At 61.3% G+C, this 112,292-nt stretch carries 112 protein-coding genes and 1 pseudogene (2 of these 113 cut by a window edge); 63 read left to right on the top strand and 50 right to left on the bottom strand.

Going from position 1 to position 112,292, the window contains the following annotated elements:
• Positions 1 to 503, bottom strand: partial view of an IclR family transcriptional regulator gene (locus tag HJB91_RS18900; protein WP_221123325.1) — the 5' portion only. The gene continues 283 nt to the left of window position 1, outside the view; the window shows 503 of its 786 coding nt (coding positions 1-503); it begins with the start codon at positions 501 to 503; its stop codon lies off the left edge, out of view.
• Between the two features lie 219 nt (positions 504 to 722).
• Here HJB91_RS18900 and HJB91_RS18905 point away from each other — a divergent pair, with 219 nt between their 5' ends.
• From HJB91_RS18905 to HJB91_RS18940, 8 genes are read left to right on the top strand one after another with little or no spacing between them, the layout of a single operon-like run.
• Positions 723 to 1,793, top strand: coding sequence for an ABC transporter substrate-binding protein (locus HJB91_RS18905; RefSeq protein WP_210633457.1), 1,071 nt, complete (start codon positions 723 to 725; stop codon positions 1,791 to 1,793).
• Positions 1,794 to 1,813: 20 nt separating this feature from the next.
• A complete protein-coding gene (locus HJB91_RS18910; protein ID WP_210633458.1) occupies positions 1,814 to 3,328 on the top strand; it encodes a sugar ABC transporter ATP-binding protein in 1,515 nt (504 codons plus the stop codon).
• Positions 3,325 to 4,287: an ABC transporter permease gene (locus HJB91_RS18915; protein WP_221147255.1), complete on the top strand. Its 963-nt coding sequence runs from the start codon at positions 3,325 to 3,327 to the stop codon at positions 4,285 to 4,287. Before HJB91_RS18910 ends, HJB91_RS18915 begins: the two co-directional genes overlap by 4 nt.
• On the top strand, positions 4,284 to 5,225 hold the full coding sequence (locus tag HJB91_RS18920) for an ABC transporter permease (protein WP_221123323.1): 942 nt from the start codon (positions 4,284 to 4,286) through the stop codon (positions 5,223 to 5,225). Before HJB91_RS18915 ends, HJB91_RS18920 begins: the two co-directional genes overlap by 4 nt.
• A complete protein-coding gene (locus HJB91_RS18925; RefSeq protein WP_210633461.1) occupies positions 5,222 to 6,178 on the top strand; it encodes an amidohydrolase in 957 nt (318 codons plus the stop codon). The genes HJB91_RS18920 and HJB91_RS18925 overlap by 4 nt, the downstream gene beginning before the upstream one ends.
• On the top strand, positions 6,171 to 7,481 hold the full coding sequence (locus HJB91_RS18930; protein WP_221147253.1) for an alanine racemase: 1,311 nt from the start codon (positions 6,171 to 6,173) through the stop codon (positions 7,479 to 7,481). Before HJB91_RS18925 ends, HJB91_RS18930 begins: the two co-directional genes overlap by 8 nt.
• A 37-nt stretch (positions 7,482 to 7,518) precedes the next feature.
• Complete coding sequence (locus HJB91_RS18935; protein WP_210633463.1) at positions 7,519 to 7,863, top strand: RidA family protein; 345 nt, start codon at positions 7,519 to 7,521, stop codon at positions 7,861 to 7,863.
• Between the two features lie 31 nt (positions 7,864 to 7,894).
• On the top strand, positions 7,895 to 8,908 hold the full coding sequence (locus HJB91_RS18940; RefSeq protein ID WP_210633464.1) for a succinylglutamate desuccinylase/aspartoacylase family protein: 1,014 nt from the start codon (positions 7,895 to 7,897) through the stop codon (positions 8,906 to 8,908).
• A gap of 26 nt (positions 8,909 to 8,934) precedes the next feature.
• Here the strand turns inward: HJB91_RS18940 and HJB91_RS18945 are convergent, their stop codons facing one another.
• From HJB91_RS18945 to HJB91_RS18975, 7 genes are all read right to left on the bottom strand, one after another.
• On the bottom strand, positions 8,935 to 10,119 hold the full coding sequence (locus HJB91_RS18945) for a hypothetical protein (protein WP_221155704.1): 1,185 nt from the start codon (positions 10,117 to 10,119) through the stop codon (positions 8,935 to 8,937).
• Positions 10,120 to 10,282: 163 nt separating this feature from the next.
• Positions 10,283 to 10,957 carry a 4-carboxy-4-hydroxy-2-oxoadipate aldolase/oxaloacetate decarboxylase gene (locus tag HJB91_RS18950; RefSeq protein ID WP_221123320.1) on the bottom strand — a complete coding sequence of 225 codons (675 nt, stop codon included), beginning with the start codon at positions 10,955 to 10,957 and terminating at the stop codon, positions 10,283 to 10,285.
• Positions 10,958 to 11,046: 89 nt separating this feature from the next.
• Positions 11,047 to 11,883, bottom strand: coding sequence for an ABC transporter substrate-binding protein (locus tag HJB91_RS18955; RefSeq protein WP_210633467.1), 837 nt, complete (start codon positions 11,881 to 11,883; stop codon positions 11,047 to 11,049).
• Between the two features lie 31 nt (positions 11,884 to 11,914).
• On the bottom strand, positions 11,915 to 12,679 hold the full coding sequence (locus HJB91_RS18960; RefSeq protein WP_210633468.1) for an amino acid ABC transporter ATP-binding protein: 765 nt from the start codon (positions 12,677 to 12,679) through the stop codon (positions 11,915 to 11,917).
• The gene (locus tag HJB91_RS18965; RefSeq protein ID WP_221123319.1) at positions 12,676 to 13,434 is read right to left on the bottom strand and encodes an amino acid ABC transporter permease; all 759 of its coding nucleotides are present in this window, start codon (positions 13,432 to 13,434) and stop codon (positions 12,676 to 12,678) included. The genes HJB91_RS18960 and HJB91_RS18965 overlap by 4 nt, the downstream gene beginning before the upstream one ends.
• On the bottom strand, positions 13,431 to 14,138 hold the full coding sequence (locus tag HJB91_RS18970) for an amino acid ABC transporter permease (protein ID WP_210633470.1): 708 nt from the start codon (positions 14,136 to 14,138) through the stop codon (positions 13,431 to 13,433). The genes HJB91_RS18965 and HJB91_RS18970 overlap by 4 nt, the downstream gene beginning before the upstream one ends.
• Entirely contained in the window at positions 14,135 to 14,914 is a 780-nt protein-coding gene (locus tag HJB91_RS18975; RefSeq protein WP_221155705.1) for an SDR family oxidoreductase, read from the bottom strand. The genes HJB91_RS18970 and HJB91_RS18975 overlap by 4 nt, the downstream gene beginning before the upstream one ends.
• A 257-nt stretch (positions 14,915 to 15,171) precedes the next feature.
• On the opposite strand from HJB91_RS18975, the gene nac reads away from it, so the two are divergent.
• The gene (nac, locus tag HJB91_RS18980) at positions 15,172 to 16,077 is read left to right on the top strand and encodes a nitrogen assimilation transcriptional regulator NAC (protein WP_221155706.1); all 906 of its coding nucleotides are present in this window, start codon (positions 15,172 to 15,174) and stop codon (positions 16,075 to 16,077) included.
• A 15-nt stretch (positions 16,078 to 16,092) separates the two neighbouring features.
• Here nac and HJB91_RS18985 read toward each other — a convergent pair whose 3' ends face one another.
• The 12 genes from HJB91_RS18985 to HJB91_RS19040 all read right to left on the bottom strand — a co-directional run bounded on the left by HJB91_RS18985 (position 16,093) and on the right by HJB91_RS19040 (position 27,909).
• Entirely contained in the window at positions 16,093 to 17,295 is a 1,203-nt protein-coding gene (locus HJB91_RS18985) for a pyridoxal phosphate-dependent aminotransferase (protein WP_221155707.1), read from the bottom strand.
• Between the two features lie 61 nt (positions 17,296 to 17,356).
• Positions 17,357 to 18,124 (bottom strand): 5-oxoprolinase subunit PxpA, encoded by a 768-nt coding sequence (locus HJB91_RS18990; protein ID WP_221147250.1) that lies wholly within the window; start codon positions 18,122 to 18,124, stop codon positions 17,357 to 17,359.
• A 21-nt stretch (positions 18,125 to 18,145) separates the two neighbouring features.
• Positions 18,146 to 19,141, bottom strand: a complete 996-nt coding sequence (locus tag HJB91_RS18995) for a biotin-dependent carboxyltransferase family protein (RefSeq protein ID WP_221155708.1) — start codon at positions 19,139 to 19,141, stop codon at positions 18,146 to 18,148.
• Positions 19,138 to 19,845 carry a 5-oxoprolinase subunit PxpB gene (pxpB, locus tag HJB91_RS19000; RefSeq protein WP_210633476.1) on the bottom strand — a complete coding sequence of 236 codons (708 nt, stop codon included), beginning with the start codon at positions 19,843 to 19,845 and terminating at the stop codon, positions 19,138 to 19,140. Before pxpB ends, HJB91_RS18995 begins: the two co-directional genes overlap by 4 nt.
• Positions 19,842 to 20,267, bottom strand: coding sequence for an acetyl-CoA carboxylase (locus HJB91_RS19005; protein ID WP_221123313.1), 426 nt, complete (start codon positions 20,265 to 20,267; stop codon positions 19,842 to 19,844). Before HJB91_RS19005 ends, pxpB begins: the two co-directional genes overlap by 4 nt.
• Entirely contained in the window at positions 20,264 to 21,658 is a 1,395-nt protein-coding gene (locus HJB91_RS19010; protein ID WP_221155709.1) for an acetyl/propionyl/methylcrotonyl-CoA carboxylase subunit alpha, read from the bottom strand. Before HJB91_RS19010 ends, HJB91_RS19005 begins: the two co-directional genes overlap by 4 nt.
• Positions 21,658 to 22,080: a biotin/lipoyl-containing protein gene (locus tag HJB91_RS19015; RefSeq protein ID WP_221155710.1), complete on the bottom strand. Its 423-nt coding sequence runs from the start codon at positions 22,078 to 22,080 to the stop codon at positions 21,658 to 21,660. The genes HJB91_RS19010 and HJB91_RS19015 overlap by 1 nt, the downstream gene beginning before the upstream one ends.
• Before the next feature lie 235 nt (positions 22,081 to 22,315).
• The gene (locus HJB91_RS19020; RefSeq protein ID WP_210633480.1) at positions 22,316 to 22,690 is read right to left on the bottom strand and encodes a hypothetical protein; all 375 of its coding nucleotides are present in this window, start codon (positions 22,688 to 22,690) and stop codon (positions 22,316 to 22,318) included.
• 31 nt (positions 22,691 to 22,721) lie between these two features.
• Positions 22,722 to 23,327, bottom strand: coding sequence for a hypothetical protein (locus HJB91_RS19025; RefSeq protein ID WP_210633481.1), 606 nt, complete (start codon positions 23,325 to 23,327; stop codon positions 22,722 to 22,724).
• An 8-nt stretch (positions 23,328 to 23,335) separates the two neighbouring features.
• Positions 23,336 to 24,667, bottom strand: a complete 1,332-nt coding sequence (locus HJB91_RS19030; protein ID WP_221155711.1) for a hypothetical protein — start codon at positions 24,665 to 24,667, stop codon at positions 23,336 to 23,338.
• An 87-nt stretch (positions 24,668 to 24,754) separates the two neighbouring features.
• Entirely contained in the window at positions 24,755 to 26,638 is a 1,884-nt protein-coding gene (locus tag HJB91_RS19035; protein WP_221155712.1) for an adenylate/guanylate cyclase domain-containing protein, read from the bottom strand.
• 200 nt (positions 26,639 to 26,838) lie between these two features.
• The gene (locus tag HJB91_RS19040) at positions 26,839 to 27,909 is read right to left on the bottom strand and encodes a LacI family DNA-binding transcriptional regulator (protein ID WP_221155763.1); all 1,071 of its coding nucleotides are present in this window, start codon (positions 27,907 to 27,909) and stop codon (positions 26,839 to 26,841) included.
• 223 nt (positions 27,910 to 28,132) lie between these two features.
• Between HJB91_RS19040 and HJB91_RS19045 the strand changes: the two genes are divergently transcribed.
• The 8 genes from HJB91_RS19045 to HJB91_RS19080 all read left to right on the top strand — a co-directional run bounded on the left by HJB91_RS19045 (position 28,133) and on the right by HJB91_RS19080 (position 36,500).
• Positions 28,133 to 29,086: a sugar phosphate isomerase/epimerase gene (locus HJB91_RS19045; RefSeq protein WP_210633484.1), complete on the top strand. Its 954-nt coding sequence runs from the start codon at positions 28,133 to 28,135 to the stop codon at positions 29,084 to 29,086.
• Between the two features lie 58 nt (positions 29,087 to 29,144).
• On the top strand, positions 29,145 to 30,377 hold the full coding sequence (locus HJB91_RS19050; RefSeq protein ID WP_221155713.1) for an ABC transporter substrate-binding protein: 1,233 nt from the start codon (positions 29,145 to 29,147) through the stop codon (positions 30,375 to 30,377).
• A 103-nt stretch (positions 30,378 to 30,480) separates the two neighbouring features.
• Positions 30,481 to 31,368, top strand: coding sequence for a carbohydrate ABC transporter permease (locus tag HJB91_RS19055; RefSeq protein WP_210633486.1), 888 nt, complete (start codon positions 30,481 to 30,483; stop codon positions 31,366 to 31,368).
• Positions 31,368 to 32,252 carry a carbohydrate ABC transporter permease gene (locus HJB91_RS19060; RefSeq protein WP_210633487.1) on the top strand — a complete coding sequence of 295 codons (885 nt, stop codon included), beginning with the start codon at positions 31,368 to 31,370 and terminating at the stop codon, positions 32,250 to 32,252. Before HJB91_RS19055 ends, HJB91_RS19060 begins: the two co-directional genes overlap by 1 nt.
• Positions 32,253 to 32,259: 7 nt before the next feature.
• Entirely contained in the window at positions 32,260 to 33,342 is a 1,083-nt protein-coding gene (locus tag HJB91_RS19065) for an ABC transporter ATP-binding protein (protein WP_221155714.1), read from the top strand.
• 85 nt (positions 33,343 to 33,427) lie between these two features.
• Complete coding sequence (locus HJB91_RS19070; RefSeq protein ID WP_210633489.1) at positions 33,428 to 35,080, top strand: GMC oxidoreductase; 1,653 nt, start codon at positions 33,428 to 33,430, stop codon at positions 35,078 to 35,080.
• A gap of 155 nt (positions 35,081 to 35,235) precedes the next feature.
• Positions 35,236 to 36,150 (top strand): polyphosphate kinase 2, encoded by a 915-nt coding sequence (gene ppk2 / locus HJB91_RS19075; protein ID WP_221147242.1) that lies wholly within the window; start codon positions 35,236 to 35,238, stop codon positions 36,148 to 36,150.
• Between the two features lie 158 nt (positions 36,151 to 36,308).
• The gene (locus HJB91_RS19080) at positions 36,309 to 36,500 is read left to right on the top strand and encodes a hypothetical protein (protein ID WP_210633491.1); all 192 of its coding nucleotides are present in this window, start codon (positions 36,309 to 36,311) and stop codon (positions 36,498 to 36,500) included.
• Positions 36,501 to 36,628: 128 nt separating this feature from the next.
• On the opposite strand, the gene HJB91_RS19085 is transcribed toward HJB91_RS19080, so the two are convergent.
• Complete coding sequence (locus tag HJB91_RS19085) at positions 36,629 to 37,504, bottom strand: aldo/keto reductase family oxidoreductase (RefSeq protein ID WP_221147241.1); 876 nt, start codon at positions 37,502 to 37,504, stop codon at positions 36,629 to 36,631.
• 97 nt (positions 37,505 to 37,601) lie between these two features.
• Here HJB91_RS19085 and HJB91_RS19090 point away from each other — a divergent pair, with 97 nt between their 5' ends.
• A complete protein-coding gene (locus HJB91_RS19090; protein WP_210633493.1) occupies positions 37,602 to 38,513 on the top strand; it encodes a LysR family transcriptional regulator in 912 nt (303 codons plus the stop codon).
• 44 nt (positions 38,514 to 38,557) lie between these two features.
• On the opposite strand, the gene HJB91_RS19095 is transcribed toward HJB91_RS19090, so the two are convergent.
• The 4 genes and pseudogenes from HJB91_RS19095 to rpsU form a co-directional block, all read right to left on the bottom strand.
• On the bottom strand, positions 38,558 to 39,037 hold the full coding sequence (locus tag HJB91_RS19095) for a pyridoxamine 5'-phosphate oxidase family protein (protein WP_221155715.1): 480 nt from the start codon (positions 39,035 to 39,037) through the stop codon (positions 38,558 to 38,560).
• A 60-nt stretch (positions 39,038 to 39,097) separates the two neighbouring features.
• A pseudogene (locus HJB91_RS19100) lies at positions 39,098 to 39,666 on the bottom strand (alpha-ketoglutarate-dependent dioxygenase AlkB).
• A gap of 19 nt (positions 39,667 to 39,685) precedes the next feature.
• Positions 39,686 to 39,880: a hypothetical protein gene (locus HJB91_RS19105; protein ID WP_210633495.1), complete on the bottom strand. Its 195-nt coding sequence runs from the start codon at positions 39,878 to 39,880 to the stop codon at positions 39,686 to 39,688.
• Between the two features lie 46 nt (positions 39,881 to 39,926).
• A complete protein-coding gene (rpsU, locus tag HJB91_RS19110) occupies positions 39,927 to 40,160 on the bottom strand; it encodes a 30S ribosomal protein S21 (protein ID WP_210633496.1) in 234 nt (77 codons plus the stop codon).
• 598 nt (positions 40,161 to 40,758) lie between these two features.
• Here rpsU and HJB91_RS19115 point away from each other — a divergent pair.
• From HJB91_RS19115 to HJB91_RS19135, 5 genes are all read left to right on the top strand, one after another.
• Complete coding sequence (locus HJB91_RS19115) at positions 40,759 to 41,478, top strand: Ig-like domain-containing protein (protein WP_221147238.1); 720 nt, start codon at positions 40,759 to 40,761, stop codon at positions 41,476 to 41,478.
• Between the two features lie 155 nt (positions 41,479 to 41,633).
• Positions 41,634 to 41,822, top strand: a complete 189-nt coding sequence (locus tag HJB91_RS19120; protein WP_020922905.1) for a hypothetical protein — start codon at positions 41,634 to 41,636, stop codon at positions 41,820 to 41,822.
• Positions 41,823 to 42,232: 410 nt separating this feature from the next.
• A complete protein-coding gene (locus tag HJB91_RS19125; protein ID WP_221155716.1) occupies positions 42,233 to 43,729 on the top strand; it encodes a DUF4173 domain-containing protein in 1,497 nt (498 codons plus the stop codon).
• 46 nt (positions 43,730 to 43,775) lie between these two features.
• Complete coding sequence (locus HJB91_RS19130) at positions 43,776 to 44,480, top strand: response regulator transcription factor (protein WP_221155717.1); 705 nt, start codon at positions 43,776 to 43,778, stop codon at positions 44,478 to 44,480.
• Positions 44,480 to 45,502: a sensor histidine kinase KdpD gene (locus HJB91_RS19135; protein WP_221155718.1), complete on the top strand. Its 1,023-nt coding sequence runs from the start codon at positions 44,480 to 44,482 to the stop codon at positions 45,500 to 45,502. Before HJB91_RS19130 ends, HJB91_RS19135 begins: the two co-directional genes overlap by 1 nt.
• A gap of 13 nt (positions 45,503 to 45,515) precedes the next feature.
• On the opposite strand, the gene HJB91_RS19140 is transcribed toward HJB91_RS19135, so the two are convergent.
• A complete protein-coding gene (locus tag HJB91_RS19140) occupies positions 45,516 to 46,154 on the bottom strand; it encodes a TetR/AcrR family transcriptional regulator (protein WP_210633501.1) in 639 nt (212 codons plus the stop codon).
• 280 nt (positions 46,155 to 46,434) lie between these two features.
• Between HJB91_RS19140 and HJB91_RS19145 the strand changes: the two genes are divergently transcribed.
• From HJB91_RS19145 to HJB91_RS19165, 5 genes are all read left to right on the top strand, one after another.
• Positions 46,435 to 46,998, top strand: coding sequence for a TRAP transporter small permease (locus tag HJB91_RS19145; RefSeq protein ID WP_221155719.1), 564 nt, complete (start codon positions 46,435 to 46,437; stop codon positions 46,996 to 46,998).
• 10 nt (positions 46,999 to 47,008) lie between these two features.
• Positions 47,009 to 48,289: a TRAP transporter large permease subunit gene (locus HJB91_RS19150; protein ID WP_221155720.1), complete on the top strand. Its 1,281-nt coding sequence runs from the start codon at positions 47,009 to 47,011 to the stop codon at positions 48,287 to 48,289.
• Positions 48,290 to 48,357: 68 nt separating this feature from the next.
• Complete coding sequence (locus HJB91_RS19155) at positions 48,358 to 49,374, top strand: TRAP transporter substrate-binding protein (protein WP_221155721.1); 1,017 nt, start codon at positions 48,358 to 48,360, stop codon at positions 49,372 to 49,374.
• 63 nt (positions 49,375 to 49,437) lie between these two features.
• Complete coding sequence (locus HJB91_RS19160) at positions 49,438 to 50,298, top strand: shikimate dehydrogenase (protein WP_221102751.1); 861 nt, start codon at positions 49,438 to 49,440, stop codon at positions 50,296 to 50,298.
• 22 nt (positions 50,299 to 50,320) lie between these two features.
• Positions 50,321 to 52,210 carry a bifunctional sugar phosphate isomerase/epimerase/4-hydroxyphenylpyruvate dioxygenase family protein gene (locus HJB91_RS19165; RefSeq protein WP_221155722.1) on the top strand — a complete coding sequence of 630 codons (1,890 nt, stop codon included), beginning with the start codon at positions 50,321 to 50,323 and terminating at the stop codon, positions 52,208 to 52,210.
• Between the two features lie 7 nt (positions 52,211 to 52,217).
• Here HJB91_RS19165 and HJB91_RS19170 read toward each other — a convergent pair whose 3' ends face one another.
• From HJB91_RS19170 to HJB91_RS19180, 3 genes are all read right to left on the bottom strand, one after another.
• A complete protein-coding gene (locus HJB91_RS19170) occupies positions 52,218 to 53,228 on the bottom strand; it encodes a LacI family DNA-binding transcriptional regulator (protein WP_210633546.1) in 1,011 nt (336 codons plus the stop codon).
• A gap of 125 nt (positions 53,229 to 53,353) precedes the next feature.
• Positions 53,354 to 54,364: a zinc-dependent alcohol dehydrogenase family protein gene (locus HJB91_RS19175; protein ID WP_221155723.1), complete on the bottom strand. Its 1,011-nt coding sequence runs from the start codon at positions 54,362 to 54,364 to the stop codon at positions 53,354 to 53,356.
• A 36-nt stretch (positions 54,365 to 54,400) separates the two neighbouring features.
• Positions 54,401 to 55,171 (bottom strand): L-iditol 2-dehydrogenase, encoded by a 771-nt coding sequence (locus tag HJB91_RS19180; protein ID WP_210633508.1) that lies wholly within the window; start codon positions 55,169 to 55,171, stop codon positions 54,401 to 54,403.
• 273 nt (positions 55,172 to 55,444) lie between these two features.
• On the opposite strand from HJB91_RS19180, the gene HJB91_RS19185 reads away from it, so the two are divergent.
• Positions 55,445 to 56,428: a sugar kinase gene (locus HJB91_RS19185; protein ID WP_221155724.1), complete on the top strand. Its 984-nt coding sequence runs from the start codon at positions 55,445 to 55,447 to the stop codon at positions 56,426 to 56,428.
• 3 nt (positions 56,429 to 56,431) lie between these two features.
• Entirely contained in the window at positions 56,432 to 57,700 is a 1,269-nt protein-coding gene (locus tag HJB91_RS19190) for a D-tagatose-bisphosphate aldolase, class II, non-catalytic subunit (protein ID WP_221155725.1), read from the top strand.
• A 67-nt stretch (positions 57,701 to 57,767) separates the two neighbouring features.
• Here HJB91_RS19190 and HJB91_RS19195 read toward each other — a convergent pair whose 3' ends face one another.
• The 7 genes from HJB91_RS19195 to otsB form a co-directional block, all read right to left on the bottom strand.
• Complete coding sequence (locus tag HJB91_RS19195) at positions 57,768 to 58,532, bottom strand: SDR family NAD(P)-dependent oxidoreductase (protein ID WP_210633511.1); 765 nt, start codon at positions 58,530 to 58,532, stop codon at positions 57,768 to 57,770.
• Positions 58,533 to 58,573: 41 nt separating this feature from the next.
• On the bottom strand, positions 58,574 to 59,302 hold the full coding sequence (locus HJB91_RS19200; RefSeq protein WP_210633512.1) for an SDR family oxidoreductase: 729 nt from the start codon (positions 59,300 to 59,302) through the stop codon (positions 58,574 to 58,576).
• 25 nt (positions 59,303 to 59,327) lie between these two features.
• Positions 59,328 to 60,587, bottom strand: a complete 1,260-nt coding sequence (locus HJB91_RS19205; protein WP_210633513.1) for a sugar ABC transporter permease — start codon at positions 60,585 to 60,587, stop codon at positions 59,328 to 59,330.
• A complete protein-coding gene (locus tag HJB91_RS19210; protein WP_221155726.1) occupies positions 60,584 to 61,402 on the bottom strand; it encodes an ATP-binding cassette domain-containing protein in 819 nt (272 codons plus the stop codon). Before HJB91_RS19210 ends, HJB91_RS19205 begins: the two co-directional genes overlap by 4 nt.
• Before the next feature lie 65 nt (positions 61,403 to 61,467).
• Positions 61,468 to 62,541 carry a sugar ABC transporter substrate-binding protein gene (locus HJB91_RS19215; RefSeq protein WP_210633515.1) on the bottom strand — a complete coding sequence of 358 codons (1,074 nt, stop codon included), beginning with the start codon at positions 62,539 to 62,541 and terminating at the stop codon, positions 61,468 to 61,470.
• A 204-nt stretch (positions 62,542 to 62,745) separates the two neighbouring features.
• Positions 62,746 to 63,630, bottom strand: coding sequence for an AraC family transcriptional regulator (locus tag HJB91_RS19220; RefSeq protein WP_210633516.1), 885 nt, complete (start codon positions 63,628 to 63,630; stop codon positions 62,746 to 62,748).
• 199 nt (positions 63,631 to 63,829) lie between these two features.
• Complete coding sequence (gene otsB / locus HJB91_RS19225; RefSeq protein ID WP_210633517.1) at positions 63,830 to 64,609, bottom strand: trehalose-phosphatase; 780 nt, start codon at positions 64,607 to 64,609, stop codon at positions 63,830 to 63,832.
• 123 nt (positions 64,610 to 64,732) lie between these two features.
• On the opposite strand from otsB, the gene HJB91_RS19230 reads away from it, so the two are divergent.
• The 4 genes from HJB91_RS19230 to repC all read left to right on the top strand — a co-directional run bounded on the left by HJB91_RS19230 (position 64,733) and on the right by repC (position 70,492).
• Positions 64,733 to 65,818, top strand: coding sequence for an ROK family protein (locus HJB91_RS19230; RefSeq protein WP_221155727.1), 1,086 nt, complete (start codon positions 64,733 to 64,735; stop codon positions 65,816 to 65,818).
• A 966-nt stretch (positions 65,819 to 66,784) separates the two neighbouring features.
• Positions 66,785 to 68,002 (top strand): plasmid partitioning protein RepA, encoded by a 1,218-nt coding sequence (repA, locus tag HJB91_RS19235; protein WP_221155728.1) that lies wholly within the window; start codon positions 66,785 to 66,787, stop codon positions 68,000 to 68,002.
• Positions 67,999 to 68,988 carry a plasmid partitioning protein RepB gene (repB, locus tag HJB91_RS19240; RefSeq protein WP_210633520.1) on the top strand — a complete coding sequence of 330 codons (990 nt, stop codon included), beginning with the start codon at positions 67,999 to 68,001 and terminating at the stop codon, positions 68,986 to 68,988. The genes repA and repB overlap by 4 nt, the downstream gene beginning before the upstream one ends.
• A 199-nt stretch (positions 68,989 to 69,187) precedes the next feature.
• The gene (gene repC, locus HJB91_RS19245) at positions 69,188 to 70,492 is read left to right on the top strand and encodes a plasmid replication protein RepC (protein WP_210633521.1); all 1,305 of its coding nucleotides are present in this window, start codon (positions 69,188 to 69,190) and stop codon (positions 70,490 to 70,492) included.
• Positions 70,493 to 70,567: 75 nt separating this feature from the next.
• Here repC and HJB91_RS19250 read toward each other — a convergent pair whose 3' ends face one another.
• Together HJB91_RS19250 and HJB91_RS19255 are read right to left on the bottom strand one after the other, a co-directional pair.
• Positions 70,568 to 70,891, bottom strand: a complete 324-nt coding sequence (locus HJB91_RS19250) for a type II toxin-antitoxin system RelE/ParE family toxin (protein WP_221123305.1) — start codon at positions 70,889 to 70,891, stop codon at positions 70,568 to 70,570.
• Positions 70,891 to 71,172 (bottom strand): type II toxin-antitoxin system Phd/YefM family antitoxin, encoded by a 282-nt coding sequence (locus HJB91_RS19255; RefSeq protein ID WP_210633523.1) that lies wholly within the window; start codon positions 71,170 to 71,172, stop codon positions 70,891 to 70,893. The genes HJB91_RS19250 and HJB91_RS19255 overlap by 1 nt, the downstream gene beginning before the upstream one ends.
• A 208-nt stretch (positions 71,173 to 71,380) precedes the next feature.
• Between HJB91_RS19255 and HJB91_RS19260 the strand changes: the two genes are divergently transcribed.
• The 14 genes from HJB91_RS19260 to HJB91_RS19325 all read left to right on the top strand — a co-directional run bounded on the left by HJB91_RS19260 (position 71,381) and on the right by HJB91_RS19325 (position 83,329).
• Complete coding sequence (locus HJB91_RS19260; RefSeq protein ID WP_210633524.1) at positions 71,381 to 72,373, top strand: LLM class flavin-dependent oxidoreductase; 993 nt, start codon at positions 71,381 to 71,383, stop codon at positions 72,371 to 72,373.
• A gap of 25 nt (positions 72,374 to 72,398) precedes the next feature.
• Positions 72,399 to 73,748, top strand: a complete 1,350-nt coding sequence (locus HJB91_RS19265; protein WP_221155729.1) for an LLM class flavin-dependent oxidoreductase — start codon at positions 72,399 to 72,401, stop codon at positions 73,746 to 73,748.
• A 17-nt stretch (positions 73,749 to 73,765) separates the two neighbouring features.
• Positions 73,766 to 74,965 carry a M20 aminoacylase family protein gene (locus HJB91_RS19270; protein WP_210633526.1) on the top strand — a complete coding sequence of 400 codons (1,200 nt, stop codon included), beginning with the start codon at positions 73,766 to 73,768 and terminating at the stop codon, positions 74,963 to 74,965.
• Positions 74,962 to 75,516 (top strand): GNAT family N-acetyltransferase, encoded by a 555-nt coding sequence (locus tag HJB91_RS19275; protein WP_210633527.1) that lies wholly within the window; start codon positions 74,962 to 74,964, stop codon positions 75,514 to 75,516. Before HJB91_RS19270 ends, HJB91_RS19275 begins: the two co-directional genes overlap by 4 nt.
• A 35-nt stretch (positions 75,517 to 75,551) precedes the next feature.
• Entirely contained in the window at positions 75,552 to 77,327 is a 1,776-nt protein-coding gene (locus tag HJB91_RS31155) for an amino acid ABC transporter permease/ATP-binding protein (protein ID WP_210633528.1), read from the top strand.
• A gap of 91 nt (positions 77,328 to 77,418) precedes the next feature.
• Positions 77,419 to 78,363: an ABC transporter substrate-binding protein gene (locus tag HJB91_RS19285; protein ID WP_210633529.1), complete on the top strand. Its 945-nt coding sequence runs from the start codon at positions 77,419 to 77,421 to the stop codon at positions 78,361 to 78,363.
• Between the two features lie 72 nt (positions 78,364 to 78,435).
• Positions 78,436 to 79,374, top strand: a complete 939-nt coding sequence (locus tag HJB91_RS19290) for an ABC transporter substrate-binding protein (RefSeq protein WP_221147223.1) — start codon at positions 78,436 to 78,438, stop codon at positions 79,372 to 79,374.
• A 15-nt stretch (positions 79,375 to 79,389) separates the two neighbouring features.
• Complete coding sequence (locus tag HJB91_RS19295) at positions 79,390 to 80,424, top strand: LLM class flavin-dependent oxidoreductase (RefSeq protein ID WP_221147222.1); 1,035 nt, start codon at positions 79,390 to 79,392, stop codon at positions 80,422 to 80,424.
• A 67-nt stretch (positions 80,425 to 80,491) separates the two neighbouring features.
• Positions 80,492 to 81,088, top strand: coding sequence for a 2-hydroxychromene-2-carboxylate isomerase (locus HJB91_RS19300; protein ID WP_210633532.1), 597 nt, complete (start codon positions 80,492 to 80,494; stop codon positions 81,086 to 81,088).
• A 120-nt stretch (positions 81,089 to 81,208) separates the two neighbouring features.
• Positions 81,209 to 81,769: an FMN reductase gene (msuE, locus tag HJB91_RS19305; protein WP_210633533.1), complete on the top strand. Its 561-nt coding sequence runs from the start codon at positions 81,209 to 81,211 to the stop codon at positions 81,767 to 81,769.
• A gap of 10 nt (positions 81,770 to 81,779) precedes the next feature.
• Positions 81,780 to 81,977: a hypothetical protein gene (locus tag HJB91_RS19310; RefSeq protein ID WP_210633534.1), complete on the top strand. Its 198-nt coding sequence runs from the start codon at positions 81,780 to 81,782 to the stop codon at positions 81,975 to 81,977.
• Positions 81,978 to 82,098: 121 nt separating this feature from the next.
• Positions 82,099 to 82,269 (top strand): hypothetical protein, encoded by a 171-nt coding sequence (locus tag HJB91_RS19315; RefSeq protein ID WP_210633535.1) that lies wholly within the window; start codon positions 82,099 to 82,101, stop codon positions 82,267 to 82,269.
• Between the two features lie 161 nt (positions 82,270 to 82,430).
• Positions 82,431 to 83,012: an alpha/beta hydrolase gene (locus HJB91_RS19320; protein ID WP_210633536.1), complete on the top strand. Its 582-nt coding sequence runs from the start codon at positions 82,431 to 82,433 to the stop codon at positions 83,010 to 83,012.
• Positions 83,013 to 83,023: 11 nt separating this feature from the next.
• Positions 83,024 to 83,329 carry a hypothetical protein gene (locus tag HJB91_RS19325; RefSeq protein ID WP_221147221.1) on the top strand — a complete coding sequence of 102 codons (306 nt, stop codon included), beginning with the start codon at positions 83,024 to 83,026 and terminating at the stop codon, positions 83,327 to 83,329.
• 97 nt (positions 83,330 to 83,426) lie between these two features.
• Here HJB91_RS19325 and HJB91_RS19330 read toward each other — a convergent pair whose 3' ends face one another.
• Genes HJB91_RS19330 through tauA form a run of 3 tightly spaced genes read right to left on the bottom strand, consistent with a single transcriptional unit; the run spans position 83,427 to position 86,136 of the window.
• Positions 83,427 to 84,281, bottom strand: a complete 855-nt coding sequence (locus HJB91_RS19330) for an ABC transporter permease subunit (protein ID WP_221147220.1) — start codon at positions 84,279 to 84,281, stop codon at positions 83,427 to 83,429.
• Positions 84,278 to 85,066: a taurine ABC transporter ATP-binding protein gene (locus tag HJB91_RS19335; protein ID WP_210633539.1), complete on the bottom strand. Its 789-nt coding sequence runs from the start codon at positions 85,064 to 85,066 to the stop codon at positions 84,278 to 84,280. The genes HJB91_RS19330 and HJB91_RS19335 overlap by 4 nt, the downstream gene beginning before the upstream one ends.
• A 56-nt stretch (positions 85,067 to 85,122) precedes the next feature.
• The gene (gene tauA, locus HJB91_RS19340; protein ID WP_221155730.1) at positions 85,123 to 86,136 is read right to left on the bottom strand and encodes a taurine ABC transporter substrate-binding protein; all 1,014 of its coding nucleotides are present in this window, start codon (positions 86,134 to 86,136) and stop codon (positions 85,123 to 85,125) included.
• A gap of 201 nt (positions 86,137 to 86,337) precedes the next feature.
• Here tauA and HJB91_RS19345 point away from each other — a divergent pair, with 201 nt between their 5' ends.
• The 14 genes from HJB91_RS19345 to HJB91_RS19410 all read left to right on the top strand — a co-directional run bounded on the left by HJB91_RS19345 (position 86,338) and on the right by HJB91_RS19410 (position 100,470).
• On the top strand, positions 86,338 to 87,708 hold the full coding sequence (locus HJB91_RS19345; protein WP_221155731.1) for an FAD/NAD(P)-binding protein: 1,371 nt from the start codon (positions 86,338 to 86,340) through the stop codon (positions 87,706 to 87,708).
• Positions 87,709 to 87,843: 135 nt separating this feature from the next.
• Entirely contained in the window at positions 87,844 to 88,539 is a 696-nt protein-coding gene (locus HJB91_RS19350; RefSeq protein ID WP_221155732.1) for a GntR family transcriptional regulator, read from the top strand.
• A gap of 475 nt (positions 88,540 to 89,014) precedes the next feature.
• Positions 89,015 to 89,617 (top strand): amino acid synthesis family protein, encoded by a 603-nt coding sequence (locus HJB91_RS19355; protein WP_210633224.1) that lies wholly within the window; start codon positions 89,015 to 89,017, stop codon positions 89,615 to 89,617.
• Between the two features lie 15 nt (positions 89,618 to 89,632).
• A complete protein-coding gene (locus HJB91_RS19360) occupies positions 89,633 to 90,478 on the top strand; it encodes an alpha/beta fold hydrolase (RefSeq protein ID WP_221155733.1) in 846 nt (281 codons plus the stop codon).
• On the top strand, positions 90,475 to 91,410 hold the full coding sequence (locus HJB91_RS19365) for a flavin reductase family protein (RefSeq protein WP_210633226.1): 936 nt from the start codon (positions 90,475 to 90,477) through the stop codon (positions 91,408 to 91,410). The genes HJB91_RS19360 and HJB91_RS19365 overlap by 4 nt, the downstream gene beginning before the upstream one ends.
• Entirely contained in the window at positions 91,407 to 92,447 is a 1,041-nt protein-coding gene (locus HJB91_RS19370) for an LLM class flavin-dependent oxidoreductase (RefSeq protein WP_210633227.1), read from the top strand. Before HJB91_RS19365 ends, HJB91_RS19370 begins: the two co-directional genes overlap by 4 nt.
• A 4-nt stretch (positions 92,448 to 92,451) precedes the next feature.
• A complete protein-coding gene (locus tag HJB91_RS19375) occupies positions 92,452 to 93,915 on the top strand; it encodes an aldehyde dehydrogenase (protein ID WP_221155734.1) in 1,464 nt (487 codons plus the stop codon).
• Positions 93,916 to 93,920: 5 nt separating this feature from the next.
• Positions 93,921 to 94,244: an NIPSNAP family protein gene (locus tag HJB91_RS19380; RefSeq protein WP_210633229.1), complete on the top strand. Its 324-nt coding sequence runs from the start codon at positions 93,921 to 93,923 to the stop codon at positions 94,242 to 94,244.
• A gap of 48 nt (positions 94,245 to 94,292) precedes the next feature.
• Positions 94,293 to 95,303, top strand: coding sequence for an ABC transporter substrate-binding protein (locus HJB91_RS19385; RefSeq protein WP_221147213.1), 1,011 nt, complete (start codon positions 94,293 to 94,295; stop codon positions 95,301 to 95,303).
• 112 nt (positions 95,304 to 95,415) lie between these two features.
• Complete coding sequence (locus HJB91_RS19390) at positions 95,416 to 96,288, top strand: ABC transporter permease (protein WP_210633231.1); 873 nt, start codon at positions 95,416 to 95,418, stop codon at positions 96,286 to 96,288.
• 1 nt (position 96,289) lies between these two features.
• Positions 96,290 to 97,090, top strand: coding sequence for an ABC transporter permease (locus tag HJB91_RS19395; RefSeq protein WP_210633232.1), 801 nt, complete (start codon positions 96,290 to 96,292; stop codon positions 97,088 to 97,090).
• A complete protein-coding gene (locus HJB91_RS19400; protein WP_210633233.1) occupies positions 97,087 to 98,166 on the top strand; it encodes an ABC transporter ATP-binding protein in 1,080 nt (359 codons plus the stop codon). The genes HJB91_RS19395 and HJB91_RS19400 overlap by 4 nt, the downstream gene beginning before the upstream one ends.
• 10 nt (positions 98,167 to 98,176) lie before the next feature.
• Positions 98,177 to 99,631 carry an NAD-dependent succinate-semialdehyde dehydrogenase gene (locus HJB91_RS19405; RefSeq protein WP_221155735.1) on the top strand — a complete coding sequence of 485 codons (1,455 nt, stop codon included), beginning with the start codon at positions 98,177 to 98,179 and terminating at the stop codon, positions 99,629 to 99,631.
• Between the two features lie 8 nt (positions 99,632 to 99,639).
• Positions 99,640 to 100,470: a phosphate/phosphite/phosphonate ABC transporter substrate-binding protein gene (locus tag HJB91_RS19410; RefSeq protein ID WP_221155736.1), complete on the top strand. Its 831-nt coding sequence runs from the start codon at positions 99,640 to 99,642 to the stop codon at positions 100,468 to 100,470.
• 14 nt (positions 100,471 to 100,484) lie between these two features.
• On the opposite strand, the gene HJB91_RS19415 is transcribed toward HJB91_RS19410, so the two are convergent.
• From HJB91_RS19415 to HJB91_RS19455, 9 genes are read right to left on the bottom strand one after another with little or no spacing between them, the layout of a single operon-like run.
• A complete protein-coding gene (locus tag HJB91_RS19415; RefSeq protein ID WP_210633236.1) occupies positions 100,485 to 102,014 on the bottom strand; it encodes an FAD-dependent oxidoreductase in 1,530 nt (509 codons plus the stop codon).
• A complete protein-coding gene (locus tag HJB91_RS19420; protein WP_210633237.1) occupies positions 102,011 to 103,228 on the bottom strand; it encodes an NAD(P)-dependent oxidoreductase in 1,218 nt (405 codons plus the stop codon). Before HJB91_RS19420 ends, HJB91_RS19415 begins: the two co-directional genes overlap by 4 nt.
• 9 nt (positions 103,229 to 103,237) lie before the next feature.
• Positions 103,238 to 104,218, bottom strand: coding sequence for a GHMP kinase (locus HJB91_RS19425; RefSeq protein WP_210633238.1), 981 nt, complete (start codon positions 104,216 to 104,218; stop codon positions 103,238 to 103,240).
• Positions 104,215 to 106,164: an HAD-IIIA family hydrolase gene (locus HJB91_RS19430; protein ID WP_221155737.1), complete on the bottom strand. Its 1,950-nt coding sequence runs from the start codon at positions 106,162 to 106,164 to the stop codon at positions 104,215 to 104,217. Before HJB91_RS19430 ends, HJB91_RS19425 begins: the two co-directional genes overlap by 4 nt.
• Positions 106,154 to 107,095: an NAD-dependent epimerase/dehydratase family protein gene (locus HJB91_RS19435; protein WP_210633240.1), complete on the bottom strand. Its 942-nt coding sequence runs from the start codon at positions 107,093 to 107,095 to the stop codon at positions 106,154 to 106,156. Before HJB91_RS19435 ends, HJB91_RS19430 begins: the two co-directional genes overlap by 11 nt.
• Before the next feature lie 32 nt (positions 107,096 to 107,127).
• Positions 107,128 to 108,087 carry a lysylphosphatidylglycerol synthase transmembrane domain-containing protein gene (locus tag HJB91_RS19440; RefSeq protein WP_210633241.1) on the bottom strand — a complete coding sequence of 320 codons (960 nt, stop codon included), beginning with the start codon at positions 108,085 to 108,087 and terminating at the stop codon, positions 107,128 to 107,130.
• The gene (locus HJB91_RS19445) at positions 108,084 to 110,054 is read right to left on the bottom strand and encodes a hypothetical protein (RefSeq protein ID WP_221155738.1); all 1,971 of its coding nucleotides are present in this window, start codon (positions 110,052 to 110,054) and stop codon (positions 108,084 to 108,086) included. Before HJB91_RS19445 ends, HJB91_RS19440 begins: the two co-directional genes overlap by 4 nt.
• A gap of 19 nt (positions 110,055 to 110,073) precedes the next feature.
• Complete coding sequence (locus HJB91_RS19450) at positions 110,074 to 111,312, bottom strand: glycosyltransferase family 2 protein (RefSeq protein WP_210633244.1); 1,239 nt, start codon at positions 111,310 to 111,312, stop codon at positions 110,074 to 110,076.
• 16 nt (positions 111,313 to 111,328) lie between these two features.
• Positions 111,329 to 111,955, bottom strand: a complete 627-nt coding sequence (locus HJB91_RS19455) for an SIS domain-containing protein (RefSeq protein WP_210633246.1) — start codon at positions 111,953 to 111,955, stop codon at positions 111,329 to 111,331.
• A gap of 275 nt (positions 111,956 to 112,230) precedes the next feature.
• On the opposite strand from HJB91_RS19455, the gene HJB91_RS19460 reads away from it, so the two are divergent.
• On the top strand, positions 112,231 to 112,292 hold the start of the coding sequence (locus HJB91_RS19460; protein WP_221155739.1) for a type II toxin-antitoxin system ParD family antitoxin. It continues 190 nt past the right edge of the window; 62 of the gene's 252 nt are visible here — the first part of the coding sequence; it begins with the start codon at positions 112,231 to 112,233; its stop codon lies beyond the right edge, outside the window.

A 112,292-nucleotide genomic window follows, 5' to 3' on the forward strand; every position in this document is an offset into this window, starting at 1 on the left:
TGCGACGGGATGAAGTTCAGGATTTCCTGATCCGACAGATGCGCGACGAGCAGACGTCCGGAGGCAGTCCACGGGATCGGCACCGACTGACCGATATCGGTCGAAATGCGGAATGGCCGCGCGCCTTCGCGCATGCGCACGACCGTATATTTATTTCCGTCCAGCATGCAGAACTGCGCCGTCTCCCGCGTTTCGTCGGCGAGCTGCTCCAGTGCGGCCTCGCATTCGCGGGTGAAATCGAAATGGTTTTCATAGGCGGCGCCGAGGAAATAGAGCTTACGGCCGAGATAGACGCGCCCCTCGCCGCCCGTGAATTCCAGAATGCCATTGCTCAGCAGCAAGTTGACGAGCTCATAAACCGATGAGCGCGGCGCGCCGATCTGCGCTGCGATTTCATTCGGCTTCAAAGCCTGCCGCTTCTGGCGCAGGAAATCGAGGATTTCGAAGGCACGGTCGAGCCCTCGGGCACGCTTGCCGATTGCTTCGTCCTGAATTGCGTCCATTGCTGTCGATCCCAATTTCTGTTTGGCCAAGCTTTTCAAACCCTCTGCCGCATCTGTCAACCAATCCTGTTGTTCCCGGCCGCGAAAATTTTTTTCATCCCTCTTGCGAGGCGGAAAAATCGGCATAAGATCGGCCGTCCGTTATTTAGAGCATATGTACGTTATAGTGGACAAAAACAGATGGCAAGCGCTAACGCTGCCACATAAAAGGGGATCGACATGAAAAATTCTGAAAACAGCATTTCTGCCTCGCGTCGCCGCCGCCTTCTCGCCGGCGCTGCCGCCGCTGCCGCCCTTCTCGTTCTTTCCACCGGCTCGGCCTCGGCTGCGGCCAATTGCATCAAAGGCGACAGGAAGGCGCCTTTCACCATCGGCTGGGCGAACATCTATTCGGTGCCGACCTGGATGAAACAGACCGAAGGCACGATTACGGCCGAAGTGGAGGAGTTGAAGAAAGCTGGTCTGGTGAAGGATCTGATGATCACGGATGCGCAGGGCAATGCCCAGACGCAGATCCAGCATATCCAGTCGATGATCGACGCCAATGTCGACGCCATCGTCGTGATCGCCGGTTCCTCCACGGCGCTCGACCGCGTCATTTCCGACGCCTGCGACAAGGGTATCGCGGTGGTGAATTTCGACAGCCTGGTCAATACCGACAAGGTGACGGCGAAGATCAACACCGATTCCAACGAATGGGGCGCGACGGCTGCCAAGTGGATGGTGAGCCAGCTCGGCGGCAAGGGCAAAATCATCGTCATGAACGGCCCGGCCGGCATCTCGGTGAGCGACGACCGCCGCAAGGGCGCCCAGCCGGTTCTCGATGCCAACCCAGGCATCCAGGTGATCACCGAGACCAACACGGAATATAATGTCGCGCCGGCACAGGAAGCGATGACAAGCCTGCTTTTCGCCAATCCGGAAATCGACGGCGTGCTGTCGCTCGGCGGCGCCTTGTCGGCCGGTTCGGTTCTCGCCTTCGAGCGCCAGGGCCGGGACCAGGTGCCGACGACAGGCGAAAATGCGAGGCAGTTCCTCGAACTCTGGAAGGAAAAGAGTCTGAAGGGCTGGGCGACGATGCAGCCCAACTGGCTCGGCGCGCTTTCCGTCTATACCGCGGTCCAGGCGCTGCAAGGCAAGGATGTCCCGGCCTTTGTCAAGGTGCCGCTGCCTGTTATCGACGACAGCTCGATCGGCGGCTATCTCGCACGCGCCGACAAGTTCCCGGCCGACGGCTATATCTACTCGGACTACGACAAGGCGCTCTTCGACAAGCTGTTGACCAAGTAATCCGCGTTGGGGACGTCGTCATGACGGAAGAAAACCCGCTGCTGGAAGCCCGGCAGGTGTTCAAGGGATTTTTCGGCAATCCGGTTTTGAAGGGCGTCGACATCGCCCTTCTGCCGGGCAGGGTTCATGCCCTGCTCGGCGAAAACGGTGCCGGCAAATCCACCCTGATCAACCTCCTGTCCGGCGCCCTCCAGCCCGACGGCGGGTCCATTCTTGTCGACGGCAAACCCGTCGGGCGTTTCAGTCCAGCGGCGGCGCGGAAAGCCGGTATCGCCGTGGTTCAGCAGGAGTTGAGCCTGACGGCCAGTCTCTCGATTGCCGAAAATATCGGGCTCGGCGCCTTTCCGCGCTGCTTCGGCCTCATCGATTACCGAGCGCTTCGCCGCGGCGTGCAGGCGATGTGCGACATGGTGGGGCTCACCGAGCCGCTCGACATGCCGGTTGCCGATCTCGCGCTCGGCCGCCGCCAGATGGTCGAGATTGCCAAGGCGCTGTTCCGCAAACCACGGGTGCTCATCCTCGACGAGCCGACCTCGTCGCTCTCGGGCCATGAAGCCGGCATTCTCGCCGGGCTGATCGAGACACTCAGGGGTCGCGGCATGGCACTCCTCTATATTTCCCACCGCCTCAACGAGGTGCAGGCGCTCTGCTCGCATGTCACGGTGCTGAAGGACGGCGGGGTCACAGCGGATCAGTCGCTCTCCGGCATCGACGGCGAAGGGCTGGTGCGTCTCATGGTCGGCCGCGAGACCGGCGACCTGTTCCCGCCGCGTGGCGCCACTGCGCCCGGCGTCATGCGCATCGGCGTCAAAGGCTTTTCCGCCGGCATGGTGCGCGACATCGCCTTCTCCGCCCGCGCCGGCGAGATCGTCGGCATCGGCGGGCTTGTGGGTCAGGGGCAGGAAGACCTGCTGCTTGGCCTCTACGGTGCCATTCCGGCGGCAGCCGCCCGAGCGGAAGTTTCCGGCAAACCTCGCCTGCCCGCTCACGTCGGCGAAGCGAACGCGGCTGGCATTGTCTATGTCCCAGCCGATCGCAAGCATGAGGGGCTGGTGCTGCCGCATTCCATCGCCTCCAATCTCATCTTGCCCTCGCTCGGACGGCTTGCCGCCAAGGGCTTGCGCAACCGGACGGCGGAAACCGGTCTGGTCGCCGATCTCGCCCGCCGGCTGACGATCAAGGGTGATACGGCCCGCCCGGTGCAGGCGCTTTCCGGCGGCAACCAGCAGAAGGTGGCGCTCGCCAAATGGCTGCCGCTCGATCCGTCCGTTCTGCTGCTAAACGATCCCACCCGCGGCGTCGACATCGAAACCAAGCGGGAAATCTATCTGATGCTCCGCGCCTTCGCCGCCGAGGGGCGGCTCGTCATTCTCGCCAGTTCCGACACGCCGGAGCTCGTGCATCTCTGCGATCGCGTCCTGGTTCTGCGCGAGGGGCGCGTCGCGGCGGTGCTGTCGCAGGATGAGATCAGCGAAGCGGCGATCGTCGGTGCTGCCATGGGCGTCACCGCCACGGCGCAGGGAGAGGCGGCATGAACACCGATTCCTCACCCCGGCTCTACCCCTCGATCCAGATGCGCCGCAATCGCGGCCTCTCCGGCCTCTACCTTGTCGTTGCCGCCTTTCTCATTCTCTATGCGATGCTCTTCCCGGGCATCCTTTCGGTCGGCGGCTTCTCGAAGTTCACGCAGAACTGGTTCCCGCTCGCACTCGTCACCATGGCGCAGGCGCTGCTCATGCTGAACGGCGGCATCACGCTGGCGATCGGTCCGCTCGTCAGTCTCGGCGCTGTCATCGCCGCGACGACGATGGAAGGGGCGCTCGGCGTGTCGGGCGGCATTCTCGCGGTCGCCGCCGCCGGCCTTGCGGTCGGCGCCGCCACCGGCGCCATCGTCACCTATCTGAGGCTTCCTGCGATCATCGTCACGCTCGCCGGCTCCTTCATCATCAGCGGCGTGGCGCTCATCCTGCTGCCGCGGCCGGGCGGCGCCATTCCCGACTGGCTGTCGACGGCGCTGGCCGGCCATACGCCCGTCGCCTTTCTGATGCTGGTGGTGGTTCTGGCACTCTGGAAGCTTTTTCTCGCCACCCCGCTCGGCCTCGGCATCTACGCGGCCGGCGACAATCCGGTCGGCGCATTCCGTTCCGGCGTCCCGGTCGAACGGGTGAAGGTCACGGCTTTCGCGCTCTCCGGTCTGCTGGCAGCGCTGACCGGCCTCTTCGTCGCTGCGCAGACCGGCTCCGGCGATCCTGTCATCGGCACGCCCCTCACGCTGAACTCGATTGCCGCCGCCGTGCTTGGCGGCGTCGGCTTCCTCGGCGGCAAGGGCACGATGCGCGGAGCGATCTGCGGCAGCCTGCTGCTCTCGGTCATGATCAACGTCATGTTCTTCCTCGGCTTCCCGCCGGTGGCGCAATATGTCGCTCAAGGCTTGATCATCGTCGGCGCGGTCGCCGTTCCGGAACTTCTCGGCGAGTGGAGGGCAAGACGATGAACATCATCAGATCAGCATTCCGCAACCCGCCGCTCCTGACCTTTCTTCTGGTGGCGCTCGTCTGGTTCGTTGCAGGCTTCACGCTGCGCGGCTTCGGCGCCTACGGCCATTTGCGCTACCTCCTCGAGCTCGCCGCCGTGATCGGCATTGTCGCCGCCGGGCAGACGTTGGTTATTCTGATGGGCGGCATCGACCTTTCCGTCGGCGCGGTGATCACGGTCACGACGATCCTGTTGCCGCTGATTTCGCCGGCATGGGATCCGACCGGCCTTGCCGGCATCGCGTCAGCCCTTGCCATTGCCACCTGCATCGGCTTGATGAATGGCGCAGGTGCCACCTATCTCCGCGTCCCGCCGATCATCATGACGCTTGCGATGGCGACCTTCCTGCAGGGCCTGCTCGTCATCGTCGCCGGCGGCAGCGCCGTCACCGTCAGCAATCCCGCCGTCATCCTGCTCGGGCAGGCGCGGCCGCTCGGCATTCCCTCGGGCATCATTCTGTGGCTCGCGGTCGCGGTCGTCGTCCTGCTGCTCGTCCACCACATGCCGATTGGCGCCCGTTTCCTGGCGCTCGGGGCGAACCCGCTGGCCGCCCGGCTTTCCGGCGTCAGCGTCACACGCAACACGCTGATCGCCCATACACTGTCGGGCTTTTTCGCCGGCCTTGCCGGCATTCTGGTGCTCGGCATGAACCGGCAAGGCTATGTCGGCATCGGCGATCCCTATCTGCTGACCTCGATCGCCGCCGTCGTGCTCGGCGGCACCTCGATCCTCGGCGGCCGCGGCACCTATGCCGGGACCATTCCGGGAGCGATCCTGCTTGTGACGGCGACGGCGCTGATCACCGTCGTCAACGCCTCGCCCGGCTGGCGGTCGATCATGTTCGGCACGCTGATCCTCGCCCTTCTGCTCGTTTCCGGCCGCGAGACGCGCCGATGACGGGACGCTATGATGGGCCGGTAATCGACCCGCACCACCATCTCTGGGACTTGGGCCTGCAGCGTCATCCCTGGCTTCAGAAAGCGCAGGTATCAGGTGAAGAGATGGTGTTCGGGAGCTTAGCGCCGATCCTGCGCGACTATGACATCGACGATTACCACGCCGACGCGGCGCGCCAGAATGTGGTTGCGACCGTCCATGTCGAGGCCGGCTGGTGCGCTGCCTATCCGCTGGAGGAGAGCCGTTGGCTGGATGGGCTCGACCGCAGCTCCGGCGTGGCGCGCCGTTATGTCGCCGGCTTAGCCCTCGACCGGCCGGACGCCATGTGCCTGCTCGAGGCGGAAGCGAAAAATCCCAACGTCGTCGGCATCCGCGATATTCTGAGCTGGCATCCCAATGTGACCAAGAGTTTTGCGTTGCGTCCGAATCGCATGAGCGATCCGGCCTGGCGAGCAGGCCTTGCCCATGTCACGCGGCTCGGGCTGGTCTTCGACCTGATGCTCTATCCCTGGCAGATGGCTGAAGCGCTCGAGCTCGTACAGGCTTTTCCGGCGACGCTTTTCGTGATCAACCACGGCGGAAGCCCTGCCGACAGGACGCACGAGGGCATGGCGCTCTGGCGCCGCGGCCTGCGGGCGCTCGGCGGAGAGCCCAACGTGCGGCTGAAGATTTCCGATCTCGTCGCCTACGACAATGATTGGACACTCGAAAGCCTGCGACCGGTGATCGAGCATTGCCTCGATTGTTTCGGGCCGGCACGTTCGATGTTTGCGAGCGATTTTCCGGTCGCAGGCTTGCACGCGTCTTTCGACGAGATCTATGAGGTTTTCCGTACGGTCGCCTCGCAGCTCTCCCAGGACGAGCAGCGCGCCCTGTTCTTTGTCACCGCCAACGACACCTACCGTCTCGGCATCGCCGACCCGTCCGACGCCCGGAGGGGCTGCCATGTCTGAGCTTCATGCTGCGTGGGAAAACGTGCTGATCGACGAGCGGGTGCGGGGCTTTCCGCCGGGCCATCCGCCGCTTTCGCTCTCGGAAATCGGCAAGCAGGGATGGAAGCCTTATGACGGCAGGATGGCTCTACCGCTGATCTCGCTCGACCGGCAGGCCTTCTCAGCCAATGTCGAACTGATGATGGCCTATGTGAAAAGCCACGGCGCCGAAATTGCGCCGCATGCCAAGACGCCGATGTCGACGGTGCTGGCAGAGGCGCTTGTGACGGCGGGTGCCTGGGGCACGACGGTTGCCGATATCCGCCAGGCTGCCGTCCTGCTGAAGGCGGGACAGCGCCGCCTCATCCTCGCCAACGAGATCGGCGGGGCGGCGGCGGCCCGACGGCTTGCGGCTCTGCTCGGCCAGTATCCCGATGCGGAACTTCACGTCTTCGTGGATTCGACAGCGCTGGTCGAAGCGCTCCGGTCGGCGTGGCGAGAGCGCATGGACCTGCCGCCTCTTGGCCTGCTGGTGGAGCTCGGCGCCGGCCGGGCCGGCGTCCGCAGCGCCGCTACCGCGGAGGCGGTTCTCGAGGCAATTCTTGCCGCGGAGACGTCCACCTTCCGGTTGAGTGGCATCGCCGCCTATGAAGGTGCTGCCGCGACCGCTGATGCGGCGGAGACGACGCTTCGCATCGAGGCTCTGATGGCGATGACATCAGATTTTCTGCCGAAGGTGCGCGCCCGCACGAGCACCGACCGGGCGCTTCTTGTGACGGCCGGCGGCTCGGTGTTTTTCGATCTCGTGATCGCCGGACTTTCGGCCGCGGTTGCGGCCGATCCGGCCTGCCGATTGGTGCTGCGTAGCGGCGCCATCTTCTTCCACGACCACGGCGTCTACGAGCGCGGCCTTGCCGGCCTCGATTCGCGCGGCGGTTTCCGTATGGCTGGTGAGACGCTTTCGGCGGCGGCTGGGTTTCATCCGGCGCTGCGGGTCTGGGCCGAAGTCCTGTCGCGGCCGGAGCCGCGGCTTGCGATCTCAGGCATGGGCATGCGCGACGTGGCGATGGACCAGGGCCTGCCACGGCCGCTGGCGCTCTATCGCCATGGGGCGTATCTCGGCCATCTCGAGAGCGCCGAGGTTTTCCGCCTCAACGATCAACACGCCTTCGTCGGACTTGCCGAGGCGAGCGATGTCCGCGTCGGCGACGTCATCGAGTTCGGCATCTCTCATCCCTGCACCTGCCTTGACCGGCACGCCATTCTCTATGGTCTCGACCCCGACCATTCGGTAACGGCGGCCTATCTCACAAGCTTCGGCTGAATTCTCCCTTCAAAAGCAAGAAAAGGAAAACCTGCCCATGATCCAGCGTTATCAGAAAGGTTCGCGAATGAGCCAAGCCGTCAGCTATGGCGGTCTCGTCTATATTGCCGGCCAAGTCGCGGAAAATCGCAAGGCCGGGATCCAAGAGCAGACCCGCGATGTGCTCGGCAAAATCGACGCTCTTTTGAAGGAGGCCGGTACGGACCGCTCGCGTCTGATCGCCGTCAATGTTTTCCTGCCGGCAATCGTCGATTTCGAGGCGATGAACGGCGTCTATGACGACTGGGTCGACATCGAAAACCCGCCGGCGCGCGCCTGCACCGAAGCACGCCTCGCCGATCCCGATCTGCGCGTCGAGATGACGGCGGTCGCCGCGCTCTGACGGTGAAGTAACCGCCCGGACTGGAGAGATCATGCACAGCGGCCTCGTCAACCCGATCGACTTCTCGCGCGAGGGCCGGCAGGCCGGCTACCTCGCCATTCCTTATTCGATAGACCGTTCGCCCTATTATCAGATCCGCATCCCGGTCCTTCATCTCAGGAACGGCGAGGGTCCGTCTCTGCTGCTGATGGCGGGCAATCACGGTGACGAGTATGAGGGTGAACTGCAGCTCGGCCGGCTGATGCGGCTGTTGGATGTTGCGGAAATCCGCGGCGCCGTCACCATCCTGCCGATAGCGAACCTGCCTGCGGTGATGGCGGCCAAGCGCTGCTCGCCCTTCGACGGCGGCAATCTCAACCGCGCCTTCCCCGGCGATCCCGCCGGTTCGCCGACAGCGCGGATGGCGCATTTCCTCGAGCGTGAACTCTTTCCGCGCCACGACGTCGTGCTCGACCTGCATTCGGGCGGCACGTCGATGGCGCATCTGCCCTGCACGCTGATCGAGCGGCAGGCCGATGCCGTCCGCTTCGAGCGGTCCATGTCGCTGATTCGGGCGCTCGGCGCGTCCTATGCCTTCATTGCTGATAACGGACCGGCGGCGCCGACATCGATGGGGGCTGCCGCGCGGGCGGGGACGATCGGGCTTTCCGGCGAATTTGGCGGCGGCGGAACCGTGACGCCCGAGACGATGGCCTTCACGGCGGCGGCGATCGACCGGCTGCTTTTGACACTCGGCATCGTCGAGCGCCCGGTCCTGTCGCGCGGACCACTCCCCCAGCCTGGGCCGCTGCAGCTGCTTTCGCTATCCCGGCACAGCCAGGGCATCTATGCGAGCCGCAGAGGCTGGTTCGAGCCGGCTGTCGCGCTTGGCACCGCCGGTGCCGCCGGCGATCTGGCGGGATGGTATCATGATCTGGAACGCCTGGAGCAGCCGGAGGAAGAGCTCCGCTTTGCCGAGAACGGCATCGTGATTTCCCACAGGCTGCATTGCGACAGCCAGGCCGGCGACTGCCTGATCCAGGTTGCCGAACCTATCGCATCCTGAGCCAATCCCCGTACGCGCGATCCCACTTAACTGATTGCGTCCACCGCGGCCTTGACCCAGTCGAGGCGCTTTGCCGGAATGAGGCCGTAGTTGTAGAAATTGACGCCGTCGGCGCCGGCATCGATAGCGGCCTTGGCGCGTGCGGCGAGCACCATGGGTCCGCTGACCTCGGGATAGAAGACGCGCAGGCCGACTCCAAGGAACTTTTCCCGCCCGATTGCCGCCCGGCCGGCTCGGATGACATCGCCGACGGCCGCCGGCGTCGTGTCGTAACAGCAAAGAATCGCGCCGTCGCAGAGCTTGCCGACGGCTGCGAGATCGACGCCGCCGAGCCAGCCGTCCTTCAAATCGATAAGCACGATACGCGTCGCCGGATCGACCGCGGCCTTGATCTCGCCGATCAGGCTGGTCACCGGCTCGCTGCGCCACGCAAGATAGGCATGGAGATCGGGATGGTCGCGGAAGGCATCGATGCCGGCTGCCGGGAAATCCGGGAACTGCCGCTCCGGCACGGCTCGTTCGCAGAGCTCGGCGATGAAGCGCGCCACAGTTCTGCGCGCGCCCTCTGCGGGCACGCCGGCTCCAGCGGCGCGCGCGATACAATGATCGCAGAAGCAGAGCGACAGCAGGAAATCGTCTTCGGCATTTAGGCCGACCCCGTCCTTCTCGTGATGATATTCATGCGCGAAGCCCATGAAGTTCGGGCTCTCGAGCTCGATCATGTCAGGCCGGTAGTTCGTCGTGATGTCCTGCACGAGAGTGACGACATAAGCCCGCGCGGCTGGGCTCGAGGGGCAGAGGTTATAATAATTGGGATTGCCGAAGGCGTTTCGTGTCACGTGATCGGGATGCAGCATGCCGAGACGGGTATTGTGCAGGCAGACCGTCCAGCAGGAGACTTTTAGACCAGTCGCCGCGCGCTCCCTGACGAGCGCCTCCAGCATATCGCCGCGCTCGGTCACGTTGCCCGCCATCAGCGGCCGGATCAGCGTGTCCTGCCACAGGCTTCCATCCGGCCGGAAATAGACCGTTCCGTCCTCGGGGAAGTAGGCCTTCTGTTGCGGGCTGCGCGGTTGGAGGAAGCGGCCGGCATGATAGGAAGTCGCCAGGCTTACCGTTGTCAGGCCTGCCCGGCCGGCAAGCTCGGCAGCGAAGACGTCGAGCCCCTGGTCCTGGATATCCCAGGGATAGGTCCACATGGAAAGATGCATGGCGCGCTCCCGTCGAATCTGTCCGCTTTATAGAACATGTGTCCATAATAGTGTCCAGGCCGATCTGTGAGCGCTGGCATGTGCAGACCGGTATGACAGAGGGATCGGCAAGAACCTGACGCCCAACTGGCTTTGCTGCGCCGGCCAGGCATCAGGGAGTATCTCAGATGTCGACGACAAGGCCCTTGGCTTTCAGCACCGGCGCCAGATTGCTGACCTCGATGACCGATTTGCCCGCCTTGTAGGCGGCGATATAGCTGGCTTCGGCATCTTCGCGCGCCTGCGACAGCCGGGCGGCTTCCTGGGCCTCCTGCCTGCGAACGACCACCAGTCCGTCGGCATCGCCGACGATGATGTCGCCGGGATTGATGGTTTCACCGCCGACGATGATGGTGTCATTCACCGCCGCAATGGTTTCCTTGACCGTGCCCTTGATGCAGACGCTGAGCGAGAAGACGGGGAAGCCGAGTTCCCGCAGCTGCAGCGTGTCGCGCACGCCGGTATCCGTGACCAGGCCGCCGATGCCCTTGGCGAGGCAGGCATTGGCAAGCACGTCGCCGAAGGAGCCGGCTTCTTCGTATTCACCAGCCGAGACGACGATGATGTCGCCCGGCTTCGCATAGTTGATGGCGAGCTGCAGCATGATGTTGTCGCGCGGCGCGCATTTCACCGTGAATGCCGGGCCGCACAATTTCATGCGGCAGTCGACGGGCTTGAGGCGGGAGGAAAGTGCGCCGCGGCGGCCCTGGGCTTCGTGGATGGTCGCCGGCGAAAATTTCGAAACGGCCTCGATGTCGGCTTTGCTGGGCCGCTCAGCGATGTCTTTTATATGAATCATGGATGCCTCACATCGTTGGTAGACGGCGGGCATATCCCGCCGCCTTATCTCGGGTTGATTGTCATCGGGAGGTTCCGAGACCGGTCGGTCTACGGGATCGGGTCGAATTTCAGCTGCGCGAGCGGCACGACTTTGTCGGTACGGGCCATCTTGTACTCGGTGTTCGGGCCGAGCCACTTGTCCCAGATCTTGTTGATCTCGCCCGACTCGTCGAGCTTATGCAGAATCTCGTTGATCTTGGCGGTGAGCGCCGGCTGATCCTTGGCCATGCCGATGCCGATCGGCTGGTAGAGCATCGGCTCCTCGATCATCCGCATTTCCTTGCCCTTGCTCTTCGATTCGTTGACGAACTTGGTCGTCGTCATGGTGTTCGCCACCATTCCGCGCGCCTTGCCCTGCTGAACGGCGAGGTAGGCCGAGGCGGTATCCTGGAAGGTCAGCGGCTCGGACTTGTTGAGCTTGATCGACATTTCCGAGGTCGAGCCCTTGGTCGAGGCGATGCGCTGACCTGCATAATCGGCCTTCGTCTTGCCGGCGTCATCGGCCGGCACGATCAGCATTTCCTTTGCGAGGTAATAGGGATCGCTGAACTGGATCTGTTCGGCGCGGCTCAGCGTATAGGCAAGGTTGGCAACGGTAATGTCGACGCGGCCGAGCTTGACCTCGGGCACGCGGGCTTCGACCGAAACCGGCTTGATTTCAGCCTTGACGCCCAGTTCCTTGGCGATGGCGCCGCAGAGATCGACGTCGAAACCGGCCATTTCGCGGGTCTTCGGATCGGGAGACGCGAAGGGGGGAACGTCGGCAAACGTCGCGCAGCGCAGGGTCTTTGCCGACATGATGTTGTCGAGCTGATCGGCTTTCGCGGGCATCGCCGCCGCCAGGCCGGCCAATGCGACGGTGAGGCTCAGGTATTTCCAGTTCATTGCTGTTCTCCTTTGTTTTTGATGGTTGGTATCAATGCCTGAGATCAGCGAGGAAACGCTGAGCCCGAGGATGGGTCGGATTGCTGAAGAAATTTTCAGGCGTCGCCATTTCGATGATCTGGCCGGCATCGATGAACCAGATCCGATCCGCGACCTCGCGCGCGAAGCCCATTTCATGGGTGACGCAGAGCATGGTCATGCCTTCCGATGCCAGGCTCTTCATGACGCCCAGAACTTCGCCGACCATTTCGGGGTCGAGCGCGCTCGTCGGTTCGTCGAACAGCATCACCGGCGGCTCCATCGCAAGCGCACGGGCGATTGCTACCCGCTGCTGCTGGCCGCCCGACAGCTGACCGGGATAGGCCCGGGCCTTGTCGGCGAGGCCGACGCGGTCGAGAAGTTTGAGCGCCTTCTCGTGCGCGATATCGGGCGCCACGCCCTTTACCCGGATCGGCGACATCGAGACGTTTTCAGCCACGGAAAGATGCGGAAAGAGGTTGAAGTTCTGGAAGACGAAGCCGATCCGGCTGCGCATTGTGTTGAGCTCCTTCGCCCGCATCGAGGCGTGGATGTTCTGTCCATCGAGCGTGATCGATCCGCTGTTGATCTCCTCGAGGCGATTGATCGTGCGGATCAGCGTGGATTTTCCCGAACCAGATGGACCGCAGATGACGACCACCTCGCCGCGTGCGACCTCAGCATCGATGTTCTTCAGGACCGGATAGTCGCCGTAGCTCTTGCAGACCTGCGAAAGCCGGATCGTCTGCGATTCCTGCGCGGAAACTGACATGGTCATAGCTGCTCCGATACGATTTTCGATGGCGTGACCGGAGAGGCCGTGGGAACCTTGAGAAGTCCCGCACGCCGCCGCGTGATGCGCCGCTCGAGGCGATTTGCGAAGTAGGTGAGCGTCCAGCAGATGATGAAGTAGACGATCGCCAGGATGAGGAAGACCTGGAAGGGCTGCGTCAGGAGCTGGTTGTTGACCTGGCTTGCTGCAAAGGTGAGATCCGGCACATTGATCACATAGCCGAGCGTCGTATCCTTGATCGTCGAGACGAAGGTGGAGAGGATGCTCGGGATCATGTTGTAGAGCGCCTGCGGCAGGATGATGTAGCGCATCGCGCCCATATAGCCGTGGCCAAGCGCACGCGCCGCGTCCATCTGGCCCGGTCCGAGCGCGACGATGCCGGCGCGGACGACTTCGCTGAGAAACGCGCTCTGATAGACCACAAGCGTCGTCAGCATGGTGACGAAGCTCGGCACATCGGCGCCGGTCAAGAGCGGCACCAGGAAATAGCTCCACAGGATGAGCATCAGGAGCGGCACGCCGCGGGTGAAATAGACAAGCGCGGTGACCGGCCAGCGCAGCAGCCGCGACTTGGAGAGTCGCGCCATTGCAAACAGAATGCTGGCAGGAAAGGCGAGAGTGATGCTGAGCGCCGAGAGGATCAGCGTGTTGGCGAGCCCGCCGAGCGGTCCGTTCGGATATTGACCGACCAACAGCAGCAGCCAGTAATCGCGAACGATGGCGATCATGTCCTGGATCATGCGCGGGCACTCCTGGCGGGATCGGCGCGCATCGACAGATAGGCGCCGATGCTCATGATCACCAGCGAGAAGAAGAGGTAGAGAACCGTGCCGATCAGGTAGATCTCGAAGGTGCGGAAGCTGAGGTTCTCGATTTCCTTGACGGCATGCGTCAGTTCCGACGCGCCGATGACGACGGCGAGACTGCTGTTCTTGAATAGGGAGACGCTGTGATTGATGAGCGGCGGCAGCGCGTTGCGCACGCCCTGCGGCATGATGACGAAACGCATCGCCGAGACGTAGCCGTGGCCCAGTGCACGGGCTGCCTGCATCTGGCCGTCAGCGACCGAGCGTACGCCCGAACGAAGATCTTCGCTGAAATAGGCCGCCTGGCAGAGCCCCAGCCCGATCACCGCGAAGATGGATTCCGCATTGTGGCTTGCAAGCCAATTCCCGATGCCGCTCGGCATCAGCGTGAAGATCCCGAAATACCAGAGCATGAGCTGCACCAGCGTCGGGACGTTGCGGTGATAGGAAACGTAAGCTGCGACCAACGGATCGCCGAGGCGAAAGGGTGACAGGCGCAGACCCAGCAGCAGAAGCGCCAGCATCATCGCCAGCAACCAGGATCCGGCATAGATGATGAAGGTCATCTCGATGCCATGCAGCAGCATGTCGGCATATTCCGGATTTCCGAGGATCGCCGAAAGGTCGAAGCCGCTCACGGTTTTGGCTCCCCGGATTGATCCGTCTTCGCCACAGGCTGCGGCTTGGCCGTCTGCAGACCGCCCATGACCTGCAGCGTCGGGGTGATCTCCATATGTCCGATGTTGACCGCGACGGGGGCTGCGATCGCGAAGGCAATCGCATCGGCGATATCGGTCGCCTGCGGCAATTCGAAACCGTCGATGAACCGTTCCCGGACGCTGGGGTCATTGCCGTGGACGTGTTTGAAGATGTCGGTGGCGACCCGGCCGGGGCAGATTTCCGTGACCCGAACCCGCTTGCCGAAGGCGTCGATGCGCAGCTGGTTGGACAGCATGCTCACCCCCGCCTTGGTGGCGTGATAGGACGAGTTGCCGCCGAAATTGTAGGCGCCGGCAATCGACGAGATATTGATGACATGGCCGCGATCGCGCGCCACCATGCCGGGCACCACCCGGCGGCAGAGGTGCAGCACCGCCCGCAGATTGACGTCGACGATGAGATCGATGTCGCCTTCATCGGCTTCGAGGAACTTCTTCGGCCGGTCGACGCCGGCATTGTTGACGAGAATGTCGAATTCCACCCGATCCGCGAGCTCGGCCATCGCCTTGCGGTCGGTCACATCGATGGCGTGAGGGATGCAGCTCGTGCGCGCGGCCAGCTGCTGCAGCGCGTCAGTGCTGCGGGCAACGGCGTGGACCTCGATATTCTCCCGGCGGAGCCGCTCGACAACGGCTGCGCCGATTCCGGAGGATGCGCCGGTTACCAGTGCGGTCTTGTAGTCGGAGAATGGCATTGTCGTTCCCTTGTTGTTGATCGAGAGAGTAGCGAAGCTTTAATTCCTTGCCTAAGACCGATTATCTCTGGAGCAATAAGCAACGGTTATGGAGCCTTGCGCGGCTGCCGAAGAAGAGAAAGATGCGATGTCGCCGCTATTGGCGGTGTTCGTGCCTCGGCAAGGCCCGGCCGGTTGACGATCGCGTCGCGTTGCAAAAGCTATACGCGTCTGCAAACATGCCATCCCAGCAGATCAGAACGGTTCCCCGATCCTCCATGGACATCAGACGCCTTAAATCCTTCATCGTGATCGTCGACAGCGGCAGCATCACGCGCGCGGCGGATCTTTTGCATATCGCCCAGCCGGCGCTCAGCCAGCAGCTGGCGGCGCTGGAGGAGCATTTCGGCCAGAAGCTTTTGACCCGCAGCCAGCAGGGCGTCAGCATGACCGATGCGGGCCATGCGGTGTATCGCCATGCCCAGATTATCCTCCGGCAGATGGAGCAGGCGCAAGCGGATGCTTCGGCGGCCGGCAATTCCCTTGCTGGGCGTGTCTCTGTCGGTCTGGTCCCTTTCAGCAGCGCTGCCACGCTGTCGGTCGACCTGTTGGCGGAGACGCGGAAGCGGCATCCCGGCATCCTGCTGCATCTGACCGAAAGTGTGGGGCAGACCTATAGCCAGATGATCATGAACGGCCGGCTGGAGATGGCCCTTCTGCATGGAACCGGGCCAATCAAAGGCGTGCGGTTCGAACCCATCCTCAGAGAAGAATTTTTCCTGGTCGCGCATCGCGATTTTGCAATCGAGGCGGATGCGAAACCTGTCTCCGTCAACGCTCTCGACGGGATACCGATGCTGCTGCCGCCGGCCTATAATTTTGTCCGCCGCGCAGTCGATACCGCCTTCACGCGCACCCGCACCAATTTGAAAGTCGTGGCGGAAGTCGAGATCGTCCGCACCCTGGGGCGCGCGGTCGGCGACGGTCTCGGCGCAACGATTATGCCGAAAGCCATCGCCGATCGCATCGTATCGGAATCAAGCGAGCCGCTGATCTGCCGGCTCGTCTCTCCGCGGATCGAGGAAACCCTGTCGCTTTGCGTTTCCGACCAGAATCCCCTGTCGGAACCGGCCCTTGCCGTCCGGGACATTCTCCTCGAGCTGACGGCGCGGCTGAAAGACTGAGGCGGGGGCTGCCGGTCAGCGCATATCCTTACAGAACTCGGCGATGCGGGCGCAGCCCTCACCGAGTTTCTCCATGCTGGTGGCGTAGGAAATGCGGAAGAAGGGGCTCATTCCGTAAGCCGCGCCTTGCACGGTCGCCACATGGTGCTCTTCCACGAGCGCCATAACGAAATCGACATCCGTTTCGATCTTTCGTCCGCCCTTGCTGGTCTTGCCGATCAGCCCTGAAATGTTGGGATAGATGTAGAAGGCGCCTTCGGGCCTGTGGCAGCGCAGCCCTTCCACCTCCGACAGTTTGCCGAGGACGAAGTCGCGTCTCTTCTTGTAGATTGCCGCCCGCTCCTTCAGGAGATCCTGAGGTCCGTCGAGCGCCGCGGTCGCGGCCGCCTGCGTCAGCGTCGCGATGCCGCCGCCGTTCTGACCGTTGACGTTGCTGATAGCTGCCATCAACTCTTTCGAGCCGGCGCAGAAACCGAGCCGCCACCCCGTCATCGCGTAAGCCTTGGAGACGCCGTTCATCGTCAGGACGCGCTCATAGAGCCTCGGCTCGACTTCCGCCATGGTGCAGAACTGGAAGTCGTCATAGACCAGGTGCTCGTAAATATCGTCGGTCGTGATCCAGACGTGGGGATGGCGCAGCATGACCTCGGCGATGGCGGCCATCTCCGTCCGGGAGCAGGCTGCTCCCGTCGGATTGTTCGGGAAATTAAGGAAGAGCCATTTGGTGCGCGGCGTAATCGCCGCCTCCAGATCCTCCGGGCGCAGCTTGAAGCCGGTCTGCTCGTGGCAGGGAACCGCGACGGGCACGCCGCCGGCGAATTTGACAATATCGGCATAGCTGACCCAGGAGGGTGTCGGAATGACAACCTCGTCGCCCGGATTGCAGGTTGCGAGCATCGCATTGAAGATCACCTGCTTGCCGCCGCCCGAAACGACGATCTGGCTGGCGTCATAGTCGAGATTATTGTCACGCTTGAACTTCCTGATGATCGCGGCCTTGAGGGCCGGCGTGCCGTCCATCGGCGGATATTTCGTGTCGCCCGCGAGAGCCGCCGCATGCGCCGCTTCGATGGCGTGCGCCGGCGTGGGGAAATCCGGCTCGCCGGAGGAGAGGCTGACGACTTTGATCCCTTTGGCGGCGAGCTCCCTGGCCCGCTGGGTCATGGCGGCGGATGCTGATATGGAGACGTTTTTCAGGCGGTCGGCTTTGATGGACATCGGAATGGTCCTTCGGTGAGGGATTGGAGTTATGGACCGCCCGCGGGCGATCGGAATTGAGTCATTCGGCGAGTCCGGCAGCGGGAGCGAGTGCCGCGCCCGTGGCTTCGATCTCGCCGCGAACGATGCCGGCGAGTTCGAGGGCGCCGGGTGTATCGCTGTGCACGAGGATGGAGCGCGCCGGCATGGCGATCACGGCGCCTTCGATCGTCTGGACGGTCCCATCGAGCAGGAATTGCCGCACGCGGGCGCGCACCGAGGCTTCGTCCTTGATGACGGCGCCCGGGAGCCCGCGCGCGACGAGTTTGCCGTCGGCATCATAGGCACGGTCCGCGAGGAAAAGCGCCAGCGTCTTCAGGCGCGCGCGTCTGGCCGCCAATTCGATCTCGCTGCCCGACGTGACGAAGACCACGAGACCGGGGTCCACGGTAGCGATCGCATCCATCATCAGGTCGGCGAGGACGGGATCGCGGTTGACCATATTGCCCATGGCTGCATGGAAGCTGATATGAGAGACGGCGACCCGCTCGCTCCTGGCGATGGCCATCAGTGCGCCGAGCTGGTAGAGCATCTGCTGGCGAAGCTCGTCTGCCGAGAACGGTATTTCGCGCCGGCCGAAGCCGAGCCGGTCGGGCAGACCGGGATGAGCGCCGATGCCGACGCCGTTCAGCTTTGCGAGCCGGACCATGCGCCCCATCGTATCGGGATCGCCGCCGTGGAAACCGCAGGCGATGTTGGCCGAGGAGACGATTTTCATCATCGCTTCGTCGTCGCACAGCCGGTAGGGACCAAATCCTTCGCCCATATCGGAATTCAGATCGATCTTCATGAGTTCCTCCTTGTGAGGGTCCTAAGCCATCGCCTTCAAAGCGCGCTTGACCATCCGGGACGTCCGTCTGACGTCGTCGACATAGCGGGCGACGGCCTGTTCGACAGCGCGCGCTTCGGCGTGTGTCGAGCGAACAAAGCTGAGGCGGGCGCCGATGCGGGCCTGTCCCAGCCGCCAGAGATCGGATTCGATCACGCCGGCGATTTTCGGATATCCGCCGGCGGTGTTCGCATCGCTCATCTGCACGATCGGTTCGCCGCCGGGCGGCACCTGGATAACGCCGGGCACGACACCGTGGGAGCGCATCTCGATGGATGCCACCGGTTTGATCGGTTCGCCTGACAAGCGGTAACCCGTCCGGTCGCTTCGGGAGGAAATCCTCCAGGTCTGGCTCCAGAAGGCTTCGCCGTCTTTGGTGAAAAGCTCATGCTCGCCTGCCGGCAGAGCGCGGATCGGCAATACGCCATCGACCGGGGCCGGAAAGACATCGCTGAGCGCTGTCGCCGGTTCGACGACGGCGAGGCCGGTGGCCGGCAGCATGGCAATCTCCGCGTCCTCGCCGATCGCGATCCGATCGCCTTTCGCCAGTGGCCGGCCTGCATTGCCTCCGAAGCCGCCGCGTAGCGACGTGCTGCGCGAGCCCATGACGACCGGGATATCCAGGCCGCCGCCGAGCGCGACGTAGGAGCGCGCCAGCCGCGGAGGCTGCTTCAGTTCGAGAACCTGTCCGGGCTCGGCGACATAGGCGCACCAGGCAAGCCGTTCCGATCCGTCGAGATGGGGATTGCCGTCGGCGCCGGTTATGGCAAAGGCGATACGTCGCTCGAAACGCAGGCGGAACGGGAAGGTCTGCACCTCGACCACGGCAGCGTTCTCGTCGTTGCCGACGAGAATATTGCCGATCCGGACCGCAAGCGAATCCATCGCGCCGCTCGCCGATACGCCGATATCGCGATAGCCGGGACGGCCAAGGTCCTGCACGGTGTCGAAAGGGCCGCTCTCCAGGATCTCGATCATAGCTCGATCCTCGCCGGCAGGAACCGGACCGTGTCTCCCGGCGCCATCATGGCCGGGATCGGCGAGGCGGGGTCGAACATTTCAAGTGTGGCAAAGCCGATGGAATTCCAGCCGTTCGGTCCTGTCAGCATGGCGACGCCGGTCTGCATGCCGCCGATGGTCACGCAGCCCTTCGCCATCTTCAGCGAGGGGACGGTCTTCCGTGGCATGTAGATACGTGGGTCGAGACCATGCAGATATCCGAAGCCGGGAGCGCTTCCCAAAGCGAAAACACGGTAGGTCGCTTGATGATGGATACGCACCACCTCGCGATCGCTGAGGCCCGAGAGATTGCAAAGGGCCGGAAGATCGGTCGCGTGTTCGCCGCCGTAATGGACGGGGATCTCGATGGTCTTGCCATCGAGATCGATGCTCTCAGCATTCGCCCATGCCTCCAGCAGCCGTGCGACCACCGCATCGGGGTCCTCGGGCGTCTCCTTGAAAATCACCAGCAGATTGGTCATCCCGGGAATATCTTCCGCAAGATCCGCCCAGCCTTTCACAGTCTGGGAGAGAGCCCAGATCCGCCGCTGCGCGACAAGATCGAATTCACCGGGCGCCTCGAGCAGGAAGGCTCTAGCGCCGACCGAGGAAACCCTTGCCCGGCTGTTGGTGGCCGGAACGATCTCGCGTTGCGAAGCGTGCCTGTTCGTCGTGACGATCATGATGGGAACCTGATTTCGAACAGAGGATCGCCGTAGCCCACCAGCGCGCCGGGCGCGGCGAGCAGTCTGGTCATAACACCGGAAGGGTCGGCGCGAAGGGGAAGCAGCACATCCCCTACCCTGATGAAGCCGAGGATATCGGCGACGGACTGGGATCGCGGCAAATTTTGCGGCACGGCGGAGGCGGCCGGATGTTCGACGCAGAAGCGGCCCGCCATCGGCGCCGTCACGACCGTCTGTGTGGCGCGTGGCTCGCGCGGCGCTGCCTCTGTCGCGCTGATCCGCGCCTCCCCCTCCCCTGAAATGACGATGCGAAGCTGGGCGCCCGGACGGGAAATTTCCAGCCCGTCCACGCCGGCGGCCGTCAGTGCTTGGGTCAGCAGCGCGATGGTGGCCGGATCGCTGAAATCGATCGCGCTCATGCCGCCGCCCTCCGCAGCTTCAGCCATTGTTCGAGATAGTGAATGTCGGTTTCGCCGCGCGCGAAAGCATGGTCCTCGAACAGGGCGCGCAGGAAGGGAATATTGGTGGCGATGCCCTCGATCTCGGTGCCGGCAAGCGCTTCGCACATTCTGGCCATGGCTTTCGCCCGCGTCGGCGCATGCACGATCAGCTTGGCGATCAGCGAGTCGTAATAGGGCGAGACCTTATAGCCGGCATGGATATGCGTATCGACGCGGGTGCCGGGTCCTTGAGGCAAAGCCAGACGGGTGATGATGCCCGCCGACGGCAGGAAGGTGTCGGGATCTTCGGCGTTGATGCGGCATTCGAAAGAGTGGCCTTCGCAGATCACCTCGCTTTGGATGAGGTTCAGAACCTCACCCTGGGCCGCCCTTATCTGCGCCTGGACGATATCGACGCCGCTCGTCAGCTCGGTGACGGAATGCTCGACCTGAAGCCGGGTGTTCATTTCGATGAAATAGAAGGCTCCGTCCTCATAGAGGAATTCGAAGGTTCCGACGCCCCGGTAGCCGATCTGGCGGCAGGCCTCGACACAGGCCATGCCGACCGGCCGGATGATATCGGATGCGATTCCAGGCGCCGGCGCCTCCTCCACAACCTTCTGATGGCGGCGCTGCATCGAGCAGTCTCGATGCCCCAGCCATACGATGTTGCCGTGGTCGTCGCAAAGAACCTGTATTTCGATGTGGCGCGGATGCCCCAGGAATTTTTCCATGTAGAGTGAGGGCGAGCCGAAAGCCTTGCGGGCTTCTTCCCGGGTCAGCGCGATTGCTTCATGCAACTGGTCGGCCTTCGGAACGACGCGCATGCCGCGGCCGCCGCCGCCGCCTGATGCCTTGATGATGACGGGATAGCCGATCTCCAGCGCGAGCTGCTCGACCGATGCGGGATCATCGGGCAGCGCCGTGTCCGGCCCGGGAACGCACGGCACGCCCGCCGCCATCATCGCCCGCTTCGCCGCGATCTTGTCGCCCATGGTCGCGATCGACGAAGCCGTCGGACCGATGAAGACCAGCCCTGCCTTTTCGACAGCGTCGGCGAATGCCGCATTTTCCGACAGAAACCCGTAACCGGGGTGGATGGCGCCTGCACCGGTCAGGCGCGCCGCGAGAAGAATGGCATCCTGATTGAGGTAGCTTTTCGCCGCGCTCGACGGGCCGATGCAGAGAAAGCTGTCGGCGGTGCTGCCGTAGGGTGCTTCCCTGTCCGCCTCGGAGCAGATGGCCACCGTCTTGAGGCCGAGCTCGCGACAGGCGCGCTGGATCCGTGCTGCGATCTCGCCGCGATTGGCGATGAAGACGGTATCGAAGCGGCGCCGTGAGACAGCGGATTGTTCAGTTGATTCCGGCATCAGGCAATCTCCGCCAGCAGGTCGCCGGTCTCGACCTCGCCGCCGTCTATTTCGGTCAGGCGCATGATGCGCCCGGCCCGCGGTGCGGTGATCGTGTTGAAAACCTTCATGGCCTCGATGATGAAGAGCGTCTGCCCCTCCTCCACCGCGTTTCCGATCGCGACAAATGGCGGTTCCCCGGGTGCCGGGGCCTTGTGGAGAACGCCGAAAACAGGCGCCGTCACCGCATGGGAGGTTTGCTCGACGCCGCCCGAGGGCGCACCGGCGATCGGTCTCGGCTTTCGCTCGGGTTCGGCGACAGCCTCCTGGCTCGCTGCCGTTCGGAAAATCCGAACCGTCAAGTCCTTTTCCGTCACGGTCAGCTCGGTAATATTGGATCGTCCGACAAAGTCGATCAGCGTCTTGATCTTCGAGAGGTCCATGTGCGTGCTCGGAATTTCAAAATACCACCGCGCATAGCCGAAGTTTCAGATCGCCCGGTGTTGTGATTTCGTAGCACGACGGGCGGATTGATGGGGTCAGACGAAGTTTTGATGGAGCGCAGTCCGCGCCCTGTGGGGACATGGCGCCGGATGCCGTTATGGCAGCCGGCGCTGAGACAAAAGCGCTTAAGTCCTGTACGCCCTCAATCCGCCATCGATAGCGGCGGCCTCGACGTCAGACAAGTTTGAATGTTTTTCGTGTCGCTTCAACTTTGCCCTTCATGTCATCCAGTTTTATGGCAATCCAGAACTCAGTTTTTTCGTCGAATGGGCCGGCATCTAGTTCCGGTTTAACAACGAGCGACAACACTTTGTCTGTGCTCGTCGCAGAGCCATCGGTATCTATTTTGATTTTATAGATTTCTTTCTTGTCGCTGGCAGTTGGGTTTGAAACGTCGTCACTCCCGTCTGGCTGAGTAGAGATATAGACATATATCTTGTTGCTGAGACCGGAGCCTATTATTTTAAAGGGCGTTCGAACAAGCAATGGAGCAACGACGGTCTCGGGCTCGAGGCGCTCGATTTTAACTTTAGGGTTTGCGGCGGGCATATGATCCTCCCTCATCCGTCTTTAACTTGAATTACTCGTTATCGCCTGATCTTCGAGGAATGAACCCACCTGATCTTGACATCACGCCACCGGAGCGGGACAGGGCCCCGCCCGATCTGGACATTGCGCTGCTCGCCATCCCTCGGGGGTCAGAGGAAACCTCGGCCGACAGAAGGATTTGCTCGAGGGTTCCTGTTTCAGCATCGAGTCTCATCGAGACGTCGCCCTTGTCATAAATCCAGACCCTGATGTCCTTGGCGAGTGCTCCGAATTGGGAACCAAGGCCGGTTCGCGCACTCGAACCAGGAGCCCGATACAATCTGTCATACTCAATATCGCCATCCACGTTCCTCGGCGGCGGATCGTCAGGATCGGCTCCCGGGCCGTGGACAACGAAGATCGCTGGTCGACCAAGTTCAACGAACGCCCCCTCGAACGAGAAAGCGAAGATTCGCGCCAGAACCGCGTCGGCTGCACCAAGCTGGTCTCTCAGAAAATTATTTCTTCCCGCTATTGGTACGCTTAGATTCTGATAAATGGGGCCTCCTCTAAGGATCAGATCGCTCAGCGGACGTCCGAACAGATGTATCGATGATATGCCTAGTAAAGTTTCATTGTCTGCCACTTCTCCCTCCATCTCTGTGATTATTGGCTTCTAGCTAATGTCGACAGCAGAACTTTCTCGCGATAGCTCATCTTCGGAAGATTCAGATGATCTCTCGGCAGCAAGATTCGCGCAGAGTGAAAATGGCTGCGATGCTCGCTACCCTTGAGGTGCGCGCCGGCGTGTAGCTTGCCGATCGCCCGTTGCCCGAAATTTCCGGTGATGATCCCCGCGAATTGGCCGCGAGTTTCCTTTCGATCAACTGCAAGCATCGTTTCCGCGACGTCGCCGTAGTCCAAAAAGTCGGGAGCAAGGGTCCACAAGGTTTCCGCCAGATACGTGCCGGCGATGTCTCGTGCATCGAGCAGCGCTTCGACAAATCCATCCGGATTCCGCGCAAAAGCGCGGTCGAAAGCGAGCTGTACGGGCGCCTCGGCAGTCGGGTCGAACTCGGCAATATCCGAGAGATCTTCGACGTCCCGGGAGATGAGGCCTCGCGCCACAAGGCTCTCGTGAAAGATATCGACGAGTATATCGAATACCGCACCGGTGAGTGGCTGGGAGAGCTCGTGTTCGTCCTTCCAGGCACGCGTGAATTCGGCCATCGTCCGTTTGTTGTTTGCCGAACGAATCTGACGATGCGGCGAGAATTCCGAAAAGCGTGCGAGGCGATTTGCCCGGTAAAGGTTGCCGCGCGTCTCCTCGAGTACATTCTCGATCACCGACGGAAAATGCATGGCCGCGATCAGCGACACGCAGTCTGAGAAGGACTCCTGGAAGCCGAGATATTCCGGATACTCGGTTCCCGGGCGCGGTACGCCGAGGACGCTGAAGATGATCGCGTGCCCCACCTCATGGGCGATGACGTCGAAATCCAGGCTGAAGGGAAGGATGCGCCCATCCTTCTCGAACTGGCTGCCGACTTCAAGGAAGCCGTAGCCGTACTGGGCGTTGTCCCACTGCGGCAAAATGGAGATTTCCAACCGGTCATAGTGATCGCGAAAATGCCACGTAAGCGGCTGGCCGAGATAACGCTCCCAAACATCGAGTGTGAACCGTACGCAGCCGAAGACATGCGCGGCTTCGAAAGCGGGCATCGAAGGTCGGAGATGGTCGAAATTGCCGCGCTCATCGGGAGCGGCCGGCTCGAGGATTTTGCCCGTCCAGGGCGGAAGGGACATATACGGCGTCCCGAGCGGGCCGTGGTTTACGCCATAGGGAGAGATTTTGCCGACCGGTTCGACAACAAACATGTAATCGTCGGCCGGACCAGCGGTCAGGCTGCCCAACGGAGACGACACTTCGACAATCTCGGGACTTGATCGAGCATCTTCAAACGGAGGCTGCACAAAAAGTCTGAACCGGGTGCCCATCCGCTCCCCCCTCAAAAGACTTTCTTGATTGCCAGTTTAAGTTGACATTCGGCGCTCGTGGCAGATTTAGCAAGTAATAAAATGGTATTAGTGACGTTGTTCAGACAGTGAAACCAGTTTCAAATAGCGCGGGTGACTGCGAATGGGATCGAGATCGGAATCATTCTTGAACCATAGCCGCATTTCGATGCCGACTTGCGGCATCCAGACTTCAAGCAAGTCTATCGCCCGATCGATCTCGCCAAGCAGTGCATAGGTGCAGGCGGCGTTGTACTGAATGTTTATATCATCGGGATCCGTCGCCAGGGAGCGCGCCAACCATTCCAGCGCGGTGTCGCGAACACCGAGGAAGGCCAACGCTGTCGCTCCCAGGCAGGCAACATTGGCATTCTCCGGATGGAGCCGCAGTTCCTCCTCCGCCCGTTTCAATGCGATCCTGGCATAGCTGCTGGCCTTATCTATTTGTCCGAGTGAACGTAAGACGTTCACAAGCATGATCGGTGCACCGTAGTCGGCAGGCTTGATTTCCATCGCCCGCTGAAAGTGCGTAGCCGCAAGTTCGAACTGACCTTCAGTGACGCAAAATTCGGCATAGTAGCGGTTCGCTTCGTGGCAATTGGCGTCGAGCGACAAAGCTTGCTCGAATGCGGAAGCTGCCTCGGTGCGATTGCCGGCCACCGCCAAAGCAAATCCCTTGGCAGCATAAGCCTCCGCCAGATTAGGATCGATAACGAGCGCCGTCGCCGTGTTTGCAAGAATATCTTCGACCGGAATTTCAGCGCCGAATTGAGACCGCAGGCGCGCATCGCAGACCGCGATGCCGGCATAGGCGCGGGCATAACCCGGATCCAGTTCGATGGCTCTGGCGAAGCTCTGCCTAGCCATCAGATGGTTGGAGCGTGAAGCAATATGGTAGTATTCGCGTCCTCGGAGGAAATGCGTATAGGCTTCAACGCTCTCTGTCGGCGCCTGCTCGATTGCCCTCTTCTCCTCCGGCAGCAGCTTGACCTTGAGCTGCCCGACGATTGCCTTGACGATCTCGTCCTGCATTTCGAAAATGTCGGTCAAATCGCGGTCGTAACGCGCGGCCCAGACATGGCCGTCGCTGGCTGCTTCAATCAATTCCGCATTGATCCGCACGTGGTTGCCTGCCTTGCGGACGCTGCCCTCCACGATATAGGCAACGCCGAGTTCGGCAGCGATACGTTGGAGGTTTTCGCTCCGGCCTTTCCACGTAAAGACAGTGTTGCGGCTTAGTACGAACAGGCCTGAAACATTCGATAGATCAGTGATGAGATCTTCGGTGATGCCGTCGCTGAAGAAATCCTGCTCGGGATCGTTGCTGATGTTGGCGAATGGCAGAACCGCAACCGAGGGCTTGTTGACGGGCGCCCGTGTGTGTCCGCCTGCGGTAAGCGGAACCTCTTCACTGGAGGGGGCATTGCCCCAATCGGCAAAATAGACATGGACCGGTCGGGATATATTCTTGACGGTCATGGCGCCCTGGTCTGCGAAACCGAGGCCGAGCTTGTTGGCGACTTCGTGGCGCACGGCCGCCGAACAGGCGATACCGCCAGGGGCCGCAAGAGCTTGCAGCCGGACTGCGACATTAATGCCGTCTCCATGAAAGTCATCCTCATCGAAGACGATGTCGCCGAGATTCAAGCCTATGCGGAACGCAAAATGCCTGTCCGCCGGAATCCCTATGTTGCGCTCCAGCATGCCGCGCTGGATCTCGACAGCGCAGCGTGCCGCACTCAGCACGCTGCCGAACTCGACCAGGAAACCATCGCCCATGACCTTGATTATATGTCCGCCATGGGTTGCGACAGCAGGATCGAAGAGTTCCCGGCGATGCTGACGAAGGGCGTTGAGCGTCTCCTCTTCGTTGGCTTCGAGGAGACGGCTATAGCCCACCACATCGGCAGCCAGAATAGCCGCCAGCCGACGTTCAACAAGCTCTGCGCACATGCCCGTCTCCCCAACGCGCTGGTGGCAATACTATTCAGTTCAAGAAGCTGGCCAGCAATGTTGCCGGACGATTGTATTACTGACAACTAAAATCTCCCGGGCGGTTGTAAGAACCGCCGGAACCGCTTGATGGATTATAGTGGAACTTCAGAATTGATGGTGCGGCCCCTGATTACGGGAGGCCGCGGGTTCCGGCATCGTCAAGTCTTCGCAGCGGCGATGCTCTCCCGCAGGATAAGCCTGCTGCGGATGACGGTACGCAGCGGTGCCGGGTTTTGCGCCCTGCCAATGGTGTCGAGCAAGAGTTCCACCGCCGCGCGGCCCATCTCTTCCACCGGCTGCTCGATCGTCGAGAGTGGCGGCGCGGAGAATTCGCAGACCGGGGAGCCGTCGAAGGAGATGACCGACAGATCGTCGGGAATGCGCAAGCCTGCACGCTTGATGCGGCTGATGAATGAAATGGCCATGTCATCGCTGGTGGCGATAACCGCCGTTGGTTTTTCGGCTAGCTTCGTGAAATCGTCCGCCGCCTGAACGCCGATGTCGAAGCCGTGTTGATAATCGAGGCGACCGCCCGAGCGACGCACTGCCTGCTGTGGCAGGCCCGCTGCATCGAGCGCCTCGAGCACGCCGCCATAGCGCTCGACATCGTGATAATTGCCTTCAGGGCCTGCAAGATAGAGGAACCGCCGATGCCCCAGCCGGACCAACTCGGCCGTGACGTCGCGCACAGCCTCGCGATCGTTGGTAACGACGCTCTGCAGGCCCGCATCGCTCATGTCGAGCAGCATCGACACGATCGGCAGGCCGGAATTTGCCAGCGAACGCCCGTCGACCTCCGGAAGCTTCGACGACAGGATGATGGCGCCGCGCACGCTGCCGCCGAAGGCGAGATCGAGAATGTGCCGCTCGGAGGCCTCGTCGCGATCAAGGTTGGCGATCATCAGGTTATAGCCGCCCTGGATCAGCGTCTTGTTGATGCTCTGCAGGACCTGAGGAATGATCTGGGAGACGCCATAATAAAGCGACCCCGGCAGGATGATCATGATGATGTTGGATTTTCCGACCCTCAGGCCGCGTGCCATTGCGTTCGGCGTGTAGCCGAGTTGCCTGGCGGCCGCATTGATCTTGGCACGGGTCTTCTCGTTGACCCGTCCGGGATTGGCAAGCGCCCGGCTGACCGTCGATATTGCGACACCGGCGAGCCGCGCGACATCAGCCATCAAAGCGCCAGACGGCTCTTCTCCCGCCACATCCTTGTTTTTATTCACCTTTAATTCCGTCCTCCCGGATGCTTCGATTTGCAATTCTAAGGCAGGTGACGGTTTATAGCAAACGTTTGCCAAAAATCGCTTGCTTAAAAAACCAGCTTGGCTATCATTTGGGCATGGCAAACGATTGCCGTCTCTTAATGCATTGAAAATGCACGACGTATTGAATGCGGAGCCGCTGTTTCGCATGCAGATAGCATCGTGCCTTGAGAATGGATAGGTTATGGCCACTGACGACAGACTACGCTTCGGTGTCGATCTCGTGACGTTCTTCCATCCCGGCTTCTGGGGCGTCGGCAGCCATGATGCGATTGTCGACCATGCGCGCGCCGCGCCGCGCGCCTTCTGGGACAAAATCCTCGACAGCGTCCAGGCTTCCGGCGTCACCGGCGTCGAGGTGACCTTCTCTCCCTTTAACTGGCAGGACGCGATCCAGACCTACGGTTCGATCGATGGCTTTGCCGCCGAACTGGCAAGGCGCGGGCTGACGCTTTGCAGCGGCTTCTTCGCAGAGCTCGAGGCAGCGGGAGACTTTACCGACCCTGAAGCCCAGCGCGCTTTGATCGACAAGGCGGAACGATATGCCGATTTCCTGAAGGCCTGCGGCAGCGATATCATGGTGATCGGCGCCCCCCTGCGCCAGACGCTCGGCGCCCAGCCGGTGCAGTTCCATGACTTCGACCATGCCAAGGCAATCGCGGATTTCCTCAACCGGCTCGGCGCGACCCTCCATGCCAGAGGCGTCCGGCTCGCGCTGCACACGGAGGCGCACTCGGTCTTTGCCGCCGCGCGCGACGTCGACCTGATGATGTTGCTGACCGATCCGGCCTATGTGCATATGTGCCCCGACACGGCCCACATCATCGTTGCCGGCTCCGACCCCGTCCAGCTCGTCGACCGCCATCATCAGCGCATGATCATCGCCCATTGGAAGGACGCGATCGGCCCGATGCCTGCCGACACCCCGATCGACAAGCACATCCACGAACGCCACCAGCCCTATTTCTGCGGCTTCGGCCTCGGACGGGTCGACTGGCCGGCCTGGATCCGGCTGCTGCGCGACCGGGCCTATGAAGGCTGGGCGATCCTTGAACTCGATGCCGCGCCGGATCCGGTCCGCGACATCGCTAACGGGCTCACGCTCGTCCGGCAGGCACTCCTGCCGATCTACCGCTGATATCATTCCGAAGACGACAAACGCCCCGCCAAGAGGGCATTTTCAAGAGGTGGAACATATGACGACCATGATGAAGTTTTTTCTTGCCGGTGTGGCTTTCGCCGGTCTCTTCGCCGCGGCGCATGCCGAGGACAAGCCGACGATCGAGATCATGTCGTCCTGGACATCGGGCGGCGAAGCCGCAGCCCTCAACGTCATCAAGACGGAGTTCGAAAAGCGCGGCGGCGTCTGGAAGGATTCCTCGATCGCCGGTTTCGGCGCGGCCGACGCGGCTTTTCAGAACCGTATCGTTGCCGGTGATGCGCCCGGCGCCAAGCAGGGCGTCATCGGCCTTGCCGCCGCCGATTTCGTCAGCCAGGGCCTGTTCAATTCGATCGACGACGTGGCCGCCGCCGGCAAGTGGGCCGACGCCCTGCCGAAATCGATCCATGACCTCATTTCCTATGACGACAAGGTCTATCTCGCGCCGACCGGCGCGCATGGCGAAAGCTGGGTCTTCTATTCCAAGGAGGCCTTCGACAAGGCTGGGATTGCGCAGGAACCGAAGAGCTGGGACGAGTTTTTCGCCGATTTCGACAAGCTGAAGGCCGCCGGCATCATCCCGGTCGCCTGGGGCGGCCAGCCCTGGCAGCAGACGAAGGTCTTCAACATGATCCTGCTTTCGCAGGTCGGCATCGACGGCTTCCTCAAGATCTATGTCGATAAGGACAAGAGCGAAGCGTCTGTCGCCGGCATCAAGAAGACGCTTGAAATCCTCGGCAAGCTGCGCGGCTATGTCGATGCGGGTGCTGCGGGCCGCAACTGGAATGATGCGACCGCCATGCTGATCACCGCCAAGGCCGGCGTGCAGTTCATGGGCGACTGGGCCAAGGGCGAATTCACCGTCGCCGGCAAGGAACCGGGCAAGGATTATGGCTGCATGATCGCTCCTGAATCCAAGGGCATGGTCTACATCGCCGACGCCCTCTGGTTCCCCAAGACCGGCAATGGCCAGACCGACAAGGCGCAGAAGCTTCTTGCCGAGGTCGTGATGGACCCGACCGTCCAGGTCGAATTCGCCCTTAAGAAGGGCTCGGTCCCGATGCGCGCCGATGTCGATAAGTCGAAGCTTGATGCCTGCGCCCAGAAGGGTGCGGAGCTGATGGCTGCCGGCGCGATCGTACCGGATCAGGCGATCGTGCTCACGCCGCAGCAGGTCGGCGCGCTCGACGATTTCGTCGACGAATATTGGAGCGGCGGCTCGAACGACGCGGCGGCTGCGGCCGAGAACTTTTTCGCCACCTTCGAGTAGGATCGTGCCCGTGGCGTCGGATTGATCCCGACGCCACTACTGGCCGGCCGCCGCGCTCGCGGGGCGGCGCGTGTTCCGCTTTCCACCGTCAATGAGCTGGCCGATGCCCGTCAAACGCAAGCGCAATCTTTCCGCGACCATCGCCCTCTTGCCGACATGGTTCGCCGCGGTCGTGGTCTTCATCGGCACGATGGCCTGGTCGATCCGGCTGTCCTTTACCAATTCCACGCTCTTTCCATCTTCGACCTATGTCGGCTTCGCGCAATATTCCAAGCTCTTCGCCTCGGCCAAATGGCTCGCCTCGCTGCAAAACGTCTTGATCTTCGGCGTACTCTATGTGTCGGGCTGTCTGGTGCTCGGCTTCCTGCTGGCCGCCGCCCTCGATCGCAAGATCCGCTTGGAAAGCGCCTTCAGGACGATCTTTCTCTATCCCTACGCCATGTCCTTCGTGGTGACCGGGCTGATCTGGCAATGGATGCTCAATCCGACGCTCGGCATTCAGGCGAGCATGCGTTCGCTCGGCTGGGAAGGCTTCGTCCTCGACTGGGTAGTCAATCGGGACATGGCGATCTATGCGCTGGTGCTTGCCGGCGTATGGCAGGGCGCCGGGCTCGTCATGGTGATTGCGCTCGCCGGCATACGCGGCATCGAGGCCGAGCAATGGAAAGCGGCGCGCATTGACGGCATTCCCGTCTGGCGCATCTATGTCTCAATCATCCTGCCCCAGCTCGGACCGGCGCTTGCGGCTGCCGGCATGCTGCTCGCCATGGGTGTGATCAAGACCTACGACATCGTCGTCGCCATGACCAACGGCGGCCCCGGCAATGCCACCGAAGTGCCGGCGAAATTCATCATGGATAATCTGTTCGGGCGCCAGAATCTCGGCCTTGCCACAGCAGGCGCGACGGTGCTGGTCCTTGGCGTCATCATCGCCGTCGCGCCGTTCCGCTACGCGATGCACATGCGCAACCAGGCAAAAGGTGGGGCGTGATGAACCAGCCTCACCCGAATGGGCCGAAGCCGGCACGGATCACCGCGGGACGCATCGGCCTTTATACCTTCCTGGTCGCCGCCGCCCTTTTCTTCCTGCTGCCGCTCTATACGATGGTCGTCACTTCGCTGAAGTCGATGGACGAAATCCGACTCGGGCAGATATTTGCCCTGCCCGCCACGCTCGATTTCTCCGCCTGGGTGACAGCCTGGTCGGGCGCCTGCATGGGAACTGTCTGCGTCGGCATTCGCAGCGGCTTCTGGAATTCGGTGGCGATCACCGTTCCCGCCGTCGCGATCTCGGTCTTCATCGGCGCCGTCAACGGCTATGCGTTGTCGCTCTGGCGGCCGCGCGGGGCGAATGCGCTCTTTGGCCTGTTAATGGCCGGTGGTCTCATCCCCTATCAGATCTTCCTCTATCCGATGGTCCGGGGCATGGCGAATATCGGCCTCTACAATTCACTCGCCGGCATCATTCTCGTCCACGTCATCTTCGGTCTGCCGCTGGTGACGCTGCTCTTCCGCAACTATTTCGTCAGCGTGCCGGAGGAGCTCTGCAAGGCCGCGCGCGTCGACGGCGCCGGTTTCTGGCGCATCTTCTTCGAAATCATGCTGCCGATCGCCGTGCCGATGGTCGTCGTCGTCTCCATGCTGCAGTTCACCGGCATCTGGAACGACTTCCTGCTCGGTCTCGTCTTCGCCGGCCGCGACAACCTGCCGATGACCGTGCAGCTCAACAATATCGTCAATACCACGATGGGCGAGCGCACCTACAATGTGAACATGGCGGCGACGATTCTCACCGCCATCGTCCCTCTCGCCATCTATTTTCTGTCCGGCCGCTGGTTCGTGCGCGGCATCGCCGCCGGCGCAGTCAAGGGGTAACGCTTCCATGCAATCCGCTGTCTCCGTCAAGGACCTGAAGATCGCCTATGGCCACCACACGGTGATCGAGAAGATGTCGATCGACGTCGCGCCCCGCGAGTTCCTGGTGCTGCTCGGCCCTTCCGGCTGCGGCAAGTCGACGCTTTTGAACGCCATTGCCGGCCTGGAGGACATTACGGCGGGCGAGGTGTGGATCTCAGGCAGGAACGTCAGCTGGGAGGAGCCGAAGGATCGCGGCATCGGCATGGTCTTCCAGTCCTACGCGCTCTATCCCCGCATGTCGGTGCGCAAAAACCTCTCCTTCGGGCTTCGCGTCGCTGGTCTGCCGAAGGCCGAGATCGAAGCGCGCGTCGCCCGCACCGCCGCCCTCCTCCACCTCGATATGCTGCTCGATCGACGCCCTGCCGAACTATCGGGCGGTCAGCGCCAGCGCGTCGCCATCGGCCGGGCCCTGGTGCGGGAAGTGGACGTGTTCCTCTTCGACGAACCGCTGTCGAATCTCGACGCCAAGCTCCGCAACGAATTGCGCGTCGAGATCAAAAAGCTGCATCAGAGCCTCGGCAATACCATGATCTATGTGACTCATGATCAGGTCGAAGCGCTGACGCTCGCCGATCGCATCGCCATCATGCGCGATGGCGTCATCCAGCAGCTCGCCTCGCCGGCGGAGATCTACCGCCGCCCGGCCAACCTCTTCGTCGCCGGCTTCATCGGTGCTCCGGCCATGAATTTCATCGAGGGCCGGATCGAACGCGACGGCGACACTCTGCTCTTCCGGAGCAACGGGCTGGCCGTCGATCTCTCGGGATATGCTTTCCGGGCCGCGGTGGCGGAAGGGCATGTTACATTAGGAATTCGCCCTGAGCATCTTGTGCTCGACGGGGTGGTAAGCGGGCTGCCCACCATTCCTGGCCACGTTTCCGTCGTCGAGCCGATGGGATCGGATACCGTCGTCTGGTTCGACTGGACGGAGCAGAGCCTCTCGCTTCGTCTTATGGGCGACGTCGACGTCAAGCCGGGCGATGCCGTGGCTCCGGGCCTGGATATCGCCAAGGCGTCGCTCTTCGCTGCCGATGGATCGCGGCTATGACGCGCCATCCCTGCGCTTTCCCGCAATTCCGGACGCGTCTCACGCTGCTTTGAGGAATTGCCCCAGGACAGGATTTGAAAGAGACATGTCTGAGATCGTTTATGATGCGCTGGTGATCGGCTCCGGCGCGGCGGGTTCCTTTGCCGTCAAAGAGCTGACGGCCCATGGACTGTCGGTGCTGCTGCTCGAGGCTGGGCCGGCCGTCGGCCCCAGAGATTTCGATCCGGCGCGCAAGAAGGCGCCGGCAAGCAGCATCAATATCTGGGAGCGCGCACGCGCCACACTGAAGGGGCAGCCGATCCAGGCGCGGGCGGCGTTCTTTACTGAACGCTTCAGCCACTTCTTCGTCAACGATCGCAAGAACCCCTATACGACGCCGAAGGGTGAACCCTTTCTCTGGATCCGCGGCCGCCAGGGCGGCGGGCGTCTGCACAGTTTCGGCCGCGTGCTGCTGCGCTGGACCGACGATGATTTCAAGATCCGCTCGCGCAGCGGAAAGGGCGTGGACTGGCCGGTCTCCTATGACGAGCTTGCGCCCTTCTATGACGAAGTGGAGGCCTATCTCGGGCTGTACGGCAACAGGGACGATGTGCCGACCTTGCCGGACGGCCTCTATGCGAAACCGGCAAGCCTGACGCCCGCAGAACAGATCTTCAAGCAGGCAGTGGAAAGCCGCTGGCCGGAACGGCGCGTCGTCTCCTGGCGCTATATCGCGCCGGACGCCGAACGCATGCCGCGACCGCTGCGGGAGGCAAAGGCGAGCGGGCGGCTGACAGTCCGCTATGACGCCATCGTGCGTCGCATCACCACCCACGAAAAGACCGGCCGCGCCACCGGTGCGGAATTCATCGATCGCAATACGGGCAAGGTTTCGACGGCGCGTGCCGCGACGGTCGTGCTCTCCGCCTCGCCGATCGAGAGCGTGCGGCTGCTGCTGAACTCGGCATCGGCAAGACATCCTGATGGACTCGGAAACAGCTCGGGCGGGCTCGGGCGTTATTTCATGGACCAGCTTCCATGCCTCGCCTTCGGCTCTTTTTCCAAGGCGAAGGGTTGGGCCGTTGACGATTCCGCTCCTGTCGATCCTTTCTACAATCCGTCGGGTGGGATCTTCATCCCGCGCTTCGGCGAGGGTGACGCCGCCCGCGGCGATTTCGACTATCAGGGCAGCGTCGGCAGGGCGCCGGTTTCAGAGGAGACCGATGCGCGTCTCGCCTTCTTCGGCTTCGGCCGCATGCTGCCCTATGCCGACAATCGCATCACCCTCGATGGCAAGCGAAAGGATGCCTGGAACATTCCGGTGCCGCACATTCGCTGCGTCATGCAGGAGGAGGAGCAGCGGCTGCTTCGCCGGCAGCAGGAGGCGTTGATCGCCATGATCCGGGAGGTCGGCGGCGACCTGGAATTCATCGGCTCTCCCAGCGGCCTCAAGGAGATGGGCAGGGGCGCCTTTCCCGACGCCGATGCCTTCAGCCGCTTCATGTTTCGCAAATGGTTCCGCAAGACCATGTGCATGGGCGCGGCAATCCATGAAACTGGCGGCGCGCGCATGGGCGAAAGCCCGGAAGCCTCGGTGCTCAATCCCTACAACCAGCTCTGGGATGCCCCGAACGTCATCGTTACCGACGCCAGCGCCTTCCCGGGCAGCGGTATCGCGGGCACGACGCTCACCGTCATGGCGCTGACGATCCGCGCCTGCCGCAACCTTGTCGACCACTACCGAACGGGGCTGCTCTAGTCCCGCCTCCATCTCGTCGTGAGCGGCGTCGAAGAAGTTCGCCGGCATGTGGAGTGGCGAAAGAGGCGAACAAGTGAACGAGCTTTGGGTTATCCAACCGTCACACTAACTTTGCAGTGACATGCTCCTGTCAACTGAGCAGGAAGGGAAAGCCCATGTCTAAAACACATCAGGACCAGCTCAGCCGGATAAAGGCCGAAATCGCCGACAGCTTCGATGAGGAGCTGGAAATGCAGATGGAGGAAGACCGGCTGGACGATCTGGTCGTCGAAGGAATGACGGAACCCGCGGAGCAGACGCTCGATCGAAAGATCTATTTCCGCGAGCTGTTCCGGCTGCAGCATGAGCTGGTGCGGCTGCAGGATTGGGTCCAGTACAAGCAATTGAAAGTGGTGGTGCTTTTCGAAGGCCGGGATTCGGCCGGCAAGGGCGGCGCGATCAAGCGCGTGACCCAAAGGCTCAACCCGCGCGTCTGCCGCACCGTGGCACTGCCTGCGCCGACCGAACGGGAGCGCCATCAATGGTATTTCCAGCGTTATGTCCCGCATCTTCCCACCGCCGGCGAGATCGTGCTCTTCGACCGCAGCTGGTACAACCGCGCCGGCGTCGAGCGCGTGATGGGGTTCTGCACCCCTGACGAACTCGAGGAGTTCTTCCGCTCGGTGCCCGAATTCGAACGGATGCTCGTCCGTTCCGGCATCGTGCTGATCAAATACTGGTTCTCGATCACCGACGAGGAACAGGAATTCCGCTTCAAGATGCGCATCCACGATCCGCTGAAGCAGTGGAAGCTTTCGCCCATGGACATGGAAAGCCGCATCCACTGGGAGGAATATACCAAGGCCAAGGAAGAAATGCTGGCGCGCACACACACCAGGGAAGCGCCCTGGTGGGTGGTGCAGGCCGTCGACAAGAAACGGGCGCGGCTGAACTGCATCGCCCATCTTCTCGAGCAGATTCCCTATGAGGATGTGCCGAAGCCTGAGATCCAGCTGCCGGGCCGTATCCGTCATGCCGACTACATCAGGGCGCCGGTTCCGCCTGAAATGCTCGTACCGGAGCGCTATTGAAAGCATAGCTGCAACAAGTCGGCTGCCGAAGCGTTGAAGCCGAGACCGCATGGTCACTGCCACCGTGCGGTCAACGTGTGTTTCCCAACGGCTGCATCGTGAAGTATAAAGACTGAGCGTCCTTCGGCCGATAATACGGAGATGACAGGAGGTTGATCATGACGGGCTTTTGGAGATTAATCGTTCAGGAGGTTGTGCTCTCGGCGATTCTGGCCGCCGGCACTGTTATCGGCCTTCCCAAGCTTGCCGATCCGAACGCCAGTGCCAATTATCCTTTGGCAATCGTCGTTTTTCTGGCGATGTCAGGGGCCTTGGTGGCTTATGAGCTTCTGACACGGAAGCCATCCTGATGCTCTCGTTTACCGGCCGGTTGGCGCAGCCAACAAGGTGCTGCCGACCGACAGATTGCGCCGGCAGGTCCGGCAAGCTCGCTACGCCGCGCGAGAACACGGCGCAACGATTGCGCCGCCGGCAGCTGTCAGGCCGCGATGTCAGCCATATGATTCAGTTCCTCAACGGCATCATCCGGTAGCACCAATCCGGCAGCAGCGAGATTTTCCCTGAGATGGCCGAGCGACGACGTGCCCGGGATCAGCAGGATATTGGGTGCGCGGCGCAACAGCCAGGCGAGCGCCACCTGCATCGGCGTGGCGCCGAGGCGTGCGGCGACATTGGAGAGCGTGGACGATTGCAGCGGCGTAAATCCGCCGAGCGGGAAGAAGGGTACATAGGCGGTGCCTTGACGGGCGAGATCGTCGATCAGCCGGTCGTCGTTCCGATGCGCCAGATTGTACTGGTTTTGCACACAGACGATCTCGGCGATCCCGCGGCCTTCGGCGACCTGTTTTGATGTGGCGTTGCTTAAGCCCACATGACGGATCAGACCCTGCCGCTGGAGATCGGCCAGAACCGCAAGGGGTGCTTCTATCGAGCCTTCGGCCGGGCGATGCAGGTCAAATGCGATCCGGAGATTGACGACATCAAGCGCATCAAGGCCGAGGTTGCGAAGATTGTCGTGAACCGCCTGCGTCAGTTCCTGGCGCGAGAAGGCCGGAATCCAGGATCCGTCCGTGCCGCGCCGCGCGCCGACCTTGGTGACGATGACGAGATCGTCGCCGTAGGGATGGAGCGCTTCACGGATGATCTGATTGGTGACGTGCGGGCCGTAGAAATCGCTGGTGTCGATATGGTTCACACCGCTTGCGACCGCCTCGCGCAGCACTGCCAGGGCGGTGTCATGATCCCTGGGCGGACCGAACACGCCAGGCCCTGCAAGCTGCATGGCGCCATAGCCAAGTCGCCTCACCGTGCGGTCGCCGATAGTGAATGTGTCGGACTGATTTATGATGGACATGATCTCGCTCCTTTCAAGAGATGAGGCCACACTTACTCCTTGGCGGTGCGTATGATAATCGAGTACAATGCGCACAGGCTGTGCGGAGTGGCGAACAGTGAAAGCAGACCTGAGTGACCTCAACGCCTTCGTCGCAGTGGCGCGGGCGGGTGGTTTTCGCGAGGCAGCGCGCGCCAGTGGCAGCAGCGCCTCCTTCTTGAGCGAAGCGGTGCGTCGCCTGGAGGCCGATCTTGACGTCAGGCTCTTCAATCGCACGACCCGTAGCGTCGTTGCGACCGATGCCGGCAAGGGTCTGCTGGAGCGGCTCGGCCCTGCATTGACGGAGGTGGAGGCCGCGCTCGACGTGGTCAACCGTTTTCGCGACAGGCCGGCTGGTTCGCTGCGCCTCAATGTGCCGGTCAGCGCTGCACGGCTGGTGCTGCCCGCCATCGTCCCGCCATTCCTAGCCGCCTACCCCGACATTCGCCTGGAGATCGTCGCCGAGGAGAGCTTTGTCGACGTGCTCGCTGCCGGGTGTGACGCCGGCATCCGTTATGACGAGCGGCTGGAGCAGGATATGATCGCGATTCCGATCGGTCCGCGCTACCAGCGCTTTGCCACTGCGGCGTCGCCTGCTTATCTCGACCGCCACGGGCGGCCGCAACATCCGAGGGAACTTCTCGGCCATGCCTGCTTGCTGGGCCGTTTTGCCAGTGGTGCGCTGACGACCCCATGGGAATATGAGCGGGACGGTGAAGTCGTGCGGGTCGAACCGACCGGCCCATTGATCGTCAGGGTCGGTGGGGCGACCGATCTTTCCGTCGACGCGGCGATCGCGGGCACAGGAATCATCTGCATTTTCGAAGACTGGCTGCGCCCGCATTTCGACAGCGGCGTCCTCGAGCCCATCCTCGAGCCGTGGTGGCAGCGCTTTTCAGGACCGTTTCTCTATTATCCCGGCCGGCGTCTGGTGCCTGCGCCGCTCAGGGCATTCATCGACTTCGTCAAGGCATCGGCCGGCCGGGCTTGATGTCCGTCGGCGAGCGGCATGCCTTCGGCCTTCGCGCCTATGTGTCAGAGCGTGACCTCGGCATTGTCGCCCATATCCGGTTTGCTGTTGGTGACCGCTGCGGCCGCCATTTTAATATAGCTGATGATGGTGCCGGGGCTGTCCCAATATTCAGCCGAAGACGGGGTAACCTTGAGGATGCGGATGGAGGGATCGTCGGGATTGTCCCACCATGCTTTTGCCGGCGTTGCCCATAATTCACGGATCTTTTCGCGGTCGTTCTGCACCTCGGCCGTCCCCGATATGGAAACATATTTCTGTGCCTTGGTGTCAGCAAAGGCCAGGCAGACATTCGGCCAGCGGGCGACCTCGTCGTCCTTGTGACTGGCTAGACCAGTCAGAAAATAGACTGCATTTTCGAGTTGCGCGCTATAGACAGACATTGGTCGGGCGCGCAGATCGTCGCCGTTGCGGGTGGTCAACATGCAGAACCCTATTCTGTCGATCAACTCCCACACCCGTGTCGCGTCATCCTGCTCGGCCATCGTCATCTCCATTGTGGGAAAGACGGATTAACCATTGGCTTGAGCCAATGTTCCCGCTGTTTATGCGGCCAACTCCCGGAAGGTGATCGAGTAACGCAGTCGGTCGACAGGCGGGATGGAATGCTCCCAGAGCGTTCTTGAGGCGCCGGCCATGAGATAGGCGGAGCCGGGTTCAAGCACGAGCGATCGTCGCTGCCACTTGTCGCCGTTCCGGCGCCTCAGCCTGAAGGTGCAGGACGAAAGCAGGGAGATGCCGACGACGCGGCCGAACACGGCTTTATCCTTATGCCAGCCGATCGGCGCGCCAGGTGCGTATTCCGTCACGAGAGCATGTTCCAGCGCCTCCGGCGCGATATTCGCGAAGCATGCGGCGATCTCGCGAATGGGGAGCGCCATGAGGGTATTTCCCCTGCTTTTCTCATGCGCTGACTGTCGAAGTCGTATTTCCAGCCGAAGGAGACCGTCCTGCGCTTGCCTTCGAACCCGTGGAAGTCGAAGGCTTTGAACGGCAGGGCCGGTATCGCTTCGAGAGCTGAGCGCTGCAGATCGACGGGCACAATATCCCGGATATATCGGAAACCCTCGGGAAAACCGTCGTCGGCCACACCAAAGAGATCCTTCTGCGCCATCATGGTCACCGCTCGCTCCTCAATGCACGCTCGGGGTTTCCATGACCATCGCGAAATCTTCTGCGACCAATTCGCTGACCGCTATGAGGATTTCCTCCCGTGAAAAGCCCGATGTCAGTGCGTGCTGGATCAACTCCTGTAAATCCGGCTCCACGACATCGCGACAATCCTCGAGGCGTTCCTCCGAAATGGTGAGGCTATTCAATTCGTCCATTGTCTATCCTTTCGGCAAATGTAACCGCTGAGGCCGGGGCAGGATTCTAACGCGCGGCCGTCCGCTTGCGCCCGACCAACAGCCCTTCGCGCTGCATCTTCTTGCGTGCAGCCTTTCGCTGCCGGCTGATCGCTTGCGCTTTTTCCCGGAGGCGGCGTTCCGACGGTTTCTCATAGGCGCGCCGTTCCTTCATTTCGGGAAACAGCCCTTCGCGCTGCATTTTCTTCTTCAAGGCCCTGAGGGCCTGATCGACATTGTTGTCTCTGACGAGTACCTGCATGTCGGATTCTCCTTGTTGGATGAGTGTCGATCGTCTTTCAGCCGAACTGCGCGGCGATCGGCGTCTACATTCGCTGCGGCTAAAGAGGCTGAAATGCCTGGCCTACGGCCGCAATCGCAGTCGCTGTGTTTCGTCGCTCAAAAAGAAATCCCCTGCCGGCCGCGGCCGGATTTATCGTTTGTTGCTGGGATTGCCCATAGCGCGCGCGATGACGCCCACCGCCGATCCTTTACGTTCTTTGACGAGTCGGCACTGCTTGAGTGACCGATGGGATCGGGTTCGGCTCTAAAAATAGGTGGCGGCGATGGGGATTGCAATGGTGTGCGGGCACCATAAAGCAGCACCAGAAAAACGCCGCCGTAACCTAGTCGCCCCAGAAGTTCCTTCAAGTTTACCGCGTGTAAATTGTTCTAAATTGCTTCAAATTTGATTGAAGCGGCGTACGTAATGGTCGTTTCATGAAGCGACGACACACGTTATAGGTGAATTTTAACCTTTCGTTAAATAACCCGTTGACTTGAAGTATTAATAAGTTGTTAAAGAAGCCGCTCTCAAGAGGTCAAATTGGCCCGTTAATATACAATTTTAGGAGAAACTAATGGCTTCGCCGATTCACGCAACTGATGATAGTGCAACATTTCAAGAAACTGACGTAATTTCCGGAAATCTGCTTTCCAACGATTCGTCCGACAACGGACACTTGTTCCTGCGCGCCTTCGACGGCGCCAGCGTTGGCGCCAAGAGCGGCTTGAGCCAGATCACCGAAATTCACGGTGAGTACGGCACGTTCTTCGTCAAGCCGGATGGCAGCTATACCTATGTTCTGAGCGATGCCGCCAAGATCGGCTTCACCAACGGTGAAACGCTGACCGAGCGGGTCACCTACAAGATTTCCGACGGCAGCGGTCATACAGATGTTGGCGTGTTCTCCCTGAACATACAGGGCGTTACCCAGGTAAAGCCGATCGCTGTTGACGATACCTACAGCTTCACCGAAGGCAGCGTCATCGGCGGCAACGTTCTCGACAACGACATTGCCGGCGACAACGGCAAGCTGTTTCTCCGTCAGTTCCTGAGCACGAAGGTGGACTCCAAGGCAGATGCCGTAACTGACGTTCAGGGCACCTACGGCATGTTCCACGTCAAGGCCGACGGCTCGTTCACCTATGATCTGACGAGCGATCTGAACGATGGGCAGACCTACACGGAAGTTCTCCGCTATTACAAGATCTCCGACGGGGAAGGCCACACGGACACTGCCCTGGTGACGCTCAACATCCTCGGCACGGACGCTCATCCCGACGGCGTTGGTGTTTGATCCGCAGCAGTAGATCAGTGAGACAAGATGCCCGCCGCGCAATCGGCGGGCTTTTTTATATGCGCCGTTCCTCAATGATTGGCAGACATAACCCTTTTTAGCTAGTTCTTATAAAAGATCGGCAGGCGTAGTCTCGATGTTCGGAGGACACGCCCTTGACCGAACACATCGAACCCAAGCAAATCGAAACGGACGATCTGACGAAAGTCTGGTCCGTAACCGAGTTCTGCGCTCGCCATCGGATAGATGTCGAGGAGCAAGCGTTGTTGCTCAAACTCTTCGGACCATTCGCGACAGCCTGCGAGTTGCTCCATAATGCCAGGCGTGCGCCTCGATACCGATGAGGTCCTCGCTCGCCGGCCGGCGATATTCCCCGCTTCCTTAATCGATCTCGACTTGCCATCCCGGGAACCGGCAGAAGCACCACCTGATCGGGTGGCCTTCGTTGTCGTGCTTCCTAGGGATTGGTGAATTCCCATCCGCCGTCACGCCCGCTGTGAGCTGGAGCGCCCCTCCATGACCTCCCGGATCGGACAATCTCCTGAATTGCTCCTCACTCTCTGCACAAAATCTGCAATCCGGCGCGGCATCTTCCCGCCATGAGCAAAAATGATATCCCGCCGCGCCTCACATCGCCCACCTTGCCGGATCGCCTCCGCGAGGACGGGTGGTGGCTGATCGAGGTTCCTATCGAGGCAAGGTCGGGAAATAGGCTCGTCGTGATCGAAAAACGGCATTTGCGAGAGGAGCACCAATGGACGCAGCCGAGATCCTGACACCACCGATGCGCATCAGGCGCGGCAGCGGCCGGGTCGCCGCTCTGCTTGCGCTGGTGGCGCTTGCCGACTTTCTGATTTTTGGCCACACCCCCGGGATCAATCTTTTCCTCTTTGCTGTTGCGGTCTGCGTCGGCATTCAGTTCTCGGCGCGCAAGCCGCCATCGCCTTCGACGGCGGCTCTTCTCGTGAGCTTTCTGGTCCTGGCTGCGGCTCCCCTGCTGGAAGCGACCTCACTCACGGGCCTTGCCTTTTGCCTCGGCGCGCTGATGTTGGTTGCTCTCATCAGCGCCAAGCTCATGCCTCGCCGGCCAACCGCGCTGCCTCTGGTATTTTGCCGTTTCGCACTTGTCATTCCCTTGCGACTTGTCGGGGATATCAGGAAATATCTTGCGACACCGGGTAAACATCTATCCCTAACCGGCGTTCAGCAGAGCATTGCCCTCTGGATCATGCCTCTCGTTCTCGCCGCGGTCTTCGTGTCTCTCTTTGCGGCTGCGAACCCGCTTATCGAGATCGCGTTGCGGAGCATCGATTTCGGCGTTCTGCTGCAGTTCCTCGATCCTTGGCGGATCGGCTTCTGGTTGACGACCGCCATCGTGGTTTGGGCGATGCTGCGGCCGCGTTTGAAGCGGCGTGGTGCGCGGTCGCAGGCCGGCAGGTCATTCATGATTGTGCCCGCCAGGAACGCACCGCTCGGGCACGCCTCGCTGCTGCGGTCGCTCGTCCTGTTCAACACCGTCTTTGCCGTGCAGACGCTCCTCGATCTCGCCTATCTCTGGGGTGGCGCGGATCTGCCCGATCACATGAGTCATGCCGAATATGCACATCGCGGCGCCTATCCGCTGATCGCGACGGCGCTTCTGGCAGCCGGCTTTGTCCTCGTTGCCATGCGACGCGGCGGCCCCGGCGATTACAGTCCGCTCATCCGTGGCCTCGTCCACGCCTGGATCGCCCAGAACGTCCTTCTCTGCCTGTCGTCGATGCTGCGCCTTGGACTTTACGTCGAAGCTTATTCGCTGACGGAGTTGCGTGTCGCCGCCGGCCTCTGGATGGGGCTCGTCGCCATCGGTCTCATGCTGATCCTGCTGCGCATTCTGCTCAATCAATCCAACCAGTGGCTGATCGCCGCCAACCTCGCCTCTCTCGTGACGGTCCTCTACATCAGCGCCTTCATTGATTTCCCGGCGTTCATCGCCCGCTTCAACGTCAAGCATAGCCAGGAGATCAGCCAGGAAGGCCCGCCGCTCGACCTTGCCTATCTCTCCTCGCTTGGCCCCTCCGTCATTCCGGCGCTCGATCTTTATCTCAGCATGCTGCCGGAACACCTGATCGACCGGAGGAGCGAAGCGGTGACAGTTCGGTACTACCTCGCCAGGAATTTCGGAATGCGCCGGAGTGACTGGCGGAACTGGACCTTCCGGGCGGCGCGGCTGGAGAGCTATCTTCTGGCCCCTGCAGCCATTGCAAGATAGGACGAGAACGATAACAACAGGCACGACAACCAGTACAGGACCGGTGATGGCGCCCCGCATTCTCGTCGTCGATGACGAGCCTCATATCCGCGATGTGATTTGCTTTGCTCTCGATCGTGCCGACTTGGCATCGATGGCGGCCCGCAACGGCACCGAGGCGATGGCGGCTTTCCGCCGCGGCAACATCGATCTGATCATTCTCGACATCGGTATGCCCGGTATGGACGGTCTAGAAGTCTGCCGTCAGATCCGCACGACGTCAGGATTGCCGATCCTGTTTCTGTCCGCGCGCGACGAGGAGATTGACAGGATATTGGGGCTCGAAATCGGCGGGGACGACTATGTGACGAAGCCTTTCAGCCCGCGTGAACTCGTGGCGCGGGTGAAGGCGATCCTGAAGCGCAGTGGCAGTGAAGCGGGGCCTGACAGGCGCCACGCCACGCTCGTCGCCGGCGAGCTCAGCCTGGATCGCGCCGGCAGGACCGTTATGTTCGGCAAGTGCGCTATTGCGATGACGGCGCTCGAATTCGGCATCCTGGACGCATTGCTGTCACGGCCCGGTATGGTCTTCAGCCGCGAGCAATTGATGGAGGCGGCCTACGGCGCCGGCACCTATGTCGCCGATCGCACGATCGACAGCCATATCCGCAATATCAGGGCCAAATTCGCTGCCGCCGGCGGCTCCGGGGTCATCGCAACGGTTCACGGCATCGGCTTCAAGCTCGGCGGTGAAATCGGGAGGAAGGCGTGATGCCTGCGCCGAAGGTCAGGGTGAAATGGCGGCCGCCGCTGGCGCTGATCGTCTACGCGGTGCTTCTCACGGTGATGGCGCTGCCTGTCCTGATCGTCATCTGGTTTCGCGCCACCGAGGCGAGCGCGAACCGGATGGAGCCGGTGGAGATCATCGCCCTCGTCGTCGTCCTCGTGCTGACGCTCGCCGTCGCCTATGTGCTGACGCGCACCATCACCGGTCCCATCGACGCCCTGATCGCCCGGACGGATGAGATCGCCCGCGGCGGCAAGGCAGCAATCCGTCCGCTTGAAAGCTATGGAACGCGGGAGATCGCCGTGTTGTCGCAGAGTTTCCTCGATCTCGCGGGAAAACTGGTCGACCGCACCGAATATGTCCGCTCCTTTGCCGCACATGTGTCCCACGAATTGAAATCGCCGCTGACGGCCATTCGGGGCGCGGCGGAGCTTCTGCGCGATGATGATGCCGACAGGGCAATGACGAAGGCGCAACGCCTGCACTTTCTGGACAACATCGCCGCCGACGCTGTCCGTCTCGACGCATTGCTGCAGCGGCTGAGGGAACTTGCGCAGGCGGAAATGCCGATGACCGGGGGCGGAAGCAGCATTGCAAGCGTCATGGCCCTACTGCGCCAGCGATTTCCCGCTCTTGATATCTCAGGGACAGGCGATACGGAGACATTGATTGCGCTTCCCGACGAGGCGGCCATCATCGTCTTCGCCAACCTTGCCGCCAACGCCCTTCAGCACGGCGCCGCGCTGCTTGAATTCACAGTGTCGGCCGACGCCCGAACAGCACTCATTCTCGTCCGTGACGACGGCGGCGGTATTTCCGAGGCAAACCGCGACCGCATCTTTCAGCCGTTCTTCTCGACCCGCCGCGAAGAGGGCGGCACCGGCATGGGGCTCGGCATCGTCCATGCCATGCTCAGCTCCCACGGCGGCACGATTCACCTTCGGCAGACGACCGGCGCCGGCGCCGAATTCGAGATTGCGATACCCTTGCTTTCCCAGCGCGGCTGAGGAGACCGCGCCGTCAGCTTTTCAGATAGCTGACGACGGCATCGGCGATCATTCCGCGATGGCGTTCGATGGTGTCACCGTCCGAGAGGTTGCGCCGGAAGATCGTGCCGAACGTATAACGGTTCGAGACGCGGAAGAAGCAGAAGGCGCTGATCATCATATGGATGTCGATCGGGTCGGCCTTCCGCCGGAAAACACCCTGGTCGAAGCCGCGCTGCAAAATGCCGGCGATGGTTTCGATGACCGAGACGTTGAGATCGCGGATCGCCTCGGAGCGAAGCATATGGGCGGCATGATGGATGTTCTCGATGCTGACGAGACGGACGAAATCGGGATTAGCCTCGTCGTGATCGAAGGTCGTCGAAATCAGCGTCCGCAACGCCTCTTCCGGCTCGAGATTGGACAGATGCAGATCGGATTCCAGCGAGCGTATCTTGCGGTAGGACTGCTCGAGGACGGCAAGATAGAGCCCTTCCTTGCTGCCGAAATAATAATAGATCATCCGCTTCGAGGTGCGCGTCTTCTCGGCGATCGCGTCGACGCGGGCGCCGGCGAGCCCATGGGTCGAGAATTCCTCGGTTGCGACGAGGAGGATATCTTCCTTCGTCTGCTGTGGATCGTTCTTTCGGCCGTTTTCGCCCCGTTCCGCCATGAGCCTGATTGCCGATCCTCTAACTTATTGTCGTGCATAAGGAATTCAGACTGTGGGCGGCGTTCGACGCGAACGTCTCCATCTGTCTTTCCGTCAGTCTTATTCACCTTGACCGCATGTTTCAATAGATGACGCTTGACATACGAACTAGTTAGTACATTTTAGAGGCGCGACAATGGAGGAATTGATCGCGACGGCAATTGTTCGGTCACGGCACGCTTTCGCATGTCTGACGGATGGTCGGCGGACGGCCTGAACAAGGCCGGGCTTGGAGGAGCGAATGACCCGTATTATCGACTTTTATTTCTTCGCACTGAAAGCGACGATCGCCCTGTTGCTGGCGGGCATGGTCGTCCTCGTCTTCGGGAACGTCGTATTACGTTATGCCTTCAACCAAGGCATCACCTCGTCGGAAGAGTTGTCGCGCATCTTCTTCATATGGCTGACTTTCCTCGGCGCGGTGGTGGCAATGCGCGAGCATGCCCATCTCGGCGTCGACTCCCTCATCATCCGCCTCCCGAAACCCCTCGCCAAGCTCGCCGTGCTCCTCGGCTATGGAATGATGCTGGTCGCCACCTGGCTGATGATCAGCGGCAGCTGGGCCCAGACGCAGATCAACCTTCACGTCTCGGCACCGGCGACGGGCATTTCGATGGGCGTCTTCTACGGCGCGGGGCTCGCCTTTGGCGTGCCGGCCTTTTTCATCCTTCTCTGGGACGCTTTTGCCATCGTGACCGACCGCATTGACGTGACGACCGCTGAGCTCGTGCGCGACAGCGAGGAACAGGCGACACTCGAGGATCCCGCGCAGGCGGCCTTCCCCGTTCTGAAGCCGAAACACTGAGGAGCGCGTCATGACCGTCACGATCTTCCTCGGCGCCCTTCTCGGCCCCATGGCGCTCGGCGTTCCGATCGCCTTTGCCCTCATCATCACAGGCGTGGCGCTGATGATGTATCTCGGCATGTTCGATGCGCAGATCGTCGCGCAGAACGTGCTGAACGGCGCCGACAGCTTTCCGCTGATGGCCGTGCCTTTCTTCCTTCTCGCCGGCGAGGTGATGAACACAGGCGGCCTTTCGCGCCGCATCGTCAATCTCGCCATGGCCATGGTCGGCCATATCAGGGGCGGCCTTGGCTTTGTCGCCATCTTCGCGGCCTGTGTGCTGTCGAGCCTTTCCGGATCGGCCGTCGCCGATGCGGCCGCGCTTGGCGCCCTGCTCTTCCCGATGATGCTGAAATCGGGCCATGATCCGGCTCGCGCCGGCGGCCTGCTCGCTTCCGCCTCGATCATCGGCCCGATCATCCCGCCCTCGATCGGCTTCATCCTTTATGGCGTCATCGGCGGGGTCTCGATCACCAAGCTGTTCCTGGCCGGCATTTTTCCGGGCCTGATGATCGGCGCGGCCCTTTGCGTCACCTGGCTGATCGTGGCGCGCAAGGAGCAGTTCGCCCTTCCGCCGAAGCAAAGCAGCGCGGTGCGGATGAAGGCATTCGCCGAGAGCATCTGGGCGCTGACGCTTCCCCTGATCATCATCTTCGGCCTGAAATTCGGCGTGTTCACGCCGACCGAAGCCGGCGTCGTCGCGGCTGTCTATTCGCTCTTCGTATCGATGGTCGTCTATCGGGAACTGCCGCCGTCGCGGCTGTTCGAGGTCTTCGTCGCGGCCGCGAAAATCACCTCGGTGGTGATGTTTCTGGTGGCCTGCGCCGCCGTTTCGGCCTGGCTGATCACCGTCGCCGACGTGCCTGGCGAACTCGCCGCTCTCGTCGAACCGCTCATGGATAATCAGACACTGCTGCTGCTTGCCATCATGGTGCTGATCGTCGTGGTCGGTACCGCCATGGACATGACGCCGACGATCCTGGTCATGACGCCGGTGTTGATGCCCATCATCAAGCAGGCGGGAATCGATCCTGTCTATTTCGGCGTGCTGTTCATCATCAATAATTCGATCGGGCTGATAACGCCACCGGTCGGTACAGTGCTCAACGTCATCTGCGGCGTGTCGAAGCTTTCGATGGAGGATCTGATGAAGGGCGTCATTCCCTTCATGATCGCCGAACTGATCGTTCTCTTTCTGCTCGTCCTTTTTCCCACACTGGTGACCGCGCCGGTCGCCTGGTTCGGGCACTGACTTCGCTTTTGGCGATAGAGTTTCAACATGGCCGGAGGGAGATGCCGGCTTCATCCTGGGAGGAAAACATGCTGACTAGATTGACGAAACTGGTTCTGGGGCTGGCCCTGCCGATTGCCCTCCTGGCGAGCAGCCCTGTCATGGCCGAAATCCGCGAACACAGCATCAAATTCGCGGCTGCCAACAACAAGGGCCATCCCCAGGTGATGGGGATGGAGAAATTCGCCGAGCTGATGAAGGAAAAGAGCGGCGGCAAGATCGAGGTCAAGCTGTTTCCGGGCGGCGTACTCGGCGGCGACGTCCAGACCGTGTCGGCGCTGCAGGGCGGCGTGATCGAGATGACGGTGCTCAATGCCGGCATTCTCGCCAGCAACGTCAAGCAGTTCGGCGCGGTTGACCTTCCGTTCCTCTTCAACAGCGGCGAAGAGGCCGACAAGGTGATGGACGGCGCCTTCGGCACTGACCTGATGAAGCTCCTGCCCGACACCGGCCTCGTCGGTCTCGGCTATTGGGAGCTCGGCTTCCGCAACCTCACCAACAACCGTCATCCCGTCACCAAGCTCGAGGATATCAAGGGCCTGAAGATCCGCACGATCCAGTCGCCGATCCCGATCGAACTCTTCAACAGCCTCGGGGCCAATGCCGTGCCGCTGCCCTATACGGAACTGTATACCGCGCTTGAGACCGGCACCGTCGACGGCCAGGAGAACCCAGCCGCCAACATCATAAACGCCAAGTTCTTCGAAGTGCAGAAGTACATGACGATTACCCGTCACCAGTACAATCCGCAGATCGTGCTCATCAGCAAGAAGTTCTGGGACGGCCTGAACGATGAGGAAAAGGCGGTCTTCCAGTCCGCCGCGACGGAAGCCCGCGACTATCAGCGCAAGGTGTCCAGGGAAAAGGATGCCAACGCGATCGCGGAAATCAAGAAGACCGGCATGGAAGTCGCCGAACTCAGCCCCGAAGAGACGCAGAAGCTGCGCGACGCCGTCAAGCCGCTGATCGACAAGTTCACGGCTGAGATCGGCGCGGAGACCGTCACGCAGCTCTTCAAGGAACTCGACACGGTTCGCGGCAAGTAAGCGGAACCGGGCCCGCAGCGATCCTGAGGGCCTTTCCCACCACGAGCAAACGGGACCTGGCGCATGGCCGAGACACTGCTGAAACCGCTGAAGGCCGGGCTGATCGGCTCCGGCATCCAGGCCTCGCTGACGCCTGCCATGCATATGGAGGAAGGTGCGGCCCAGGGGCTGGATTACGATTATGAGCTGATCGATCTCATCAAGCTGAACGCCTCGCCGGCCGATCTTCCGCGGCTGGTCGCGGATGCCGAAGCGCGCGGCCTTGCCGGCCTCAATATCACCCATCCCTGCAAGCAGCTCGTCATTGCGCTGCTCGACGAACTGTCGCCGGAAGCCCGGGCGCTCGGCGCCGTCAATACCGTCGTCCTGAAGGACAACAGGCGCTTCGGGCATAATACCGACTGGTGGGGCTTCGCCGAGAGTTTCCGGCGCGGACTGCCGCAGGCCGATCTTTCCTCGGCCGTGCAGCTCGGAGCAGGCGGAGCGGGTGTCGCAACCGCCTATGCGATCCTGACGCTCGGCCTGAAGAGACTGACGGTCTTCGATCGCGAGCATGAGCGCGCCGTCGATCTGGCGGAAACGATGTCCCCGCTCTTTCCCGATGCGTCGATCACCGCCGGCGGCGACCTCGAGGCAGCGATGAAGGCGGCATCCGGCCTCATCCACGCGACGCCGACCGGCATGGCCAAATATCCCGGCACGCCTCTTCCGCCCGAACTCCTGGAAAGGCGGCATTGGGTTGCCGAAATCGTCTACTTCCCCCTGGAGACAGAGCTATTACGGCAAGCGAGGCAGCGCGGCTGCCGGACGCTTGATGGCGGCGGCATGGCGGTCTTTCAGGCGGTCGGCGCCTTTCGCGTGATTACCGGCAGGGAGCCGAATGCCGGTCGCATGCTTGCGCATTTCAAGACCATGACGACTTAACGCTCTCGCAAGGACCACTGCGATGAAGACATCGATTGCGACTGTTTCGCTGAGCGGCGACCTCCGCGACAAGCTGGAGGCGATCGCCAAGGCCGGTTTCGACGGGGTGGAGATCTTCGAGAATGATTTCCTGATTTTCGACGAAAGCCCGAAGGAGGTCGGCCGGATGGTGCGCGACCTCGGCATGGAGATCACGCTCTTTCAGCCGTTTCGTGATTTCGAAGGCATGCCGGAGCCGCTGCGCAGCCGCACCTTCGACCGGGCGGAGCGCAAGTTCGACCTCATGCAGGACATGGGCACCGATCTCGTGCTGGTCTGCTCCAACGTCTCGCCGGCATCACTCGGCGGTCTCGACCGGGCCGCGGCGGATTTTCGTGAACTCGGCGAGCGCGCCGCCAAACGCGGCCTGCGCGTCGGCTATGAGGCGCTCGCCTGGGGCCGCCACATCCACGACCATCGCGATGCCTGGGAGATCGTCCGGCGGGCCGATCATCCCAATATCGGCCTGATCCTCGACAGCTTTCATACCCTCTCGCGCAAGATCGACGTCAATTCGATCCGGTCGATCCCGAAGGAAAAGATCTTCATCATCCAGCTTGCCGATGCGCCGCTGATCGACATGGACCTGCTCTATTGGAGCCGGCATTTCCGCAACATGCCGGGTGAAGGCGACCTGCCGGTGCTCGACTTCATGAAGGCTGTGGCGGCAACCGGCTATGACGGCTATCTCTCGCTGGAGATCTTCAACGACCAGTTCCGCGGCGGTTCGCCGAACGCGATTGCCGTCGACGGCCGCCGCTCGCTGCTCTACCTCGGTGACCAGGTGAAGCGCCAGCAGCCGGAGAGCGCACTGCTGGTGCCTTCAATGCCGCCGCGCGCTGCCGTCGAGGGCGTCGCTTTCGTCGAGTTCACCGCCGACGAGGACGAGGCGCGGGAACTCGAGGCGCTGTTTGCAAGCCTTGGTTTCCGGCAGGCGGCGAGACACAAGACCAAGCGAGTGGCGGTTTTCCGCCAGGGTGCCATCAATCTCGTGATCAACACCGAGCGAAAGGGCTTTGCCAGCGCCTCCTACGCCGTCCACGGGACTTCCGCCTACGCCGCGGGCTTGATGGTCGACGATGCCAAGGCAGCCTTGCAGCGCGCGCTCGCACTTGGCGCCGAACGGTTCGAACAATCGCTGGATACAGGCGAGATCGAAATGCCGGCGGTGCGCGGCGTGGGTGGCGGCGTCCTCTATTTCCTCGACCGCAAGACCGAGCTTGGCCGCATTTGGGAGATCGAATTCGATGCGGTCGAGGATGATGCCGCTCCGCAGCCGGCGGGGCTGCAATCGATCGATCATATGGCGCAGACGATGAAATATGAGGAACTGCTGACCTGGCTGCTGTTCTACACCTCGCTCGTCGAGGCTGAGAAGACACCGATGGTCGATATCGTCGATCCCTCCGGCATCGTCCGCAGCCAGGTGGTGGAGAACAGCGAAGGATCTTTGCGCATCACCATGAACGGGGCGGAAAACCGCAACACGCTCGCCGGCCGCTTCATCGCCGAGACCTTCGGCTCCGGCATCCAGCATCTTGCCTTCAGGACCGACGACATCTTCGCCACTGCCGCTGCCCTTGCCGGCAACGGCTTCGTTGCGCTGGCGATTTCGCCGAACTATTATGACGATCTCGAAGCGCGCTTCGGCCTCGACGCCGAATTTGCCGATCGCCTCAAGGCCAACAACATCCTCTACGACCGCGATGACGCCGGCGAATATTTTCAGCTCTATAGCCCCACCTATGGCGAGGGCCTGTTTTTCGAGATCGTCGAGCGGCGCGGTTATCGTGGTTATGGCGCTGCGAACGCCATTTTCAGAATTGCGGCGCTGAGGAAACATCTGAGACCGGCAGGCCTGCCCCGCACCTGAGAGGCCATCAGGCTGAAGCCCGCAGCATCAGTTCGGCATTGAGAAGAATGCGGCCCGCCGGTGCGGCAGGCCCCTCCCCCTCGCCGAGCCTGTCGAGCAGCAGTTCGATCGCCAGCCGGCCGATCTCGCTATAGTTCTGCGCGACCGTTGTGATCGGGGGGCAGGCGTATCGGGACAGTGGATGGTCGTCGTGTCCGGCGACACGCAGGTCATGGTTGACGCCGTGGCCGACCTTGACGCCCAGCTGGTAAGCGGCGGCGATAACGCCGAAGGCGACGCGGTCGTTGGCGCAAAGCACGGTGCGCGTCGGGAAGCCCTGGCCCGACGTCAGGATGCGGGTCGCCTCCTCGAAGCCGAAGCGCTCGAAGTCCCAGCTCTTGCTGTCGGCAAGCTCGACAATGCTGGGCGCCATGCGGAACTGCTCCATCGCCTCCAGGTACGCCGTCTGGCGCGTCAGGGCGTTGGTGTTGACATGCGGCATGCCGAAATAACAGGGCGGCTCGCCCGAGCGGCAGAGATAGTCGACGATGAGGCTGAAACTCTGGCGATTGTTGGTGCCGACGAAAGAGGACGTCTCGTCGAGCGGCGAGTCCACATAGATGAGGGGCACGCTGCGGCCGAGTTCGTCGAGCGTCGCATGGTGGGATTCGACGCCGAGCGGCGCGATGATCGCGCCGGCGACATTCATCGATTTCAGCGTCTTGATTGCCCGATCCTCCATCTCGGCCTTGCCGTCCGACGACAGGACGAAGGCGAGGAAGCCCGTCTCGTTGGCGATCATCTCGATGCGGCGGGTGAGCGCCATGTAAAAGGGATCGGTGGAATTGGGAATGATGACGCCGAGAATGTTGCTGCGCCGCCGGTTGAGATTGACGGCAAACATATTGGGCCGGAACCCCGATTTCTTCAGGGCCTGTTCGATCGTTTCCCGGGTCTTCTGGCGCACAGACATCGGGTCGCTGAAATATTTGGAGACGGTGGGACGCGACAGGCCGACGAACTCCGAAAAGTCCTCCATGGTTTTGATCGTCTTTGCCACCACCTGATCTCCTGACATGGCGTTTCTGACGGCTTTCTAGATGACTCATCGCCGAACGAAAAGCGGGTCCCTCGAGCGGCCGTGACGACGGCGATAGTTCAAGATTAATCGATGGAGAAGTGTACCTTCATCGTTGCCGGATCGCCGGACTTCCTGGTGATGAAAGGCAACACCTCGCCGAGCGGCAGGCGATGGGAAACCAGCGCAGCCATCGCGCCCTCGTCCCGTTTGAGGATGGCAAGCGCCTCGGGAATGTTGCGGTTCAGCGAATGGGACCCGGCAAAACGGATCTGGCGGCGGAAGATCTCGAAGGGGGCGATGGAAACGCGCTGGTCGGGCGCACAGACGCCGAAGACGAGGATCGTGCCGCCATCGGCGGTAAAATCGATCGTGCCTTCGACGACTCGGGCGATCCCGGTCGCGTCGGCGACGAAATCGAAGGCCCGGCGGCGGTCCGCGAGCGCCTGGGAACCCGAGACGGCTATCCCCAGCCCCAGCTTTTCGGCAAAGGCGAGACGTCCCTCGTTGATGTCGGCGACCGTCACCGACGAGACGTCCTCGGCCTTCAGGGAAAGCGCGAGCAGCAGCCCGATCGGTCCGGCGCCGAAGACCAGAGCCGTTTCCGTTCCTGTCGGCCCCGCCCGCAGGCCGGCGCTGTTAAGGCCGTTCAAGACGCAGGCGAGCGGCTCGGCGAGTGCGGCGAGGTTGAAATCGAGATCGCCGATCTCATAGAGGTGATCGGTCCTGACCAGGCTGTATTCGGCGAAACCGCCGTTCTCCGTCACGCCGTAGGCCTTCAGGTCACGGCAGAGATTGGTCAGCCCCTTGCGGCAGGCCGGGCACTCTCCGCAAGGAAGATTGGGATCGACGACGACGCGGGCGCCGACGGCAAGGCCGCAGACATCGCCCGCGACGGCCTCGACCACGCCGGCATATTCATGGCAGGGAACCAGCGGGAAGCGGCCCGCGCCGTAACGACCGTGCAGGACGTCGATATCGGTATGGCAAAGGCCGGCCGCGCGCACGCGCACCAGCGCATGGCCGGGCCTCAGTTCCGGCAACGGCAGCGCCTTGGTGACCGCGACGCCCTTTTCGGTATAGCAGATGGCTTCCATTCCTCTGGCCCCTGGCTTGGGTGGCGGGTAGAGCGATCAACTCATCCAGTTGCCGCCATCGACATTGTAGGTCTGGGCAAGAATGTAATCGCTGTCGGCGGAAGCCAGGAAGACGGCCAGGCCTTTGATGTCGTCAGGTGTCGCGAAACGGCCGATCGGAACCGATTTGGCAACGGCGGCCTTCTTCTCGCCGGGCTTCAGGCCCTCCCACTTGGCGAAATGGGCATCGACGATATCCCAATGCTCGCCGTCAACGACGCCGGGTGCAATGGCATTGACGTTGATGCCGTATTTCACCAGCGCAAGTGCTGCCGACTGCGTCGCCGAGATGATGGCGGCCTTAGAAGCGCAGTAAAGAAGCACGAGCGCCTCGCCGCGGCGGCCGGCCTGGCTCGCCATGTTGATGATCTTGCCGCCCCTGCCCCGCTTGATCATGACGTTCGAGACGGCCTTCATCATGAAGAGCGGTCCCTTCAGATTGACGGAGAAGACACGGTCATAACTTTCCTCACTGATCTCGTTCACGGGCGCCATGTCGAAGATGGCGGCGTTGTTGATCAGGATGTCGATGCCGTCGAACTCCGCATCGATCGTCTCGACGAGGGTCTCGATCGCGTTGAGGTCTGTAACGTCAAGCTGCATCGCCTTGGTTGCAGGGCCGATCGCCGCGGCGGATCTCGTCGCCCGATCAATGTCGATATCGGCGATGATGACTTTGGCACCCTCCTTGACGAAGGCTTCGGCGAAGCCCAGTCCGATACCGCGGGCCCCGCCGGTAATCAGGGCGATTTTGTCTTTCAGGCGCATTTCCATCTCCATTGAGGCACGCATGATATTATCATGCGTAAACTTTGTATCCGCTTGTCCATGTCTGCTGTCAACCGTGTTCAAGAGATTTCAAGTCCAAATGCGGCACCAACTGTCATTTTGCTCTATATGACAGACCCTGACTTAGTTTCTGCGACGCAATATAATTGTTGTCGCGAGGCAAGTATTTCTTGACTGCTGTGGTAGGGAGCGATAGGCCGAATGGCGCGTACAAAGACGCGGCATTGATCCGCGGAGTGAAGGAGATTGCGGATGCCGTCACGTCCCAGGACAGTTGCGCCAGAGACGCTCGGGCCAACGATCACGATCGGCGAAATTCTGGTGGAGATCATGGCGACCACCGTCGGTACCGGCTTCCTGGAGCCGCAATCCCTGACGGGGCCCTATCCAAGCGGCGCGCCGGCCATTTTCATTGATCAGGTTGCGCGTTTGGACGGTGCCGCCGGCATCATCGCCAGCGTCGGCAATGACGATTTCGGGCGGCTGAATGTCGAGCGTCTGCGGCGGGACGGCGTCGACGTCTCCGCTATTGCCATCAGCGCCGACTGGCCGACGGGCAGCGCTTTCGTCCGCTACCGGCAGGACGGCGCCCGCGATTTCGTCTTCAACATCGCCAGATCCGCCGCCGGTCAGATCGCCCTGACGCCGGCCGCCGAGACGCTCGTTCAGCGGGCCGGCCATGTGCATGTCATGGGAACGGCTCTTTCCATCCCCGGTGCCCGAGAGGTGGTTCTTTACGCCATTGAGACGGTGCGCGCTCGCGGCGGGTCGGTTTCCCTCGACCCCAATCTCCGTAAGGAATTGCTGACGGATGGCGACGCTCTGAAAAGCTTCGACAAGGTGCTTGCAGCGGCCGACCTATTACTGCCATCAGGCGACGAGCTTTTCACCGCCGCTGGAATAACCGACGAGGCCTCGGCTGTCGCAAGGCTGCTGGAGCGGGGTATCGGCGAAATCGTCCTGAAGCGGGGCGAGCAAGGTGCATCCTTCTTCACCCACGACCTCGCGCGCGTCGATTGCGCCGCCTTCGCTGTCGACGAGATCGATCCGACCGGTGCGGGCGACTGCTTCGGCGCAACCTATCTCACCTGCCGCCGCAAAGGCATGGCCCCCGGGGCCGCTCTTCTCCATGCCAACGCGGCCGGTGCTCGCAACGTGACCCGGCTCGGCCCGATGGAAGGCGTCTCGACCCTTGCCGAACTCACGGCTTTTATCGCCGAAACCCCGAGGAGATAGACGATGGACCGGATGTTGATCCGTCTTGCCGCCGCCCGGCGTGAAGGCAGACCCTTCGGCATCACCTCTGTCTGTTCCGCCCATCCTGTCGTACTCAGGGCCGCCATCCGACGGGCGGTGCGCGATGGTATGCCGGTCCTGATCGAGGCGACCTGCAATCAGGTCAACCATCTCGGCGGCTATACCGGGATGACACCGGAAGACTTCATCCGCTTTGCCGAGCGCATCGCTACCGAGGAAGGGCTCGACCGTCCGCAGATGATCTTCGGGGGCGATCACCTCGGTCCCAATCCGTGGCGCAAGGAGAAGCCGGAAGCAGCGCTCGCGAAGGCCGAGGCCATGATCGAAGCCTACGTCCGAGCGGGATTCAGCAAGATCCATCTCGATGCCTCGATGGGCTGCGCCGGCGAGCCGGCCGCACTCGACGACCGGACGATCGCCGAGCGCGCCGCACGATTGGCGCAGGTGAGCGAAAGGACGGCGAAGGCGGTCGGCGCGCCGCTGCCGCTTTATATTCTCGGCACCGAAGTTCCGGTGCCGGGCGGCGCCGACCATGCGCTGGAAGAACTTCGGCCGACCGCACCGGAGGCCGCCCGCGCAACGATCGCCATTCATCGCGAGATCTTTTCGCGCGCAGGATTGGAAGACGCCTTTTCCCGTGTCATCGCCTTCGTCGTCCAGCCGGGCGTCGAATTCGGCAGCGAGAACGTGATCGGCTACAGACCCGAGCTCGCGACTGAATTGACCGCCCTTCTCGACGAGGAACCGCAATTTGTCTTTGAAGCGCATTCCACGGATTATCAGACGCGCGATGCGCTGACGCGGCTGGTAAAGGACGGCTTTCCGATCCTGAAGGTCGGCCCGGGCCTGACCTTTGCGTTGCGTGAGGCCGCCTATGCGCTCGATATGATCGCCTCAGAGATGGTTGCCGGTTATGGCGATAGACCGCTTATGGCCGCGATGGACGCGCTGATGCTGTCGGCACCGGGCGACTGGCAGGCCCATTATCACGGCGACGAGACGGCTTTGCGTCTGCAGCGGCACTACAGCTACAGCGATCGTATCCGCTATTACTGGAACAAGCCGGAGGCCGACCGGGCGTTCGAGAATCTGCTCAGCGTGCTGCGCGGAAAGACGATCCCGGAGACGCTACTGCATCAGTATCTGCCGCAGATTTCGGCGGCCGAAGCCGGCGATCCCGAGACCATGTTGATTACCGCAGTCGACAGTGTGCTGGCCGATTACCAGAGCGCTTGCGGCACGATGCCCTGAACTTTTCCGAGCAAAAAGGAGGAGGCCTGGCTGCCGGGCCGCGAATCCGCCCTTCCCTCTCCGACGCTTACCGCGTCGTATAGCCACCATCGATGACCAGCACTTCGCCGGTGACATAGCTTGCGGCGGCCGAGCAGAGGAACAAGGCTGCACCCGCCACCTCCTCCGGCTGCCCGACACGGCCCATTGGCGTCATGCTGCGCCAGGTCGGGAACCAATCCGGATTGGCGATGCCGCCGCGCGACATATCGGTCTCGATATAGCCGGGAGCAATGGCATTGACGCGGATGTTCTCGGCGGCGACTTCGCTTGCCAGGCTCTTCGTCATCATATGGACTGCCGCTTTGGAGGCGTTATAAGCGACCTGATTCTGCGGAATGTTGGACACGATGCCGGAGATCGAGCCGATATTGAGGATGACGCCGCCGCCCTGGCGCCGCATCGGTGCAAGTGCTGCGCGGCAGGCGCGAAAAACGGCGTCGACATTGACAGTCATGATCTCGCGCCAGATGGCATCGGAGAATTCCCCACTGTCGCCATGAATGGCGATGCCGGCATTGTTGACGAGGATATCGAGCCGACCCGCCCGTGAGAGTATCTCGGCAATGAGCCTATCGGCAGCATGGTCTGTCATCATGTCGGCGACGACGAAATCGCGATCGACGCCGGCCTTGGCCAGCCGGTCTTCCGCCGCCGCGCTGCGGGTTCTCCCGCTGATGAAGACTTTGGCGCCCGCCTCGCCGAGTGCCTCGGCGATCGCCAGGCCGATGCCGCGCGTGCCGCCGGTCACAAGCGCCACCTGTCCGTTCAGGCGAAATCTGTCGAAGATCATGGCCGTTTCCTTTCTGTGGCTATGGGGGCTGGCGCATCTGCTCAGATGTCGGTGCTCTGCGGCAGAATGACGAGGTCGCGGATCGTGACGTTGCGTGGGCGCGTCAGCATGAAGAGCACCGCTTCGGCCACTTCTTTCGGCTCCATCAGACCACCGGCGGCGAGCGCCTCGTCGAGCTTCTCCTGCGGCCAATCGCTCAGAAGAGCGGTCACGACAGGCCCTGGCGCGACGGCGCCGACCCGCAAGCCATGCTTGGCAACCTGGCGCCGGAGGGTGTGGACGAAGGCCTGGACCGCGTGTTTGGAAGCCGTATAGATCGGCTCCCAGACCACCGGGATCATCCCGGCGACCGAACTCGTCAGGATGATATCGCCGGTCTTGCGTCCGACCATATGCGGCAGGACGGCATGCACCGAGCGAAATGCGGCGTTGATGTTCAGGTTGAGCATGCGATCCCAGGCGTCGGGATCGCCGTCAAGCACTTCACCGCCGATATAGGAGCCGGCATTGGCATGGAAAATGTCCAACTGGCCCGCTTCCTCCAGAATAGCGGGCATCATCTGCGCCACGCTTTTTGGATCCAAGAGATCGACGACCAGGGGAATTGCCTTTTCGCCGAGTTTCGAGCAGACATCCCTCAACGCCTCTTCGTTGCGGTCGATCAGCACGACGCGGGCGCCTGATGCAAGCACGGTCCTGGCGCACTCCAGGCCGATACCCGACGCCGCCCCAGTGACGGCCGCGACTTTTCCAGACAGATCCTGTCCCATTTTCTTCCTCTGCTTTCCTGTTGATCTAGGCCCGGCCGTGTGAAATGCGCGAGCGGCGTGCCAGTGAGTCGACGATGACGGCGACGGCAAGAACGGCCCCCGTGATCATGTAACGAAGCGATGACGACAGATCGAGGAGCGTCAGACCGCTGGCGATCGACTGGATGACGATGATGCCGAGAAGGGCCGAATAGGCACTGCCGCGTCCGCCGAACAGGCTGGTGCCGCCGATGACCGCCGCAGCGATGGCGTTGAGATTGACGTCGCCGGTGCCCGCCTGCTGGCTGGCCGTCGCCAGTCGCGCTGCCGACAGCACGCCGCCGGTCGCGGCCAGCAGAGCGCACATGACGAAGGCGCTCGCATAGATGCGTGATACGTTGATGCCCGATCGGCGGGCCGCCTCCCTGTTGCCGCCGACGGCATGCATGGAGCGGCCCCACTTCGTGCGGGTCAGCGCATAGTTCATCGCTGCGACCAGGCCGACGAACAGGCCAAACATCCATGGAATGCCGCGGGATTGGTTGAGATAGAAGGCGACCGCTTCCAGAGCGACGGTGATGATGACGGCACGCAGAAGCAGTCCGCCAACCGATTTCGAGGACAAGCCGGCCGCCCGTCGGCGCGCCGCCGTGCGGTAGCTCGCGAAGAAGAAGCCAAAGCCCGCAACCGCCACCAGCAGATAGGCGACCGGGTCGGGCATGACCATGATCTGGCCGAAGTTCACCAGCCACGACCCATAGGGAAGATTGATCGAACCGGTTGCTCCGAGCATATACAGCTGCAGGCCGAGAACCGCGAGCAGTCCGGACAGCGTGGAGACGAAGCTCGGCATCCCGAAGCGGTTGAACAGGAACGCGTAGAGCGAGCCGATCAGAGCGCCGACGATCATCGCGGCGAGCACCGCCGCGACCACCGGCCAGCCCTGATTGACCCAGAAGACGCCGGTGAGCGCCGAGGCGAAGCCGCTGACCGAACCGACGGAGAGATCGATCTCGCCGACCATCAGGATGCAGACGATACCGAGCGAGATGACGCCGACCGTCGAGCAGTCGAATAGCATGTTCACGAGGTTGGCGCTGGAGAGAAACACCGGATTGAGCGCCTGGAAGACCGTCCAGATGATCGCTAGGCCGACGATGACAGGCAGCGAGCCGAGGTCGCCCGAGCGGATGCGGTCCCAGAAGGCGCGGACCGACCCGGCAAGGCTGTCGTCATGGCGCACTCTTTCGTCGCGCCGGTCGAGAAGCGCGGGTGATGCCGGTTCGTTCTGAATGGTCTTCATCATGGCCTTCCCTCCTCATTCTCTTGGCTCTGTGCCTTGCGGCGCATGGCGCGGCGGGAGACGGAATTGTTGGATGCGCCGGTAATCGCGCTGACGAGCTCTTCGTTGGATGCGTCGGGCATGAAGGTGCCGTTGTTGCGGCCGAGCCGAAGGACGACGATACGGTCGGCGACGGCCCGCACATCCTCCATGTTATGGCTGATCATGATGACGCCGAGGCCGCGTTCACGCACGCGTTCGATCAGATCCAGTACCTCGGCGGTCTGGGCAACGCCGAGTGCGGCGGTGGGTTCGTCGAGCATGATCAGTTTCGGTTCGAGCAACAGCGACCGGGCGATCGCTACTGTTTGACGCTGGCCCCCGGAAAGCGAAGCGACGGGCTCACGCACGCTCGGGATCCGCGCGGAAAGTTCGTTCAGAAGCTTCCAGGCGCGGATCTCCATCGCGACCTCGTCGAGCTGGAAGGGATTGAGCTCCTTTCCGAGAAAGATGTTGGCGACGACGTCGAGATTTTCGCACAGCGCCAAATCCTGGAACACGGTCGCAATGCCCAGATTGAGCGCAGCGCTGGGGCTCGATAAATCTGCCTGTTGACTCTCGAACAGGATGGTGCCCGAGGTTGGCTGGTGCACGCCGGCCAGGATCTTGACCAGCGTCGATTTGCCGGCGCCATTGTCGCCCACCAGCGCCACGACTTCACCGGCATGCACGTCGAGTTCGATATCGGTCAGCGCCGACACCGCTCCGAAATTCTTCGAAATTCCACGCAGGCTGAGGACGGGCTGGCGGGACTCAAATTGATAAGAGGTTTCAGACATCGCCTGGTCTTTCGGAAAAAGCGAAATCGGAAGCGCGACCGATGGCGGTCGCGCTTCCCTTTGGATTATTTGGTGATGCCGAGCTTCTTGCAGCCGTCTGCGTAACGGCCGGTGCAGAGTTCTTCGGCGGTGTTGATCTTCTTGTCGATGATCTCGGCCTTCAGGTTTTCGGCAGTGACGACGGCCGGCACGAAAAGCTGGGCGGGCGTGTCGTAGAGCGTCATCTCGGCCTTGATTGTCTCACCTGCCAACAGCTTCACGGCGACATCGGCAGCGGCAGCGGCGACGATTTCGCTCGGCTTGGAGATCGTGTTGTACTGATCCCCGGATATGATGAGCTGCAGCGCGGCGATCGTCGCGTCATTGCCGGTCACCGGCGGCACCGGATCGACACCGGCTGCCTTGAAGGCTGCGATGGCACCACCGCCGGTGCCGTCATTGGCGGCGACGACGCCGACGATCTGCTTTCCGAAACGCGTGATCTGTCCGGCGGCCCATTGCTGGGCGTTCGCCGGCTGCCAGTTCGGCGTATCGAATTCGGCAAGCGTCTTGTATCCGCCGCTCGCCAGACCCTCATGAATGCCGTCCTTGATCAGCCCGGCAGCGGCATCGGTCGGCGAGCCGTTGATCTGCAGAATGCCGCCGCCGTCAGTCGGCACGTTCTTGGCCTTCAGATGCTGGACCAGCGACTCCGCGATCGCCTTGCCGATCGCCTTATTGTCGAAGGAGACGTAGAAATCGGCCTTGCCCTTCGGGATCGGGCGGTCATAGGCGATGACCTTGACGCCCTGACTCTGGGCGAGTTGAACGAGAGAGGCTGCCGCGGCCGAATCCACCGGATCCAGCACGATGACCTTGGCGCCCTGGGTGATCGCCGAATTGAACTGTTGCTGCTGTTTGGCGATATCGGCATCGGCATTCTGATAGATGACCTTGCAGGACGCACAAAGCTTCTTCATTTCGGCGACGAAGCCCGGATGGTCGTGCTCTTCATAACGGGTCGAGCCCTGGTCGGGCATAAGGAACGCGACGGTTGCATCCGCAACCGCGCTTTGTGCAAAGGCGGAACTCCCGCCGAGCAAGGACAGCATAAGTGCCGCGGCGCCTACCGCTCTTGTCGAAAATTTCGTCATTTCCATCTCCTCCCATTGGAAAAAATCGTGTAGTGCATGATTGCAGTGTTCTGCTGTGCCGTTCGGCTGAATGAGCGGCTGTGCCTGTCCCGGCTGTTTCTGAGGACAAGCGTCTCCTTTCGCGAGCGGCTCCTCGCGCGCTCACGTTCAAGCCTGCGTCAGTTTTCGCTCCTCCTCCTTGTCCTCCCCTATTGCCGTCTTCGGCGGACCTTATGCCGCCTTCGCCACGTTGATATTGTCACCCAACAATCGCCGGAAGCGGGATGGCGTCATGCCTTTTTCCGCGAGAAACTGGCGGTTGAAGTTGGACAGATTGTTGAAGCCGACCTCGAAGCAGATGTCGGTGATCGACGCATGCTCGTCGCTCATCAGGATCTGGCAGGCGAGATTGATGCGCAGGCGTTTCACATATTGCACGAGCGACATGCCGGTATGGCGGCGGAAAGCGCGTGAGAAGGCGCCTGTGGACTGTCCGGCAATTTCAGCGAGATCGGTTTCGTCGAAGGATTTCGTCAGATTTTCTCTGATATAGGCAAGCGCCTTATTGATGCCGGCCGACATATAGCCCGAGGGGTCGGGCAGATAGCTGGGGCTTGCGAGAAGCTGGGCATCCTGCGCCCGGCTGAGCAGCCCGACGATCATCATGAAGAGCTCGATACGGCGTACGCCCTGGGCCTGCTGCACCTCGTTCATCAGAGGCGCCGCCTGCCGGCTGGTCTCAGTGCCGAAGAGCACGCCCCGGCGGGACGCTTCGAGGACCGGCTCGAAGGGATTGAGCTCGGGCAGCACCTTCATCGTGTCGCTGATGAAATTCTCACTGAACTGGATTAGCTGGCATCGAAGCGGAATGCTCGATCCCTTCGGGACGTCGCTGATCCAGTTGTGAGGAAGATTGGGGCCGGCCAGCACCAGATTGCCCGGTTCGAACTCGCCGATGAAATCGCCGACGAAATAGCGTCCTGTGGTCGCCACGACGAGATGCAGTTCATATTCCGGATGAAAATGCCAGCGAACGGTGTGATAGGGATAGCCATGCGCCTTCGTTGCGAAGGATTCGCCCGGTCTGATCTGAACGACTTCCAAGTCAGGTTCCATCGTTTCCTCCTCCGAGGGGCGGTTCTACGTCCGCCTGCCAAATTCCCTTTTGGCTTTATTATTATGACGAGTGTAGTGGGCTCGCTTCATGCCCGCCACCACGATTCCCGGCCAAAACCGATACTTTTTTGATGATTGACGCAACGCAGGCGGCGCAAAGACGACGGGAATCTGCCCTTGAGACCGTCTGAAATTCATCTCAGGCGGCCAGGGCGGCAATGACATTCCTGACCAGCGCAGCCGAAGACAGCCGGCTCGTGGCGCAGCTCGGGGCGCCGATGGCCCCGACACGCACGGAGACGCCGCCGCGCGCATTGGCGATCGCAAACATCGACTCGTCGGTCAAATCATCGCCGATAGTAATGGGGCAGCGGTTCTTGAAAGGATCTGACTGAAAAAAGCGCTCCAGCGCATCGCCCTTGCTCGACCGTGCCGGTCGCAACTCGAACACCCTTTTACCGAGCTGCAACGCCCAGTTCGGTCCGGCCAGCTCCGCATAGTGATGCATGCGCTCCTCGAGCACTTTCTCATATTCGGGCGCCAGCCGGTAGTGCGCGGCAACGGCGGCGCCCTTATCCTCTATCAGAACTCCCGGATAATGTTCGGCTTCGGCGGTCAATGCATGTTTCAGTGCCTGGAACTCGGGGGTCGCCTCGACCGTATGCATTCCGGCGGCGCTCCTGATCTCGGCGCCATGCAGGCCTGCGGTTGGAAATGCAAAGGGCTTGAACAGCTCGTCTGCATAAGCAAGCGAGCGCCCGGTGACCAGCGCCAAGGCGCCGCCGAGCTTGTTGGAAAGGCGATGAAGGTGTCCGGGCAGGTCCTCTGGGACCTCAATCGCATCCGGTGTCGGTGCAAGATTGAGCAGTGTTCCGTCGATGTCGAGGAACATCGCCCAATGATCAGGTTCCTCCAGCACCATTGAAAGCATTTCCTGGGTAGCGGTGTCGTTCTGCACGGCATTCTCCAAACTTTGCAATCAGTGAAGCTAGGTCGCCCGCCGGCAAGGACAAGATGACGTCGCCGGCACGGGAACATCCAAAGGCGGGTCAGCGTTTAATCTCGCCGCCCGTTCAAGCACTCGCGCCGCAAAGGTAAATCGATGGCCAAAAGCAATTCCAAGAATAGCGAGGAGGTCATCGCGCCGTTGGCGCATGGCGCGACTGTTTTGCCGCTGGTGACGATCGACGACTACAACAATGAACTGCGTGACAAGAACGGCTTTGTTGGCGACAACGCCAACAAGAAGACTTTCCAGCAGAAGCTCGACGATTGGAGAAAACATGTCCGCAAGTTCGGAGATGACCCGATCGGGAAGGTTTCGACAGCCAAGCTTTCCAAGAAAAAAATCGAGTCTCTGCTGAAAGGGGACGACATGGAGGCCGCCGCACTGGTCATGGGGGCGGTGGAGGACTTCGCGCAGGACTTTGCCGAGGTCATCAAAAAATTCCTCAAGGACGAGCGCTGGTCCAAGACCGAGCGCATCGTCGTCGGCGGCGGCTTCAGGCAGAGCCGCTTCGGGGAACTGACGATCGCCAGGACCATGGTTCTGCTCAAGGCGGCCGGCATCAATATCGAGGTCGTCCCGATCGTCCACCATCCCGACGAGGCTGGGCTGATCGGCTCCGTCCACCTCATGCCGTCCTGGATGTTCAAAGGCTATGAGGCGATGCTGGCCGTCGATATCGGCGGCACGAACGTCCGTGCCGGAGTCGTCGAGTTCGGAAAGGAAAAAAAACCGCACTTCGCCGATGCGAGTGTCTGGGAATCAACGATCTGGCGTCACGCCGACGACGAGCCGAGCCGCAGTGCGACGGTAGAAAGGCTGGCGGCGATGTTGCAGGAACTGATCGATAAGGCAGAAAAGGCCAGTCTGAAGCCGGCCCCGATCATCGGGATCGGCTGTCCCGGCATCATCAAGGCAGACGGCTCGATCGAACGCGGCGGACAGAACCTGCCGGGCGGCAATTGGGAAAGCGACAGCTTCAACCTTCCCGCCGCACTGATGAAGGCCATTCCCGCAATCGGCGATCACAGCACATTCGTGATGATGCACAATGACGCCGTCGTGCAGGGCCTGTCGCAGATCCCTTTCATCGATGACGTATCGACATGGGCGGTGCTGACCATCGGCACAGGGTTGGGCAATGCCCATTTCACCAATCGCGAGGGAATGAAAGCGCGATAGCCCGACCAAGAACGGGAAAGCGGCCGGCAGAGCAATGATCATGTCGCTCCTGCGTGCGGACCGCAATATAGAGTCGGCCGGCGCTGCGTGGCCTTATGGTAAATAACAGGTAAACAACGAGGAATTCCGTAGACGGAAGCAAATTCGCCCATAGGTTCCGCTAGGCAAGTGCCGGTTTCCGGAGGGGTAGGTCGATACGGGACCGTTAACGATTTCGATCATACCTCTCCAGACATGATTCGCATAGCGCGAGCGTTTGCAATCCTCAACTCGCGACTCCTCTAGTACGCATAGTCTGAACGGAACGCGGCCGTCGTATCCGCGGGCATGCCGTCGCATTGTCGCCGTCGCAAGCGCCATCTCGGGAGCGATGCTTGATTGAGCCCCTCTCCTTTTTCGCCGCACATTGAAAAGATGGTGATAAAGTCGGCGGGCGGTTCTCCGCCGGTTCAAATTGCGCTTATCTCTCCTTCACGCAAGCTCATATGCAGACGAAAGATGGAAGATGAACTTCAAGGGAATAAGCGCTCCGCTCAATGCCGGCCGTCTCGAACAAATGCTCGGGCTTGCCCCGTCACGCCGCGATCCCGAATCCCAAGATGGGAATGTCAAGTCTTCCGGCGTCGAGCCCGTCCGCGGCTTGGAGGCCGAAAGCCTCTGCCCTTCGTCTGCTTATAAATAGGAAGCGGCATTTACCTGGTCCTGTGCCAAGCCCAGTTATCTCCGAGATGAGTCGGCGGTGCCTTCAGGTCCGTCGAGAACCTGCCGCGATATGTCGGGGCGGCTTTGGCGATGCGGGTTCGCCGCCGTTGTCAGCTGACAATTGCGCTAAGATTCCGGAATTCCACGTAATTTTTTCGACGAATTCAGTTTGCTATATATTGGCTAACCAAGAATTCGCTTGACGGAATCGCGAGACTCACGATCATTTGCGCAAAATTGCCCGATTTATCAGGATTTGCGTGAATGCCGACCAAGGCCGCGATTGTTGAGAAAGCCAGAAGAGCGAGTCAAGTCTCGATCGACGAGACGATTGCGCAGGACTCGACGATGCTCAGCAGCCAGCTCCAGGTGCTGTTCGAGCGGTTGTTTTCGCCCGATGCCCGTAAGTCGCTGCGGCGGTTCAGCAGCACCGAGGCCGCCAAGCTGCTCGGCGTCACCGACAGCTATGTTCGTCATCTCACTGCCCAGGTGGAAAGCATCAATCCTGAAAAGACGTCCGCCGGTCGCCGTGTCTTCTCGCTCGAAGAAATCCATGCGATGCGCCAGCATCTGGGGCGCACCAAACCATCCTATCTGCCGATGCGCCGGCCGGGCGATCATCTCCAGGTGATCGCCGTCACCAATTTCAAGGGCGGATCCGGCAAGACGACAACGTCAATCCATCTGGCGCAGTTCCTGGCGCTGCGTGGCTATCGCGTGCTCGCCGTCGACCTTGACCCGCAGGCGTCGATGTCGGCGATGCTCGGATATCAGCCGGAGTTCGATGTCGGTGAAAACGAGACGCTTTACGGCGCCATCAAGTATGACGAGACGCGCCGTGACGTGGCCGACATCGTCCGCCAGACCTATTTCCCCGGTCTCGATCTCATCCCGGGCAATCTCGAACTGCACGAGTTCGAGCACGATACGCCGAAGGCGCTGGCCGACAGCAATCGCGACGACAAGGACATGTTCTTCATGCGGGTCGGCAATGCGCTGCATTCGCTGGAACAGAGCTACGACGTCGTCATCATCGATTGCCCCCCTACCCTCGGCTTTCTGACGCTGTCTGCTCTCTGCGCTGCGACTGCCGTGCTGATCACCGTTCATCCACAGATGCTCGACGTGGCGTCGATGAACCAGTTCCTGACGATGACCTCCGACCTTTTGGCCGTCGTCAAACAGGCCGGCGGCAATCTCGAATATGACTGGATGCGTTATCTGATCACCCGCTATGAGTCCAATGACGGTCCGCAGGCGCAGATCGTCGCCTTCCTGCGCAGCCTGTTCGGCGAGCGCGTGCTGACCTCGATGATGGTAAAGTCAACGGCGGTTTCGGACGCTGGCCTGTCCAAGCAGACGATCTACGAGGCGGGCCGCGAGACGATGCATCGCCAGACCTATGACCGCGGCGTCGAATCCGTCGACAACGTCAATGCCGAGGTCGAGCAACTCATCCGCGGTGCATGGAGCAGGACATGAGCCCAAAAGGTCGCGATATCCTGAAGAGCATGGTTGGCGCCGTCGAACCGGCACGGCCGGAGACGCCAAGCGCGCCACCGCCGCATCGGCCGTCGGGTGCGGTCAAGGCGATGAACCTGTCGCTGGGACGGTTAGGAGAGGAAGCAGCGGCCGCCAAGGCCCTGCGTGAGTCCCTCGCCTCTGGCGACAAAGTGCTGGAGATCGATCCGGCTGTCGTCGAAATGTCCTTTATTCGTGACCGCATCCCGGTCGACAAGGATCCCGAGTTCGAGCGATTGAAGCAGTCGATCCAGGAAAGCGGACAGCAGGTTCCGATCCTTGTGCGTCCGGACCCGGTAAAGGCCGGGCATTACCAGGCCGCCTATGGCCACCGGCGCTTGCGTGCGGCCGCGGAGACCGGTGTTGCCGTCAAGGCCGTGGTGCGCAAACTCACGGATGAAGAGTTGATCCTTGCGCAGGGTCAGGAGAACGGCCCGCGTGTCGACTTGAGTTTCATCGAACGGGCGCTGTTTGCGCGACGCATGGATGAGCATGGCTTCAGTCGCGACATGATTGCCCAGGCGCTGGCGACGGATAAACCGGAAACGTCACGGCTGCTGCAGGTGGCGCAGACGATCGATCCCGAGATTATCCTTGCCATTGGACCTGCGCCCAAGGTGGGGCGCCCCCGCTGGCTGGCCTTTGCCGAAAAATTCAGGGAGACAGGTGGGCGGAAGAAGGTGCAGGCCGCAATCGCCGGCGCCGCTTTCCAAACGCTGGAGAGCAATAGCCGCTTCGATGTCACCTGGAAGGCACTGGAGGAGAAGGGCGCGCCGCAGCGGGTCGAGCAGACGCTTCGGACGCAAAGCGGCGGGACGCTTGCTTCGGTGAGCCGCTCGGGCAAGAGCTTTCGCATCACCGTTAAATCGGCGGCATTTTCTGATTTCCTGGCTCGGCGGTTGGCAGGTCTCGCCGCCGAATTTGAAGAGGAAAATAACGGAAAATGAGGCAGTTTAACTGATTGTCAGCTGACAATTTGAACAGGAGATAACGCGCAAAAGAAAAAAGCCCCCGAACGTCACCGTCACGGAAGCTTTCCTCGTAGTCTTGAACACCTCCGAGAATCGCACTTCCGAGAATCGCTGTCAAGAGTTTTTGGCGCCGTTCAGGCGAGCAGATTTCTGTTGCCTCGTCGAGGTGGAAGATATGGAAACCGGAAGTATAACGACGCCCTTTGGGCGGCGGTCGATGACGCTTGGAATGCTCGCAAACCAGGTCATGGCAAGCGAGATCAAGCCTGATCAGTCGGTCGACAAATGGAAACTGTTTCGCGCGCTGTGCGAAGCAAAGCCGTTGCTCGGCATCACCGATCGCGCGCTTGCGGTGCTCAACGCGTTGTTGAGCTTTTATCCGAAGAACGAACTGGCCCAGGAAAACGGCTTGATCGTCTTCCCGTCGAATATCCAGCTGTCGCTCCGAACGCATGGCATGGCCGAACAGACGGTGCGGCGCCATCTTGCGGCACTTGTCGAGGCGGGGCTCCTGTTGCGCAAGGACAGTCCCAACGGCAAGCGCTATGTCCGCAGGGACAGCGCAGGGGAGGTCAACGAGGCCTTCGGCTTCTCGCTGGCGCCACTGCTTGCCCGGGCCGAGGAGATCGAGCAGCTCGCAGCCGAGGTGATGGCGGAGCGACAGCACGTCCAGCGCTTGCGCGAACGCGTCACGCTTTGCCGCCGTGATATCGCCAAGCTGATCGAAGCGGGCGTCGAGGAGGACGTGCCAGGGGATTGGCAGGGGCTGTATCAGGAATTTCGGGACTTGGTCGAAGGCCTGCCGAGGTCGCCGACGACAGCCCAGATCGAACAGCTGCTGGATGAATTGACGGCACTTCGGGCGGAGATCCTTAACCGGCTGCAAACTCAGATTAAATCAACAAAACAGCGCGGCAATGCCCATTATATCGAGCGTCACATACAGAATTCAAATCCCGAATCCACTTCTGAACTTGAACCAAGCTTCGAAACGAAGCAGGGCGCAGCGGCGGAGCAAGACAATGGGCGAGGGGTCGTGACGATGGAAGGGAAGAAGCACGAGGATGCCGAGATGACCAAGCTGGAGGAACGGCAAGGCGGGGGACCGGGCGGTCGCCATAATGCTGGCGGCCTGAAATCCTTCCCGCTTGGCCTGGTCCTGCAGGCCTGCCCGGAAATCCTGGCCTATGGGCCGAATGGCGTGATCGGCAACTGGCGCGAGCTGATGAGCGCTGCCGTCACGGTTCGATCGATGCTGGGCGTCAGCCCGTCAGCCTATGAGGAGGCGGCAAATGTGATGGGCGCTGAGAACGCTGCGACCGTGATGGCATGCATCCTGGAACGCGGGGGCCACATCAATTCAGCCGGCGGTTATCTTCGCGACCTGACGCGGCGAAGTGAAAAGGGAGAATTCGCGATCGGCCCGATGCTGATGGCGCTCCTGCGGGCAAATGCGCCGGCCGGCCGAAAGGCTGGATAGGTCTCGGCGGCTGCCGGTGGTCGGGTGGATGCCGGCGAAGCATGTCAAAACGGAGGAGGGACGATGTGGAGAATTTCAGCGGATAAGCCTTCGCTCGAGGAAAGCCTGCATGTCGCGGCGTCCGTCCACCACGCAATAGACGACGACGTCGGTGCCGATGATGCGGTAGATCATACGCCAGGGTTTATGGTGCAGTTCCCGGTATTCGGAGATGCCGATGCTGGCCAATTCCCTTGGGATATTTCTGCGGGCGGGGAATTCTTCGAGATCGGCACAGGCGCTCTCGATTTCCGTCAGGATGCGTTCCGCCGTTTCGGTGCCGTCGCGACCGGCGATGAAACGATAGAGATCCTCGACGTCGCGCTCCGCGCCTTCGGCGAAAAGAACACGATAAGGCATCAGGACTGGCTGTCGGCCAGACGCTTGCGAATGTGCGCGAAGGATTCCGCAGCGGGGCGCGTCTTGCCTTCCTCGACTTGCCGATTGGTAAGCGCCAGCACCTTCAGGAGCGCCAAGGTCTCCTGTGTCTCTTCATACTGGCCGACATCCTGAAGGATCGCCTTTGCCTCGCCGTGAAGGGTTATGACGACAGGCTGCGGGTTGTCCTTCAGCGTCCGGATGATTTCGGGCGCGTGCGCCTTGAGATAGCTGATCGGCTTGACCCGTTCTGACAGCTTCATGCGATTACTCCCTTTCGACCAAAATATAGATCATCAAATGGTCGATTGGAAGAGCTCAACCGGCGATCCCAGCACGCCATCGGAGCGTTCAGGCGCGCCTGCTTTTTTCCCCTCAGTGGCTGCGAAAGAGAATGTCATTTCTTATAACAAAGTTTGTCTACTGATTTTATAGAGTAAGTTTTGCAACCATTGAGCGGATCGCGGCGTCATGACTTACCTCCTCAGCCTTCTCGACAAAAGCCCGATCGAACAGGGCCTTTCCGCCGTGGACGCGTTGAGGGCGACGGTGAAGATCGCCACCCGGGCCGAGGAACTCGGTTATCACCGATTCTGGGTCGCCGAACACCATAACATGTCCAACCTGGCGAGCTCCGCACCGGAAGCGTTGATCGCCTACCTTCTCGCCAGGACCTCCAAGATCCGCGTCGGCTCCGGCGGCGTCATGCTGCAGCATTATAGCGCCTACAAGGTTGCCGAGACCTTCAATCTACTGGCTTCGCTCGCGCCCGGCCGCGTCGATCTTGGAGTCGGCAAAGCGCCGGGCGGTTTCCCGCTATCGACGCGGGCTCTGCAGCTTGCCGTCGATCCGTCTAGGAAGCCGGATTTTGCACGCCAACTTTCGGACCTCAATACCTATCTCGCCGCCGACCCCAACTACGACGGCGCGCAGGCAACGCCCTTTCCGCCGATGGCTCCTGAACGTTTCCTGCTCGGCGCCAGTGTCGAAAGCGCCGAACTCGCTGCCGAGAAGGGCTGGCAGCTCGTCTTCGCCGGCCACCTGAACGGCGATCCTGACAATCTCAGCAAGACTTTCGCGGCCTATGAGCGGGCATCCGGCGGCAAGCGCCCGATCCTGGCGCTCGCCGCCTTTGCCGCCGAAAGCGAGGAATATGCCCGCGAGCGCGTCGGTAGTCTGCGCATCGTCAAGGTGTTCCTGCCGAGCGGCCAGACCGTCAATGTCGGCAGTGAGGAGCAGGCAGCCGAATTTGCCCGTCAGGCGGGCGTCACCGACTACCGCATCGAGGAAAAGGTGCCGAGCGTGCTCCACGGCACGGCCAAGCAGATCCGCGGGGAACTGGACCAGCTTCACCGCCGGTACGGCGTCAAGGAGTTCGTCCTCGACACGCCGGCGCTTTCAACCGCCGACCGCCTTGCCTCGATCGAGCTGCTCGCCGCCGAGCGGCTGTCCCTCGTCGCCTGACCCTTTTCAAGGAGGATCGAATCCCATGACTCAGAAACACGTCACGTTCGGCATCATGCTGCAGGGGCCTGGCGGCCATATGAATGCCTGGAAGCATCCGAGCGGGCCAGCCGATGCCAGCGTCAATTTCGACTTCGTCGTCGAAACGGCACGCAAGGCGGAGGCTGCCGGCATCGCCTTTGCCTTCGTCGCCGACGGACTTTATATCAACGAACACTCGATCCCGCATTTCCTCAACCGGTTCGAGCCGATCGCCATTCTCTCGGCGCTGGCAGCCTCCACCTCGAAGATCGGGCTTGTCGGCACGGTCTCGACCTCCTACAGCGATCCCTTCACCATCGCCCGCCAGTTCGCCTCGATCGATCTCATCAGCGGCGGCAGGGCAGGGTGGAATGCGGTGACCTCGCCGCTCGAAGGCTCGGGGCGCAATTACAGCCGCGAACATCCCGAGCACGAGCTGCGCTACGAGATCGCCGAGGATTATATCGAAGCGATCAAAGGCCTCTGGGATTCCTGGGACGACGATGCTTTCGTGCGCAATCGCGAGACTGGCGTCTTTGTCGATAAGACGAAGATGCATCGGCTCAACCATAAGGGCCGTTTTTTCCGCATCGAGGGGCCGCTCAACATCGGCCGTTCGAAGCAGGGCCAGCCCGTCGTCTTTCAGGCCGGTGCTTCGGATTCCGGTATCCGGCTTGCCGGCAAACATGCCGATGCCGTCTTCACCAATGGCGGGCCGTTCGATGAGGCGCAGACCTTCTACCGGCAGCTCAAGGACAGCGTGATTGCGCATGGCCGCAGTGCCGCGGAAGTCGGTATCTATCCAGGCATCGGGCCGATCGTCGGAGCGACGCCCGAGGAGGCGGAAGCCAAGTACCAGGCGATCCGCGATCTCGTCACGATCGAAGAGGCGCTCCTCTACCTCGGCCGCTTCTTCGATCATCATGATTTCAGCGTCTACCCGCTCGACGATCAGTTCCCTGAACTGGGCGATATCGGCAGGAACAATTTCCGCGCCACCACCGATCGCATCAAAAGGACAGCACGGGAAAAAGGGCTGACGCTGCGCCAGGTCGCGCTCGATTCAGCAACGCCGCGCACTGCCTTCATCGGCACTGCCGAGCATATCGCCGACGAGATCATCCGCTGGGTGGATCATGGCGCCGCCGACGGCTTCATCCTCGGCTTTCCCGTCATTGCCGAGGGCTTCGACGATTTCGCCCGATATGTCCTGCCGATCCTCACCGAGCGCGGCTATTTCGATCCCGTCCTGAAGGGCGAGACGCTGCGCGACCATCTGGGCCTGCCCTTCCGCGAAAGCCGCTATGCGACCGCTACGGATGAGCTCGAACGCGGAAAGGCTGTCGGCGCCTGAGGCGCCGGCGAACCGCCATGGACGTCATCGCTCAGAACCCGTGCAGCAACGATCCGGTCGAGAAGGGCATCGCCTGCTATCTCGATGAAATCATCGCGCTGCGCCATGATCTGCACCAATATCCCGAGCTGGCGTTCCAGGAGCTGAGGACCAGCAAGCTCGTGGCATCCCGCCTTTCCTCCTGGGGCTATGAGGTGGCGACGGGCATTGCCGGCACCGGCATCGTCGCCACCCTCAGGCGCGGCGAAGGCAAGAGGCGCCTTGGCATCCGGGCCGATATGGACGCGCTGCCGATCGAGGAGGCGACCGACCTTGGCTATGCCAGCAGCAACCCCGGCGTCATGCATGCCTGCGGCCATGACGGGCACACGTCCATCCTGCTGGCGGCTGCCCGCTATCTCGCAGAGAGCGGCACTTTCAACGGCACGCTCCGGCTGATCTTCCAGCCGGCGGAAGAGATCGGCGCGGGCGCCCGAAAGATGATTTCGGAAGGGTTGTTCGAACGTTTTCCCGTCGATGCGGTGTTCGGGTTGCACAACTGGCCCGGTGTCGCGGCAGGTCAGTTCGGCTTTGTCACCGGCCCCGCCATGGCGTCGGTCGACCAGGCGGTCGTCAGGATCATCGGCAAGGGCGGCCATGGCGCCGAGCCGCACCGCGCCGTCGACCCGGTGCTGGCGTCGGCCTCCTTCATCACCGCGCTCCAGAGCGTCGTCTCGCGGAATGTCGATCCGCAGGACATGGCGGTCGCCACCGTCGGCTCGATCCATGCCGGATCCGCCTCGAACGTTATCCCGGAAAGCGTGGAGATGAAGCTCACCATGCGGGCCTTCAGCGAGACGGTCCGCCAGCTGCTGCAGGAGCGCATTCCGGCCCTTGCCCGCGCCCAGGCCGAAAGCTTCGGCGCCGAGGCTGACGTGAACTACCGGCTCGGTTTTCCGGCGCTCATTAATCACGCAAAAGAAACGGCCTTTGCCCGCGACGTCGCCTATGACGCGCTCGGTCTTGCCGCGATCGAGAAGGATTTCCGGCCGAGAACCGCAAGCGAGGATTTCGCCTTCATGCTGCAGGCCAATCCCGGCAGCTATCTCTTCGTCGGCAATGGCGACAGCGCTCCTCTCCACAGCGCCCATTACGATTTCAACGACGCGATCATCGCGCCGGCCGCCCGCTATTGGGTGCGCCTCGCGGAAACCTTCCTCACTGAAGACAACGGGTGATGAACGATATGAGCGATTCGTTTCTCTATACGACCCCTCTCGATCCCCGCGCCAAGCCGCTGATCGATGAGCTGATCTACGAATATGACAGCCGCTACGGCAATTATTTCAACGCCGAGGGTGCAGCGGCCGAGCTCAACCGCTATCCCCCCGAGGCCTTCGCGCCGCCTCATGGCAATTTTCTGCTGTTGATCCGGAATGGTGAAACCATCGGCGGCGGCGCCTTCAAGCACTATGACGATCGCACGGCCGAGTTCAAACGCATCTGGACGCGCTCCGATCTGCGCCGCCAGGGCCTCGCGCGCAAGGTTTTGGTGGAGCTGGAAGCCCAGGCCGCGCGCCAAGGTTATGGCAGGATCTATCTGACGACCGGTTTCCGCCAACCGGAGGCCGTCGGCCTTTATCTGAATTATGGCTACACCGCGCTCTTCGACACGGCTGCCGACCCCGAGATCTACAAGAGCCTGCCCTTCGAAAAGGACATCACCCATCTCGCTGCGCCGGCTTTCGAAAGCGAACCGCGCCTGAAGGTGGCCGGCGCAAGTCTCTGAAACGGCAGACCGACAATCATAAAAGGGAAACAACAATGGCACTGACGACGGATTTTGCAGGCCTCGAGCCCGCCAGCGGGACGGCAGAACCGAGGCAGGACACTTCCCGTTACCGCATCGTGCCGGCCCGCCATCCCGAGCGGCTGGCGGGTACGATATTCGCCGCTGTCGTCATCGTCGCGGTGCTCTATTCCACCTTCACCAATCCGCGTTGGGGTTGGGGTGTCTTTGCCGAATGGTTCTTTGCCGAACCAGTGCTCGTCGGCCTTGGCAGGACATTGATCCTGACCGCGCTCGCCGCCGTTTCCGGCTCCATCCTCGGAACGGCTCTGGCGCTCGCCCGTGTTTCCAAGTCGCCGCTGCTATCAGGCCTTTCCTGGGGCTATATCTGGCTGCTGCGCTCGATCCCCATGATCGTGCTGCTCTTGATCTTGAACAATCTCGGCTACCTCTACGAAACGATCAGGATTGGGGTTCCCTTCACCGACACTGTCTTGTTCAGCTATCCCACCGTGCAACTGCTGACGCCTTTTGCCGCTGCGTACCTTGGCCTCACGCTCAACCAGTCGGCGTTTTTCGCCGAGATCGTCCGCGGCGGCATTCTGTCGGTGGATCATGGGCAGCTGGAGGCCGCAGCCGCGCTCGGTCTGCCGCGCCGCCGCCAGGCTTTCCGCATCGTGCTACCACAGGCCATGCGCTCCATCCTGCCGACCGGTTTCAACGAGCTCATCGGATTGGCAAAAAGCACATCCATGGTTTACGTGCTGGCGCTGCCGGAGCTCTTTTACACGGTCCAGGTCATCTACCGCCGCAATCTCGAAGTCATTCCGCTGCTGATGGTCGCGACGGTCTGGTATCTGATCATCATGACCGTGCTCTCGGTCGCCCAGCACTATATCGAGCGCTATTTCTCCAGGGGCGCCGTGCGCAATCCGACGCCGCTGCCCTTCCAGGCATTCCTGGAGCGCTTCCGCCGTCCGCTGCCGGCCCTCGATAATACGACCGACAGAGCACGCAATCTCGGGTTCCATGACTCGACGGCACTGCGGACAGGCGGTGCGGTGCGCATCCACGCTATCTCCAAAAGTTTCGGATCGTTGAAGGTGCTCGATGGTGTCGAGCTCAACCTGGCGGCGGGCAGCGTGACGGCCCTCCTGGGCCCTTCCGGTTCGGGAAAATCGACTCTGCTGCGCTCTATCAACCATCTGGAACGTGTCGACGAGGGCTTCATCTCCGTCGACGGCGACTTCGTCGGCTACAGCAGGAAAGGAGATACGCTCTATGAGCTCAAGGAAAAGGATATCCTCAAGCGCCGCGCCGATATCGGCATGGTTTTCCAGAGCTTCAACCTCTTCCCGCATCTGACCGTTCTCGAAAACCTCATCGAGGCACCGATCCAGGTTCGCGGCATCGGCCGCGAGGAAGCCGTGCAATTGGCGCGGGAACTCCTCGCCCGTATCGGCCTCAGCGACAAGATCAACGCCTATCCGCGCCAGCTCTCCGGTGGCCAGCAGCAGCGCGTGGCGATCGCCCGGGCGCTGGCGCTCCGCCCCAAGGTTCTGCTCTTCGATGAGCCGACTTCCGCGCTCGATCCGGAACTCGTCGGCGAAGTGCTCGATGTCATCAAGGAACTGGCCCGCACCGGCACGACGCTCGTCATCGTCACCCATGAAATCGGTTTCGCCCGCGAGGTCGCCGACACCGTCGTCTTCATGGAAAGCGGCCGTATCCTGGAGGCTGGCCCTCCGGCCCGGATCTTTACGCAAGCGGAACATCCTCGAACACGCGAATTCCTCGCCAAGGTTCTCTAGCGCCGACAACGCTGGTGAAATGCCGGGCCGCGACGGGCTGCTCCGGTCGAATGACAACAATCACAACCTTAAGATGAAGTGGAGAAGGGGCATGACATTTACAAATAGAGCAAGGCTTCTGATAGCGGGAGCCGTCACTATTGCGGCGGTCGTTTTCGGTTCCGCTCAGGCGCAGCAGAAGTTCGATCTCAGTCCCGAACAGCCGAACCGGCTGCGGGTGGAAAAGAACGAGAAGCGCATCGCCGAAATCAAGGACTTCAAGTTCGTCGAAAAGGGCGTCTTCACTGTCGGCATCAGTTCGAGCGGCAATCTGCCGCTGCACGACTACGCCTCCGATTCCAAGACCGTCATCGGCTATGACGTCGATCTCGCGCAGGCGATTGCCGACAGCCTTGGCCTGAAGCTTAACCTCGTGTCTGTCGCATGGGCCGATTGGCCGCTCGGGCTCACCTCCGGCAAGTTCGACGCGGTAATCTCGAACGTGACGGTCACGGAAGAGCGCAAGGAGAAATTCGATTTCTCGACCTACCGCAAGGATGAGCTCGGTTTCTACGTCAGGGCCGATAATCCGATCAGCTCGATCAAGCAGCCTAAGGATATTGCCGGTCTGAAGGTCATCACCGATGCCGGCACCAACCAGGAGAAGATCCTGCTGGAATGGGATCGGCAGAATGTCGCGGCCGGCCTGAAGCCGATCGAGGTGCAATATTACGACGATGACGCGGTCAAGGATCTTGCCGTCCAGTCTGGCAGGGCCGACGCCGTCTTCAGCGTCAACGCGACGCAGGCCTATTCAGCGGGGATCAACGGCAAGACCAAGCTCGTCGGCACGGTCAGCGGCGGTTGGCCGATCACCGCCGAGATTGCCGTCACCACACGCAAGGGCAGCGGACTTGCCGCACCCGTGACCAATGTCGTCAATGATCTAATCGCCAGCGGCGCCTATAAGAAAATCCTCGATGCCTGGAATCTCGGCCCCGAGGCGATCGACAAGGCGCAGACCAACCCGCCCGGCCTGCCGAAGAGCGGTTCATAACGTTCACTTGACGGACCGGCATGTGGGCCGGTCCGTCTCCTGCTTTTCGATGCAAACGGAGACATATCGACCGTGACGACCTTTCCCGCGATCCGCACCTTCTTCTACGCAGCGCTGACGGCTGCCTTAACCGGCTTCGGTGCAGCCCAAGCGGCAGGGGAATTCGACCTCAGCCCGCAGCAGCCGGGCCGGCTTCATGCCGCCAGGAACGATGCGGCGATCGCTGCGATCCCGAAGGATTTCAAGTTCGTTACACCTGGCAAGTTCACCATCGCCGTCAGCCCCAGCGGGCCTCCGCTTGCCACCTATGCCACCGACGCCAAGACAGTGGTCGGGGCCGATCCCGATTATGCCTATGCCGTCGCCGACAGTCTTGGCCTGACGCTGGAGATCGTTCCGGTCGCCTGGATCGACTGGCCGCTCGGTCTGACTTCGGGCAAATACGATGCCGTCATCTCCAATGTCGGCGTCACCGAGCAGCGCAAGGAGAAGTTCGATTTCTCCACCTATCGCCAGGGCCTGCACGGCTTCTTCGTGAGATCTGACAGCTCCATCTCCTCGATCAAGGAGCCGAAGGACGCGGCGGGCCTCAGGATCATCGTCGGCGCCGGCACCAACCAGGAGCGCATCCTGGTGAAGTGGAGCGAAGAGGACGTCGCCGCCGGCCTGAAGCCGATCGAACTGCAATATTACGATGACGAGGCGGCAAGCCTTCTCGCGCTTCGTTCCGGCCGGGCCGACGTCATCGTCCAGCCGCATGCCCAGCTCGTCTTCATCGCCGCGCGTGACAAGAACATCAAGCGGGTCGGCACGTTGAGCGCCGGCTGGCCGGATCGTTCCGATGTCGCGATCGCCACCCGCAAGGGAAGCGGCCTGGCGGACGCGCTGACAATCGCCACCAATGGCCTGATCGAGGATGGTACTTACAAGCGGATACTCGAACACTGGCATCTTTCCGAGGAAGCCCTACCGGCATCAGAGACCAATCCGCCCGGCCTGCCGAAATATTGATCCGGAAAGCATGACATGAGCGGCCGCAATATATCGATAAGCCATATCGGCTTCCTCACGCCCGGAAACTATCCCGATGACGATCCGCTGTCGGGATTGGAGCAGACGCTCCAGCAACTGCAGTATGGCGAGGAACTGGGCTTCGACAGCGCCTGGGTCCGCCAGCGGCATCTGGAGCCGGGGATTTCTTCGGCCAGCGCCTTCCTGGCGGCGGCGACGCAGCGCACCAGCCGGATCGAGCTCGGAACCGCGGTCATTCCGATCGGTTATGAAAGCCCCTACCGGCTGGCCGAAGACCTTGCCACAGTCGATGTTCTCTCGCGCGGGCGGCTGAACATCGGCGTCAGCGCCGGCCGGCCGCTGCATGCCGAGCTGATTGGCCCGCTGGCCTTCGACGGAGACTGGACGAGCTATGATTTGTCGCACGCGCGGGTGCTGCGCTTTGCCGACAATCTGCGCGGCAGCTATCTCGGCGACGAGCAGACCTTCATCAAGACGCCCTTTGGTCCGCAGCGGCCGCGTCTGCAGCCCTTTGCCAGGGGCCTGGTCGACCGCATCTGGTATGGCGGCGGGTCGCAGCATTCGGCCGAATGGGCCGGCCACAACGGTTTCAACCTCTTGACGGGGAATGTGATAACCGGGGAGGGGACGGATGACTTCTTCGTCGCCCAGTCCCGGCTGATCGATACTTATCGTGCCTGCGGAACCGCGCGCCGGATCGCACTCGGCCGCGTTATCGTGCCTCTCGACAGCGCCGATGCGGCAACGCGCCGCCGCTACCGCGATTATACCGATGGCCGGCACGAGCGGACGCTTTCGCCGCAGGGCGAGCGGCGTACCTTGTTCGCCCGCGATATCGTTGGCACGTCGGAGGAGATATTGGAGCGGCTTTTTTCCGATCCGATCCTGCCCGAAGTCAGCGAGCTGAGGCTGGAACTTCCTTACGAATTCGAGCACGAGCAATATCGCCAAATCCTCCACGACTTCGTGGCAACAATCGCACCCGAGCTCGGATGGAAAGCGCAATCCGGAACTCGGGCCGCTTCCTAAATCTCGCCAGACCGACGATCTGCGCCATTCGATGGCTGAACATTCACTTTACGAGGAACATTCATCAGTGACCAAAACGGTAGAATATTTCTTTTCGATCGGCTCGCCCTGGTCATACATTGGATTCAACGCCTTTACCGAGCTGGCGGCGCAGAACGACGTCCTCATCACGCCCTATTTGACGACAGTGGTCGAAGAAAACGGCGGCATTTTTTCGCGCAACCGCCCGGAAATCCGCCGCGCCTACTGGATTCGGGATCTCAAACGCTGGGCCCGTGTGCGCGGCAAGCAACTGTGGCTCGAGCACCGCCCCGAGCTCAGCGACCCAACACCGGCGTCCCTCTTCGTGATCGCCGCCTATCTCGACGGGCAGGATTGGGTCGGCGTGGCCCGTGCTCTGCAGCATGCCTTCTGGAGCGAGGCGAAGGATATAGGCAAGGCGGATGTGCGGGAGGCGATCGTGAACGCCGCCGGTTTCGACGGCGCCGCACTGCTCAGGCGCCAAGCCGACGACGATGTTCAGAACAAATGGTCGGCCGACCGCGTGCATGCGCGCGACAGCGGCGTCTTCGGCTTTCCGACCTACGTCCATGACGGCGAGATCTACTGGGGACAGGACAATCTGCCCTTCCTCGAACGTCATCTGCGCGGCGACAGGCCTTAGGCGCAATCAACCGGGCGAAGACGAATATTTTTTCACCCCGGCGAGCAAGGAGAGACGCCCATTCCTTTAATCTATCAATTTTATAGACAATAGTTGAAGCAATCACAGAGAGGAAAACTGATGTCAGGTTTCAAACTCGTCGGCATTGCTGGCAGCTTCAATCGTCCATCGAAGACACTGGCCCTCGTCCGGTATGTCGCCGAACGCGCAAGTGATCGATACGGCTTTACGAGCAAGACCTATGATCTCAATGATGTCGGTCCCTCACTGGGAAGCTCCTTATGGCGCAAAGACCTCGATGAGCAGGCGAGGCGCGTCCTCGACGAGATCGTGCATGCCGATGCCCTGATTATCGGCTCGCCGACCTACAAAGGCTCCTATCCCGGCCACTTCAAGCACCTCATCGATCTGATCGACCCGCACGAATTGCGGGCGAAGCCGATCATCATCACGGCGACCGGCGGCGGCGACCGGCATGCGCTGATGGTCGAGCATCAGCTTCGACCGCTGTTCGGGTTTTTCATGGCCCATACGCTGCCGACGGCCGTCTACGCCTCCGATCGCGATTTTATCGACTACGGGGTGTCGTCGGATGCGCTTTCGAACCGCATCGGCGAAGTGGTCGGGGAATTGGCGGCTTTCTTCCCCGAGGTAAAGCCGGCACTGGCGGCGGCCGAATAGGGTGGCCGCCATGCTCCGATCTCAGAAGGCGGCGCCGGACGATGCGGAAAGGCCCGAAGCGGGCGAGCAGATGTGGAGTGTCTTCGAATTCGCTCGGCGCTATCGCCTCGCCAAGCGGGAAGAGAACCGTCTGCTGATGCTCTATGGACCGAGCGCACCGCTTGGCGATCTTCTCGCCAACGCGCGACGTCATTCGCTGATTTCCTGATGCAGTTCGCCCAAAAGTGCGCAGCGGTTTTGGCATTACGACATCAAAGGCGCTCCGCATAAATCCGATTTGATGCGATGCGCTTTCGCCCGAGAACATCAGTTCCAGACAGGAGATTCGCATGAAGTTTGATTTCCACTTCTGGCTGAAGCTCGCGATCGGCCGCTTCCTTGATCCGAAGCCAGCGCGAAAGTTTCAAAACGAATTGCTCATCCGCGACGAAGAGCGCGACCGGTCTGCACGCGAATACGAACTTCATTATTGGGGCGCTACACCCGGCCATTGGTATTGAGGAGGTGGTATGATGGCAATCGTCATCGAGACCGGCCTCCGCCGGCACGCTGCTGTAAGAGCAACGGGAAGCCTTATGTCGCGATTCCGGCATGCGGTCGGGGTCTGCACGATAGCGGGCTCATTCACATTTCTGTTCGCGCTGGTGATCGGGTTGATTCGATGAGTGATGTGCTCATTCTTCCCGGCCTGTTCGGTTCGGCTGAAGGACATTGGCAACAGCACTGGCTGCAGGACCAGCCGGGCAGTCGTTGCGTTACCCAGGACGATTGGGACCATCCGAACCTTGACCGCTGGCTGCTTCGACTGGAAAGTGCGCTCGAAGAGGCTGGCGAGGCCTATCTCGTTGCCCATAGTCTCGGATGCCTGCTGGCCGCCCGGCTCGCCGGACGGAGCGCGGCGCGCCGCGTGAAAGGGGCCTTGCTTGTTGCGCCATGCGACTTGGCGGTCACGGAAATTCTGCATCCGGGGCATATCTCGTTCGGCGAGATGCCGACAGCGCCTTTGCCTTTTCCTTCCGTCGTCATCGGCAGCATGAATGATGCTTACATGGCCGTCGACCGGTTGACCCTGTTCGGCCGCCTGTGGAATGCCGAGACCAGGAATATCGGCCTTGCCGGACATATCAACATCGCGAGCGGCTTCGGCCGTTGGCGCAACGGTTACCGGCTGCTGGAAGGCTTGAAGACGCAGGCGCGGGGTCGACATAATATCGCTTCCGCGTCGCCGGCCTTTGCGATGTGAATGGAGCCGGAATGTCCGATATCGTCGCCGATCTCCTGCGCCTGAGCGAAGATCCCAATGCCGACCCGAGAAGCAGGCGCCGGCAGACGATGGAGCGGCTGGTGCATGCGCTCCTTCGCATGACCGATAGCCAGGTTGGACCGGAAGATGCGCACAGCCGCCAGTCACTCCTCCATCTGACGACGATCATCCGCGACATGACCACAAGGATCGCCGAGGCCGATGCGACATTCTCGGCGATTGTGAGGGAGGCGGCGATGCTGATACGCAGCCTGGAGCGTCGTCGAACCGATGCGGCCAGGTTTACGGTGCATTGAGACTGAGCGCGCCGTGCGTCTTTTCGGACGCACAAAGAATGCTGCTAACTCCCTGACTCTCCGCGTCGTAAATTGAAGGAGCCGCTGAATTGCCCGCTCAAAGCTTGCCTTTCCACGGAACGAGGAAGGCCTCGAGGAAGCGGATGGCGGCCGAAAATGTGAAGGCGCAGATCGCGATGATGGCGATGCCGACAAACACGACGTCAGTTGCCAGGAACTGCGAAGCCGACATGATCATGAAGCCGATGCCGCGGGTGGAGGCGATCAGTTCGGCCGCAACCAGCGTGCTCCAGCCGACACCGAGCGCGATGCGGATGCCGGTGAGGATCTCGGGCAGGGCCGAGGGCAGGACAATGTCCAGGAAGAGCTGCAGCCGGCTTGCTCCGAGCGAACGGGCGGCATTGACGCGCTCGATCGGCAACGACCGAACGCCGGCCTGAGCCGAGAGGCAGATCGGTGCGAACATCGCAAGCACCAGGAGCGTGATCTTCGACGTCTCTCCGATGCCGAGCCAGATGATCATCAGCGGCAAGTAGGAAAGGGGCGGAAGCGGCCAGTAGAATTCGATCGGCGCGTCGAGCACGCCTTTTGCCCAGCGGTTAAGCCCCATGAGCAAGCCGAGCGGAATGCCGGCGGAGATTGCGATGAGGGCGGCGACCACGATGCGAAACAGGCTCGCAGAGACATGCTCGAAGAGCGATGCCCCGGCATAACCGTCATGATAGATGACGCCGATCTGCGTCAGCACCTCGTCCGGGCGCGGCAGAAACAGGTGCGGAACGACGCCTAGCGCGGCGACGAACCACCACAGCAGCAATATGGCGAGGGCCGTGGCGACGCTGATGGCCACCGTCGATTTCTCGCCTGCGCCGAAGGCGGCCATTTTTACCAGCTTGACCTGGCGATCCTCGGTGTGAGCCGCAATCGGCGGAGCCTGTGTTATATCGCTCATGCGACGCTCCTCAAATCTTCGTTGCTGTGGAGAATGGCGCGTATCTGCTGGCGCAACTCGGCAAATTCTGGCGAGGCCTTGATCGAGCGGGCATCTCCTGTTTCGGCAAAGCGTGTGACGAAGTCGAGGTCGAAGCGGGCGACGACGCGCCCCGGCCGAGGCGACATGACGAGCACCTGCGTGCCGAGGAACAGAGCCTCTTCGATCGAATGGGTGATGAAGAAAACTTTCTTTGCCGTCTTGTTCCAGACGGAAACCAGCAATTCCTGCATCTGCTCGCGCGTCAAGCTGTCGAGCGCGCCGAACGGTTCGTCCATCAGCAGGATGTCGGGATTGGTGGCCAGAGCCCGCGCGATGCCGACGCGCTGACGCATGCCGCCCGACAATTCGTAGGGAAAGGCGCTGGCGAACTCGTGGAGACCGACGAGCCGGAGCAGCTCCAGCGCCTGCGCTTGCCGCTCCTTCCGGCCTACGCCGGCGAATTTTAGCCCGAGCGCGACATTGTCGACGACTGACTTCCAAGGCAGCAGCGAGTCCTTCTGGAAGACGACGCCGCGGTCGGCGCCCGGACGTTCAACGCTGCGGCCATCGAGCGTGATCCGGCCATCCGAAAGCGGAAGAAAGCCGGCAATCGCGTTAAGAAGGGTCGACTTACCGCAGCCCGAGGCTCCGAGTGCGACGACAAAACCGCGTTCGGGAATATCGAAAGACACGCGATCGAGCGCGTGAACGGTCCGCCCGTCGCGGGCGGAGAAGAAAACGCTGGCGTGATCGACTTTGAGCATAGGGGAACTCGCGCGTTAGGCGCCGGCGCGGCAAGCCGCGCCGGCGCCGGGGAGGATCAGTTTGTGGCGCCGGCGAGCGCGTCGACGGTGACGAAGCTGCCGTAATTGTCCAGCACGCCGGACACCTTGCCCTGCTCCTTCAGGAAGGATGCCGTGTCCTTGAGGATCTTGCCGGCCCCCGCCTTTTCTCCGCCGCCGAGCCAGGCGTCCGATGCCTGGACTTCGGGCGTAAGAAGCGTCAGGTTCTTCAGGGCCGAGGCCTGCTGCTCGGGCGTTCCGCCGAGAAGCTTGGCGAGTGACTTGGCATTGTCGCTGTCGGGACCCCAGGCGGCTTTGTCCGCCGCGAAGGATGCGTAGTATTTGGTGACGACCGAAGCGAAGCTCTTGAGGAAATCCGGATTGTCGGCGGCGAACTTCGAGGTCGCAACCCAGGCGGAAAAGGTCGGTGCACCCTTGTCCGCCACGTCCTTGGAGGTCACAAGGACCTTGCCGTTCTTTTTCAACTCTGTCAGCGCCGGATCCCAGACGAAGCCGCCGTCGATATCGCCGCGATTATAGCTGGCAACGATTTCCGGCTGGGGGATGGCGAAGACCTGGACGTCTTTTTCGGTCAGGCCCAGCGATTTGATCAGCGCCAGCAGCTGATAGTGATCCGTCGACACGGGCGCGGCGGCAAGCTTCTTGCCCTTCAGATCGTTCAGGCTTTCGATGCCGGAGCCGCTACGGACGACAAGAGCCTCGTCGATCCCCGAGATGGACGCCAAGTAGAAGGCTTTGACCTCGAGCCCGCGTGATACCGCGGCCGCGAACGGGCTGGAGCCGACATAGCCGACCTGGACATCGCCCGAGGCAACGGCGGCAAAGATCTCAGCGCCCGAATTGAACCTGCGGAAGTCGATATCGTATCCCGTCGTCTTGGCAAATTCACCATTGGCGATCGCGACCGATGACGGTAGCGCATCAGTTTGATAGCCGACGACGACCTTCTTGTCGGCCGCTTCAGCGACGACAGCCGTTGCAAGAGTTCCGACGCCGACGGCGATCGCGGCAATGAAATTTCTGAAATTCATCTTGAGCCCCTTTGTTCAGGGCCACATCCGGCCCTTGATCTCACCCTCAAAAGGGTAATGGTTGAGAACGGGCTAGCGGGAGGAATAACAAACTATATTTATAGACTATGGAGACATTTGTTTTCGTGATTCTGCTGCTTGCGCGGTCCCCGGAACGGGTGAGCGGCAGGAGCCAAGGTGCAGACCCTCAGGGAGAATGCGTTGATATACGATGTTATCGTGGTCGGTTCTGGGTTTTCGGCGATAGCCGTAACCTGTAATCTCATCGAGCAGCTTCCAGCTTCGGCGACGGTTGCCGTCGTTGGCGACGATCCCGGCTTCGGCCGCGGGACGGCGTACCGGACGGAACTCTATCTTCATCGTCTCAACGTGCCCGCGGGCCGGATGAGCCTGATGCCGCATCAGCCCGACGACTTTGTCGACTGGTTGAAAAATCGCGGACGGAGGCTGCAGGCCGGCGATTTCGCTTCGCGCAGCGATTACGGCCTGTATGTCAGGGATACGCTCGCGCAGCTGCTTCGGAAGCGGGACGGCCGCTGTCGGGTTGATTTCATCCGGGCCAAGGCAGCGGGATGCGTGGAACGTTGCAACAGCACTCTGGCCTTCCATCTCGGCACTGGCGACGAGATTGCCGGCAGGAACGTGGTGCTCTGCCTTGGCGTCGGCAACGCCAACCTGCTCATCGATCCGGCTGGCGTGCCACTGTCGGCGCGATCGCGGATAATCGAGAACCCGTGGCGGCTCTCCTGGCTGAGACGTGTCGCATCGTCCGATACGGTCTGCATCCTCGGTTCCGGCCTGACGATGATCGATCAGGTTCTGGCTCTGCGCGCTCACGGCCATAGAGGCAGGATCGACGTGCTTTCGCGCCGCGGGCTTGCGCCGCTCGGGCATGCGAGGAAACTGCCCGCGCCTCTGAAGATCGATGTTGAGGCGCTTCCCGGTACGATCAGCGGCATATTGAAGTGCTTGCGGGAAAAGGGCAGGTCGGTCGACGACTGGCGGAGCGTGATGGATGGCCTGAGGCCTCAAACGCAGGCTCTCTGGCAACGGCTTTCCAGCAAGGAACGGGCCCGTTTCCTCAGGCATGCGCTTCCCTGGTGGAACATCCACCGTCACCGCGTCGCGCCTGACGTGTTCGACAGGTTCGACCAACTTGTCTCGGAGGGAACCGTTCGATTCCACGCCGGTTTCCTGAAATCGCTCGAGGCCGAGAAGGGCAGGCTCGTTGCCGGATACAGGGTCAGAGCGACACGCGATCTCGCCGCAATCAAGGCGGATTGGGTGATCAACTGCACGGGAATGGAGCGCGCCGGGATCAGCCATTCACCGCTTTTGAAGGAAATGAGCCGGTCTCAGCTGATCGCCGCCGATCCTCTCGGCCTCGGCATTCAGGTGGATGCCGCTTCCGAGGTCATAGGGCCATCCCGGATCTCGCCTGTCCGGCTGTTTGCGGTGGGAGCCTTGACGGCGGGACAATTCTGGGAAATTACGGCCGTCCCCGACATTCGGGTGCAGGCCAAGGCCGTGGTCGAAGAGATCGTCGCGCAGCGGCCGGCGGCCGAGTCATAGACCGGCTATCCCCAGTGGTCGGTTCGGTGCTTGTTGAATTGCCGGCCGCCGACAGCTACAGTGCGTGGTACGCCATAATACGATTTCGAATTCGGCTGCCGCAGCGTGTGAAGCCGGTCAACACTGAGGTGCAGAATGAGCGGCGGTCTGAAGGACGCAACAATCAGGGTCGAGCGTCCTGCAAAGACATTGCGGGAATTGGCGCTCGACAAGGTCCGGGAAGCCATCGTGAACGGCTATTTTCGTCCAGGAGATCGGCTTGTCGAACGTGACCTCTGCGCCCAACTCGGCGTCAGCCGGACTGTCGTGCGCGAGGTTCTGAGACACCTGGAATCGGAAGGGCTCGTCGCCAATCTGCCGAACAAGGGACCGATAGTCGCCCAACTCGGCATCGAGGAAGCCAAGCAGATCTATGAGATCCGCGGTGCTCTCGAGGGCATGGCGGCGCGGCTCTGCGCGGAGCACAGCAGCCCCCAGATCGTCGCGGCGCTGGAAGAATCTCTGAACGAAATACGCAACAGCTATCGCGACAACGATATGGCGGGAGTGCTGACCAACACCTCTTCCTTCTATCAGACGCTGTTCACGATGGTTGACAGGCACGTAGCCTGGGGTGTCGTCAATCTCCTCACCGTGCGCATAAACCACTTGCGCTCGATGACGATTAAAACGGAGAGGCGCGGCATTGAAGGGCCGGCGCAGATGGCGAAGATCGTCGACGCCATCCGTCGCGGCGACGGCGAGGGGGCTTACCGGGCGGCGATGGATCATGTCGCTGCCGCGAGCGCGATTGCTGAAGCGGTGCTGTCGGCCAAAAAGTCAGCCGAGTAAACCCTGCAACCGCCGCAGCTTCCATTGGAAGCGGGCGAAGCATTCGCATCATCGATTTCTATCAGCATACGTGGTCAAGATGCCGGAGGGCCCACACTCCCGCTTGACACCCAGTTTGTCTGATGTGATGGTATGCCATAATAAATAATATGGCGTTGGCATGAGCTTGGATCCTTCCGGCTTTCAGCCTCCTTCAAAGCCCGTGGGCCGCCATGCGCAGGGGCTGTGTCAGCTGACAACAATTGACAGGAACGAAGAGATCATTGGGACTAAGCGACGTTAGTGCGCCCCGAAGTTGTCAGCCAAGTAAATGCCTTGGTGGCCTATGGGGATAAGGCTGGCGAAGCGGTAATCTATTGTTTTTTGCGAATATCCTGAAAGGCGCTTGTCTCTGTCGAGGCCGCGCGCACAGCGAACTTGACAGTCCGATACTATGGTATACCATAATACAAACTAAACGAGATTGAGGTATTCGATGGCCATTCAAATTCGCAAGACGGGACTGCAGATCGAAACGACGCTGATCGAAGGCGGCAAGGCCGCGGCCGTGCCGCTGAAGCTGTTTTCGGCCTACGCTGTCGTGAAGAACCCCTGGGCAGGGCAGGGCTTCGTCGAAGATCTCAAACCCGAAATTCATGCGGGCGCTCCGGTGCTTGGCGAATTGCTGACCAAGATGATCATCGATGCCGTCGGATCGGGTGAGGCTGTCGAAGCCTATGGAAAGTCGGCCCTCGTCGGCCTGGATGGCGAAATCGAACATGCGTCCGCGCTCATCCACACGCTGCGTTTCGGCAATTTCTATCGCCAGGCCGTCGGCGCCAAGTCCTATCTCGCCTTCTGCAATACCCGCGGCCCTGCCAACGCGCCGATCATGATCCCGCTGATGGACAAGAATGACGAAGGCCGCCGCTCGCATTATTTGACCATCCAGACGTCGATCCCCGACGCGCCTGCCGCCGACGAGATTGTCGTGGCTCTCGGCGCTTCGGTGGGCGGACGTCCGCATCACCGCATTGGCGACCGCTACCAGGATCTGAAAGACCTGGGGCAGGACGTCGCCAATCCTGCGGGCGTTTGAGGGAGCGCGTCTCAGATGCTGACAGCCGGATCGACCAAAGGCACCGCTGCAGCAACGAGCGCCGCTGGTGCCTTGCCTCGAAAGAGGACGGCAAGCGGAACAGCCTATCACGAGGCCGGCAGCGGGGAACCACTAGTTCTGATCCATGGCGTCGGCATGCGGCTCGAGGCTTGGGCGCCGCAGATCGCCGTTCTGTCGGCTGGCCATCGCGTCATCGCTGTCGACATGCCGGGACACGGCGAGAGCGCGAAGCTGCCGGCGGGCAGCCGCCTCGAGGAATTCGTCGCCTGGCTCGGGCGTTTTCTCGACGAGATGGCGATCGACACGGCGAGTGTCGCCGGACATTCTATGGGGGCGTTGATCTCCGGCGGGGCGGCGGCGACCTTGGGCGAGCGAATCGGCCGTGTCGCTTACCTCAACGGCGTCTACAGGCGCGATCCGGAAGCGAAGGCGGCCGTCCTTGCGCGGGCTGCCGCCATTCCGGTGACGGGCGTCGACAAGGAAGGCCCGCTGGCGCGCTGGTTCGGCGACGAGCCGGACAGCCTCATTGCGCGCGAATTGACGCGGGAGTGGCTGAACCTCGTCGATCCGGAAGGCTATGCCGTCGCTTACGCCGCCTTCGCCGGAGGCGACGAGACCTATGCCGATCGCTGGAAAGACGTCCGCGGTCCGGCCTTGTTTCTGACGGGATCGGATGATCCCAACTCGACGCCTCTGATGGCATCGCAGATGGCGGCGCTTGCACCCAAGGGCTGGGCTCGCATCGTCAAAGGTCATCGTCACATGGTGAACCTGACCGCGCCTGATATCGTCAATTCGCTGCTCGCCGAGTGGCTATCGTTCGGGGAGGATGAACGATGACAATCCAGACTGTCGATCCACGAGCATTGCGAGATGCATTCGGGGCTTTTCCGACCGGCGTGACCGTCGTCACCGCCTGCGACGGGGAGGGGAATCCGATCGGCTTCACGGCGAATTCATTCACCTCAGTCTCCCTCAACCCGCCCTTGCTTCTCGTCTGCCTCGCCAAGACCTCGCGCAATTTTGCCACCATGACCGGCGCGCAGCATTTCGCGATCAATGTGCTGTCGGAAACGCAGAAGGACGTGTCGAACACTTTTGCGCGTCCTGTTGAAGACAGGTTTGCGGCGGTCGAATGGGACAAGGGATCGGCGGGTTGCCCGATCTTCTCGAACGTCGCCGCTTGGTTCGAATGCACGATGGAAGAGGTCATCGAGGCTGGCGACCACGTCATTCTGATGGGACGCATCGAATCCTTCGACAATAGCGGCCGCAACGGTCTCGGTTATGCCCGTGGCGGCTACTTCACGCCGACGCTCGCAAGCAAGGCGGTTTCCGCCGCGGCCGAAGGCAATATCGAACTTGCAGCCGTCGTCGAACGCCGCGGCGAGGTTTTGCTCCTCGGCGACGACGTGCTCGCTCTCCCGAGCATCGATGCCCATGACGGCAACCCGACCGAGGCGCTGGAAAAATATCTGGAGGCTCTCACCGGGCTGAAGGTCAGCATCGGCTTTCTCTATTCGGTTTACGAAGGCAAGAGCGATGGCAAGCAGCATATCGTCTACCACGCTGTCGCAGGCGATGGGGAGCCGGCGAGCGGCAGGTTCGTAAAGCCGGACGCACTGGCTGCCGTAAAGTTCAAGACCAGCTCGACCGCCGATATCGTCAACCGTTTTGCCATGGAAAGCTCGATCGGCAATTTCGGCGTCTATTTCGGCGACGAGACCGGCGGCAAAGTTCATCCCATTCCAGCCAAGGGCGCAAAAGCATGAAGTTCTCCCTCTTCGTCCATATGGAACGGCTCGACGCCAGCCAGAGCCATAAGAGCCTCTACGACGAATTCGTCGCGCTCTGTGAGATCGCCGACAAGGGCGGCATGCATGCGATCTGGACGGGTGAGCACCATGGCATGGATTTCACCATCGCGCCCAACCCCTTCGTGACCATTGCCGATCTTGCACGCCGCACGTCGCGGGCAAGGCTCGGGACGGGGACGGTAATCGCCCCCTTCTGGCATCCGATCAAGCTTGCCGGCGAGGCAGCCATGACCGACATCATCTGCGACGGCAGGCTCGATATCGGCATTGCGCGCGGCGCCTATTCCTTCGAATACGAGCGGTTGCTGCCGGGTCTCGACGCCTGGGGTGCCGGCCAGCGCATGCGCGAGCTCATCCCGGCGGTCAAGGGCATATGGGCCGGTGACTACGCCCATGACGGGGAGTTCTTCAAGTTCCCCGCGACCACGTCGGCGCCGAAGCCGCTGCAGCAGCCGAACCCGCCGATCTGGGTGGCGGCGCGCGATCCGAATTCGCACGAATTTGCCGTCGCCAACGGCTGCAACGTTCAGGTCACGCCGCTCTGGCAGGGTGACGACGAGGTTCAGTCGCTGATGGAGCGCTTCAACGATGCCTGCGCCAAGAATCCCCATGTCGAGCGGCCGAAGATCATGCTGCTGCGCCACACCTATGTCGGCTCTTCGGAAGAAGACGTCGCCCAGGCGGCCCATGAACTGAGCGTCTACTACAACTACTTCTTCGCCTGGTTCAAGAATGAGAAGCCGGTGACCCAAGGCCTGATCGAACGGATCCCGGACGAGCAGATCCGAGCGAACGCCATGCTGTCGGATCAGGTCATGCGCATCAACAATGTCGTTGGCGACGCCGAGACCGTCATCAGCAGACTCAAGGCCTATGAAGCCCTCGGCTACGACGAATATTCCTTCTGGATCGACACCGGCATGAGTTTCGAGCGCAAGAAGGCGTCGCTCGAACGCTTCATCGCCGAGGTCATGCCGGCATTTCAGGAGTAGGGCCATGCGGCGTTTCCAGCATTATATCGACGGCGAATTCTCGGATGGCGAAGCGAGCTATCCGAGCATCGATCCGGCCACCGGTGCGGTCTGGGCTGAAATGCCCGAAGCGCGCGAGGGCGATGTCGATCGGGCGGTGAACGCTGCCGAGAGGGCGCTCTACGAAGGCCCCTGGGCGAAGATGACGGCCACGCAGCGCGGCAAGCTGCTCTATAATCTCGCCGACCTCGTTGCCGCCAATGCGCAGGTCCTCGCGGAACTGGAAACACGCGACACCGGTAAGATCATCCGCGAAACATCCGCGCAGATCGCCTATGTCGCCGAATATTATCGCTACTACGCCGGCGTATCAGACAAGATCGAGGGTTCCTACCTGCCGATCGACAAGCCCGACATGGATGTCTGGCTTCGCCGCGAGCCGATCGGCGTCGTTGCCATGGTCGTGCCGTGGAACAGCCAGCTCTTCCTGTCGGCTGTCAAGATCGGACCGGCGCTCGCTGCCGGCTGCACGATGGTTGTGAAGGCGTCGGAAGACGGGCCGGCGCCGCTTCTCGAATTTGCCCGCCTCGTGCACGAAGCTGGCTTTCCCGCCGGCGTCGTCAACATCATCACCGGTTTCGGCGCCTCCTGCGGTGCGGCACTCGGCCGTCACCCGAAGGTCGCCCACGTCGCCTTTACCGGCGGTCCCGAGACCGCCCGGCACGTCGTTCGCAACTCGGCCGAAAACCTCGCCTCCACCTCGCTTGAACTCGGCGGCAAATCGCCCTTCATCGTCTTCGCCGACGCCGATCTCGAAAGTGCCGCCAATGCCCAGGTCGCAGGCATCTTCGCGGCGACAGGCCAGAGCTGCGTTGCCGGATCGCGCCTCATCGTCGAACGCAACATCAAGGACAGATTCGTCGCGCTGCTGCGGGAGAAGGCTGAGGCGATCCGGATCGGGCCGCCGCTCGACATGACGACGGAGGTCGGCCCGCTTGCCACCCGGCGCCAGCAGGACAATATCGGTGCACTCGTTACCAAGTCGGTCGAAAGCGGCGCCCGTCTTGTCACCGGCGGACGCAAGATCGATGGTGAAGGCTTTTACTTCGCCCCGACGATTCTCGATTGCGATGATGTCGCTTCGCCCTCGCTGATCGAGGAATTTTTCGGCCCGGTCCTCTCCGTCGTCTCGTTCGAGACCGAGGCAGAGGCGCTGCGGCTTGCCAACGACACCCGCTACGGCCTGGCCTCCGGCCTCTTCACCCAGAACCTCACCCGGGCGCACCGGCTGATGAAGGACATCCGCGCCGGCATCGTCTGGGTCAATACCTACCGCGCCGTATCGCCGATTGCGCCCTTCGGGGGCTTCGGCCTGTCGGGCCACGGCCGGGAAGGCGGCATGGCCGCAGCCCTCGATTATACCCGCACCAAGACGATCTGGTTGAGGACGTCCGACGATCCGATCCCCGATCCTTTCGTGATGAGGTGACGCCGATGTTTTACGAGATCCGCACCTATCGGCTGAAGAACGGCGCGATCCCGCAATATCTCAAGGTCGTCGAGGAAGAGGGGATCGAAATCCAGAAGAGCCATCTCGGCCGGCTCGTCGGCTATTTCTTTTCGGAGATCGGGACGATCAACGAAATCGTTCACATCTGGGCGTTTACAAGCCTGGACGACCGGGAGGCGAGACGCCAACGGCTTCTGGCCGATCCCCGCTGGCAGGCCTTCCTGCCCAAGATCCGCGATCTCATCGAGGTGGCGGAAAACAAGATTATGAAGCCAGCAAGCTTTTCTCCCAGGGGCGAGGCGCACTGACGGCATAAGGCATACCCGTAGGACAAACCAGAACAGGGATAAGGGAACATGAAAACAACATTTGCTTTTGCGGCGGTTGCCGCATTCGTGGCGGTCTCCGCCCCGGCCAAGGCCGACAGCCTGGTTTTCTCGAGCTGGGGGGGAACGACCCAGGACGCACAGAAGGCCGCTTGGGCAAGCCCCTTCACCGAAAAAACCGGCATCACCGTCGTGCAGGACGGGCCGACGGATTACGGTAAACTCAAGGCGATGGTCGAGGCCGGCGAAGTTAACTGGGATGTCGTCGATGTCGAAGGCGATTATGCCGCCCAGGCCGGCAAGAACGGCCAGCTCGAGAAGCTCGACTTCTCCGTTATCGACAAATCCAAGCTCGATCCGCGTTTCGTCACCGATTATTCGGTCGGCAGCTTCTATTATTCCTTCGTCATAGGCTGCAATGCCGATGCGGTCAAAGCCTGCCCGAAGACATGGGCCGACCTGTTCGACACGGCGAAATTCCCGGGCAAGCGCACCTTCTACAAGTGGTCGGCGCCGGGTGTGATCGAAGCCGCGCTGCTTGCCGACGGCGTGCCTGCGGACAAGCTTTATCCGCTCGATCTCGACCGTGCCTTCAAGAAGCTCGATACGATCAAGTCCGATATCATCTGGTGGTCGGGCGGCGCCCAGTCGCAGCAACTCCTGGCCTCCGCAGAGGCGCCCTTCGGCAGTGTCTGGAACGGCCGCATGACGGCGCTTGCGGCGACCGGCATCAAGGTGGAGACCTCCTGGGAGCAGAACATCACCGCTGCGGATGCGCTCGTCGTGCCGAAGGGCGCGCCGAATGCCGAGGCTGCGATGAAATTCATCGCGCTGGCGACCTCCGCCGAACCGCAGGCCGCCTTGGCAAAGGCCACGGGATATGCGCCGATCAATGTCGAGTCGGCCAAGCTGATGGATCCTGAAACCGCCAAGACCCTGCCGGACCAACAGACCGCAAGCCAGGTCAATGCCGATATGAATTACTGGGCCGATAATCGCGATGCCATCGGCGAGAAGTGGTACGCTTGGCAGGCGAAATAAGCTGGAATGGCATAGCAACGGGCACGGCGATTGTTCGCCGTGCCTCCCGCAGCGTCGGCGCCGGTCATCGGACCTCGCCGCCAGCGGAAACTGACGGGTGGGAAGGACTGTCATGTCGACATATAGCGATGCCTCTGGCGCGATTATGCCTCTGCCGAAGGCGCGCAGGGCAACAGGTTTTGGCGGGGTCGTTCCGGCTCTGGCCTTCGTGGGAATCTTTTTCGTGGTTCCGGTGGTGGTCCTGCTGCTGCGAAGCGTATTGGAACCCGTCCCGGGTCTGGGCAATTATGCGCAACTGATCGGGTCGGCGACCTATCTCAAGATTTTCGCAAATACGTTCATCGTCTCCGGTTTCGTCACGGTCATTTCGCTTTTGATCGGTTTTCCCGTCGCCTGGGCGCTGGCGATCATGCCCGGTCGCCTGACGTCGGTGATCTTTGCGATCCTGCTCTTGTCGATGTGGACCAATCTGCTGGCTCGCACCTATGCCTGGATGGTGCTGTTGCAGCGGACCGGCCTGATCAACAAGATGCTGATGGGAATGGGCCTGGTCGACCAGCCGCTCGCACTCGTCAACAATCTCACAGGCGTGACGATCGGCATGACCTATATCATGCTGCCTTTCATCATCCTTCCGCTCTACGGTGTGATCAAGAAAATCGACCCGTCGACCCTGCAGGCGGCAGCCCTTTGCGGCGCCAACCGCTGGCAGTGCCTGACCCGCGTTCTGCTGCCCTTGGCGATGCCCGGCATGGCGGCCGGCGCCCTCATGGTCTTCGTGATGTCGCTCGGCTATTTCGTTACGCCTTCGCTCCTCGGCGGTACCGCCAACATGATGCTCGCGGAGCTGATCGCGCAGTTCGTGCAGTCGCTGGTCAACTGGGGAATGGGCGGTGCGGCGGCGCTGGTGCTGCTCGTGGTGACACTGTCGCTCTATGCCGCGCAGCTGCGGTTCTTCGGCAGCCAGAACCCGGGAGGGCGTTGATATGTTGCTCAATTTCGACCGTCTTGGCTGGTGGAAATATCTCCTCCTGGCGATCACGCTTCTGACCGCGGCTTTCCTGCTGCTGCCGATCGTCTTTATCGCGGCGCTGTCCTTCGGCTCGTCGCAATGGTTGATCTTTCCGCCGCCGGGCTGGACATTTCAGTGGTATAGCGAGCTCTTCGCCGACCCGCGGTGGCTGGAATCGGCTTTGACGAGCTTCAAGATCGCGGTCATTGTGACGGTTTTGTCGGTGCTGCTCGGGCTTGTAACGTCCTTCGGACTGGTGCGCGGTTCGTTCCTGTTCCGCGATGCGCTGAAGGCGCTGTTCCTTACGCCGATGATCCTTCCGGTCGTGGTTCTCGCGGTTGCTCTCTACGCCTTCTTCTTGAGGATCGGCCTTGGCGGCACCTTGACGGGCTTCGTCATTTCGCACCTCGTGCTCGCGCTGCCCTTCTCGATCCTGTCCATATCGAGTGCGCTGGAGGGTTTTGACAAATCGATCGAGGATGCGGCGGTGCTCTGCGGTGCCGCGCCGCTCGAAGCAAAGATCAGGGTCACGCTTCCCGCGATCAGCCATGGGCTGTTTTCGGCCGCCGTCTTCTCGTTCCTGACATCCTGGGATGAGGTGGTGGTGGCGATCTTCATGTCCAGTCCGACTCTGCAGACACTGCCCGTGAAGGTCTGGGCGACGCTGCGACAGGATCTGACACCCGTCGTCGCAGCAGCCTCGACCCTTCTCATCCTGTTGACGATCATCTTGATGGCGCTGGTTGCCGTCGTGCGTAAGGTACTGAAACAATGAACGAACCATTCCTTCAGATCCGCGGCATACGCAAGGAATACGGCCCTGTCGTCGCCGTCCACGACGTCAATCTCGACGTCCGGCGCGGGGAGTTCCTGACCTTTCTCGGACCGTCCGGCTCCGGCAAGAGCACGACACTCTACATCCTGGCAGGCTTCGAAAACCCGACCAAGGGCGACATTACGCTCGAGGGCAAGACCTTGCTCGCCACACCGTCGCACAAGCGCAATATCGGCATGGTGTTCCAGCGCTACACGCTGTTTCCACATTTGACAGTGGGCGAGAACATCGCCTTTCCGCTGAAAGTCCGGCGCAACTCGAAGGCCGAGATCGACTTGAAGGTGAAGGAAATGCTGCGCCTCGTCCGACTCGAAGGCTTCGAGGATCGCAAGCCCGCGCAGATGTCCGGCGGCCAGCAGCAGCGTGTCGCCCTTGCCAGGGCGCTTGCCTATGATCCGCCGGTGCTGCTGATGGACGAGCCGCTGTCGGCGCTCGACAAGAAGCTGCGCGAGGAGATCCAGCACGAGATCCGCCGCATCCACCAGCAGACGGAAGTGACGATCCTTTATGTCACGCACGACCAGGAGGAAGCGCTGCGGCTCTCCGATCGCATCGCTGTCTTTTCGAAGGGCGTCATCGACCAGATCGGGACTGGCCCCGAACTTTACGCCAATCCCAAGACCCGCTTCGTCGCCGAATTCATCGGCGATAGCGACTTCATTTCATGCGACCTGGTGTCCTCATCCGATGGACAGGCCACCATTGCGCTCGGAGGCGGAACCATCTTCAATCAAATCCCGGTGCATGGCAAAGGCACCTCCGGCGCAAGGGCGGCGCTGATGCTGAGACCGGAGCGCATTCGGCTGTCGCGCGCAAGAGCCGCCGGCGCAGGCCTTGCCGCAACTGTCAGCGACATTACCTTTCTTGGCAACAATATCCACGTCTCCACAGAGACGACGACAGGCGAGGCGCTTTCGGTTCGCTTGCCGTTCGGTCATGAGGCTATTGCCGGGCTCAATCGTGGAGATATAGTCCATCTGGATTTCGATCCCGGCGCCGCTCACGTATTCTGCTGAAAGTTGTCCCATGAAGCTCAATGATCCCTCGCTGTTCCGTCAGGCCTGCCCCATCGCCGATCGCTGGATCGAAGCGGAGGGGCGCCGGGCGGCCATGGTCCGCAATCCGGCGACAGGTGAGGTGCTGGGCGCGGTCCCTGACTTCGGTGCGGCGGAAACGGAAGACGCTATCCGGGCAGCCGTCGTCGCCCAGAAGCTTTGGGCCAAGAAGACCGCCGGCGAACGCGCCGCCGTTCTCAAAACATGGCACCGCCTGATGATCGAAAACCGCGATGATCTGGCGATGATCCTGACGCTGGAGCAGGGAAAGCCGCTCGCTGAGGCCAAGGGGGAGATCACCTATGGCGCGAGTTTCATCGAATGGTTTGCCGAAGAGGCAAGACGCATCAACGGTGAGACCATACCGGGACACCAGCCCGACAAACGCCTCCTCGTCCTGCGTCAGCCGGCCGGCGTGGTCGCGGCGATCACGCCCTGGAATTTCCCGAACGCGATGATCACCCGCAAGATCGGCCCCGCCCTTGCCGCCGGCTGCGCCGTCGTTCTCAAGCCGGCGCTGCAGACGCCGTTCTCCGCAATCGCGATTGCCGTTCTCGCAGAGCGCGCCGGCTTGCCGGCGGGGCTTCTCAATATCGTCACGGGTGACGCCGCCGCAATCGGCGGGGCGATGACCGCAAGCCGCGACGTCCGGGTCCTGACATTCACCGGTTCCACCCGGACGGGCGAACTGCTTTACCGGCAATGCGCGCCGACGATCAAGAAACTCGGTCTCGAGCTCGGCGGCAATGCGCCCTTCATCGTCTTCGACGACGCCGATCTCGACGCTGCGGTCGAAGGCGCAATCATCGCCAAGTTCCGCAACAACGGCCAGACCTGCGTCTGCGCCAACCGGCTTTACGTCCAGGACGGCGTCTACGAGGCATTTGCCGTAAAGCTCGCCGCGGCCGTTTCGGCATTGAAGGTCGGCAACGGTCTGGAACGTGACGTCGTGCTTGGCCCGCTCATCGACGACAACGCCGTCGCCAAGGTCGAAAGCCATATTCAGGACGCCGTTGCAAAGGGCGCCGGCATCGTTTCGGGCGGCAAGCGCCACGCGCTTGGTGGTCACTTCTTCGAACCGACGATCCTGCGTGACGTCGATGCCGGCATGCAGGTCGCACGCGAGGAAACCTTCGGGCCGCTTGCCCCGCTTTTCCGTTTCCGCGACGAAGAGGATGTCATCGAACAGGCAAACGATACCGAGTTCGGCCTTGCTTCCTATTTTTACGCCCGCGACCTGTCGCGAGTATTTCGCGTCGCCGAAGCGTTGGAATATGGGATGGTCGGCGTCAATACCGGTCTCGTCTCGACGGCGGAAGCGCCATTCGGCGGCGTCAAGATGTCGGGTCTCGGCCGCGAGGGGTCAAGCCACGGTTTGGACGAATATACCGAACTCAAATATGTGTGCCTGGGCGGCATCGCCTGAGCGGGCCGATGCTTGCGCTTCCCGCGGAAAGCACCGGAACGGGGCTCGTCAGCATCGCCATGTATGTCACATCAGAGCCGCTCGCGCATGCGACGGCCGAGCTGTGGTCGTTCCTCCGAGACTACCTCTCGAACGCCGGCCTTCAGGATGTGCCGGAAAAGCTTGACCGGACGGTTGGCTATGACGAGGCCTGGCTACGGCCGGATCTGCTCCTGTCCCAGACATGCGGTTATCCTTTTGCCAGGCGCCTGCGTGGCAGGGTCCGCCTGGTGGCGACACCTGTCTACGGACATCCCGGCTGCGACGGCGCGCTGATGCGCAGCTTCATCATCGTCCGAAAGGATTCTCCGCTTTGGTCGCTGGAGGATTTGCGCGGCACCACCGCTGCGATCAACAGTCTCGACAGCAATTCCGGCAGCAATCTGTTTCGCGCCGCAATCGCTCCGCTTGCCCGAGGCGGCCGCTTCTTTGGTCGGATCATCGAAACCGGCAGCCACGGCGGCAGCATTGCCGCCGTGGCTGAAGGCCGGGCAGACAGCGCGGCCATCGATTGCATCACCTATGCCAATATAGGCCGGTTCGATCCCGACGATCTGAGGCAGGTTCGCATCATCGCCGAAACACCCAAGGGCCCCGGCCTGCCGTTCATCACCTCGGGCGATGCACCGGAGGAGAGGGTCGAGCTCCTGCGTAATGCACTGCGTGCCGCCATCAAGGATCCGTCGCTGGCCGCCATGCGTGCGGCTCTGGGTCTCATTGATATCTCGGTGCTTTCCGAAGTCGATTACGAGCCGCTTCTGTCAATGGCCGGAGATGCGTTGCCGCAGCTGAGAGCTTGATGAGCCGAATGGATTCAGAGTGCCGGCTTTGCTTCTGTTTCGGCAAGACGATGGGCGATGCGATCGGCATTGGCCATGATCGTCATCGTGATATATTTCGATGACAGATCCGGAATAATCGAGCCGTCGACGATGTGAAGACCGGGATGGAGGTTCAACTCGCCGTCGGCAGAGGTGCCGGACGGACCGGAGGCACCCATCGGTAAGGTGCCGGCGAAATGCGCGTCGACACCCGGCTCTGCCAGCGATGCGCCCGGCAGCTGAATCAATCCCAATCGTTTCCATTCGCGACGAAGCGCCTTTTTCAAAGCTTCGGCACGAATCTCAAAGCCGTCCGCGAAGCCGCCCCGGATGATCAAACTCCTTCCCGTCGTTGCATCTCGGTGGATATAGCTGCGGCTTTGATCGCCAGGATAATAAATCGTGGCGACGAGCAGGCTTCCGGCGATCGTCTCGAACGCTGCACGTCCGGCCTTCCGGCCGAGCGGCATCCTGTTGATGAAGCTTTGTGCCGGCAGGGAGCCCACCTCATAGATCGCTCCCGTCACATAATCGGATGTGCCCCCGCCGTAGCGCAGCGATAATCCGAGCTGCGCCAGGCTGTGCGTCGGCGTTGACGAGCGCAGCAATCTCGCGGGGGAGAGCAGGGGAATGGCCAGCGTGGGACTGTTCAAGAGGCGCAGTCCCTGTTCCTCAAGCGGAAGATGGTCGGCCAGCAGGGCGGCCGTTCCAAGCACCCCTGCGGCAAGAATGATCCTCGGAGCGGAAAACGACAAGCCGTCGGCCGTTCCGACCGTCCAGCCCGCGTTGCGGGCCAACGAGACGGCCCGCATGTTGTCGAGCAAACGAAAATGCGGGGATTTCCGCAACAGAAGGAGATCTTGCCTGCTGTTATATATCGCCCCGCTCGGGCAACCATAGAGACAGTCGCCGCGCAGGTCGCATGCCGCCCGCCCGGGTCTCGCCTGCGAAAGCATGGCATTGACGGCAGGAAAAAGCCGAAACGATCCGTCCACCGGCTTCGCGACCTTGTGTCTCTGAAGAATATGGGCGGCCGTCGCCCCGAGCGGCAGGACGGGCTGCTCGTTGGCGCTTTCCGTAAAATCGGCATTCCTGCTGATCCCGATGCGTTGGGATATGCGCTCGTAGGATCTTTGAAGGGAAGCAATGTCTATCGGCCAATCGGCAATGTCCTCGGCGTCGAGATAGCTGATCTGCGCGCCCCAGATATTGGAGAGGCCGCCGCGGGCGAGGCTGCCGATGGGCATGAAGCCGGCGCCCGCTATGCCGGAATCGCGTCGAAACCGTTCGACAATTCCACGCGACACCGGCGTCTGCAGTTTTGGCGAGCTGCCATCGTCCACGCGCAGGGATTCGAGATCGCTTCCGAGGATGCGCACACTGCGGCTTTCCTCCTGCGATCCGAGATCATTGCCCGCATCCAGCATCAGAACACGGCGGCCGGCCGCTATAAGCGGAAACGCGGCGGAAACACCAGCAGGGCCGCTGCCGATGATGATGAAGTCGGCATCGGCCCCTTTCATCGATATCTCCCGGCGAAAAGAGCGCGGAGCGGAAGCAGCAGGACATCGCTTGATATGGTCAGGATTGCCTTGAAGAAGCCGGCCTTTTTGCGCCGCTGCCGTTCCGGCTCGCTCGCGAGATCGGCGAGGTAAAGCGCTCTTGCGAGGCGATGCTGCGTCTGATTGGCGGGTGGTTCAAAGAGCGACAGCAGACGCGGATGCCTGATCAGCGTCGGGGAGAGACCGAGCGGCGCCAGTCCCTCGCGCCGAAGCCCTTCAGAGAGGCGCTGCACCTGCGCTTCGGTGGGTGCGGCGCCGAGATAGTGCAGCAGCGCCTCGGCCTCGTTTCGCGACGGTTCTCCACTCTTCTGGCCGAACTCCGCGGAAAGCACCACCAATGGATCAGCCAAGTTCAACTTCAGCAGCCTGAGGCTCTCGCCGCTTTCCATAGGAGCGGCCCCCGCGAGCCCCAGGACGCGCTCCGGATCGACCGTCGGGATCAGCGGCAGAAGCTTCGTCATGCGACAGGCAAACAGGGCCGCAGTGAGGGGGATCGGGATGAAATGCAGATTCCCTTTGCCTTGGCTGCGGCGAAGAATGCGCAGCCAGGCGGCAAAGCTTATCGGCTTCTCCTGAGCGAGCACGAATGTTTGCGGCAGCTGGCTTTCGTCTGTCGCCAGCGTCAACAAGCCCGCTGCGACTTCGTCGAGATGAATGGGCTGAACCTTCCGGCTAAGCCCAATCATCGGCAGAAGCGGACTTAAGGCCGATAATTTCGCCATGAGACCGTACATCGCCGCGCGCGGGCCGCCGTAAACAAGCCCTATTCGCGCGATCCGAACGATCGGTGCCGCGAAGCTGGCCGCCAAATGCTGTTCAATTCTGTACTTGGTGCGGCCGTAGACGTTCAGCGCTTCCTGCCTGGACGAGGTGGAGGAGGCAAAGACGAAGCGTAGCACTCCGGCTGCCTTTGCCGCTTCCGCCAATTTTACGGTGCCCGAGATATTGATGTTGTTTTCCTCGGCCGTCTCCGGCCCGGTGGCCCAGGAATGCGCGAGATGAACGACGGCAGCCCCCCCCTTCAGATCGGACGCGGCGGGCTCATCGCCGATGCGCCACTTTGCTTCGGAGCGCCGGCCGAGCTCGACCACCTCGAAGCCGCGCTCACGCGCCAGCGCGGCAAGTCTTGCACCGATATAGCCGGTTGATCCGGTGATGATGAGACGCGGTGCCATTCACGTCCTCTATTGTGCGAAGGCGATACGCGCGCCGCTCCAGTCAAAACGAAACTCGATTTCCTTGAGCTGCGACAGCGCTTGCCGGACTTTTGCCTGGCGATCTCTGGGGCAATAGAGAACGAGGAAGCCGCCTCCGCCGGCGCCTGCGAGCTTGCCGCCGATCGCGCCGGCAGCGCGTGCCGCCTCGTAAAACTCGTCAATGGCGCTATTGGTGATCTGTGACGTCAGCGATCGCTTCATCATCCATCCGCGATGCAGCGCTTCGCCAAAGGCGCCGAGGTCGCCAGCCATCAGGATGTCGCGCATTTCGTAAGCCAGCTGCACCATGCTCTCGACCGTCCGGAACTTTTCTTCGTTCGTCTCCATGGCCTGCACCTGCGTCGACAGCACAGAGCGCGTGTCGCGCTGGCTTCCGGTGAAAAACAGGAGGATATTGCTCTCGAGCTCCGCCATCTTGTTGGCGCTGAGCACGACGGGCTGCACGTTGACGCTGCCGTTGGAATTGAATTCGATGAAATTCAAGCCGCCATGGGCGGCTGCGTACTGGTCCTGTTTGCCGATCGGCTCCTTCAGGATGTCGATTTCGAGTCTGCAGGCTTCTTCCGCCAACTGATCCTTGGAAGCAAAACGCGACCTGTGGGCATAAAGCGCGTTGATCAGCGCCACGGAAAAGGAGCTGGATGACCCCAGCCCAGTCCCGGAGGGAATGTCGGCGACGGAAGCGACTTCGATGCCCGGCTCGACCTGATGCATACGCAGGGCTTCGCGCAGCAGCGGATGCGCGACCTCTTCAAGGGTGTCAGCCAGTTCGGTGCGCGTGTATTTCAAATGGTATTTGTTTTCGTTGAAATAGTTATGCACGATGACGAAGCTGTACTTGGCTATCGCGCAGGACAAGACCGCTCCGGCTTGCCGACGGTAATAGGACGCGATGTCCGAGCCGCCGCCGGCGAAGCTGACCCGAAAAGGTGCGGATGAAACGATCAAAGGGTTGTCTCCTCGAGATTGATGACGATATCGGCCGATGTGCGCTGCAGATCGATCCTCGGCCACTCTTCTTGAATTCGCGACTGCCAGAGCCCTTCGGCGGCAAGCGGCGTGAGGCCTTTCCAGGCATAGAATGTGTGAAAGCGGTTCAGCAGAGTCTGCTGCGACGCTTCGACGAAGACGGCTATATCGACCTCTTCGCGGATCGACGCATGGCCGGCAAAGATGCCGTCCAGCAGGATGACCTCGGCATCTCGCGCATCATAGATGGCAGTACCCCTCAGCTGGGCACGGCTGGCCGCGTCGTAGCCGGGTGCTTCGACCCGTCCCGCTCGGCGCAGCACGCTGACGATTTCGGGATAGAGCTCTACCCTGCTGCGCTCTTCCGCGCTCATATCCGGGCTGCGATGTTCGAGCGGCAATATCCAGCGGTCGAGTTCCAGCCTCAGCACCCTGCGCCCTGCTTCCGAGAGGATGCGTTGAACGGCATGCGCAAACGTACTTTTCCCGGAGCGGGAACGACCGCATATGCTGACGAGCAGAGGCCCTGCCATACCTGAAAGCCGTTCCTCAATCGCTCTGGCTGGAGCTTTCCCGATATGCTGGTAGCCGCACTGAAAGCGAACGGCGTCATGGACCGTATCGAAGACAAGGTCGGCTCGCGGGATTTCGGTTTCGGCGGCAGGATAGCTCTTCACATCCCGCAGTCCATAACCGGTCCGCACACCATAGGCCCAGATGCCCGCCTTGCGGCCCGCACCTATGTCGCGCAGGCTGTCGCCGATAATGACGGATTTCGATTTTTCGATCGGCAGTTCCGACATGGCCCGGCGGATCATCAGATCGCCCGGTTTGCGGCAAGCGCATTCGATCTTGAGTTCGGGGACCTCGTCAGGGAATCCCTTGTCCGGATGGTGCGGACAAAAATAGATTCGGTCCAGGACGCCGCCGTCTTCGGCAAGCTCGGCCTCCAGGCGACCAAGAACATGATCCAGGCCGGTCTCGTCCAGCAAGCCTTTGGCGACCTGCGGCCGGTTGGTCACGGCAACCGCAAGGAAGCCGGCCTCGCGCGCGAGCCGCACCGCTTCGCCGGCTCCGCTCACCAGCTTCACCTGGTCTGGACGTATGACTCCGTGGCCGCCGACATCTTCGTTGAGCACGCCGTCGCAATCGAAAAACACAGCGGGTCTTCGAACCGAGAGATGGACGGCATGAACCCGATCATGGCGAATATCCTCAGCCGCGGCGGCATGTCGGCTCGGAGAGCCGGTATCCTTTATATATTCGGGCGTATCATAAATTGCGACCGGTATGGATCGCTCGAGGAGGCCGGGGATCACATCATGGATCATATCGGCCGGCTGCCCCGACTGGAGAGTGTCGAAGAACTGGCCGCAAGCCACGTACAAACCGGCCGGCACCAGATTGCGCCAATCGGCGTCACGTGGCGCCTTGCGGGGCAACAGGCGCTGGAGATAGCCGTTCTTCTGAACGACGATATCGGATGTGCGAGGATGATCGTTGGGATGGGCGATTATCGTCAGCGCGGCGGGAAATTGCCGCCGATGACGCGCAAGGGCCGACAGATCGATATCGAAAAGCATGTCACCGTAGACGATAAGGACGTCATCGGCGATCGTGTCCAAAGTCGTCAAGCAACCGGCCGTACCGAGCGGAGACTTCTCAACGAAGACGTCGATCGCAATGCCAAGCTTTTCGGCTTCCGGTCCAAGGGCAGGCTCGAGCTGGCTGCCCAGGTGGCCGCCAAGCACACGCACATGCTGAACGCCTTCGCGGGCGAGCACGCGAATCTGCCTGACAATGATCGGCACGCCGGCAAGCGGCAGAAGAGCCTTCGGAATGACATCGCCCGTCATGCTGCGCGCGCGCGTTCCGAGGCCTCCGGCGATAATGATAGCCTCGCAGATAGCGTTCTCAGAACCCATTCGCCAGGATCCGCTCGACGGCGAGTTCAACAGCCTCGGTGGACTTCCGCTTCGGCGTCCAGCCGAGCGCGACAAGTCGGCTTATGTCGTAGCTGAAGCGCGGCACGTCGCCCAGCCAACCACGGTCTTCGCTGCCGTATTCGATAGCGGCTCCGGATGCGACCTTGGAGACTACGATCTCGGCGATATCCCGGACAGACGTTTCACCGATGCCGCTGGCATGAAATACCTCATAGGCACCGGGCGCCTTTTCCCAGGCAAGCAGAATGGCATCCACCAGGTCGCCGACATAGAGATAGGGTTTTGTCTGCATGCCGTTGCCGAGCACCTGGAGCCGCGCAGGATCAGCCTTCAGTCTGTTGATGAAGTCATAGATGGCTCCGTGGGTGGAGCGTTCCCCGACGACATTGGGAAAGCGCAGCACGAGCGTCTTGATGCCGAATGACAGCGCGTAGACGGACAAATAGGCTTCGGCGGCAAGCTTGCTGGCGCCATAGAGCGAGATCGGCCGCAGCGGGCCATGATTTTCGTGAATGTTGCCTTCGGCTTCACCGAATACGGCGGAGGTGCTGGCGAAAAAAAGCTTGCCGATCTCATGCTTGCGCATGATGGCGAGCAGCGTCGTCGTCGTCAGTTGGTTCAGCTGGAGGTCGAGTTCGACATTGGCATTGCCGGCGGCAATATCGGAGTTGGCGGCGAGATGGAAAACGGCGTCGGGACGATCCGCGCCAATGAGCCGATCCATGCCTTCCCGATCGAGCATATCCAGCTCATGGAAGCGGAAATCCGATCGCTGCAGCAGATGATCGATGTTGCGCATGCGGCCAAGATGAAGATTGTCGATTGCGGTTACCCGATAACCCGAATCCAACAGACGATCGCAGAGATGGCTGCCGATAAAACCGGCCCCTCCTGTTACCAAGGCATGCATGTCGGCAGCTCCATATGATCTGTTAAGGCTCTTCAGAGCGCTTTGATCTTTCCCGAATGAGGACGCGATAGGACGAATACACCACCGGCCAAGCCGACCACAAGCTGCAACAGGCCGAAAACCACCGACAGCGTCGCGGCATCTGTCGTGCCGATGCCGAACACTGCAAGGGAAACGATCATGCCGCCTTCGCGCAGCCCCCATCCTCCGACGGAAATCGGAACCATGGCGATCAACAGGACTGGCGGGAAAGCGGCTGCGGCCTGACCCCAATCGAGCGGAAGACCGAGACCGAGAACGAGGATTTCAAGCGAGACGACACTCAATCCGTGAATGACGAGGGTCAACAGGAATACCCCGAGCATTCTTCGGTGGGCGAGAAACGCTGCTAGCGCCTCGGTCAGCGCGTGCAGCTTTGCCGGAAGAAACCGCACGAAGAAATGCCGGCGCCAGCTGAAGACCAGGGCCGATGCGATCGTTCCCGCCACGCCAAGGGCCGTGAGTTCGACCAAATAGGGGATTGGGAAGTCGTGCCCGTAAAAGCCGCGCATGATGATCAGTCCGATCAGCGCAACCACCGCCAGCCCGAAAAGCGTGAGGATACGGTCGATTACCACACCCAGTGTCGCTTCCGTTATCGTCAGGCCATATTTGATGGCGCCGAATATGCGGGCGGCATCGCCTGGAATGGGACTTGGAAGAGCTTGATTATAAAAGAGGCTCTGCATGAAGAGCTTCGTGGCGCCGGTCAGTTTCAGTCTTTGCCCTATCATTTCCGACAGGAGGCACCATCGCCATGCCGAAAGCACGGCCTGCAAGAGAAGCAGGAAGACGCTGGCCCAGATGATCGTTACCGACAGGGTCCGGATCGCAGCCCACCCTTCTGCGAAATCGACCTTACGCGCGATCCATATGACGAGGCCAAGCGCGACGGCCACTTTCAGAACCGGGATGGCGATGCGAAGCAATGCGCGGAGGGATGGTATAGTCACGATGCCCGATCCGCTTCAAAGCGATAGAGCTTCCAGCCGAACCGATCCGTCAATATCAGCGAGGAGCGAGGCATCATATGGGCTATGATGCTGTTGGCCATCACGATCTTGTTTTCTCCGATGCGTTCGGCGAGAAACGCGCTATCGGCATCGGGTGGAACGATGAAGTAAGCTATCTTATTGTCTTTGATGAAAGCATCGATATCCGAACCCGGCGCTGGCAGCACGTAGCGCGGCAATTGCCAGCCGCCGTCACGACCGTCGTTATAAGCCGTGGACAATAACATATTGGCCGTATCGAAAGGTTGAAAGACGGTTCGCAGGTCGTGATCTGCGATATAGCGGTACATGAAATAAGCTTCGCGATGGCTCTCCAAGTATTTATCGACGCTTATCATCCCGAGCACCACATCGAAGTCTTTCGCCTTGACGGGGTCGATGTCGCTACCGCCCATTCGGTGCCAGTGGGCAATCCAGAGCCCGCCGGCCAGCAAGACTATTATCATCGGGCTGGCGACCATGCCTGCTGGCGAAGAGGCCATTTTTGTCAGTGGAGCCATCTGCGGCATGACCCGTCGGTCGAGCCATGCATCCAATCTTTCCCGAACCAGGGAGGCGCCGATAAACCCGGTCGAAAAGAAAAGCAGATAGGCTGGCGTCGCCCACCGTATGTGATTGAACATAACGGTGTACCATATCACGAACATGGCAAGGACCATCGCTGCGAGAAAGGCGATGCGCCGGAAAGCCACTGCCAGACTGGCCAGAATCAAAGCGAGAGCGACGAAAGCATTTGGCTTATTTTCGAGAAACCAGTCGTAAAGGATATAGAGGAAGTCGTGCCAACCCTGCAAAGTAGCGAGGTTCGTAACAAAGTGCCGGTTGGCGGGATCGAAGGCCCTGCCCAATTCGAGCATGTAATCCGCCATCCAGGCATCGCTGAGGCCCTGATGGCCGAACATGAAGGGATAGATCGGATTGCCGAGGGCGATCAGGTTTTTCGCATACCAGTAGCCGGCGACCGCGAGGAATGCGCAAAGGCATGACAGAAGGAGCGGCAGGGATATCCTTCCCTTGAGAAGCATCGGTATCAATACCAGCCCTACGAGGCCGACCATTTGCAGTTCCGTATATTTTCCTCCGACTGCGCCTCCCAATACGAGCGCACAATGAAAGAGCTCCGCCGGCCGCCGGGTCTCCAGATAACGCCACAGGAAAAGCACGGCTGCGACGGAGAAACACGACCGGGCCAAGTCCGTCATCGGTTCGCCGATACTCCCCCTGAAGAAGGGGATGCTGAGGATCAGCGCTGCCACCAGGAAAAAACCGCATGCTCGCCAACGATTGGCGCAACTTGAAAGCAGGAACAGAAATCCGAAGAAAATTGCGATGTTCATGGCGGCCGCGCCGGTCCAGTGACCGCTGACCATCATGACGAGCGCAAACAGCAGATTGAAGAAGAGGGGAATATTGCCGTAGAAGGGATGATCGATCTGCGGCGACACAAAGCCGGCATGATCGATGATACTGTTGGCGAGCGGGATATGGAAAACCCACACGTCGGCAACGGCTGACGGGAAGAGGGACAGCACGCTCCACACATAGCAGAGTATGATGCATGTGAAGGCCGCAAGCGCCGGAATTGGATTTCCGTTTTTCGATTCAGTTGCGATTCTACGAAACAGCAAAGCCAGATCGCAAAGAACAGCGACGAGATCGCGCCGCCGCCAGATCATCGAGACTGCCACTATGGGAAGAACGATTTCCCATCTCAATCCATGAAACGCGCCAAGAATGGTGGCCGCGCCGCCGGCGATCGCCAGAGCCGGCAGAATACCGCTGAACAGAAAATCGATGCCGTCTCGAAAGGGCTGATCGCAACGTCGGTTGAGCCGGGCAACAATGCCTCTGTCGATCACGAGGCCCCATAATATTATGGAAAGAACCGTGCACCAGCCTAGGATCATGATCGCCCTTTCGTGGCTCTTATCCCGCGAGAGGCGGCGCAGGCTTCTTGACGGGCAGCATGACCCCGAGCGCTCGTATCATGAGCCCTGATATAAAGATCTGGAACGCCGTGATGATAAGCCACAGCCCGAAGACGGCCCAGTTGGTCTCGATGCCGATCTCGGGCAGCACGTAGCCGTTCCCGACATAGGAATCGAAGAGCGGAACCGCCAGCAAGACGCCTGCCAGAACGGCGATAACCGATCCCCATACCGTTGCATTGTAGGGAAGGCGCCGCTCGAGGCGAGGCTGCACATGTCCCGAATAGTCAAAGATCACCCGACCGATCGCTGCCGAAATCAGCATTGATTGACCAAGGACGGCCAGAGCCATCGCAAACAGCATGGCATTCGAGGAGAACCGCACGCCTGCTATCGACATAGGTCCCGCGAGCAGCGGCAACATGGTGATCAAGCCGAGGGCCAGCAGCAGGAAGCCCGGCCAGATCAAAAAGAAATCGAACCCGTAGACAAACATCGCTTGCAGATTGCGCCAGCCGGCGCGCCAGGGCTCCATCCAGCCTCGGCGCTTCATGTGACTCAGCCGTCCTTCCGGATCCTTCAGGAAGTGAATCGGCACCTCGGTCGTCGCAAGCTCCATATGGACTGATTTCAGCACCATTTCCGAGGCGTATTCCCACCCTTGCGAGCGGAGATCCATACGAAGCAGCGCATCGACACTGATGCCCCGCATGCCGCAATGGATGTCGGAAAAGCGGCTGCCGAACATCCGATTGAGAATCCACGTCGTCAGCGGCGTTCCGAAATAGCGATGCAGCAGCGGCATCGCATTGTCCTCGATCGAGCCTTTGAACCGCGAGCCCATGACAAATTCGGATCCCTTCCGGAATGCCTCGATGAAGGGCGCTATCTGGCGAAAATCATAGGTGCAGTCCGCATCGCCCATGATGATGAACTTGCCGCGGACGAAGGGAATGGCATCGATGTAAGCTCTGCCCAAGCCGCGCTTCGGCGTCCGCAACACGCGCGCGCCCCGCTCACGTGCGATTTCCGGCGTGCGATCGGTCGAACTGTCGACGATCAGGATTTCGACCGCCGCACCACTTGCCGCGATGCCTTGACGGCACCAGTCGACGAAGGTTCCGATCGTCAATTCCTCGTTGAGCGAGGGGACGAGAATGGTGACTTCCGGGTCGGTGACGTCGTCGTCCGGCGTAAGGAGCGACAGTTCCGGATCGTGGATGTGGGGGAAATTCATGGGCGTGATAAGGCTCTTAGGAAAGGCTGGGCGGGACGAGGCCGCAGGAAAAATCCAATATGGCGTGGCAGATCGCCAGATGGGCAATCTCCACATAGCCATATTGATCGGAGGCGACGTAGAAGTTCAAATCGCCGAGCGCACGCAACGGGTTGCCTGGAGCGAAGCCGCTCAGGGTGATAACGGCGCCGCCTTTTTCGCGGGCGGTGCGGACGGCCTTGGTGATGCTTTCCGATCTGCCTGAACTGCTGATCGCGACCAGCAGATCCCCTTCATTCGCATGCATTTCGATCTGCTTTGCGAATACGTTCTCATAGCCGAGGTCGTTCGAGAGGCATGTCAGCGTCGCGCCATCGTTCATTGCCATGGCGCGGAGTCCGCCATTTTTGGAATAGTCCGTCGCCATATGGCTGGCAATCGCGGCGCTGCCGCCGTTACCGATGAAGATGATCTTCCGGCCGGCATCATGGGTAGCACGGGCCAGCCGCATGGCCTCACTCATCGCAGTTGCATAATCGAGGCTTTCGTCACCCCGCCGCGACGCGGCTGCATTCACGAGAACATGGCGGAGAAATGTAAAATAGCGATCGAGATCGCCGGCCGTCACGGCGAGGTCCGAGGGTATGGTCTGGTTGTGTGACATGCTGGTTCAGCCTCTACGCCTTCGAAATTGGGGCGTCCTTAAAGACTAAATGATACAAAGGCAAGTTGCCCGGCATCCCTCCGGATGGTTGTTAACGAGTGTCACGGGCTTGCAACTAACGGTCTTCCGTCAAGCATCCGGCCCCGACGTGAGGGTTACTGCTCGACCTTAGCGCTGCTGAACCCGACCAGTTATTAAAGCTACGAAGGCGTGCGTGATGAATATTGACAATATGTGCCACGCTACCCATCATAGACAAAACGAAGGGTATGCCGATGGCATCGGGTAGCATTCATGTGAAGGTCAGTGGGCAGTTGCAGGATCATATCCAGCAGCA

Origin of the sequence: Rhizobium sp. NLR10b (assembly GCF_019685435.1) — a bacterium.
GTDB lineage: Bacteria > Pseudomonadota > Alphaproteobacteria > Rhizobiales > Rhizobiaceae > Rhizobium.

What these genes read in the sequence shown, in the direction of transcription:
- HJB91_RS18905 (WP_210633457.1), top strand. Translation starts at nt 723, where the DNA reads ATGAAAAATTCTGAAAACAGCATTTCTGCCTCGCGTCGCCGCCGCCTT.
- HJB91_RS18910 (WP_210633458.1), top strand. Translation starts at nt 1,814, where the DNA reads ATGACGGAAGAAAACCCGCTGCTGGAAGCCCGGCAGGTGTTCAAGGGA.
- HJB91_RS18915 (WP_221147255.1), top strand. Translation starts at nt 3,325, where the DNA reads ATGAACACCGATTCCTCACCCCGGCTCTACCCCTCGATCCAGATGCGC.
- HJB91_RS18920 (WP_221123323.1), top strand. Translation starts at nt 4,284, where the DNA reads ATGAACATCATCAGATCAGCATTCCGCAACCCGCCGCTCCTGACCTTT.
- HJB91_RS18925 (WP_210633461.1), top strand. Translation starts at nt 5,222, where the DNA reads ATGACGGGACGCTATGATGGGCCGGTAATCGACCCGCACCACCATCTC.
- HJB91_RS18930 (WP_221147253.1), top strand. Translation starts at nt 6,171, where the DNA reads ATGTCTGAGCTTCATGCTGCGTGGGAAAACGTGCTGATCGACGAGCGG.
- HJB91_RS18935 (WP_210633463.1), top strand. Translation starts at nt 7,519, where the DNA reads ATGATCCAGCGTTATCAGAAAGGTTCGCGAATGAGCCAAGCCGTCAGC.
- HJB91_RS18940 (WP_210633464.1), top strand. Translation starts at nt 7,895, where the DNA reads ATGCACAGCGGCCTCGTCAACCCGATCGACTTCTCGCGCGAGGGCCGG.
- HJB91_RS18945 (WP_221155704.1), bottom strand. Translation starts at nt 10,119, where the DNA reads ATGCATCTTTCCATGTGGACCTATCCCTGGGATATCCAGGACCAGGGG.
- HJB91_RS18950 (WP_221123320.1), bottom strand. Translation starts at nt 10,957, where the DNA reads ATGATTCATATAAAAGACATCGCTGAGCGGCCCAGCAAAGCCGACATC.
- HJB91_RS18955 (WP_210633467.1), bottom strand. Translation starts at nt 11,883, where the DNA reads ATGAACTGGAAATACCTGAGCCTCACCGTCGCATTGGCCGGCCTGGCG.
- HJB91_RS18960 (WP_210633468.1), bottom strand. Translation starts at nt 12,679, where the DNA reads ATGACCATGTCAGTTTCCGCGCAGGAATCGCAGACGATCCGGCTTTCG.
- HJB91_RS18965 (WP_221123319.1), bottom strand. Translation starts at nt 13,434, where the DNA reads ATGATCCAGGACATGATCGCCATCGTTCGCGATTACTGGCTGCTGCTG.
- HJB91_RS18975 (WP_221155705.1), bottom strand. Translation starts at nt 14,914, where the DNA reads ATGCCATTCTCCGACTACAAGACCGCACTGGTAACCGGCGCATCCTCC.
- nac (WP_221155706.1), top strand. Translation starts at nt 15,172, where the DNA reads ATGGACATCAGACGCCTTAAATCCTTCATCGTGATCGTCGACAGCGGC.
- HJB91_RS18985 (WP_221155707.1), bottom strand. Translation starts at nt 17,295, where the DNA reads ATGTCCATCAAAGCCGACCGCCTGAAAAACGTCTCCATATCAGCATCC.
- HJB91_RS18990 (WP_221147250.1), bottom strand. Translation starts at nt 18,124, where the DNA reads ATGAAGATCGATCTGAATTCCGATATGGGCGAAGGATTTGGTCCCTAC.
- HJB91_RS18995 (WP_221155708.1), bottom strand. Translation starts at nt 19,141, where the DNA reads ATGATCGAGATCCTGGAGAGCGGCCCTTTCGACACCGTGCAGGACCTT.
- pxpB (WP_210633476.1), bottom strand. Translation starts at nt 19,845, where the DNA reads ATGATCGTCACGACGAACAGGCACGCTTCGCAACGCGAGATCGTTCCG.
- HJB91_RS19005 (WP_221123313.1), bottom strand. Translation starts at nt 20,267, where the DNA reads ATGAGCGCGATCGATTTCAGCGATCCGGCCACCATCGCGCTGCTGACC.
- HJB91_RS19010 (WP_221155709.1), bottom strand. Translation starts at nt 21,658, where the DNA reads ATGCCGGAATCAACTGAACAATCCGCTGTCTCACGGCGCCGCTTCGAT.
- HJB91_RS19015 (WP_221155710.1), bottom strand. Translation starts at nt 22,080, where the DNA reads ATGGACCTCTCGAAGATCAAGACGCTGATCGACTTTGTCGGACGATCC.
- HJB91_RS19020 (WP_210633480.1), bottom strand. Translation starts at nt 22,690, where the DNA reads ATGCCCGCCGCAAACCCTAAAGTTAAAATCGAGCGCCTCGAGCCCGAG.
- HJB91_RS19025 (WP_210633481.1), bottom strand. Translation starts at nt 23,327, where the DNA reads ATGGAGGGAGAAGTGGCAGACAATGAAACTTTACTAGGCATATCATCG.
- HJB91_RS19030 (WP_221155711.1), bottom strand. Translation starts at nt 24,667, where the DNA reads ATGGGCACCCGGTTCAGACTTTTTGTGCAGCCTCCGTTTGAAGATGCT.
- HJB91_RS19035 (WP_221155712.1), bottom strand. Translation starts at nt 26,638, where the DNA reads ATGTGCGCAGAGCTTGTTGAACGTCGGCTGGCGGCTATTCTGGCTGCC.
- HJB91_RS19045 (WP_210633484.1), top strand. Translation starts at nt 28,133, where the DNA reads ATGGCCACTGACGACAGACTACGCTTCGGTGTCGATCTCGTGACGTTC.
- HJB91_RS19050 (WP_221155713.1), top strand. Translation starts at nt 29,145, where the DNA reads ATGACGACCATGATGAAGTTTTTTCTTGCCGGTGTGGCTTTCGCCGGT.
- HJB91_RS19055 (WP_210633486.1), top strand. Translation starts at nt 30,481, where the DNA reads ATGCCCGTCAAACGCAAGCGCAATCTTTCCGCGACCATCGCCCTCTTG.
- HJB91_RS19060 (WP_210633487.1), top strand. Translation starts at nt 31,368, where the DNA reads ATGAACCAGCCTCACCCGAATGGGCCGAAGCCGGCACGGATCACCGCG.
- HJB91_RS19065 (WP_221155714.1), top strand. Translation starts at nt 32,260, where the DNA reads ATGCAATCCGCTGTCTCCGTCAAGGACCTGAAGATCGCCTATGGCCAC.
- HJB91_RS19070 (WP_210633489.1), top strand. Translation starts at nt 33,428, where the DNA reads ATGTCTGAGATCGTTTATGATGCGCTGGTGATCGGCTCCGGCGCGGCG.
- ppk2 (WP_221147242.1), top strand. Translation starts at nt 35,236, where the DNA reads ATGTCTAAAACACATCAGGACCAGCTCAGCCGGATAAAGGCCGAAATC.
- HJB91_RS19080 (WP_210633491.1), top strand. Translation starts at nt 36,309, where the DNA reads ATGACGGGCTTTTGGAGATTAATCGTTCAGGAGGTTGTGCTCTCGGCG.
- HJB91_RS19085 (WP_221147241.1), bottom strand. Translation starts at nt 37,504, where the DNA reads ATGTCCATCATAAATCAGTCCGACACATTCACTATCGGCGACCGCACG.
- HJB91_RS19095 (WP_221155715.1), bottom strand. Translation starts at nt 39,037, where the DNA reads ATGGCCGAGCAGGATGACGCGACACGGGTGTGGGAGTTGATCGACAGA.
- HJB91_RS19105 (WP_210633495.1), bottom strand. Translation starts at nt 39,880, where the DNA reads ATGGACGAATTGAATAGCCTCACCATTTCGGAGGAACGCCTCGAGGAT.
- rpsU (WP_210633496.1), bottom strand. Translation starts at nt 40,160, where the DNA reads ATGCAGGTACTCGTCAGAGACAACAATGTCGATCAGGCCCTCAGGGCC.
- HJB91_RS19115 (WP_221147238.1), top strand. Translation starts at nt 40,759, where the DNA reads ATGGCTTCGCCGATTCACGCAACTGATGATAGTGCAACATTTCAAGAA.
- HJB91_RS19125 (WP_221155716.1), top strand. Translation starts at nt 42,233, where the DNA reads ATGGACGCAGCCGAGATCCTGACACCACCGATGCGCATCAGGCGCGGC.
- HJB91_RS19130 (WP_221155717.1), top strand. Translation starts at nt 43,776, where the DNA reads ATGGCGCCCCGCATTCTCGTCGTCGATGACGAGCCTCATATCCGCGAT.
- HJB91_RS19135 (WP_221155718.1), top strand. Translation starts at nt 44,480, where the DNA reads ATGCCTGCGCCGAAGGTCAGGGTGAAATGGCGGCCGCCGCTGGCGCTG.
- HJB91_RS19140 (WP_210633501.1), bottom strand. Translation starts at nt 46,154, where the DNA reads ATGGCGGAACGGGGCGAAAACGGCCGAAAGAACGATCCACAGCAGACG.
- HJB91_RS19145 (WP_221155719.1), top strand. Translation starts at nt 46,435, where the DNA reads ATGACCCGTATTATCGACTTTTATTTCTTCGCACTGAAAGCGACGATC.
- HJB91_RS19150 (WP_221155720.1), top strand. Translation starts at nt 47,009, where the DNA reads ATGACCGTCACGATCTTCCTCGGCGCCCTTCTCGGCCCCATGGCGCTC.
- HJB91_RS19155 (WP_221155721.1), top strand. Translation starts at nt 48,358, where the DNA reads ATGCTGACTAGATTGACGAAACTGGTTCTGGGGCTGGCCCTGCCGATT.
- HJB91_RS19160 (WP_221102751.1), top strand. Translation starts at nt 49,438, where the DNA reads ATGGCCGAGACACTGCTGAAACCGCTGAAGGCCGGGCTGATCGGCTCC.
- HJB91_RS19165 (WP_221155722.1), top strand. Translation starts at nt 50,321, where the DNA reads ATGAAGACATCGATTGCGACTGTTTCGCTGAGCGGCGACCTCCGCGAC.
- HJB91_RS19170 (WP_210633546.1), bottom strand. Translation starts at nt 53,228, where the DNA reads ATGGAGGACTTTTCGGAGTTCGTCGGCCTGTCGCGTCCCACCGTCTCC.
- HJB91_RS19175 (WP_221155723.1), bottom strand. Translation starts at nt 54,364, where the DNA reads ATGGAAGCCATCTGCTATACCGAAAAGGGCGTCGCGGTCACCAAGGCG.
- HJB91_RS19180 (WP_210633508.1), bottom strand. Translation starts at nt 55,171, where the DNA reads ATGCGCCTGAAAGACAAAATCGCCCTGATTACCGGCGGGGCCCGCGGT.
- HJB91_RS19185 (WP_221155724.1), top strand. Translation starts at nt 55,445, where the DNA reads ATGCCGTCACGTCCCAGGACAGTTGCGCCAGAGACGCTCGGGCCAACG.
- HJB91_RS19190 (WP_221155725.1), top strand. Translation starts at nt 56,432, where the DNA reads ATGGACCGGATGTTGATCCGTCTTGCCGCCGCCCGGCGTGAAGGCAGA.
- HJB91_RS19195 (WP_210633511.1), bottom strand. Translation starts at nt 58,532, where the DNA reads ATGATCTTCGACAGATTTCGCCTGAACGGACAGGTGGCGCTTGTGACC.
- HJB91_RS19200 (WP_210633512.1), bottom strand. Translation starts at nt 59,302, where the DNA reads ATGGGACAGGATCTGTCTGGAAAAGTCGCGGCCGTCACTGGGGCGGCG.
- HJB91_RS19205 (WP_210633513.1), bottom strand. Translation starts at nt 60,587, where the DNA reads ATGATGAAGACCATTCAGAACGAACCGGCATCACCCGCGCTTCTCGAC.
- HJB91_RS19210 (WP_221155726.1), bottom strand. Translation starts at nt 61,402, where the DNA reads ATGTCTGAAACCTCTTATCAATTTGAGTCCCGCCAGCCCGTCCTCAGC.
- HJB91_RS19215 (WP_210633515.1), bottom strand. Translation starts at nt 62,541, where the DNA reads ATGGAAATGACGAAATTTTCGACAAGAGCGGTAGGCGCCGCGGCACTT.
- HJB91_RS19220 (WP_210633516.1), bottom strand. Translation starts at nt 63,630, where the DNA reads ATGGAACCTGACTTGGAAGTCGTTCAGATCAGACCGGGCGAATCCTTC.
- HJB91_RS19230 (WP_221155727.1), top strand. Translation starts at nt 64,733, where the DNA reads ATGGCCAAAAGCAATTCCAAGAATAGCGAGGAGGTCATCGCGCCGTTG.
- repA (WP_221155728.1), top strand. Translation starts at nt 66,785, where the DNA reads ATGCCGACCAAGGCCGCGATTGTTGAGAAAGCCAGAAGAGCGAGTCAA.
- repB (WP_210633520.1), top strand. Translation starts at nt 67,999, where the DNA reads ATGAGCCCAAAAGGTCGCGATATCCTGAAGAGCATGGTTGGCGCCGTC.
- repC (WP_210633521.1), top strand. Translation starts at nt 69,188, where the DNA reads ATGGAAACCGGAAGTATAACGACGCCCTTTGGGCGGCGGTCGATGACG.
- HJB91_RS19250 (WP_221123305.1), bottom strand. Translation starts at nt 70,891, where the DNA reads ATGCCTTATCGTGTTCTTTTCGCCGAAGGCGCGGAGCGCGACGTCGAG.
- HJB91_RS19255 (WP_210633523.1), bottom strand. Translation starts at nt 71,172, where the DNA reads ATGAAGCTGTCAGAACGGGTCAAGCCGATCAGCTATCTCAAGGCGCAC.
- HJB91_RS19260 (WP_210633524.1), top strand. Translation starts at nt 71,381, where the DNA reads ATGACTTACCTCCTCAGCCTTCTCGACAAAAGCCCGATCGAACAGGGC.
- HJB91_RS19265 (WP_221155729.1), top strand. Translation starts at nt 72,399, where the DNA reads ATGACTCAGAAACACGTCACGTTCGGCATCATGCTGCAGGGGCCTGGC.
- HJB91_RS19270 (WP_210633526.1), top strand. Translation starts at nt 73,766, where the DNA reads ATGGACGTCATCGCTCAGAACCCGTGCAGCAACGATCCGGTCGAGAAG.
- HJB91_RS31155 (WP_210633528.1), top strand. Translation starts at nt 75,552, where the DNA reads ATGGCACTGACGACGGATTTTGCAGGCCTCGAGCCCGCCAGCGGGACG.
- HJB91_RS19285 (WP_210633529.1), top strand. Translation starts at nt 77,419, where the DNA reads ATGACATTTACAAATAGAGCAAGGCTTCTGATAGCGGGAGCCGTCACT.
- HJB91_RS19295 (WP_221147222.1), top strand. Translation starts at nt 79,390, where the DNA reads ATGAGCGGCCGCAATATATCGATAAGCCATATCGGCTTCCTCACGCCC.
- msuE (WP_210633533.1), top strand. Translation starts at nt 81,209, where the DNA reads ATGTCAGGTTTCAAACTCGTCGGCATTGCTGGCAGCTTCAATCGTCCA.
- HJB91_RS19310 (WP_210633534.1), top strand. Translation starts at nt 81,780, where the DNA reads ATGCTCCGATCTCAGAAGGCGGCGCCGGACGATGCGGAAAGGCCCGAA.
- HJB91_RS19315 (WP_210633535.1), top strand. Translation starts at nt 82,099, where the DNA reads ATGAAGTTTGATTTCCACTTCTGGCTGAAGCTCGCGATCGGCCGCTTC.
- HJB91_RS19320 (WP_210633536.1), top strand. Translation starts at nt 82,431, where the DNA reads ATGAGTGATGTGCTCATTCTTCCCGGCCTGTTCGGTTCGGCTGAAGGA.
- HJB91_RS19325 (WP_221147221.1), top strand. Translation starts at nt 83,024, where the DNA reads ATGTCCGATATCGTCGCCGATCTCCTGCGCCTGAGCGAAGATCCCAAT.
- HJB91_RS19330 (WP_221147220.1), bottom strand. Translation starts at nt 84,281, where the DNA reads ATGAGCGATATAACACAGGCTCCGCCGATTGCGGCTCACACCGAGGAT.
- HJB91_RS19335 (WP_210633539.1), bottom strand. Translation starts at nt 85,066, where the DNA reads ATGCTCAAAGTCGATCACGCCAGCGTTTTCTTCTCCGCCCGCGACGGG.
- tauA (WP_221155730.1), bottom strand. Translation starts at nt 86,136, where the DNA reads ATGAATTTCAGAAATTTCATTGCCGCGATCGCCGTCGGCGTCGGAACT.
- HJB91_RS19350 (WP_221155732.1), top strand. Translation starts at nt 87,844, where the DNA reads ATGAGCGGCGGTCTGAAGGACGCAACAATCAGGGTCGAGCGTCCTGCA.
- HJB91_RS19355 (WP_210633224.1), top strand. Translation starts at nt 89,015, where the DNA reads ATGGCCATTCAAATTCGCAAGACGGGACTGCAGATCGAAACGACGCTG.
- HJB91_RS19360 (WP_221155733.1), top strand. Translation starts at nt 89,633, where the DNA reads ATGCTGACAGCCGGATCGACCAAAGGCACCGCTGCAGCAACGAGCGCC.
- HJB91_RS19365 (WP_210633226.1), top strand. Translation starts at nt 90,475, where the DNA reads ATGACAATCCAGACTGTCGATCCACGAGCATTGCGAGATGCATTCGGG.
- HJB91_RS19370 (WP_210633227.1), top strand. Translation starts at nt 91,407, where the DNA reads ATGAAGTTCTCCCTCTTCGTCCATATGGAACGGCTCGACGCCAGCCAG.
- HJB91_RS19375 (WP_221155734.1), top strand. Translation starts at nt 92,452, where the DNA reads ATGCGGCGTTTCCAGCATTATATCGACGGCGAATTCTCGGATGGCGAA.
- HJB91_RS19380 (WP_210633229.1), top strand. Translation starts at nt 93,921, where the DNA reads ATGTTTTACGAGATCCGCACCTATCGGCTGAAGAACGGCGCGATCCCG.
- HJB91_RS19385 (WP_221147213.1), top strand. Translation starts at nt 94,293, where the DNA reads ATGAAAACAACATTTGCTTTTGCGGCGGTTGCCGCATTCGTGGCGGTC.
- HJB91_RS19390 (WP_210633231.1), top strand. Translation starts at nt 95,416, where the DNA reads ATGTCGACATATAGCGATGCCTCTGGCGCGATTATGCCTCTGCCGAAG.
- HJB91_RS19395 (WP_210633232.1), top strand. Translation starts at nt 96,290, where the DNA reads ATGTTGCTCAATTTCGACCGTCTTGGCTGGTGGAAATATCTCCTCCTG.
- HJB91_RS19400 (WP_210633233.1), top strand. Translation starts at nt 97,087, where the DNA reads ATGAACGAACCATTCCTTCAGATCCGCGGCATACGCAAGGAATACGGC.
- HJB91_RS19405 (WP_221155735.1), top strand. Translation starts at nt 98,177, where the DNA reads ATGAAGCTCAATGATCCCTCGCTGTTCCGTCAGGCCTGCCCCATCGCC.
- HJB91_RS19410 (WP_221155736.1), top strand. Translation starts at nt 99,640, where the DNA reads ATGCTTGCGCTTCCCGCGGAAAGCACCGGAACGGGGCTCGTCAGCATC.
- HJB91_RS19415 (WP_210633236.1), bottom strand. Translation starts at nt 102,014, where the DNA reads ATGAAAGGGGCCGATGCCGACTTCATCATCATCGGCAGCGGCCCTGCT.
- HJB91_RS19420 (WP_210633237.1), bottom strand. Translation starts at nt 103,228, where the DNA reads ATGGCACCGCGTCTCATCATCACCGGATCAACCGGCTATATCGGTGCA.
- HJB91_RS19430 (WP_221155737.1), bottom strand. Translation starts at nt 106,164, where the DNA reads ATGGGTTCTGAGAACGCTATCTGCGAGGCTATCATTATCGCCGGAGGC.
- HJB91_RS19435 (WP_210633240.1), bottom strand. Translation starts at nt 107,095, where the DNA reads ATGCATGCCTTGGTAACAGGAGGGGCCGGTTTTATCGGCAGCCATCTC.
- HJB91_RS19445 (WP_221155738.1), bottom strand. Translation starts at nt 110,054, where the DNA reads ATGATCCTAGGCTGGTGCACGGTTCTTTCCATAATATTATGGGGCCTC.
- HJB91_RS19450 (WP_210633244.1), bottom strand. Translation starts at nt 111,312, where the DNA reads ATGAATTTCCCCCACATCCACGATCCGGAACTGTCGCTCCTTACGCCG.
- HJB91_RS19455 (WP_210633246.1), bottom strand. Translation starts at nt 111,955, where the DNA reads ATGTCACACAACCAGACCATACCCTCGGACCTCGCCGTGACGGCCGGC.